The sequence below is a fragment of the Paenibacillus sp. EB106-06-01-XG199 genome, assembly GCF_058791575.1.
This window is the reverse complement of record NZ_JBYTDQ010000004.1, coordinates 375,477-490,819: the sequence shown is the minus strand read 5'-3', so window position 1 is coordinate 490,819 and position 115,343 is coordinate 375,477. Positions and strand designations below refer to the sequence as shown.

Sequence of the window (115,343 nt, the reverse complement as noted above, 5' to 3'; positions counted from 1 at the left end):
AATCCAAACAAAGCATATGTAAATATCGTGGAAGCCAAGACGGGTCAAGTGATTGCCCGGTATGGCAATAGCGCCTTCGCTGACGTTGGTTTCCCGAATCCCGCACAGGGCCTGCGGCTTGCCAATATGGAGCAATATAAGGCAGATCTTTCCGAATATCTGGGCAAGAAGCTGTACGTGGAGATCGTCGATAATGCAACGACGGACTGGGGAGTGGTATTTGCGGATGCGTTCTTCATGTACCATGAATCGGAGCCTGCGGAAGGGATTGCCGCCACGGATATCAAGCCGGATTTTAAACGCTATCAAATCCAGAATCCAAGCTTTGAAACCGGGGATATGACAGGCTGGACGGTTGTGGAAGGCGAAGCGTTTGGTCCGAACAGTGTGTCGGACGAAACAACCTATTGGGTTGAACAAATCCCGTACAATCAGGAAGGCACTTATCATTTAAACGGTTTGAAGTATAACGAGACAGCGACAGGTAAGCTTCACTCCAGCACCTTCGAGCTGGGCGGAACAGGCTGGATTACTTTCAGACTGGGCGGTGGCAAGCATACAGATCAAGTGTATGTAAGCGTCATAGATGCGGATACGGGAGACTTGATTGCCAGGTACGGCAACACCGAATTTAACGAGTCCGGATTCCCTGATCCGGCACAGGGCCTGAGACTCGCGAATATGGAGCAATATAAAGCCGATCTCTCCAAGTATATCGGCAAGAAGCTGTATGTGGAGATCGTCGATAATGGGCACGCGGATTGGGGAGTAATCTTTGCGGACGCCTTCAACACCTTCAATGAACTCGTACCGGAAGAAGGAGTTATGGCGGATAACATTATGCCGACCGAAATCCAGAATCGCAGTTTTGAAACCGGAAATTTAGAGAGCTGGACCGTTGAAGGCAATGCTTTTCAAGTGACTGATGAAGCTATGGCCGGTAAAGAAGGGAACTTCTATGCCAAGTCCTCCTTGGAAGGACAGGGTTCGATTACCTCCAATACCTTCAAGCTTCAGGGAACCGGGACTATTAACTTTACGGTAGTTGACATCGTCCATCCGGAGGACGCCTACGTTGCACTATATGATGCCAGCACTAACACGCTGCTTGAGAAGACCGGGAACGTCAGTGCGAATGAGAAGATATCCTGGAAAATGCAGAAACACTACAATAAGAGACTTTATATCAAAGTTATCGATCAATCCAATCAAGCCCGTATCTCCGTTGATGCTTTTATAGCGAATAATACGGGAACCATTTTCCATATGAGCCTTGATGAAGGCGCAGGAAAAAAGGCGCTTGAGGAAGTAAGCAATCTTGAACATGATGTAAACTACGTATTTAATAACGCCAGATATATGGACTCCAAAGATCCAAGATGGACTCCGCGCGGAGTAAAAGGCGGGGCCTTGCTATTCGATGGATACTCAAATGATATTGAGGTCAACGCAAAGGATGCTGTTCCTGTAAGTGACGCGTTAACGCTTGAAGCCTGGGTTGCCCCGCGCAGCTACGAGTGGGGAGACGGAAACAAGCTGTCTGCTATCGTGAACCAGTCCGATCAGGATAAGACGGAAGGATTCGCTTTGGGGATGTACCGGCACGGTACATGGTCGATGCAGCTCGGGATTGGCGGCCAGTGGATTCAGGTATGGGTCAAAGATCATCCGCTCGAAAAATACAAGTGGAATTACGTTGCAGCTACGTTCGACAAAAAGGACGGAATCATTAAATTATACCTAAATGGTCAGGAAGTAGCTTCTCAGGCAACTCCTGTCAACGTTCCGGTTACACCTTCTACGGAAAACCTGATTATCGGAAAAAACAATAGATCTGCAGAGTTTGCAGGATTGTTCTCCTACAATATGTTCAGCGGACTTATCGATGAAGTGAAACTGCAGAACAAAGCGCTCACGGGTCAAGAGATTCTTGCTGAGTATGAGAATGTGAAGGCGCTTCACGGCGGGATGGTTCCAGAAATTCCGAATGGTGACATTGACGAGGATCCTAGTGTGTTTGACGGTGATCAGCACCGTCCGCAGTACCATGCGATGCCTCCGCAAAACTGGATGAATGAAGCGCATGCACCAATTTATTATAACGGCCAATATCATTTATTTTATCAGCATAACCCGCAAGGTCCATTCTGGCATCAAATCCACTGGGGACATTGGGTGAGTGACGATATGGTGCATTGGGAGAATGTGAGGCCTGCACTTGCGCCGGAAGCGGGTACTCTTGACCCGGATGGTGCATGGTCTGGAAGCGCAGCTTATGACCGTGACGGCAATCCTGTGCTCTTCTATACTGCCGGCAATGACTCTTTGTCACCAAATCAAAGAACAGGCCTGGCAACTCCGGCAGATCTGTCGGACCCTAATTTGGAGCAATGGGTGAAATATCCTGAACCGGTAACGGAGCAGAACGGGGATGGCATTCATAACGAGTTTCGGGACCCATTTGTATGGTACGACGAAGAGGTAGATAAGTGGTATCAGCTAGTGACGTCCGGCCAACAGGACTTCAGCAGCGGCACAGCTTTAGTGTATGTGTCCGACGATATGTACAACTGGGAGTATAAGGGGCCGTTATACGTTAGTGACAGAAGCCAGTATCCAGAGCTCGGTACGGTATGGGAACTGCCCGTATTATTGCCGTTAGGCAAGGACAGTACGGGCAAGCAAAAGTATATTTTCATGATTAATCCCCATGAAAAGCCGGAGCAAGTTCCTCCAGCGAACGATGTGCAAAGAGATGTTGAGGTCTTTTATTGGATTGGCACCTGGGACCGGGATAACTTCAAATTTATACCTGACCAGGAGTCGCCATCCAAAATGGATGTGGGTGATGGCTATTTAACCGCAGAGAGCGGAATGGTCACACCTGACGGAAGAACGGTCGTTTACTCCATGGTGCAAAATGTAAGAACACCACAGGCTGAATATCAAGCCGGATGGGCTCATAATCTGGCACTGCCAGTTTCCCTAAGCCTGGACGACCACGATAAATTGCGCATTGAACCCATTGAGGAATTGCAGAGTCTCCGAGGTACTAAATTGGTTGATTTTGCAGACAAAAACTTGGAGGCCGCCAATCAATTGATCCAAAATGTCAAAGGTGACATGCTGGAGATTGTGATGGAAATTGATCCGGGCGAGGCTCAGAAATTTGGTCTCAAGGTGCGACGCTCCGATAACGGCCAGGAGGAAACCCTGATTTACTACGACAAGACAAACGGGACTTTCAATGTGGATCGCACTAAGAGCAGCGTTGATCCGGATGTGCGTGTGGACGGCATTCAAGGCGGATACGTGGATCTTGACGGAGAGAACTTGAAGCTCCATATTTTCCTCGACCGTTCGGTTGTTGAAGCCTTTGCCAATTACAAGAAAAAGCTGACAACCCGCGTCTACGTTGGCAGATACGACTCATTGGGCTTACAGGTCTGGGCTGACAACGATATTACTCTCAAGTCGATGGAAGTATGGAATATGAATGCCTTGACGGGTGAACCGGCTGCTCCGGTCGATGTTCCTGATAACTGGGATAACTCCGTGTACACCGATATTACAGATCTGCCTAATCATGATTTTGCCACAGGAGACTTAACAGGCTGGATTACAGAAGGGGACGCTTTCCAGGATGTCCATGTGAGCGACGAACAGTTTTTCTGGGACACGATCTACTTCAATCCGTCGCATAAAATTCCTGGCGGCTATCATTTGTGGGGCTTCAACGAGGAAGCTGGCGGTGACAGCTTAACGGGAACGCTGAAATCGCAGAATTTCGTCCTTGGCGGGAACGGTAAGATCAACTTCCTGGTCAGCGGGGGGCGTGATATCGACAAGCTGTATGTTGCGCTGGTCCGGGCATCGGATGGCAAAGAACTATTTAAAGAGACCGCCACTAATTATGAGGAGTATCAACGGAAGATTTGGGATGCATCGCAGTATATCGGCCAGGAGCTTTACATCAAGGTGGTTGACCAATCCACAGGCGGTTTCGGACATATTAATGTCGATGATTTCAATGTACCGGTTAAGGTGCAAAATCCGAATAATCCGACCGATCCAACTGAACCAAACGGTCCAAGCGATCCAACCGATACAACTGTCCCAACTAGTCCTCCGAGTAACCCTGTGATCCCTGCAAATAAACCGAACAGCCAGAACAGCTTGTCATTCGAAATGGCAAAGGGAGAGCGGCAAGTGATATTTCCGGTGTCCAACGCAGATGACGGCACTCTGGAGTATAGGAGCGGAAGGTATTCAGACGGTAAATGGACTGTAGAAGAGAACAGTGAATTGGGAGTCCTTATCTATGACAAATCATTTGAAGATGTTAATGCATCGTATTGGGCTCATGACGTGATTCAAAGCATATCTGCTCCACAAAGGACAGAACACGGCTGCTAATCGCTTGAGTAATTTTAAGGATGCTGGTACGATTAGCGGCTGGGCTGCAAATGCGGTCGCTGCCGTACAGGAGCTTGGCTTAATCAGCGGCCGTGGGAACCAAATGTTCATGCCGCATGAACATGTAAACCGTGCAGAAAGTGCACAAGTTATCTCGCTATTGCTTGACAAAGTCAATAAATAACTGCTAAAGGAAAGCCGGGGAAGCAAGGTGATGTTGCCTTCGCCATGACTCCGGCTTTCTCTGTTTTATACCGAGTAAGCAAGTGAGTAATATATATCTTGCTAAGAAAGGAGTTCCCAGCATGAATGAATCTGAGCGGGAGCAGAGGGTTTATACGTATAAAGACCTTGTGAGAAGACTATATGATCTGGAAGTTCTGGCGGTCCCACCGCAGGCCGGTGAGAAATCCGGCTGTTTCTCCAGCTTTGACCGGAGATCTGTTTATAATGCTCAGACGGGCCTATACGAGGATTGGGGGGCTAATGATGACGGAGGAGGTTTCATCCGTAAGGAAGGTGAGAGTATTGTCGCCATGGAATTGGATGGTCCTGGCGTGATCTGGAGATTCTGGTCAGCCCTTCCTGAGAAGGGGCATATCCGGATCTACATAGATCATTCCGATACCCCTGTGATCGATCAGCCCTTCCGGGATTATTTTGACAGATTTAATCAGGAGGATGCCCCAATTAACTTTCCTAATCTGGCGCCTACGCTATCACGCGGAAGAAACTGCTTTATCCCCATATCCTTTCAAGAGCACTGCAAGGTGCTTCTGGACAAAGGCTGGGGCGCTTATTATCACATTACCTATACCACGTTCCCTTCCAATGTCCATCTGCCATCTTTTGACGGCAGCATAGACAAAGTGTCGGCTATTGCACTGGCAGAAGCGGACCGGATTTTACAGCAAAGGGGAACCCATTATTTTAAGAAAGCAGAAGGAGCCTCTGACGAGAGTGCTACTGTAACGGTAAATGTACCGGCAGGCGGCAAAGCCGTGCTATTTGACAAACAAGGGGCAGGCGCTCTTTCTATGATTCGCATCAGAACAGCTATTGGACGAAAGAGTGAGGAACAGCAACGGATTTTGGCCAGACAATTGACCATCTCTATGAAATGGGATAATGAAAAAATCCCTTCTGTATGGGCTCCTTTGGGTGATTTTTTTGGTAGCGCGCCGGGGATTAAGCCCTATCGCTCTCTGCCTCTAGGAATGAATGAACATGAAATGTACAGCTATTGGTATATGCCGTTCTCAGAAGCCGCAATAATTGAAATTCAAAATGACGGAACGGAACCATGCGAGTTAACGGCTGAATTCCAATATACATCTTTAATAAAATCCTCAGCGGATAATCTCTTGCGTTTTCATGCCAAATGGCACCGGGATGAATATCTGGATTTGGATGCCGAACGCTTCATGGAAGGCGGAGACCGCTGGCCGGATTGGCCTCTCCTGCTGACAAAAGGCCGGGGAAGATTCTGCGGTGTTCATCTTCACGTATACAACACCTGGGAGAAGCCGGAGGAGGAAGCCGGGACATGGTGGTATGGGATAGGAGACCAGAAAACCATTGACTGGTGGTGGGGCGAAGGGGACGAGAAGTTTTTTGTGGATGGCGAAACCTTTCCGTCCACTTTCGGAACAGGCAGCGAGGACTATATTGGCTATGCCTGGGCGGCAGAGCCGCCCTTTCCCATGTTCGATAGCGCCTTTGCCAGTCAGCCCTTTGTTGAACTAGATGCCAATGGACACACCTCAGTTAACCGGTTTCAAATTTGCGACAATGTTCCCTTCATGAACTCCTTTCAAGGCTATATTGAGAAATATAAAGGAAATCAGTGGGGTCTTAATAACCAGTGTTTGTATGCCGCCACCGTGTATTGGTATCAGGATCGGGGCACAAGAGATCCTTATATGCCGGTTTTACTAAATGAACGTTTAGCCACTTAGAACTATGGGAGGAATAGTTAATGAAAGAATTTTTTTATCGTCCGGATAATGCTTGGGTAGGGGACGTTATTCCCTATTACGAAGATGGAGAGTTTAAGTTGTTCTATCTTCACGGGTGGAGAGACAACTACCGGGAAGGTCTTGATCATGGCTGGCATTTGCTAGGCACGAAAGATTTCGTGAATTACAGGGAAGATGGAGCTTGCAAGATCGAAGGCGGAACCGGCCATATCCTCAAGGTTGATGATATCTATCATATGTTCTACTGTATTTTTCCTGAAGGAAAACAGTTTGCCTGTCATGCCGTCAGCAAGGATCTGCAAACATGGGAGCCTATTCCTGAAGACACTTTTGGTCCGGACGGCGAAATTTATGAGCTGGCGGACTGGCGCGATCCCTTTGTATTCTGGAATGAAGAAGAGGGCCAATACTGGATGCTGATCGCAGCCCTGGCGAAAGGACCGACCAACCGGAAAGGCTGCACCGGTCTGCTGTCGTCCAAGGATCTCAAGCATTGGGAGTACCGTGAGCCGCTGTACGCACCGAACCTGCATGTAGGCGCGCATGAGTGCCCGGACTTGTTCCGGATAGGAGAATGGTGGTATCTGATCTATTCTTCTTATACGGGGCGTTTCGGCACTTTTTACCGGATGAGCCGGTCTTTAAACGGACCGTGGATTACTCCGCAGGAAGAGGCTTTTGATGGACGTGCTTATTATGCGGCCAAGTCGGTATCCGATGGGCAAAAACGTTATTTGTTTGGCTGGAATCCGACGAAAGATGACGATCTGTTCGGCTGGAATCCGCCTAAAGCTACAGGCAAAGACTATGACACCTGGGATTGGGGCGGCAACATGGTTGTGCATGAAATCCTTCAGCGTCCGGATGGGACATTAGGCGTGAAAATTCCGGAAACCATAGACTCGGCTTTTGCCCGGCAGGTGCCCGCTCATTTTCATGGAGTTGCTGGAGAGTGGTCGATTACGGACGATGCGATCTCATGCGATTCCCCTTATGCCTTTGCCGGCTGCATCACAGAGGAGGAACTGCCTGATTTGTGCAAGATTTCTGCAGCCGTTCGATTCTCCGGGTCGACCCAAGGTCTGGGAATGATGCTTCGGGCGGGCCAAGGTTTGGATTTTGCCTACTACATCACACTGGAACCCCATCGCAGCCGAATTACCTTCCGTGGGCCGATTATGCAATCTGAAGAGGGGGGTAAAACCTTCCCTTATGATGTGGAACTGGAACGTCCGCTCAAGCTGCTGCCGGAACAGGAGTATGAGCTGAAGGTATTTGTGGACGGCACGATTTGTGAAATTTATGTCGGAGGGGAAGTGGCTTTGAGTGCCAGAATATATGATATTCAGCACGGGAAGCTTGCCCTATTCGTCAGTCAAGGTACAGCGGAGTTTAAACGGGTCAAGATAGAAACTTTAGGAGATATAAGCATTCCAGAATAAGAGAGGAAAAACCATTGTATATCCTTTTTTCATTAGCATAATCAGGAATAATCAGACTAAGAGCGTCCCAAAGGGGCGCTCTTTCTTGTATATCTGGCTGTCTCGCTTGGGAACACACTTCCCCATGGACTCCCGGGTGAAAAGGCCGGATCGCTCAAGCTATATATTCGACAAAACCGGCGAAGATATGAAAGGATTTTCTCCGACCAAACAATTTCCAAGGACCTCGGCATCAGCCGCAGTTATATCCATAAGTGCCTGAATGTCCGGAAGGGTTGTAATTGTCATGGAAGGCACTCCTTTTGTTCTGGTCGCCCCTATGACCTTCTGGATGCTTGCCCAATCCCCGGAGGATTATTACGAGCGGTTTCCATTAGGGTCATTTTTTCGTTTAATTCGTTTAATAGCACTCTTCATTGTAACATTCCTGCCTTCACTGAATTTTCATGACCGCCGCAAATTATTATTTCTATCTTGTAGCCGGGATCAGCCAGATCACCAAAAAGTGGAACAAGTACATCTGTTATCTGCCGTTGTTATTCATATTTTCCGTGAGTATGTATCCACGCCCCGGATCTATTTCTGATTGGATTTCCTGTAGACTGCCGGAGTAACACCATATCTTTTTTTGAAAGCAATATAGAAGGTATTTAATGAAGAAAAGCCATATTTCAGTACGATGGGTTCAATCGGCGCTTCGCTGGATATCAGCTCCCCGCAGATGATGCTTAGACGCTTCTCGGATATCGTTTCCGTAATGGAGCGGTTCGTCTCGTTCTTGTACAAATTTCTAATATAATTTACCGACAGGCCAAGCTCATCGGAGAGCATCTTAACGGACAAATTAGCATCGGTCAGATGTGCTTCGATGAGCCGTTCAACCTGCCCGACCAGACCGGCATTTCTTGAGACACTGCGGACTGCTGCGATCTCATCCAGAAATTTGGCGGATACTGCTGCCATCCACTCCACAACGGCTTCAAGCGTTTCGAGCTTAATAATCTGATTCTCTACCGAGGTCAGACTCCAGGAGCTGGGCAACACGGGTTGGTGGGTGATCTCCTGCATCGAGCGGCGGATCTCCATGAATAAAGTGATTAATGACATTTTGCATTCGAAGTATGGCCGTTCTCTAAGCGAAGAAATAGCCATATACAGGCTATCAAGGAAGGCAGAAGCATCCGCTCTATGGATGGCCTGTACCATTTGCCGTTCCAGCTCCAGCGGCATATGATACAGCTCGGCAGGACTTGCATCTGCATACTCCTCTATAACAAATGCTCCTTGCCCTAAACGGAAACGTTCTTGGGTCAACTCATAGGTCTCCATATAACCCTCATGAAGTTCGTTCAACCCTTCCAAATACTTGCCACAGGCTACTGTGGTTCCGATGGATAGAAATTGGGCTACCAGCCGCTGCGCCTGCTGAAGCTTCCCGGCATACATAGCCGCAGATTGCCCCCTGCCAACCGGGAGAATCACTGCAACATGATCTTTGCCCATATCAACGGTAAGAATCCCTTTCATAGCATCTGTCTGCAGGGATTCCTGGATAATATTAGCCATGGCGAAGCGCAACAGCCGCTGGTCTTTCTCCGAATACCGCACTGTAAAGGAAGCAAACTGGTCTATCCGGAAGATAGCTACAGATACTCCCTCCTCAGACAGTTCAATGCCGAGCTCGCTGCAATTGTTGCGGATTTCCGCAATGGATAAGGTAAGCCCCCCCAATAATTCACGTATAAACCGCTCCCGGGCCAGAAACTTGTTCTTCCGCCCATGCTCGGTCAGCTCATGGATCCGCTCATTCTGGGAGACAAATACCTGGGATAAATACACCAGCTCATTGGCTTCGTTCTGCCCGTCCAGCTGCTCCGCATGATGCTGCTCCATAACATTGTGAACAAGCTCCTGGATTGGCGAATACACCCGTTTCGACAATAGAATGATCACCCACAGGGAAGCGGCAAACAGTCCTGCAAACAGTAGCAGTGTCAAATTCCGCAGCCATGTGATTTTGCTTAAGATTATCGATTTGGGAATCGTCTCGATAAATCTCCAGTTTTGGATGCCATTGATGGAGGTATTGGCGTAGACCAGCATTTGTTCCGGGGATTTCTGCGGCTTAACGATCTTCCAGCCGTTCGCTTCCTTTTCCACGGCCTGGCTGAACTCTTGTATCTGTTCTGCGTCCAGCTTCACGGTGCTGAAGACAAGCTCTTTTTTGTCATTGAGCACAAAGACGCTGGTCTCTAGAACATTGCTGTTATTCTGCAGCAGCGTCATGATATTGTCAGCATCGACGTTCAGTACGAAAGCGGAAATAGATTTGCCGGTCTCATAGGGGACGATAGCCGTAATCACTTTCTTCTCCTTGCCGGATTCCAGCGGCAGCATAAGGGTCCGGGGAATAAGAAAGGCTCCGTCAGTCAGTTTCCGGGTCCGCAGCCGCTGTAATACCTCCTGGTCATAGAAGCTGTCAAATTCATTCACGCCCAGCCGGGAATCGATAATTTGATGCGTATAATCATTAATCAGATAGACCGAATCGATGGATGGATTTCCCTTCTTGATGTTCATCAGCCGGCTCCACACCGCATAGGTGTCCAGGTCGCTGTGCTGCTCTGAGAGCGCATAAGACTCGATCTGGACATCGGAGCTCGAGGAATAAGCATAATTGATAGACCATTCCATGAGCTGCGCTGTATTCTTGGCTCCATTGACTAACAGAGACTCGGAGTGGTCGCCGATTTCCTTGAGCAGGGTCTTTGAGGATAGAGAATAGAGGGCAATAAATGAAACCGCCAGTACGATAATATTGGCGCTGACAAAATAAATGATGATTTTGATAAAAGTGGAGCGTTGCTTCAAAAAATTCAACCGGGATAGTTTGAATCTAGGCATGTTGTACCCCCGTCTGTATCTCTGTGGATTGATAAGGCAGGTTAATTGTATCATATCGCTGCTTCTGATAAAGACAATTGATGGTTCCTGAAACTGTGATGCTTTTGGGAAGTGCGCTGATTCATGCATACAGTAGACATCGTTAATTCCCGCAATGGTCTGGAATATCAAAGCCTGGTATGTTTTTCCCAGACAAAGCTTGTAACGAATTATTCACGAGGGGGTACACAGGATGCCAAATGTCCGGAAACGCGGGGCAGGCTACAAACTGCAGCAAATTGCACGTAATCCTTTTTTATACGGGATGGCGGTGCCGGGATTGCTCTTCTTTCTTATCTTCAGTTATTTTCCGATTTACGGAATCCTTATTGCGTTTAAGAATTATGACTTTTCCAAAGGGATTACCGGAAGTGAGTGGGTAGGCTTCCGCAACTTCAATTATTTCTTTACATCGGATGATTTCTGGATCATCCTGCGCAATACACTGCTGCTGAATGTGCTGTTCATTATTTTTACAACGCTTGCAGCGGTTCTTATCGCACTGATGTTTAATGAGATCCGCAATAAGTATTTCAAACGAATTTCGCAGTCACTGATCTTTCTTCCTTATTTCATGTCATGGATTGTGATCGGCATGCTGGTTCAATCGTTTCTGGGAGGCGAATCTCCACCTGTTAATGCATGGATTCAGAATTTGGGCTTTGAGCCGGTCAATTGGATGTTTGAATCTGCCTTATGGCCATGGATCCTTACGATTATCCGCGTATGGCAGGGAGCCGGCTACTTGTCTATTATCTTTTTGGCGGCTATTACGGGTATCTCCGAGGATTTATATGAAGCAGCGCGGATAGACGGCGCCTCCAAGCTGCAGATTATGCTGCGGATTACCTTACCTCTGCTTGTTCCGACCATTTCCATTATGACCCTTCTGTCGGTAGGCAGAATCTTCAACGGCGACTTTGCCATGATCTATGCGATTATCGGAGATAACTCTCTGCTGTATCCAACGACGGATGTGATTGATACCTTCGTATTCCGTTCCATGCGGCAGCTCCATGATTTTGGAATGTCCTCTGCGGTGGGGCTGTTCCAATCGGTTATGGGCCTCATCTTCGTGATTATCGCCAATGCGGTTACGCGCAAAATGTCCAAAGAATCTGCTTTGTTCTAGGAGGGGAAATACTTGAAACAGACGTTGTCTGACCGTTTATTTAGCGTTTTTGCCTATGCTGTCCTTATCTTGTTCACCCTATTCTGCATTCTTCCGTTTCTGCTGATGGTCATCGGCTCGTTTACAGAGGAGAGTGAGCTGATTGTGAACGGCTACACGCTCTTCCCCAAATCATTCTCGGTTGCCGCATACAGAGCGCTCCTGCATTCAGACGCCTTGTACAATGGATATGGCATAACCATAATCATTACAGTTGCGGGTACGATCACTGCACTCTGCATTTCGGCCATGCTGGCCTATTCACTGGCCAATAAGCGCAATGTGCTGCAAACTCCATTTTTACTTTTCTGCTATCTGCCCATGCTGTTCTCTGGAGGAATCATTCCCTTCTATATCGTGGTCAGCCAATGGCTGCATCTGCAAAATACAATCTGGGCGCTGATTCTTCCGCTGCTCTGCCAGCCTTTCCTTGTATTCCTTCTTGTAAGCTTCTTCAGAACGGTTCCGGAGGAGCTGGAGGAAGCGGCACGTATAGACGGCGCCAATGAAATGAGAGTATTCTTTCAGATTATACTTCCGATCTCGAAGCCGATTCTGGCCTCAGTGGGACTGTTCTACGCGCTTTATTATTGGAATGACTGGTATATGGGACTGATGTTTATCGATAACGAGAAGCTGTTCCCGCTGCAGCTGATACTGCGCCGGATGGTCTCTAATATGGAAGCGGCCAAAAATCTGATTCCGGCTTCCGCTGCAATCTCTACCGTGGCGCCGACTTACGGGGTCCGCATGGCAACGACAGTGCTGACTATCGGTCCGATTATCCTGCTCTATCCCATGCTGCAGAAATATTTTGTCAAAGGGCTGACGGTAGGGGCAGTCAAAGGGTAAGCCAGTTTCCGGCATCAACCGGATTTCCGGTTATTGCATATAAGCATTATTATGAATTGGGGAGGGTTATTAAAATGAGATCAAAGAAAATGCTCAGCATCACTATAGCTGCGGTACTGTCACTATCCATGCTTGTATCAGGCTGCGGGGGGAACGGAAACAATAATGCGGGAGCTGGCACTCCGGATAACGGAGAGGGCCAGAGTAATTCAGCGGACAGACCGAAGGAGACGGTCGAACTAAAAGCATATTTCCCGGGTGATAAGCCTTCTGGCTTCGAGGATGTGCTCAAGGCAGTCAATGAAAAGCTGAAAGCGGATAACGTAGGCGCTTCGTTAAATATCAATTTTCTCCCTTGGTCCGATTATGGTAATTCGGTCTCTGTTAAAATGTCGGCAGGCGAGGAATTTGACATGTATCTGGATGCGCCGTGGTTATCGATGTCACAGATGATTGCCAGCGGCTCGATTATTCCGCTGGATGATATGGTAGCTTCGCGCAAGGAATTGAAGGAGTCCATTCCCGATCAAATGTGGGATGCCAACAAATTTGGCGGGAAGATCATGGGTATTCCACTCGGGACTGTGCAGGGAACCTTGTACGGCTTCGTTATCCGCAAGGATCTGCGTGAGAAATACGGGATGCCCGAGCTGAAGACAGTAGCGGATGTGGAGAAATTCCTGTATACCGTCAAAGAAAAGGAAACTACAATTAAGCCGTTTGTAATCGACGGCCGCAAAGCAGATAAGCTTCCGGTATTATTTAATGATACCTTAAATACTGGAAAAGTAAGCTATATTGAGACCTTAGTGCCTATGTTCTATTATTCACTTGAAAATAAGAAGGTTGTAGGCGCGTGGGATGCCAAGACGCTGGACCAATCCTTTGAACGGGCGACAAAGTATTATGAGGACGGCATCCTGTCCAAGAATATTGCCCAGGAGCAGAATGCCCAGACTTTATTCAACCAGGGTAAATATGCGGCAACCTATTATGCGGCTGATGGCGTAGAAGGTCTGAAATACCTGGACGCGCTCAAAATTGATGGAGCCGAGCTTGAAGTGGTGGTTCCCCACGACGAGACCTCCAAGCCGTATTCCAATTATCAGCAGTGGAACTTCCTCACGATTCCCAAAGCTTCTAAGCATGCCGAGCTGGTCATGGATGTAGCCAATTGGCTGTCGGTTAAAGAAAATCACGATCTGCTGGAGTATGGTGTTGAAGGAAAAGACTGGGAAGCGGTAGGCGATTCGAGTTACAAGCAGCTTTCTGCGTATGTGTTCCCTGGGTTTGTGCTCACCTGGCGTCCAACACTGGAGCGTACTCCGGACAACATGCTGGCTGGAGACAAAGAATGGGTTGAAAAGGCCGGAGCGGCTGATTTCTTCAACATAAGCCCCATCACCGGATTCAGCTTTGACGCCGAACAGGTGAAGACCGAATATGCCAAGACCACGCCATTCTTCGATTCTGTATTCCTGCCGCTGTCCCAAGGCGTGCTGCCGGCAGATAAAGGCAAAGAAATGCTGAAGGACAAGATTCTCGGTGTCGGCGGTCAAAAGGTAATTGACGAGATTCAGAAGCAGATCGATGCGGTAGTAGCCAAATAGAGCAGAAAAGGGGAGAGATAAATGGCAGTAATACGCTCAGAACATAATCCTATTGTCAGGACGAGCGATGTGAAACCTTCACGGCCGGACTTTAAAGTGCTGGGAGCCTTCAATGCCGGAGTTGCTGTTCATGGAGAAGAAACCATTCTGCTGCTCCGTGTGGCTGAAGCGCCGGTCAGCAGCGCCGAAGGAGAGGTGCCGGTCCCGAAGCTGAATGAGGATACAGGAGAGATTACGGTAGAGCGTTTGTCCTCAGGCGATGAACGGTATAATTTCAGCGATACCCGGTTTGTAGCGGAGAAGGGCCAAATGGTGATGCTGACCTCCATGTCCCATCTTCGCGTGGCACGCAGCAAGGATGGCATCCATTTCACCGTGGAGGATCAGCCGGCAATCTTCCCGCAGACGGCGCTTGAAGCCTGGGGAGTGGAAGACCCGCGCATCACGCAGATCGGACATAAGTATTACATCACATACAGTGCGGCTTCTTCCCGCGGGGTAGGCGTAGGCTTGGCTGAGACATACGACTTTGTAACGTACAAGCGCCACGGAATAATCCTGGCTCCGGAGAACAAGGACGTGATGCTGTTCCCTGAGAAAATTGGCGGAAAATACTATGCTTTAACCCGTCCGGTGCCGCATTCCTTCGGTGCGCCGGAAATGTGGATCGCAGAATCGCCGGACCTGCTGCATTGGGGCAATCACCGTTTCCTGATGGGACTCCGCAAGGCGTCCTGGGACGGTGGCAGAATGGGCGGCGGAGCCGTACCGCTCCGGACTGAGCGGGGCTGGCTGACATTATACCATGGTGCCGATACCAAACATCGGTATTGTATGGGAGCCGTACTGCTGGATCTCGAAGATCCGGGCAAAGTCCTGGCACGTTCGACCCGGCCGTTCATGGAGCCGGAGGCAGATTATGAAGTGAACGGTTTCTTCGGCGGCGTGGTCTTCTCATGCGGTGCCCTGTTAATCGGGGATACCGTCCGCATGTATTATGGAGCTGCTGACGAAGTCATGGCAGTTGCCGATATTCAGCTGAATGATATTTTCGATACTCTGTTAAATGAAGAGAATTAATTAGAATTGCAGCTTACTTTGAGAAATCTAAAGGGATAACATCCCTTTGGATTTTTTTGTTTAGATTGCAAGCGTAGTACCGTCATTCTTTGATTCTAGTCCAGCGTAGCTTAAATAAGCATATTTACCGTATTATCAAATGATTATGAACTGGCATGATGAGCTCACAAGAAAAATTACAGGAAAGAAGGCTAATGAATATGAGAATGACAAAGACATTTAAAATGCAGATTGCTGCTAAAAATGTGAATTTGTACAAATGGGTAACTGAGATGACTCCAGCTGAATATGAATCCTTTTCAAAAGGTCACAAGGCAATGGGCAGTTATTTTGAAGATGGAAAATTCTATATGATTAATGTGGAAAATATGGGGAATAAGGAATTTTGAGTGTAACTTGAGTCCCTTCCCCGACAGTACTATGGATCGTCAGTCCATACTGCTCGCCGTACATTAGAACCGCCCGATCATTTACATTTTTAAGTCCATAACCTTTAGATTGAGATTTAAGCAAAAGAACAAGCTGCTCTTCCTCCACTCCAACCCCATTGTCAGTGATCTGTAGAACAATACTTTGCTCTTCTTTCTTGGCTGAAAGAAGTATTATTCCATCACCGTCTTCGCGGTTTTCAATTCCATGAATGATCGCATTTTCGACTAAAGGTTGGAGCATCAAATTAGGCATACGGCAAGAAAGAATGGAGTCATCAATCTGATAGTCCACTTTGAAACTGTTGCTGTGCATAATCAATTGGATATTAATATAGGACTGTACATTAAGAATTTCATCCGAAATCAATATAAGATTGTCTCCCTTATTGAGAGTAGTACGATAAAATGTGGATAAAAGCTGGGCCATTTCGCTGATATCCGTCGCATGGATTCGCAGTGCTCTCCAATTAATTATAGAGAGGGAATTGTATAGGAAATGAGGGTTGATTTGCGCCTGCAAAGCTTTCATCTCATATTCCTTGCGTGCGATTTCTGCCACATATACAGTATCAATAAGCGTCTTGGTTTTCCCCACCATATTTCCAAATCCTCTGATCAGATCACCAATTTCATCTTTAGACTCGCTAGAGACTTTAATTTCTAAATTCCCTTCTCCAACAAGCTTCATGCTTTTATGCAGCCGGTGAATAGGCAACATAATTCTACGGGAAAAGAGAGTGCCCGCCACGACAACTGCCGCGATGCAGGCGGCAATCATCAGCAGGACGATCAAGGCAATCGACCATGCGGATTTTGTAAATAGACTTGTCGGCTTACATAGGTATACCTTCCATCCCGCAAGTGGGATAACAGATGTCAAGACGGTGTAGCTCTCTCCTTGCCAAAGCAGCCTATCTGCTGCCTTAGCGGTATCCGGAATATCCGGTATTTCATAGTTGTCTCTTGAGGAATAGACAGTATTTCCGCTTGAGTCCAATATAAAAATCTCCGAACCGTGAGATTGGAGGGGCTCAAAAGTTGTGAATAGCTTATCATAGTTAACCCGTGCAAATAGAATATTATCTTTGGGGTTTCTGTGTTTCGTACTAAGGATTCTGCGGACACTGTAAATGTTTTTTTCACTGGCAGACCAAAGAACATCAACCGATTTCATTACATTCGGGTACCAGGAGGTACTCCTTATTTCATCCATAGGGATTACGGTGTTTCCGTGTTGAGGTAAATTAGTCCCGGTATAAAGCGTGATTTGTTCTACTCCAGGATTCAAGTAACGTGCAGTATAGAAGTTCTGATCAATTACGTTCGTTAACTGATTATACATTTCATATTCACTGGTATAAGTATTGTTGGAGGCATTTATAATTTCCTGATTGAAGCTCAGAAAGTTCATTAATTTATTATAAACATCCAGTTGATTGTTTACGGCTAAGACACTTTGAGTTAATGTGGCATGTAGATCGGCTTTTGCTTGCCGCACTAAGAGGGACCTGGTTTTCGAGAAGCAAAAACTTCCGAGAACAATCACAGGAATCATACTTACCAGTAAAAAGGAAAGCTTTATTTTGGTTTGAAACCGAAAATCACCAATTCTCTGTTTAAAAACCCGCCATAGCTGCATACTGTTCTCTCCCAAGCTGTTATTTCTGATGCAACTGCCGGAATTTCTCAGGAGTTTGCCCGAAAAAGTCTCTGAAATTTTGGCAAAAATAAGAAACGTTTTGGAATCCCACTTTATAGCAAATATCCGATACTTTTAGATGGGTCTGCATCAGCAAGTTTTTTGCTATTTTCATCCGAACGTTCTTAATATACTTATTTAATCCGTATCCCGTATGTTTTTTGAAAATTGAACTTAAATAATGGGGAGACAAATGTACCTTTGCAGCAAGAAGATCCAAACTCAAATCCTCGCCATAATGATCCCCGATGTACTGCTTTACAGAGGCAATATCCCGATTTAAAAATTCCGAACTGCTGTACTCTTGTTCAAGACTAGCAATTCCTTCGAATATGATTTCTTTTATTTCCTTTAATTCCTCGGATTTGTATAGTTTTTCAATACCTCGACTGAGCTCTATTTCAGTGACAGGTGCTGAATAAGTCATAATTTCCTGATACAAAGAGGAGAACATGTACTTGACATATAATTGTGAAAATTGAAGCTGCTTCGCATATTTTTGATACAATAAATCTGTATTGGCTCTAAGACTAAAAAAATCCCTATTCATCAAATCACTTCTGATTTTGTCTAATAGATCATTATCTGAGAGTTCAGGGAGCCTATCATCAGCAAAATAAAAATCTTTTTTGACATCAAATACAAAATAATCCGGCGAGAAGAACCGGTATTCCATCAGTTGATCTAATTGAATCAGAGCCGTTGAAAGATCTGGCAACATGGTGATTTCATCATGAATAGCAAGGTAGCAATTCACTTTATATTTCTTTAGTATGCTGTCTCGTATATGCATGCCTAATTCATGGGAGGAATTGAAAGACCAGGATTGAGGCTGGCAAAACAGCAGCAGACTTTGACAATCATTTAGATTTAAGTAATCCATCTGCCCCTCTAACAAAGACAAGATAAATTCCTCGAAATCCGGTTCGGCATTCTCAAAAAAATTCTTTTCAAATTCCATCAAAACTATTCCATGATATTGATTGGGCAGACCGAATGAAACATCCTTCATTAAGGACGGCATTCCCAAGCCGTTAACCAGATTAAAAAGCACATATTTCTTTACACAATTTTGTTTGATTTGCGAAGCGGCATGTTCCTGTTGTTGGTCCATTAACTGATCCATTACTTTTTTCATGGTATTTTGAAAGGCTTCAACATTGATCGGTTTGAGGAGATATTCCGAAACACCGAGGGAGATGGCGGTTTTTGCATATTCAAATTCGGCGAAGCCGCTGAACAGAATAACCTTCAAGCTGGATTGAAGGCCTAAAGCCTTTTTTGAAAGCTGCAGTCCATCCATAAATGGCATCCTAACATCAGTAAAGAGAATATCTACGGACTTTTGCTCTAAATAATCGAGAGCCTTTCGTCCGTTTTCCGCCGTCACGACATGGAGGGGAAACCCCAGTTCATGAATGAGAAATTCAATACCCTCCCGTTCTTCCCTTTGGTCATCTACTACTAATATGCTTAACATAGCGGTCGTCCTCTCCAAGCGCAGTATGCCAAACCCAGTAATTCATTTTGATTGTACCATGGTTTAAATGAATTCAATCAGCGGGCAAAACAAGTTGCTTAAAGTGAGTTATATATTTGTGTAAAACGCAATTTATTTGCGTATACGGTCAAATAGCCATAGTTCTACAATTAAGATGCAAGATAATATGGGTTCTGTTCTTATCATTAAGGGGGATTATGTAATGAAATCGAAAGTCAAAAAGTCTGCTTCTATCTTGTTGACAGCGCTTTTATCCGCTTCGCTTGCAGGCTGTCTAAATTCCAATTCCAACAATACCACCAAAGAATCTGCGGTCAATTTGAATGATCCGGCATGGAAGAAAGCCATGACGACACCCTATGAAGCCTATCCTGAAACCGTTAACTATACGGTTGGAGCGACAGCAACTAGCTATACGCCGCTTGAGGGGACAACTTACGAGGGGGATAATTCCACCAACAATGTGTGGACGAGATATTTTAAAAATAAGCTCAATGTGCAAAACGAAGTTGCATTTGAAGCGAATGACGGCACGGATTATGTTCAAAAGGTTTCGATGGCCATTGCAGGGGGCACAATCCCTGACATCATGGTAGTCTCCGACCAGACCACTCTACAACAGCTCTATGAGAACGATCTGATTGCGGATTTAACGGATGCCTATAAAAACTGTGCCAGCGACCGAATTAAAGAGATTTACGATTCCTATGATGGCCGTGTTCTGGAGACCGCCAGATTTGACGGTAAAATAATGGCGCTGCCCACTACTGAAATTTCACACGGCCCGGGTGTACTTTGGTTGCGTAAAGACTGGATGGATAAACTGGGCCTCTCTGAGCCCAAAACGATGGATGATGTAGAAAATATTATTACTCAATTTCTGGAGAAAGATCCCGGCGGCAATGGAGCCGGAAAAACGGTTGGTCTTGTGGTCGATAATGAAAATGTTGCCGGAATATCCGGGGGGCAGTACGAATTGAACAACATTTTTGCGCTGTATGGCGCTTTCCCAAAACAATGGATTAAGGATGGAAGCGGCAAGGCGGCTTATGGTTCCGTGCAGCCTGAAATGAAACCTGCCCTTGCAAAGCTGGCGGAGCTATACAACAAGGGATTGATTGACCAACAATTTGCAGTGCGGACACCGGACGACCGAAAGGCGCTGCTTACCAGCGGAAAGAGCGGTTCGTTCATGGACAACTGGTGGGGAAGCTGGACGGTGGCGGATACGCTTAAATTGAACCCGGATGCCAATTGGGTTTCCTATGTGGCTCCACAATCGGAGGATGGCTCGGTTACGATGTTCACCGGAAATCCTGCGAGTAGTTACCTTGTGGTCCGGAAGGGGTTCGAGCATCCGGAGGTTGCTGTGAAAATGGCCAGCCTTCAGTTTGATTACCAGCGTTATCTGGAAAAAGACGCAACCATTTTGAAGCAGTTTGAGGACTACAGCAGCAATAATATCGGTGGATCTCCGCTGGCCATGAATATCGATTACTATGATGCATTTTACCGTAATGTCGGGATTTATGAGGATGCGCTAAAGACTGGTGACAGCAGCAAATTGATCAGCAACATTGATAAGAACTCCTACCGCTCCTACAAAAAATATCTGGACAGCGTGAAAAACGGAGAGAAGCCGGACCCGACAGCGTGGGCTGGGTATACTTCAAGCATTACAACTGCCAACCTGGTCAAGAATTCAAAGGTTAAGGAGATTAACCCTATCTTTTTTGGAACAACGCCTTCCATGGCGCTGAAGTGGCCGACATTGACGAAAATGGAGCTTGAAATGTATTTGAAAATCATTACCGGAGAGCAAACCCCTGATGCATTTGATAGTTTTGTGAGCAGCTGGAAAAAAACCGGCGGCGATACGATTACAAAGGAAGTCAACGAAGCACTCACCTCCAAATGATGCTGAAAGAGATGATTCTTGATGAAAAATAAAAAAGACCAAACGGCGTTCCACCTTATGCTCGCACCGAGTATGGTATTCTTGATTATTTTCTCCTTCATACCGATGTTCGGCATCGTAATGGCTTTTCAAAATTACATTCCGGCCAAAGGTATCAGCGGATCAGCATGGGTGGGACTTGATAATTTCAAGTTTATGTTTCAAATTCCCGACAGCCGGCAGATTTTAATTAACACAATGGTAATCGCCATATGGAAAATTATTGTGGGAACCTTCGTTTCGATTGTATTCGCCTTATTGTTAAATGAAATCTGCGTACGTTTTGCCAAAAAGTTTATGCAGACCGTTGTGTATTTGCCCAATTTTCTTTCCTGGGCCGTATTGGCTACAGTCGTGATGAATATTTTTTCGTACGAAGGACCGGTCAACGCATTATTGGGATGGCTTGGTATTGATCCGGTTTTGTTTATGGCCAGCAATCATTGGTTTAGACCTATGCTGGTGCTGACGGATGTGTGGAAAGGGTTTGGATATGGCTCCATCATATACTTAGCCTCATTGACGGCTATTGATCCGGGACTTTATGAGGCGTCTTCCATCGACGGAGCCAATCGTTTTAAACAGCTGTGGTATGTGACTTTGCCCGGCTTGATGCCTACCATATTACTTGTTACGACTTTGAATTTGCCCAATGTACTCAATGCCGGTTTTGACCAAATTTTCAATCTTTATAATCCCTTGGTTTACGCAACCTCCGATATTATTGACACTTATGTATACCGGGTAGGCTTAGTGGAGAGACAATACAGCTTAGGTACAGCTATCGGGCTCTTACGGTCTGTTGTCGGAATCGTCCTCATTCTTTCTGCCAATAAGCTAGCTCAAAAGTTAACAGATTATCGAATTTTCTAATGAGGGAGGTATTTTCCATTTACGCGCATTCCATAAAAAGCCGAATTGCGGACATCATGATCTGGATATTGCTGATAGCTCTCACTTTGTCCTGCCTGATTCCTTTAATTAATCTGGTTGCTATTTCGTTCAGTGACAACGCGGCGGTTTCTGCCAACATGGTAAGTATTTTTCCGGTTCATCCTACGTTCAGTTCCTATGAGAAGCTATTCTCGGACAGCCAGTTTTGGCGCTCATTTATGATTTCGGTAGAGCGGGTTGTCCTTGGTTTGATTGTCAACATGAGTCTGATGATTCTGGCCGCTTATCCGTTATCCAAAAGCTCAAAACAATTCCGGGCGCAGAAGGTGTACATGAATATTGTGATTATCGCCATGCTGTTCTCCGGGGGGCTAATTCCAACCTTTATGGTAGTCAAAGGGCTTCATCTCCTCGATTCTATCTGGGCGCTGATTCTGCCGGGAGCCGTGGCGGTCGGGAATGTCATTCTATTGATGAATGCATTCCGGGCCGTGCCCAAATCCTTGGAGGAAGCTGCAACCATTGATGGGGCTTCGCAGTGGAGAATTCTCTCAACCATATACGTGCCTGTGGTTTTGCCTACAATTGCTACAGTAACGCTGTTCACGATTGTTGGGCATTGGAATGATTATTTCGGCGCTTTGGTGTATATAAATAAAACGTCAAACTATCCGCTGCAGACGTATATCCAGCAGCTCAGCGTAGACGCGCAAAATATAACCGATCCGCAAAAGCTGATCGAATACGCCAAGATTTCAAACCGGACACTAAATGCCGCCAAAATTGTTGTCTCCACATTACCGCTGCTCTTAATTTACCCTTTTATGCAAAAATATTTTGTTACAGGAATTGTAGTAGGTTCGCTTAAAGAGTGAGGTGTAGAGTTATTATTCTAGAAAATACAGCGTTCAAAAAGCGACTTGTCTGCGGATAAGTTGCTTTTTGACTTTTTTCCAGGCAATGGAATCCCTCCAAAAAGAAGCATGCTGCTGCAGAGTTGTATCCATCCGATTTTTATTTCTTTTCGTTCTATTTTTCCGTTACCTTTATCCAGCATAACATAAGAAAGGTCTCCCTCATGAATGACAGCAATGTTGGAAAGCACTGTAGTTCTTCAGTAGATATTGATATCGGAAGCGGCTGTTGGAGTTATACGGCGCTCAATGCTATTTCATACATAAGTATGATACACTGCTCGATATAGAAGATTAGTAATGCTACTTATATACAAGGAGCTGTTAACAGTGGATCAGAAAGCAGCGGATATTGCAGCCAATGAAACACCAGAAGGAACACAGATTCTATATGGGGAATTTGCGGAGGGAGGTACCTATTATTCCTGTACTTACCGCCCTGATGTAGTTTACGCAACATACGGCGATTTGGACAGAAAACTGCAAATTATTATGCCAAGCCGCAGTGAATACAAATTTCCTCTAGTCGTCTTTATCCAAGGTTCTGCATGGAGACAACAGGATGTTTATTCCGGCATTCCTAATCTCTCTCATATTGCGGCAAAGGGTTACGTGGTGGCCAGTGTGGAAATCAGAGACACCGGTATTGCACGTTTCCCGGCTGCCGTCGAGGATGTGAAGTGTGCGATCCGGTTCATGCGCAGGAATGCTGAGGAATATGGTGTTAATCCGGACCGCGTAGCGGTATGGGGTGATTCATCCGGCGGACACCTATCCTTAATGACGGGACTTACTATGGGCGACTATGATAATGGCCTTTATAGTGAACAGTCAGACGAAGTCAGTGCAGTGATTGATTATTATGGGGTCTCGGATCTGCTGACCTTAGGGAAGTACAATCATATTCTTGACCACGATGCAGCCGATTCCCCTGAAGGCTTGTTTATTGGCGGAAAGGTACAGGAACATATGGAATTGGCGAAGAAGGCGAGTCCCCTTCATCAGGATTTGAATAAACCGCTTCCGCCGTTTCTGATCGTGCATGGAGACAGTGACCAAGTTGTACATATCAATCAGAGTATAGAGATGTACAAAGCTTTGAAAGCGCATGGACAGAGCGTTTTATTTTATAAAGTAGCAGGCGCAGATCATGGACCAGGCTTCTGGAATCCTCAGGTGCTTGACATCACGGGGAAGTTTTTATCTGCTCACTTAAATCGGCCGTGATGAGGAGAGCGGTATATCCTTCAAGGAAGAGACTATAACAGGCGGCAGACTAATGTGGATATGCGAGAATGTTGAGACTTAAGAATAAAACCGTTGGCTTCTAAAATTAGCGGCCGCCGGTTTTATTTATATTCAAATTGATTATTTCCATACAAATAGGTAACATAAATATCAATGTCAAACTAGGCATGAGTACTACAAGGAAGGGGATTCTAATGAATAATGCAAAAATTCTTATCATTGAGGATGACGCACCAATTGCGGATTTGCTTTCATACGGGCTCTCCATGGAGGGTTTTAACACTCGTATTGCAGCAAGCGGCGCCTCAGGAATGAGTGAAATACAGTTATTTCAGCCGGATCTGCTGCTTCTGGACTGGATGCTTCCTGATCAAAGCGGGCTGGAGATATGTAAGAAGGTAACCTCCGAATATAACATTCCCATCCTTATGATTACCGCTAAATCAGATATTACCGATAAAGTGCTGGGTCTTGAATTTGGAGCAGACGATTACATTACCAAACCTTTCGACCTGCGCGAAGTGATCGCACGCGTGCGGACAATTCTTCGCAGAATTGAGCAAGCAAACACCGGACATAAAGGCGAGGCAAATACAGAAGGTTATAGTTTCCATGATATCGAAATTCTTGCTGAAGAACGGGTAGTAAAGAAAAACAGCCGTGATATTGAACTGACTCCGAAGGAGTATGACCTGCTGCTGATGCTGGTCAGAAATCCGGGAAGAACCTTCACCCGATCCGAATTGCTTGACAGCGTATGGGGATATCATTTTGCAGGGGATACCCGCACCGTGGATACGCATATCCAGCGGCTTCGCAAAAAACTGGATGCGCCGGAATATATTACGACGGTATTCGGAATCGGATATAAGTTTAAAAAACAGGTGCTTCAGCATGATACGTAAAATCAGCCATAAGTTCCTGCTCGGGTTATTGTTTATTTTCCTCATTTCTTTTATGGTGCTGAGCCAAACGGTACAAGCATTCATTCGGACAAGCAATCAGGACCTGATTACTTCGGAGCTGGTGGGACTCAAAACAAACAGTAATGTGTATGTCCGCCAAGCGTTTCTGATCAATCATTATTCTAGCAATGAATTGTATTTTGGGGAAATGGCCGAGGAATTGGGGAGCAGTCTGAATCATGCGACAGGGAATACCGTAGGCGTATACACGGTTAAAGGTGAACTGCTGTATGCTTCGGACAAGTCCGTCTTCCAGCAGACGGAAAGCAAAGATCTGCAGGAAGCAGTATCAGGCAAAACCGCATACAGTATCCGGGACAATGAGAATCAAACCTCTGTTATGTTTTCTTATCCCGTGGTTATTGACGGGGCTAAAGTCGGCATTTTGCGATATTATAAGGATTTCACCCAGCTTTATCAGCAGAGTAATCGAATTCTGGATATAACACTCTATATCACCTTGGCAATATTCTCAGCCGCCTTTCTATTTTCATACATTTTGTCCCGGCATATTACACTTCCGCTTGGCAAGCTTGCCCATGCCTCTTCCCAAGTGAAAAACGGAAATCTGGACGTCCGCATCCGGTTTAAACGAAAGGATGAAATCGGCCGGCTGGCGGAAAACTTTAATGATATGATCGAGCAAATCAGCCGGCAGGTCAATATTATCAGCAAAGACCGCGACCATCTCAAAGAGCTTCATCAACAGGAAAAACGTTTCTTTGATAATATTACCCATGAGCTTAAAACGCCTTTAACCTCAATACTTGGATATGCCGAGTTAATTAAGATTAACGGAGAGCGTGACCGGAGCTTTTTTGAAAAAGGCATGAATCACATCATAGAAGAAAGTAAACGGCTGCATGCGATGGTGCTGAAGCTGCTTGAAGTCTCACGTCAGGTGAAGAGCGATGGTTTAGAGGCAGTGGATGCCGGCGCTATCCTTCGGGATGTCTGTGACTCTATGGCTATGCGGGCGCAGCGATATAAAAAAAGGATCCGGGCTGACATCGAAAGTGACTTATGGATCATGGGTCAGACTAACCGGATACGCCAGCTTTTCATTAATCTGATCGATAACGCCATTAAATACAGCTGGGCATTCTCGGAAATAGAAGTGAAAGGTCTTTACGCTGACGGCAAAGTCCGGTTTGTCTTTGATAATCCAAGTGATGCAATCAGCGAGGATCAACTATCCAAACTTTTCGAACCCTTCTATTTGGCCCATTCCGAGGACTCAGAAAAGGGAAGTGTCGGGCTAGGACTAAGCATTGTTAAGTCTATTGTTGATGAACAAGAGGGAGTGATTTCCGTCATCAGCCAAAACAACCATACGGTTGTTACTGTAGAATTCGGCAGTCTGAAAGCGGCAGAGGAGGGGAACAGTCTATGACCAGGAGATATTCGGGATGGATGTTCGGAACTTTTCTTCTAATAATTTTGTTATCCGGCTGCAGGGCAGGAGTTCAAAGCGAAACCGTAATTATTCCGGATAACGAGGAAACCGATCATGCGCCTCAGAGTTCAAGCTCTTTCCAGGTTAAAGCCATTTACCGGCTGCCGGATGAATATATGAATGAGGGGTACTGGCTGGGCTGGGACTCGGCCGATTCGATTGTCGGTTTATTCAAGACTTCAGGCATACCTGAACAATTTAACTTAAAACGGTTAACCTATCCTTATGAACACAGCGGGAATATTAAAGAGATCAGAAGCAATCCTCAAATGGAGCTTTCTCCGGACGGGAAATATGCCGCTCAGACAACCGCCTCCAATACTGGCTTGAAAATGGTCTCGTTGAAGGACGAAAAAGAAACGGAGATCAAAACACTCAGCATCGGCGGTCAAGAGTATGTGCAGGATATATCCTGGTCTGGCAACAGTCAATATCTAAGTTATTTAGTACTGAATGCCTCTGAAGGTGAAAAAAGCAGCGTACACATCTATGATATGCAGACCCATGCTTCCAAAAAGTATGAATTTAAGGATTTTGAGAAAGGGGATACTCTTCTCAGCATAAATGTTTCAGATGATGGCCGCAGCGCATTGTTTACCTTGTTTGAATCCAACCGGCCGGGGAAAACCGTTATTAAGTTCGGAAGGGTGACGGGTTCTAACATTGAGATCATCTATAAACATGAAATTGGGCGGGAACAAAATACATGGATTAGCAACGATCAATTTGCATTTCTCGGACCGGATGGAACTCTGTATGAATATGATCAGAGAAACAGTGAGCTTTCCGTGATTCTGGAAAACGTATCTGCATTTAAATTTTCAGATAACAGAAAATTCATTGCTTACTCCTTGAAGGGTGAAGATGCTGTATACGTCGGCAAAATGCAAGGTAGAAATGTTTTGTACAGAGAACCTGTATACCATGGGATCGTGCCGTTGGATACGTATTGGAACATGGATAATACAAAGCTGTTGATTCAGGGGTCCAATGCTTTCGTAAATTCTCATGCCGTGCAAACCGATTTCACGAGAGGACCGTCGTTTATTATTGAACTTGAGTAATTATTGTAAAGCCATAAAAAGTTAGCAAAGCAGCGATCCTCCGGTTAGTGGAGGATCGCTGCTTTGCGTTTTTGGTCATTGGCGGCTGCATTGTACAAAGAAACCGCCCCCTTTTTTTGTTCAATAAAGCAGGCATGCTTGTGACAACTTGTTTACATCCTGATCAAACTTTGGCGACATCTCGGCTCTATAGTGAATAAAGAGGATAAAAGCCCAATAACAAACAAGGACTGAACAGAATGAATGGGAAACAGGATCATCTTACGAAGCGTTATATGCCGGGAATAGATGGCCTCAGAGCTATTTCTGTCCTGGCAGTCATTGCTTATCATTTTAATTTGAAGTGGGCACAGGGTGGTTTGTTGGGGGTTGGAGTATTTTTCGTGCTATCGGGATACCTGATTACGGATCAAATACTTCAGGAATGGAAAACGAATCATAGCCTTTCTATCTGGAATTTCTGGATGAGAAGATTTCGCAGGCTGTTGCCTGCCATGGTATTCATGCTGATTACGGTTGGGCTCTGGCTTATGTTTACGGATCCTTCAAGGCTGCTTTCACTAAAAGGGGATATGCTCTCTTCAATCTTCTACATGAATAACTGGTACCTCATATTTCATGAGGTTTCCTACTTTGAGAGTTTTGGTCCAGCTTCACCGATTGGGCATCTATGGTCGCTTTCCGTTGAGGAACAGTTTTATATTGTTTGGCCCCTTGCGTTGCGCGTTGGCTTAAGGCTTTCACCGCGCCGGGGGAAGTTAATGCTGTATATCCTGGTTTTAATCTTTTTATCTACAATAGCCATGGCTATATTGTATGTACCGGGAACCGATCCAAGCAGGGTCTATTACGGAACAGATACCCGGGCATTCGCTATCCTGATTGGAGCGGTCTTAGCAGTCGGCTGGCCAAGCTGGAAGCTGAGCGGGAGGATCTCATCTTTCGGACGGTCAATGCTTGATATTACAGGCGGATTAGGCTTGCTTATTATCCTTGTACTGATTTATCTAACCAAAAAATACGATGACTCGTTGTACCCATTCGGTTTTCTTTTCTTGTCTGTGATTTCTGCGGCTGTTATCGCAGTGCTGGTGCACCCCGCCAGCCGCCTAGGCGGAATATTGGGTTGCCGGCCGCTAGCCTGGATTGGTAAACGCTCCTATAGTCTCTACATTTGGCATTATCCGGTGATTATTTTGATGAATACGAATGCAGCTAACGAAGAGCTGGGGTTTACAAGAATTTTGCTGCAGCTCTCGGTCATCCTGATGTTGTCCGTCTTCTCCTACAAGTACATTGAAGAGCCGGTTCGGAGGGGCAGATTTCGCGCTCAACTGCAATCCGTGAAGAGCAAGTTTTCGTTCAAACCAATGGTCGGATTAGTTTTGACGATTCTAGTCTTCTTTCGGTTTGTTTCTTGGATAACGGCCTCAGCCGAGAAGCAGCCTGGAATTTCTAGTCCTGTAATTGCCGAGAAGATCACTTTGAATGAACATCAAGACTCTAGTAGCAAGGATGCAGGGGGAGAACCTCCTGAACAAGGAGAGGGAGTTACCGCTATCGGAGACTCATTAATTTTGAATGTCGCTTCATCTTTGGAAGAAATACTTCCTGGCATCGTCATCGACGGCGAGGTGGGAAGGCAGATGTCCAGTGCCCAGGATGTTGTAAATGAACTGCGGGCAAGAGGAAAACTGGGGAACCGTATCATATTGGAACTGGGGACCAACGGCTCTTTTAACAAAACTAAGCTCCGGCTGCTGCTGGAATCTTTACAAGACGCCAAACAGGTTTACCTTGTAACCACCCGGGTACCGGAGAATTGGCAGAATTCCGTAAATGAGGCTTTGAAAGAGGTTGCCGGTGAGTTTCAAAATGTGAACATCATCGATTGGTATTCTGCTAGTGATCAAAGTTAACAACACATGATGAGGCGAGAGACGCCCGAAAGGATGAAATGCAGATGAAATTTAAAAAAACAGGGATGGTATGGTGTCTTGTAATTCTGATTTTCGCTTTGGGATACCTGGGGATACATCGGGAAGCTTCCTCGGATTCAGTTGAAAAAGAAGTGGCCAATCAACCGATTGTACAAAGTCAGCAGATTTCAAAAAACACTCCGCAACAGCAGCAAACTAATGCCGGGGAAGAGGATGATATTCAAAAAGGAGAAGAGGTTACCGTCATTGGGGATTCGGTTATTGTGGGAGTCGAACCCTACCTGAAAGAACTGCTTCCTAAAATCACGGTTGACGGGAAGGTGGGCAGACAGATGTCGCAAGCGAAGAAAGTAACTGACGAATTAAAAGCAAAAGGGGCGTTGGGCGATTACGTCATTTTAGAGCTTGGAACGAATGGTCCATTCAATAAGGAACAACTCCGCAAGGTGTTAACTTCACTGTCCGACGCCAAACAGGTGCTTGTGGTAACTACCAGGGTTCCAAAAGGATGGCAGGATACCGTGAATTCAACTATTAAAGATGTGGTTCCTGAATTCGATAACGCCAAAGTTGTGGATTGGTATGCAGCAAGCGAGGGGGAAAAGAATTACTTCTATAAAGACGGAGTGCATCTTAAGCCGGATGGCAGCAGATATTACGCTTCTCTTCTCCTGCAAGCTTTGCAAGAACAGTAAGGATGATGAAGGGAGGAATACAAAGAAAAGAGGATTCGACATGAAGTTGAAAAAGAAAAGAATTGTAATAGTGGCATCCATTTTTCTCGTTGGGGTTATCGCGTTTGTGTTCTATTATGTCTCTTCTATTTATAAAGGGCTGGATGGATTAAGTAAAACTGCGGATAACTCTCCTTTTTATGAGGTGAAAGCAAACGATGAGAAGATCGTAGAACCTCCGAAATGGACTGGCAAGGAACCCGTCAATATATTATTGATGGGAGTGGATGCCCGCGGAACCTCCAAAGGGGAGATTCCCAGATCCGACAGCATGATGGTGGTAACGCTCGACCCGGTCCGTGATCGTATTCATGTGTTTTCCATTCTCCGCGACACCTATACCGAAATTCCGGAGCATGGCAAGAACCGTATCAATACGGCGATCACATATGGACCCAATACGGCGATGAGTGCAATAAGTGATCTACTGGGAATTCCGATTCAATTTTACGTATACACAGACTTTCAGGGCTTTATTAAGCTTGTGGATGCTGTAGGTGGAGTCGATTTCTATGTCGAGAAGAATATGAACTATGAGAGTAAAGCCGATAAGCATGAATATGACATTGACCTGAAAGAGGGTCAGCAGCATCTGGACGGGACAACAGCACTGCAGTATGTTCGTTTTCGTCATGATGCTATGTCCGATTACTCCCGGACGAAACGCCAGCGGGAATTCACCAATGCCATCGTCGAAAAAATGAAAAGCACTACCTCTATCATGAAGCTGCCTTCCATACTTGAGGAGGTCAGTCCTTATATTGATACCAACCTATCGGTAAACGATATGTGGAAACTGGCGTCAGTGGGATACCGAAGCAAAATGGAGGCAAGTGAGCAAATTCCTCCAATGAACCTGGTTAAAGAAACCTATGTTGGAAGAGCGGCGGTTCTGGGCGTCTCAAGCAGCAATGAATTGAAAGAATATGTCCGGAATATCATTGAAAACGATGCATCGGAACAGTCAGAAGAGGGGAAACAGAATGTTGAAGAAGCTATTAAATAAAGGCACACTGGCGATATTAATTTCACTGTCGCTGCTGACCGGCACGACGGCTCACGGTGAAAAGTTTTTGAGTGAAGTTAAACCTGTCCAAATCTTAAAAATGAATACCAATGTGGCATCCATGACGGAAAAGAAAACAATCCAAGTCCGTTTTAATCTGCCGAAAGGTGTAGATTCAAAAAGGATCAGCTGGACCTATGGAGGCAAACCGTTATCCGAATGGAAGAAATTTGCGTTTGAAAAACGTAATTACACCGGTCCGTCTTTTATCACAGTTAACAATGTAAAGACGAAAGGAGTGGTACTCACGGCCAGCATTACCTTTGACCTGCCTTACAGTACGGACAATCTGGCTGAACCCCGCCTGCAGCAGCCGTTATTCGCTTCACTGATGGGAACCTATGATCTGGCGGCAAAAGCTAACGGACATGTTATTGCCCAGGCTCCGGTGAAATTAACGCCATATGACAGCTTCCTGACTTACGAGGAGTTGAAGCCGCAGATTGATGCTGTTACAAAGCAAGCCGCAATCAAAAACAAACGGTACATTCATACCGAATCCATTGGAAAGTCGGTCGAAGGAAGGGATATTTACTTCACGATCGTCGCTAAGGACAAAGCAGCGGTCGACAAATATCAGAATGTAACTCATGCTGCCATGTTGAATAATCCCAAGCAGCTGCAAGCCGATATTAAATCAGGTGTATTCAGCGACTATGCCGTGCCCATCTGGCTGAATAATATTCATCCGAATGAATCGCCGGGTGTCGATGCCATTTTTAATTATTTTAAGTCTATGGCATTGGACGATCGGATTACGTATAACACCACGCTGTCCGATGGCAAAGCAAGCAAGGTCAACTTCAATGTAGATGATGCGTTAAAGCATGTGTTCTTCCTGCTGGTTTATACGGATAATCCGGATGGCCGCGTTCATACGGAACGGGGCAATGCCAATTATTTTGATTTGAACCGGGACAACTCTTATCAGACGCAACCGGAGACGCGCAGCGTAACAGAACAAATTGCGAAATGGTCCCCGCTTTCTTTTCTTGATTTGCATGGGTTTGATAGAGGCTTCCTGATTGAACCGGCTACGCCGCCGCATGATCCTAACATCGAATACGACCTGCTCATTGACAGTATGGTGGAGCAAGCAAAAGCCATGGGCGAAGCCGGCATCGCCAACACCAAGTATGATTATTATCATATTCCCTACGAGGAACACCGGAAATCTGTGAAAGATTCGAAGTATGTTTCAAAAGGTACGGCTTTGGGATGGGATGACGCTTCTCCGGCGTATACCGCCGTATTTGCCATGCATCATGGGGCGCTCGGACACACGCTGGAAATTCCGGAGAATAACGAAGAGTCTACGAAAGCACTATACTATAGCGTGGCAGCAGCAACATCCTATGTCATGAATAATCAGAAAAAATTGTTCCTGAATCAACTCAAAGTCTATGAACGCGGTGTGGATAATATTGATAATCGTGCAGTAGATAAGTATTTGGTCAATGCCAAAAATAAAGAAATCGGCCGCCCGCGTCAAGGGAATGCAAATTTCTTTCCGGAGTATTACGTACTGCCAGTTGATAAAAGCGTACAGAAAAATGCGCTTGAAGTTTATCGTATGGTTGAATATTTCCTGCGAAACGGGGTTCAGGTTGAGCATTCAACAGAAACAGTAACCGTTGACGGTACGACATACCCTGCAGGATCATTTGTTGTGAATATGCATCAGTCGATGCGAGGCATGGCAAATCTCGTCTTGTATGATGGAATTGATGTATCGGACTATAAATCGGTTGCCGGAGAGATTGTTCAGAATTTCCCTGATCTGCGCGGGTTCGATCGTTATGTGATCCGGGAGCCACGCGTATTTGCAAGCAAAACGATGCCGGTAACATCCGTCCCGGTACCGGGGACGACAATGCCAAACAACATTGCGTACGTCCTCATTCGCAACACGAATAATGATGCGATCAGAGCGGTCAACGATCTGCTCTCATCAGGCAAAGCAGTGACGATGCTTACAGCAAGTGAAGAGGGGCACGAAGCAGGAGATTTTGTCGTTTCCTATCAGGACCTAGAACCATTAGCTTCCAAATATGTTCTTGACGTGGATACATTTGGGGAAAGTAAGCCAGTTGGACAACACCTTAAACGCCTGACTGTAGCCGCTCTGGGTGAACCTGAGTTTGTATTGGAAGATTTGGGCTTTGATGTGACAGCAGACCAGAAGAAGGCTGACATCCTCGTAAATACGTTTGATTCTGCTGAGCTGGTAAGGAACGGAAAACCTTATATCGCATATGGAAATATGGGGATGAAGAATATCCAGGACTGGATTCCCGGGTTCGCCTTTGCCGGACCTGACTGGGAGCGTTATGAAGGGGTATTCCTGGCAGACGTTAGTCAAGACAACGTTATTACTGCACCTTACAAAGAACAGGAGGATTTTTATACTGTCAGTGGTTCATATATTACAGCTGTGCCGAAAACGGCAGAAGTACTTGCTAAAATAAGCGACAAAGAGAATTTTTACAAAGCAGGCTGGTGGCCGAAACACGCTGCCGCCAAGGGTCAGATCATGGCTTTTACGTACAAAGAAAATAATAAAAATCTGACGGTATTCGCTAACGACTTGACAAATAACGGCCATTCACAGCATCAATACCGTTTGCTGGCGAATTCAATATTCAGTGCAGAAACCGGGCAATCTGCAGCTGCTGGTTCCTAGTTCTAATGAATCGCTGGCCATATTCACCGATCGTATGCCAGAGAAGCTGTCGATAAGTTGACCGGGGCACGAACATATTTTTGAGGGGGAATTTAGTTGTCAAGCCGTATAAATTCGCAGGGTACACGGCGTCTAATTGCACTGGACGCAGCACGAGGGCTAGCGGTAATAGGAATGTTTTTGCAGCACTTTACTTCAAACGATGTTATTGCTTCTATTGTCTCAGGGAACACAATGATATTATTCATACTTTGTTCCGGCATCTCCTACTCGATCATGACACAGCGCATGATTGAAAAAGGAGTGGAGATGGCTGCATTCAGGGCACAGATGCTGGCACGGGCAATATTCATTGATCTTATTGGTTATCTTCTTATTATGTTAAATGGTCCTTTTGGGGTTATTTTACCTGCCTATGCTACATTATTCGTATTGGCTTTAGTGTTGGTTCGTTGCTCTAGGCGTACACTTTTTACAATATCATTAGTACTGCTTGTGGCTGGACCTCCACTGATGATTCTAGGTGGCAGTGTGTTGTCAGAAGCCTACTTCCTAGGAGACATAGCTGGCGGTCCATTATCTGCGCTTGGGGTCGCTCCGGTTTTCGTTGCTGGCATGGTGATCGGGCGACTTAACCTTCATAGTCTACGTAATGCAACGTGGCTTATCATCAGCGGCATAATTCTACTTGTCATCTCTAAGCTGTTTTCCAACCGGGTGCTTCCTGGGCTGGCCCATTCTTTTGAGAAATGGCTTCTAGATTATACGAATATCGCCACTACTCAGCCAGATCCATATGCAATCTGGCCACACAATGTAGCACCGCCCCTGTGGCAAATGCTTCTGACCTCAGGTCCGCAGAGCGGGTCAACATTTCAACTCCTGATTGGGCTGGGTACTTCTCTTCTAGTGCTGGGACTGACATGTCTTATAGCGAAGAAGGGGGCTGCTATACTTACACCTTTTGCCGCAGTTGGACAAGTAGCGTTAACTCTATATGCTGCTCAGTTTGTTCTTGCCTGGGTGCTCATAATTAGTGGTATGGACTATACATTTGGTGTCGTAAGTGTCGTACTGATAACACTCATTGCAGGTGGGCTGCTTGTGCGCTTCTCAATTAGTCCGCTTGAGACAATGATGCGGCGCTTCGACCGGTTATTTAGCGGATTTCAATCATCTGCTGCCCCAGCGGCAAGCCGGTCTAGCAATATTTCATAACTGAAAGGAGAGGGAAACTCTGATTCGTCTATAGTTCAGTTGTTTCCTTCTGACCGCTTCCTTCGAGAACTATTGAAATTAAAACCCCAAAGCGAGTGCCTTGCTGTCTGTATTTACAGTAGGCTACCATTCCCCGTTCACGCTCTGGTTAACGATATGTAACAGGCACTTCTCACCCTAATAATCAGTTCCCTTTAATGTGTAAGCTGCCCGGATTTTGACTAATTGATTGTCCACATGATCCTGAACATCATCTGGTATGCAGAGTGCCGGGTAAAGGAGAATTAACGCTTCGACTTCATTTGCGCGTTGCGCTACTGTGAGCGCCGAAATAAATCCGCCTTGGCTAAAGCCCATAAGCGATACTTTACTTGCATCTACATAGGATAAACTTTTGACATAATCCATGACGGCTTTAAGGTCCTCGCATTCAGTCTGCACCGTCATATCGGTTGTTTCTCCGTCACTTCTACCTTCCCCATGCGTACAGCCACCGCAGAAATCAAAACAATACGCTGCATAGTTGTTCCCCCGTCTCTTGTGCAGCAAAACTCACGTTCTATAATGTTTGTATTCATTTCTTAACCTTCCTTTCAGATAAATTAATGCGCTTTTATTAATGAGGAAAGGTACAACATCTCCAACACAGTTAGTGTTGAGAATGCATTTAAGCCTTCGTCCATCCGATAGTATCAGACGCCCCGTTCCCCGCATATTACCTTGTCCATTCTTCACATGGCCGGAATCATTTTGTGACCGAGATATGGTTGACAATAGGATATTCCTCCTCTTAGGAGCAAAGTATACTTGCCCTTTGATTGTTATTGTTTTCCACTATATCGGGCACATGTGGCTAAAGTTTGGTCAATATGTAAACAAAAGATAACAAAAGTACATTTCCCTTGTCGCGGGTGATTCCGGATCCGATCTTTCTTCTGGTGACTTTTTTTGAGGCGAAGGGTTAAAAATCGCTAACATTCGACAAACTTTTTATATTTTATGTACTACTATATTAAATGAGTATTTGTTCATCAATAGAATTTATAAGAAAAGAAGCGAGGATGCGATGGCAATTCGAAAACTAATGATCAATGTCTTGTTTATCTTTATGGCTGTTAACTCTATTTTTACCTATAGTTTGTATGCGGCGTCTCCTGCTTCCAGTTCACTGAGTTCGTCTTACGGAGGTGAATGGGTTGACAAAGCATTGGTTGAGGTCGAAGATCTCGACGGTACGATAAATCTTACATTTGATAAGAATACGGGCAAAGCATCTTTAGAGTATTCAGTCTGGGACGAAGAGAACTATACCTTTCAATCAACGGCACCTATTGCTGTTAATGAACAGAAACCCGTAAAATTCACCTACGAATACCAGGACTATACCCAGCATGAAAATCCAAGGACTGCGCAAGGAGAGGGCATCATTGATTTCAAACCTGGCACTATTGTGCTTAAAATGGGAGCACTTCCTTCGGATATAGACAAAATTTTTGCTCAGCCGCAGACCTTCATTCGTGATCCTTATGCGAACCGGGTTCCAAAGCCAGGGGATGCCTTAGCTGTTGTATCCCAATACTGCAAATGCAAAGAATCCAATCTGGTGAAATTCATTTACCCTGCTGCAGACAATGAAAGCAATAAAAATTGGATTGCTTATGTCGAAGTGTATGTAAGAGGGATTCTCTTAACCGAATATAAAGTGAATTTGCACACCTATAAGGCAACAGAAATCAAGGATTTATGGTCGCAATCCTCTCATTTTGCTAACAAAGTTAAGGTTTCCAAAATCACAGCATCATCCACATTACCTAAATCGAAGGCCGGCTCTTATAATGCAAATCAAGTAATCGATGGGGATACAGCCACATGCTGGTGCGAAGGGGTTAAAGGGAGTGGAATAGGACAAAGCTTTACGATTAGCTTCCCCCAAAAAACTGAGGTTAGCAGCTTGAAGGTTTTTCCGGGGTATGGTAAATCCGTCTCCGCTTATCTGGAGAACAACAGTGTGCGTAAAGCAAAAATAACCTTCTCCGATGGAACCTCTGTCATTGTTGATTTCACGAAGGAATCCGTATGGGATCTGCCAAAAGTTAAAGCAACAACCAGCATTACGTTCACCATATTAGAAGTCAACCTAGGCTCTAAGTATAACGACACTTGTATCTCGGAATTTACCATCTCATAAGAGTATCACTGGGCAGTGATATTTAATCAATTCTTTTATCTTTACTTTGTAACTGGACAGTGAATAGTTCTCATAGAACAACTTTTCACTGTCCAGTTACTGACCTAATGACTCTTGATCCAGCTCTCCAGATCATCAATCACATATGTTGGCACATTGCCAGGAACAAGGAATTCATACATCGGATCACCCTTGCCACTTTCGATATAGGCATGATTCAATTCAGGGTAGAGCTTATAGCTTGTATCTGAAAGACCTGACAACGTCTCCTTCCATAGTTCCAGTTCAGTTGAGGTAACCTGTGCATCTCTGCCCCCCTGCAGGATAAGAAGCGGAATAGGATGCTTGATCAGCACCTGTCCTGGCACATAGCTCTTCAAACTGTTCCACCAGTATGCATTTGGTGTCAACTGAAACGCCGCAGCATGATGCGGATCAAAGTCTGGTTGAAGCACTAGGCCTAACTGTTCTCGATAGATCGCCAGTGTATCCGCTTCTACCTGGTCTTCGGCACTCGCTTCAAAGTAAGTATCAATTTCCGTCAACTGAGGGTTCGGTGATGACAGAATGAAAGCACCGGCAATAGAGTTTGGCTCTGCCTGTGCAACAATCTGTGGTACCATCAACCCACCACGGCTGTGGCCTGCTAAATAGATTCGACTCGAATCGATACCTTCAGTTTTCTGCAAGATGTTGATCGCTGATAACGCAGGATCTACAAACTCTTCTTGCACGGTATAAGTGGAATAGGATTGTGCGTAATGCTCACGAGTAATCTTCTCAGCTCTTATTACTGCTATACCACGACTTGCAAGACCAGCAGCCATATCTTTGAAAGGTTTAACCGCCATAAATGTGTTATCCTGATCCGACTCTCCATCGCCTTGAATCAATACAACCGCCGGATAAGGTCCCTTGCCTTGCGGCATCGTCAAAGTGCCTGGTACAGTATATTTTCCTTCGTTAATAACGACTGCCTTCTCTGTGTAAGAAGAGGGATCTGCATAGTCTGGTAGCTTATAACTGTTTGGAACATGCATATTGACATAAATATCATCTATCAATCCCTGGTTATTATAGCGTATCTCCACATCAAACTTGCTGCCCTGCAGCTCTAAAATTGCTGTTACCACCTGATGCACAGCATTATTCGTCCTATTTATTTCTATGATGGATGCCCCAACAAGCTGGTTAAGCATCATGGTAACAGGAGTCGGGATGGAAGTCTGAACGAGCTTCTGATCAGCATACGCTAGGGCCTCTATCAGTTGTCCCCGTTGCATATTAGTCAGAAAAGCTGCAGTTCTCATTGTTAAATCACTTTGGCTCAAATGGAAATTTTTCATCTCTGGTACCCAATCCAGCTTCGACTTCATAATGGTATTGAAAAGCTGCTCCGACATATACGTCTTCCCCTGCTTCATTTCAATCTTGCCAGCGTTCTGAACAGGCTCACCATTCAGCTTGGCAACCAATTTGTTAGCCTGTTGTTGAATCTGCAGCCCACCAGCCCAGTTAATAACCTTGACCGTACGCGTTGCCTTATCCCACTGCATCTTCATGCCCAGCTTCTCTACTACTTGCCTGAGCGGGAGCAAGTCATCTGTCTGGCTCGATATGAAATGGGATTGGCTCGCTGCCGAGGCAGAAACCGCATTATGCATTAAGGAAATGCTAATCCCAACTACCATTAAACACTTTAACGTTCTAGCTTTCGTAATCATATGTATTCCTCCTCGAATCAATAAAATCGTCTTGTTTGTTGATCTGCTGTCAGAATACCAAGCGATTATAAGGAAACGATAAGGAATGAATGTTTCGATCAAATAATAATTTATGCTATACTGTGGTTCGTATTAAGTTTGAACATAAATTCACAATCTAAAAGATAGTGGTGATTCAATGAGCCATATTCTAATCATAGACTTCGCTTGTACGGATACCGCTTTAACGGTCATGGCTTATTTACGCAAATCTATTTATCGCATGTTTGCTTGTAACCCGCACTTATCCATAACGAAAATAATCCAAGCCAAATAAGGAAACAGTGAATTTGATGCCGGTTCGCTTGCTTCTTAAAGATTAGAACTTTTCACTTTCCAGTTTTATAAGAAGTAAAAATAAAAAATAAAAGGAGAGTTAAGATAATTAAAGAAAACCATTCTATAGATTGTTTAAATATTAAACTATAAAACACATCAATAATTTCTAAGATGATTACTATACATATAAATATTCCCCAACGATCCTTTTTCATTAATATACACCGTCCTAATTTACAATTAATCACATTATATAACTTTACAGAATAGTTTACTGGCTTCGGCATATCTATTTCTTCTATTTCTCATGGTGTGAATCCGCTATAAAAAAGATGTTCCTCTTCAATTTGCTGAATTTGCTTTGGGGAATCGTCCTGGGATAGGGCAAGAACTTCCGCCCGGTAATGTTTAGGAGAGGAGCCCTTTAGCTTTTTGAACATTTTTGAGAATAGCAAAGCATCGCTATAGCCTACGGACCGGGAAATGTCAGCGATTGAAAGTTCCGCGTTTCCCATGATCTCACATGCTCTATTGATTCTATAGCGAATCAAATAATCCTGGATGCTTATATGCATCCGCTGATTGAATAGCGAGCATAAATAGCTTCTATTGAGTCCGATAAATTGGGCAATGTCCGAAATGGTTATTTTTTCAGGATAATTCATCTCGATAAAATCCTTTACCTTTTCAACGTAAATCTCGGCACGGGTTTCTTTTAATTCAGGGGATGTAGCCGGACTGAACTCCACGAGCAGCGATAACAATAAATAAAGCAGCCCCGTCAGTCTGGTTTCCCGGGCTTTACGGAATCCCCGCGACTCGTTCATCAACTGCAAGTACTGGTAAATCATATCATCTCTGTCGTAGCGGAAGATAGGGGAATCCTTTGTCAGCCCTGCTTGCTTGAGGAGCAGTTCCGCCGATGTCCCGTTAAACCCAACCCAGCAATAGGACCAAGGATTTGCTGTATCAGCTTGATAATAAGTGAATACATCGGGAAAAATTAAAAACCCCTGTCCCTTCCGCAACCGGTATTTAATTCCACCCACTTCAAAGAATCCTTCCCCGCTCAAAACATAATGGAGTAAATAGTGACTCCTCACAGCTGGCCCAAAAAAATGACCCGGTATACAATCCTCAATGCCGAATTGGTTGAGTTGTAATTCTGTATGCTGTTTACTACGTGGCAGATACTCAATCATAATAAATCTCCTTAATATAAAATATCTAGTATCATAACATATTTAGTGAGTACCATGCCATGTACTCTATATCTGAGTTTAATATATTATTTCTATAGAACTGCCTGTTCTAATGCATGGACTTATCAAGTATTAAACCATGTAGACAGTATTTACTGGAAGGAAGGGATATTTTGTTATGGGCATAATCGTACAAGAGCAAGCAGGGCTATTTCATCTGCAGTCGTCCGGCATGAGCTACATTTTACAGATAGTAGATGGTCACCCTGTACATGTATATTGGGGGAGCAGACTGAAACACCGGGAACCCATGTCCGATCTGCTAATTGCTACCCCGAAGAAGGCTGGAATAGACCGGTTGCCGCAAGAATACCCGCAATATGGGAGCGGGGACTTCCGGAATCCGGCGTACCAGGTTGAACTTGAGGATGGAACACGCATCACTGAGCTGAAATATGAAGGTTACCGGATGACTAAGGGAAAGCCTGCCCTAGCCGGGCTACCGGCCGTTTATACCGAGGAAGAAACGGAAGCAGATACGCTGGAACTGGACTTAACTGATACTTATTCAGGGCTTAAAGTTGTGCTTAGTTATAGCATCTTCGCAGATCGTGACGTCATCATTCGCTCGGCCCGGCTGAGTAATGAGGGGGACACAAAGTTGCGGCTTCGGCGTGCCCTGAGTGCCAGTGTCGATTTTCCGGGCAAACGCGATTTTGAGATAACGTATCTTTCAGGTGCCTGGGCCCGGGAAGGTAATATTACCCGCAAAGCGCTTCATCAAGGGGAGACCCGCATCGACAGTAAAAGAGGCATGAGCGGCCATCAATTCAACCCCTTTGCCGCGTTGGTCACTCCGGAAACGACGGAGCATCACGGTGAGGCTTTCGGTTTTAGCCTTGTCTATAGCGGTGGCTTTGAAGCAGATGCGGAAGTGGACTCGTTTGGCTCTACGCGGTTTAGCATCGGGATAAATTCCTTTGATTTTGCGTGGTTGCTCAGTCCAGGGGAGTGCTTCCAGACCCCGGAAACAGTTATGGTTTACTCTGGGCAAGGACTGGGAGACATGTCCCGCACGTATCACCGTTTGTATCGGACCAGGCTTTGCCGGGGGGAATATCGCGACGAAGAACGTCCTGTTCTAGTCAACAACTGGGAAGCTACCTACTTTGACTTTAATAGCGATAAGCTGGTATCGATAGCGGAAGAGGGAGCCAAGCTGGGGATCGAGCTGTTTGTTTTGGATGACGGCTGGTTCGGGAAAAGGGATTCTGACAATTCGTCGCTTGGTGATTGGTACGAGGATCGCCGGAAGCTCCCAGGTGGTCTTCAGGAGGTTGCGGAACGCATCAATAAGCTTGGCCTAAAATTCGGGCTCTGGGTTGAGCCTGAGATGATCTCGCCGGACAGTGTGCTGTACCGGGAGCATCCAGACTGGTGCCTTCATGTTCCGGGGCGGAGACGCAGTGAAGCAAGATGGCAGCTAGTGCTGGATTATACCCGCAAAGAAGTGCGCGATTATATCTATGACTCGCTGTCCGCTATTTTTTCCAGTGTGCCGGTCTCTTATGTGAAGTGGGATATGAACCGCTGCTTAACAGAAATAGGTTCGGCTGATCTGCCGCCGGAACGTCAATCCGAGACTGCCCATCGTTATGTTCTGGGATTGTACGAGCTGTTAGAGCGCATTACTACCGCATTCCCGCATATTCTTTTCGAGAGTTGCTCCAGCGGAGGCGGCCGGTTTGATCCAGGCATGCTTTATTACATGCCGCAAACCTGGACCAGTGATAATACTGACGCCGTGGAACGGCTGAAGATTCAATACGGCACCAGCCTGGTTTACCCCGTAAGCGCAATCGGAGCACATGTGTCGGCCGTGCCGAACCATCAAGTTGGCAGGGTGACACCCCTTGATTTCCGGGGCGATGTCGCGATGTCTGGAAACTTTGGTTATGAGCTTGATCTTACGAAATTCTCTGAAGAGGACAAAGAGACGGTCAAACGCCAAATCGTAACCTACAAGGAGATTCGCGGATTAGTACAGAGGGGTGATTTGTACCGTTTGAAGAGCCCTTTCGAAGGAAATGAGTCTGCTTGGATGTTTGTTTCCGAGAATAAAGAGGAGGCGCTGGTCTACTATTTTCAAGTGATGGCCGTGCCAAACGCGCCCCAGAGATTTTTGCGTCTAGCCGGACTTCATCCTGAACTTGCATACGAGATTCAGCCGGGATACAGCGGAGAACAGTCTATCCTTGGGGGAGATAGGTTAATGCAGTTGGGACTGTCCCTTCCCTATGAACAAAAGGATCATGAAAGCGGATGGTTCCGTGTCCGAGCTGTAAGTCCTGACAAAGCTTGATGTAAAGGCGCTTTCACTATCCGAAAGAGTAACAATACATCAAATAAATCTCTGCCCCTTTTTGTGTGAAAAGGGGCATTTTGCGTGCAGTGGCCGTATTGGCCCGGGAGGATGATTCTATGAATTTTATCCGAATGATGAATGACATGAAAATGAAGAAGAAACTGGCGCTTACATTCATTTCAGCAGCTGTTCTTCCGTTAGTGTTATCCAGCTTGTTTTTGACCGGGAAGCTTCGGGAGATTGTCATTAATGACGCCTCTTCGCAGGTATCTGACAATGTGGAGCGCGTCAGAAAACGTACGGAAGAGCTGATTAAGGTACCGCTGGACATTTCCTACCGGTTAACCATTGATAACCGGATGAAGAGGGTGGCCGCCAAAAAATATGAAAGTTACACAGAGGTTATTCAGGCATACCGGGAATATACGGATATTCGCGACTACATCCAATTGTACAAGGAGATATCGGGCATTCGCGTATATGTCGTTAATCCGGAAGCACTCAACAACTGGGAATTTATCCAGCCGGACACTACCATTACAGCTGAAGCTTGGTACAAGGAGGCCATAGACCAGAAAGGACTTGCCGGTTGGAACCTAATCAAGGATGAACGTAACGATACCGAGCAGCTTAGTCTCATACGTTCATTCCCTGTGGATTCAATAGAGCAAAAAGGTGTTCTGGTCATTAATGTAGATAAACAGCAATTAAGTTCGATTCTGGACCAGGAGTCGTTCACTACGCTTATCGTGGATAACCGGAATCGGGTCGTCGGATCCAACGAAGCGGAGTTTTTCGGGAAGAACCTGTCAGAAATTGATGGGGAAGAAAAGATTCTTTCGCGTCAGGAAGGAAGTTATAACACGGTTGTGGGCGGCAAAGCTTCCAAAGTGGTTATCGCAAATCTCAATCCGGAGAATAGCTGGAATGGACTTCGGATCATTTCTGTTTTTTCCGTTTCCGAGATTACCCGTGATGCCAATCAAGTGATCCGGCTCGGCGTAGTTGTGATAACGGTCAGCCTGGTGTTTGCAGTATTACTAATCTATGCTTCGGCTTCGCTATTATCCGGAAGGCTGCTTCGCCTAAGCAAACATATGTCCAAAGTGGGACTGGGATCTTGGGAAACGTATCTCCATATTGACGGTAAAGATGAAGTTGGCTTGTTGTCCAAGCAATTTAATGCGCTCGTTAGAAGCGTGCATGATCTGGTCCAAGAAGTCCAAGAAACGAATCATCAGAAAAATCTTGTAGAGCAAAGACAAAACGAAATTAAGTTCAAAATGCTGGCAAGCCAGATTAATCCGCATTTTCTCTTCAACTCTTTAGAATCCATACGAATGGAGGCTCACATTCGCAAGCAGGATGATATTGCAGAGGCCGTGTGGCTTCTGAGCACGCTATTGCGCAGCAGTCTGGAGGCTGGTAACGGCAACATTCCGCTTCGGGAAGAACTTGAGCGTGTGCGCTGTTATCTGGGTATGCAAAAGTTCCGCTATGAAGACCGGTTGAAATATAACTTGACGGTTGATCCTGATTTGGAGGAGATGCCCATCCCTCCGTTGATTATTCAGCCTTTAGTGGAAAATTCCATCGTTCATGGTCTTGATAACCGCGAAGAAGGAGCTGTCATTAAAGTTGAAGTGAAGAGAATCCCGAAGGGAGTTCGAGTTAAGGTATGGGACAACGGCGCAGGCTTCCCGGCAGAACGTCTCGCTAGTATTCGGGCGGAACTTGCCGTATCCGTACATGAACAGGAGAGCAAGCGGATCGGTATTAGAAATGTAAACGATCGGCTCGTCATGCTGTACGGGGCATCCAGTGCCTTGTGTATCGAAAGCGAGCCCGGGAAAGGTACTTACATCACGTTTTTCATTCCTGGAGGTGCATCCAATGATTAAGGTAGTGATCGTGGACGATGAACCGAAGCTTCGGCAAGGACTTCGAACGCTAATTCCGTGGGAGAGTCTCGGTTTTACAGTTATAGCTACAGCAGGCAATGGTAAAGAAGCATTGAAAATCATCGAGGAAGAAAGCCCTGAGGTCGTACTTGCAGATATCCGTATGCCCGTTATGGACGGCTTACAATTGATTCAGCACTTGAGAACGGCCGGTAAACATTTGCATGTTATTATTCTCAGCGGATATGCCGATTTCGAGTACGCCAAACAAGCGATCAAGTATGGGGTCGCTGGTTATCTCCTTAAACCAGTAAACATCAGCGAAATGTCGGCTAGCTTGAAACTGGTTCGCGAGCAGATCGAAAAGGAATCCCTTTCGAACGAAGGGCGTCAGACAGAGGTTGTGAACCGGGATTTGTATCTGCAGAGTCTACTCGTTCCTCAGGAGAAGACGGGAGATCCGGCAAAGCTGAGAAGTAAGACAAAACAAGCGGATTTGTTGTGGGGCAGTTACGAAGTAGCGGTCATCTATCCGCGGGTTTCCGATGCGGAGCGTTCTGAAGAATTAAACCGGCTTTCGGTTGGACTGAAACAAGGGATAGAGGGACGGAGTAGGGGGATTGTGACCGTTATCTCCCCCTATGTCATTCTACTGCTCAACGTGCCGCTGCACGGAAGACAACGGCGCGATAATCTGTACGGTGAGATTCGGAGCATCGCAGGCGATACCCGATTCGCTGCTGCAACCGGGGGGGCTGTTACCGAACCGGAACATATTAGCAGCTCTTATTTAAAAGCCCAGGAAGCGGTAAAACAAGCTTTTTTCAGCACTAAGGATAGTCTTCTGGAGCCGGATATTTCTTATTTGTCTTCGCCGGTATTGTCTCGGCTGCCCGATGACAACTATGAAGAGAGGATAGAGGATTTAATATTCCGCTTGTATTATTGCCTGGATGCAGGAAACAAGACAATGGTACTGCAGCTGTTAAACGAGGCTGCAGCATTTTTTCTCAAGCAGGGACAAGATGAGAAGTCTGTTAAACAATCCTTCTTTTTTCTTTCCAACGCGATCATTCATAAACTGGCCGCTGCCTCCCGGATCGAACTAAAGGAAACAGAGACAGTCTCACGATTTTTAAACGGGATATACCAGCATGATCATCTGCAGGATCTCTTGGAAGAGATCCACTGTTTCTTGTCAGAGTTTGCAGAGGACTTCGAGCCTAAAGGCAAGGATCAGGAAATTAAGAAAATGCTCGACTTCATTCAGAGACATTATGGAGAAGACATAAGGCTGTCATCGCTTGCCGGACTGCTAAACTATAGCACCCCTTATTTAGGACAGCTGTTCAGGAACGTAACCGGGGAGTACTTTAACACTTATCTGGACAAGGTCCGCATCCAAAAAGCAAAAGAGCTGCTGGGCCAAGGAATGAAGGTATACGAAGTGGCCGAACATGTCGGTTACACGAATGTTAATTACTTTCACAGCAAATTCAAAAAATACGAGGGCCGTTCTCCGTCGGATTATAAAAATCCATAATTAGTGGATGATTTTCCCCGAAATTCTTAGTATGGGCCATGCCTCCCTTCTGATTTATTATGGATTCAAGAGAGGGGAGGAACTATGAAAACGATAACAGTAAATGCGGAAAACGCATACAAAAAGAGAAAAAAGAGTGCCTGGAAGGAGTTTAAAAATCAGAAGTATCTGTACTACATGTCTATACCCTTCGTTCTTTGGGTCTTTGTGTTCCAGTATTTACCCTTATGGGGCTGGACCATGGCCTTCCAGAAATATAAACCTGGATTAAGTTTTTTTGAACAGAAATGGGTGGGCTTGGAGCATTTCCGCACCTTGTTCAGGGATGACCACTTCTACCAAGTGCTGCGTAACACGCTGGCTATGAGTTTTATGGGATTGATCGCCGGTTTCATCGTACCGGTCGTCTTTGCTCTGCTCCTAAATGAGGTCCGTGTTCAGGCTTTGAAACGGTTTGTCCAGACCGTATCTTATCTTCCACACTTTGTTTCCTGGGTGGTTGCTGCAGGGATCGTCGCAAAAATGCTCTCGACGGACGGCGGAGTAGTGAATGATATCCTCCTTGGCCTGAACCTCATTGACCAGCCGATTCAGTTTATGGCAAAAGGTCACTTATTTTGGGGGATTGTAACCGGTGCGGATATTTGGAAGGAAACAGGCTGGAACGCCATTATTTACTTGGCTGCTATATCCGGTATTGGGCCTGAATTGTATGAAGCTGCACGGGTGGACGGCGCGAGCCGATTGAGACAAATATGGCATATTACGTTGCCGGGTATCCGGCCGACAATGATCGTCCTTTTGATTATGTCCATTGGTCATCTGCTAGGCACAGGCTTTGAGAAACAATTTCTGCTAGGGAATCACCTGGTCATTGATTACTCTGAAGTGCTTGATTTGTATGCGCTTAATTATGGTCTGGCTATGGGACGATACTCCTTCGGAACGGCTATCAATATCTTCAATTCGTTGATAAGCCTAATCCTATTGTTTGCGGCTAACGGAATTTTTAAGCGCTTTACAAATGAAAGTATTATGTAAGGAGGAAGGGTGACATGGGGGTTGTTAATAGCAATGCGCCGGTCGGCCGGGTAAAACAGAGCCTTCAGGCGAAAGCGCCACAAGATCGGATTCTTGAAGTAATCGTTTATCTTTCAATGATTGTCGTAACCATTCTGACGATCTATCCATTCTTAAACGTACTGGCCATATCCTTTAACGATTCAGTAGATACCGTTAGAGGAGGAATCACCATCTGGCCAAGGCAATTCACGTTGGATAACTATAGCCTGATTTTCACTTATGGAAGCCTGATTACCGGGTTCAAAATTTCCTTACTGCGGACCGTCATTGGTACCATAGCAGGCTTGATCAGCGGTTCTATGCTGGCTTACACGCTTGCGAGGAGTGATTTTCAGGCGAGAAGATTTATTTCGATTTTTCTTGCTGTCACTATGTATGTCACCGGGGGCTTGATTCCGGGTTTTATCCTGATGAGGGATCTGCACTTGATTGATACGTTTGCTGTCTACATTCTGCCAGGTCTTGTAAGTGCATTTAATGTCTTCGTTATCCGTTCCTTTATAGACGGTCTGCCTTATGCGCTGCAAGAATCAGCTAAGCTGGACGGCGCCAATGATTTCACTATATACTGGCGCGTTATTCTTCCTCTTTGCAAACCCGCATTAGCTACTGTGGCTCTGTTCTTGGCGGTGGGGCAATGGAATTCGTGGTTCGATACTTATCTTTTTAACGGGTCTAACGAAGCTTTGACAACTCTGCAATATGAGTTAATGAAAATTTTGCAAAGTACTACAACAAGTGCAAACAATTCTCAAGATGCCGCTAATATGGCTGAGCGCATGTCACAAATTTCGCCGGAATCCGTTAAAATGGCAATCACTATTATTGTTACGGTGCCGATTCTTATCGTTTATCCTTTTTTGCAAAAATACTTTGTCAAAGGGATGACGCTCGGCGCAGTAAAGAGTTAAAACGATCCAAATTATTAACTAATTCATTATTTTGGGGGGAGCTTCATGAAGATGGGAAAAAAACGGATGGTCATGTCTTCCATACTGGCGCTGACTTTAGCGTCGACACTTGGAGGTTGTAGTGGAAATAACAATTCGGCTGCCGGAGAGGGAAACAATGCAGAAGGAGGGTCTACGTCCGGGACAAATTCGAAGCCGATTACGCTCACTTATTTTTCGGAGGACTCCAGCACGAACTGGAATAACATGAAGGATGAAGTCGGTAAGATTATTACTGAAAAAACCGGTGTAACCCTGGATGCCGAGTTTGCCGTCGGTGACCCGGTACAAAAGATTTCACTGATTGCCGCGACAGGCAACTATCCTGATTTGATAGCGGCAAAGGCGGATGTCGGCAAACTTGTCGACGCTGGTGCTATTCTCGATCTTACAGATTTGATTGAGGAGCATGCTCCTAACATCAAAAAAATGCTGGGAGACAAGATTGTCCGCACAAAGTACAATTTGGACGATCAAGCGATTTATGCTATTCCAACCTGGTCCTCCGTTGATGAGAAGAAAATTAAAGCCGACGGGGGCTTTGAACTCCAACACCGTGTCGTCAAGGAGGCTGGATATCCTGAAATACGTACGGTAAAGGATTTCGAAAAAGTTATCCAGGATTATATCACCAAGCATCCGAAGGACGAAAACGGCAACAAAAATATCGGGCTTTCGCTGAATGGGGACGACTGGCATATGTACCAGGTCACCAACTCGGGATTCCAGACAACCGGAGGACCGGATGACGGCGAATATTACATTGATCAAGAAACGCATCAGGCAACTTATCATTTCCGCCGTCCGGAAGAGAAAGAATATTTTCGCTGGTTGAACCACATGAACGACATCGGGCTGCTTGATCCGGAAAGCTTCGTGCAAAAGACCGACCAGTTTAAGGCTAAAGTGGCTTCGGGCCGTGTTCTCGGCTTGGCTGATCCGGAATGGGATTATGGTGACGCACAGAATGCGCTAAAGTCTGCAGGGAAATTCGATCAGACTTACGGTCATTATCCGGTTACGATGAGTAATGAGTACAAGGATACCAGTTTCTGGTCTGCCGGTTTTGACGGAGGTTACGGAATCTCGATTTCCAGCAAGTGTAAGGACCCGGTACGTGCGATTCAGTTCCTAGACTTTCTGGCATCAGAAGAGGGACAAATCCTGAATAACTGGGGTATTGAAGGAAAGCATTACACGGTTGAAGCTGGCAAACGGGTGGTTATTCCGGCTGTACAGAAACGGATGGACACAGACAATGCGAGTTTCCAAAAAGAATCCGGTGTTGGACTTTACTGGAACATGATGGTTCATTACGGGGATGGAGTTAAGGATTCAACCGGTAACTATTTCACACGTAATTATCCGGAAATGTTGACCACAACTTATAGCGAACCTGAAAAGGAAACTCTAAAGGCTTACAAGGCGGAGCATTGGAAAGATCTTTTCCCAAAGGAAGAGGAATTCCAGCCAAGAGCTTACGGTGCAGCTTACACCATGCCGCTGGCTAACGATGATCCTGCTGTTATACTAGGAGCTAAAATGAAGGATATTACTTGGAAACGCATTCCGGAAGCGGTTATGTCCAAGCCGGGGGAATTCGATAAGATTTGGGACGCCTATATGGCAGACCTGGATAAGGCTGGAGTTAAAGAAATGGAAGAAGCCTATACCAAGCATATCCAAGACCGGATTAAGCTGTGGTCCACTAACTAATTCATTTTAATAAATCGGGACGTTTTCACAGATAGGAGTATCAATCAATGAACAAACGTATTAATCCGGCACCCTGCAATGATAAAGCGAGTAATGAGGTAAAGGCCGTTCTTCGTTATTTAAGCGAACTGTCCGGCAAGGGGATGATTACCGGGCAGCATACACAAACCACCGTACAGAAGGAACTGCGATATATCGAAGAGGTGACCGGCAAACTCCCTGCCTTATGCGGCTTCGAGCTTCTCGCGTATTCCCCTAACATCAACTACGGCGATGCCAGTGAAGCTTGTTTAATAGAGGTAGAGGAAAATAAAAATACGTTAGACAATGCATGGGACTGGGCGCTATACATGCGGGGGCTAATTACATTTACCTGGCACTGGTTCTCACCGTTCGGCAGCCGGGACAAAGGATTCTATAGTGAGCACACCACTTTTGATGCCTCCCGGGCAATTATAGGAGGAACGGAAGAGCACAAGAGGCTAATTGCCGACATGGATCATATGGCAGAATTGCTTAAACCTTTTTGCGAGAAATCTATCCCGATTTTGTGGCGTCCATTCCACGAATCTGAAGGTGACTGGTTCTGGTGGGGAGCCAAAGGGCCGGAAGTTGCCAAACAGCTGTATCGTATGATGTATGAGCGGTATACGGTTTATCATGGCTTGAACAACTTAATATGGGTCTGGAATTCCCCTAATCCGGAAGGCTATGTCGGCGACGACGTCTGCGATGTGATCTCACTGGATGTGTATCCTCCAAAGCATACCCATACTGACTTAGATAAAGAATACATGGAGCTGACGGCAATTACACCGGCCAATAAGCTCACAGCACTGGGGGAGATCGGTGTGGTCCCGAGCCTCCCTATGCTGTCTGAGACACGTATTCCGTGGGTTTGGTATATGACATGGTCCAATGATTTCGGCGCTTCCGAGGAATGGACAACGAAAGAGGAGCTTCGGCGTGCTTATGACCATCCCTATGCAGTTACTTTAGACAAGCTGCCCCGACTTTATTAAGGGAAATGAAAAATTGTCCAACCCATTCTACTAGGGACAAGCTTGCGATAGAGGAATCTGTGAAGTACACTTTCTGTATCCAGTAAAAAAGGAAGTGTTAAACAATGAATGCAGAGATGGTCATGCAGGAGCTTGAGGCGCTCGGCAAGGAACGAACCAAGAAAATATACAGCTCGAATGGCGCGCAGGAACCGCTTTTTGGCGTGGCCACCGGAGCTATGAAGCCTATCTTTAAGAAAACCAAAATAAATCAGCCGCTGGCTGAGCAGCTATACGCGACAGGGAATTACGACGCCATGTATTTTGCCGGCATTATTGCCGACCCCAATGCAATGACAGAAGCCGATTATGACCGGTGGATGGATGCGGCTTATTTTTATATGTTGTCTGATTTTGTAGTTGCAGTAACTTTGGCAGAAGCGGATATTGCGCAAGAGGTTGCCGATAAATGGATCGCGAGCGGTGAGGAGCTGAGAATGTCAGGGGGCTGGAACTGTTACTGCTGGCTGCTCGGCAACCGGCCGGACGATGAATTTTCCGAAAGCAAAATTGCCGGTATGCTTGAGCTTGTGAAAAAAACGATTCATGAATCGCCGGAACGCACCAAATACGCGATGAACAACTTTTTATACACCGTGGCGGTATCCTATCTGCCGCTTCATGATCAGGTGTGTGAGACCGCAAGGGCCGTAGGCCCGGTAGAAGTCAATAAGGATAAGGCCAAAAGCAAATTTATTTACGCTTATGAAAATATTCAACAGGCAGTCGGCAAAGGCCGGGTTGGATTTAAACGTAAGCATGTAAGATGCTGACCGTTGACAAAACTTAAACCGTTCCGGGACAAAGCAGTATCCTTAAAACAATAGAACGTTAAAAAGCGACTTGTCTGCGGATGAGTTGCTTTTTTTGTTCAGCATTGTTCACAAAAAAGCGGCCAAAGCGGCCGCCTCAATATGCTCACGATATTATTGTTTAGGAATGGCCGTTCAATCGACGTGTCCGCGGCACATGCTGCCTGAACCATCTTGTTCTCCGGCTATTTCAGTGAGACGGGTAGCTTAATCCCATGCAGTTTACCGCCGGATTGAATAAGCAGCATGCCGCCGGTCTTCAGCAGGGAGCCGAATTCACGTGATCCGGTATGGACGGTGAATACGGGTTTTGAGCTTATATGGTCATAGGCATGCAGAAGTCCGTGGACTGTCCGACATAAACCCCCTTGCTTGAAAAAAAGCTTATTTTTCAAATATTAAAATATTCATATATATGTACAGAAACTTTAAATACATATATACTTGAGTCAGCTAAAATGAAGCTCTTGAGATCATTTTTGAAAAAAGAAATATAATCTTGTCTTCATATTAATTATTAAGATAGGAGGCAAGTTTGTTTGAGCACTGTGAGCATCCTTGTACAGACATATTTGGGGATTGAAAAACGTTATGCAGAACTTATTAACAAATATTCGGGATTAACTTTTCTTGAAGGTTCAACTGCAGTTGTTGAAGGAGGAGCTTATTCTTGGAGTCCCTTAAGTGCAGATGCAGTATCCATCCGAGAGCGCCTATATGCTGATTACATAGACTTAATTGAAATGGCACGAGAGACCCTGCAAAGTAAGGATAGTCCTTATTTTATAACGTATGAAGAGAGTATAGCAGTAACACTAGCTTATTTCGCTCAAGAAGATTTAGTGTTTGCCTCATCGCTGGAAGAAGTTTATAAGATTGTAAAAAGAGAATTAGATCTTCAACGTTCTATCATCTGCTCCATGATGTATGATAGCTGATTTTATTTTATCGGATACAAAAAATGAACCAGCGCGCACGGGTTGCATCCGTGCGCGCTGGTTATTTATATTCTACCCTACACAAATACCTCAGTCCACTCTGCTGCCTGTTCTCTAGCCAGAATGGTAAATTGCTTGGTCAGAAGATTCGCTGCAAGCTTTGCCTCACTAGCTTGATGTTTCCACGTGATTTCCAGCTCATGACTGCTTTTCTCTTGAATGGCAATATCGCCACTGAAGGCAGGGCAGCTGTTTCTGAATTTCAGCAACTGGAACAACTTTTGAACAACGGGGCGTTTGGTCTCAACTTCAATTTCCTCTTTGGTATAATAGTGCCGGTTAATATTGCGTCCTTCCTTCGTGCTCTCCAGCAGTTCAATATCATTCTCTCCGGCCAGCAAGCCTACATAATAGATTTGCGGGATACCCGGTGCAAAACACTGAAGAGCCCTCGCCAGCAGATAGGCCTGATCGTCGTTTCTGAGTGCAGAATAATAAGTGCAATTAATCTGATAAATATCGAGATTGTTGTATGCTTCCGTACTGTAAATTTTCTTAACATTGGCGCCTTGGCTGTAGAGATGTTCACGGGTCATTTCCGCTTCCTCATCCGATAATAAGTCCTTCACATCAACGACTCCGATACCGTCATGAGTATCCAGGGTGGTGAATTGTTTGCGCGGACAAATCTGCAGCCAGTGGGCCAGACGATGGACATTCCCGCTGAACAGCGCATGCAGCACAAGCATCGGGAGCGCAAAATCGTAGACATAATAACCCTGCTCGGCAATCTTCAGCTGAATGCTGTAATGCTCGTGAATTTCCGGCAGCACGGTGATACCGGTTGGATTTACAATATCTTCGGAATACTTGAGCATTTCCCAGATCTCCGGCTCTACAAAAAAGCAGTTCGTTCCAATCTTTTTGTTAGCATAAGCAAAAGCATCTAAGCGGATAATTGAGGCTCCCTTTCCGGCGAGAAAAGTCAGATTGTCCCGGACAAACTTCTTCGTGGTTTCTGTTGTCACATCCAGATCAATTTGCTGCTCATCAAAGGTACACCAGACTTTCTCCGTAGTGCCGTCTTTAAATGTGACTTCAACGTACGGAGCACGGGGCTTGCGTTTATAGATCAGATCGACATCCGCATCTGTGGGTTCGCCGCCGGGCCAGAAGTCCTTATAGCGGATGAACAGATCAGCATATTCCGAATCCTCCTTTTTATCCAGAAAATCCCGGAAATAAGGCGACTGTCTGGAAATGTGATTGATCATAAAGTCGTACATCATATAGAATTTCCCGCTCATCTCTTCAACCTCAGACCATGATCCAAAGGCTTCATCCACTTGGGTATAATCCATGGGTGCAAATCCGCGGTCGCCGGACGAAGGATAGAAGGGCAGTAAATGGACCCCGCCGACCACTCCTTTCAAATGCTCGTCTAATATTTCATTCAATTCTTGTAAATTGCGTCCCAAGCTATCGGCATAGGTGATCAGCATAGCTTCATTTTTGATTTGCATAATAAAATGTTCCTCTCTGCCCTGTAAGTTTTGTTAGCGGGTGATGTTCGTTTCTCGTGTTAATTTCCACATGATGCTTTCATAATCGTCATTCCATAATGCGGGAATAGCAAGCCCGCTGTTCATCAGTTCATCCGCGCCATAGACGCCGCCTTTGTTGCAGGAGTAATCGCTGCTCTCATCCAGACCTTGCAATCGAACCGAGCTCACCCGGCTGTTTGCCTCCGCTCCGGTTCTGAAATAAAAGACTAGCGCTTCGCTTTGGTCGGCGGAAACAAACATCCATGACGTTTCATTCCCTTCAAACGGGCTGAGCAGCCGGTAAAAACCGCCAAATTGGATTAACATCCGGTTTGTTTTATACAGCTCAATTTGCCTCCGAATCTCAGCTTTTTCTTCTTCGCTTAACACGGTTACGTCAAGCTCGTATCCGAAGTTCCCGCTCATGGCGACATGCCCGCGGATGTCCAGTGAAGTGCTGCGGTGGACTTGATGATTCGGAACCGCGGAGACATGGGCACCCATGGAGATGATGGGATAGACAAGGCTTGTTCCATATTGAATCTTCAAGCGGGACACGGCATCTGTGTTATCGCTTGTCCAGGTCTGAGGCATATAATACAGCATGCCTGGATCAAAACGCCCGCCTCCGCCTGAACAGCTTTCGAATAGGACATGCGGGAATGTTGCCGTCAGTTCCTCCATTACTCTATACAAGCCAAGGATATAGCGGTGAGCGGTTTCGCGTTGTCTTACCGGCGGAAGGGTCGCCGAGCCGATCTCTGTCATATGTCTATTCATGTCCCATTTGACATAGGTAATTGGGGCGGACGACAGGATGCCCGAAACCATGGAGATGATTTCGTCGCATACTTCCGTCCGCGAGAAGTCAAGAACCAGCTGGTTGCGTCCCTCTGAACGGTTGCGGCCGGGAACATGCAGACACCAATCAGGATGCATGCGGTACAGCTCACTTTCCTGTGAGACCATTTCCGGCTCGAACCATAAGCCGAATTGCATATCCTTGTCCACGATTCGCCCGGCCAGCCTGTTCAATCCGCCCTCCAGCTTGTTCTCATTGACAAACCAGTCTCCGAGGGAAGACTTATCATCATCGCGTTTGCCAAACCAGCCGTCATCCAAGACAAACAGCTCCATGCCAAGTGAGCTGCCGGCTTCTGCGATCCGTTCAATACTGTCTGCAGTAAAGTCAAAGTAGGTTCCTTCCCAGTTGTTAATCAGAATGGGGCGGACCTGGTCGCGGTATTCCCCGCGGCATAAACGTTCTCTGAACAAACCATGAAACGTCCGGGACATTTCTCCCAACCCATTCGCCGAGTAGACAAGGATCGCTTCAGGACATTGAAATGTCCCGCCAGGCTCAAGTCTCCAGCTGAAGTCAAAATCATTGATCCCCATAGAGACCCTCGTGGTCGAGAACTGATCCACTTCCGCTGAGGCTGTAAAGCTTCCGCTGTACACCAGACTGAATGCAAAGATCTCACCGCATGCTTCTGTAGCTCCTTTTCGTGCCAAGGCAAGAAAGGGATTATGCTGGTGGCTGCTGGCGCCCCGGCGGCTCTCAATAGACTGGATTCCCTTATGCAGCGGTTGTCGTTCAATATGCCGTTCTCTGGCCCAGGCGCCGGGAAGATGTACCATGTCAAAATGGTCATCGCGGAAATCGACATTGGCGCTGAAAGCCCGCAGGACCTGCAAGGGTTCTGCTCCTTTATTCAGCAGCCGGACGGAGCGGGCAATTACATTTCGTCTTTCGTAAACGGTATAAGACAACGTAACGGAGAGATCAAGGATAGGATCCAGCAGATGGATTTGCAGGGTCTGCGCTTCATCTTCGTCTTCCACATAAGTAGCGGGAAGACCGTCTAAGGACGGTTTTCCCTGTATAATCTGATAGGAGATCACCCGCAGATCGGAGACGGTTGTACCATCCATGCCCTGAATTTGATAGGCCGGATTGCGGAAATCAGTGCCTCCGTAAGCCGGATATTCCTGCGGAAGTGTGTCAAGGGAGAACGTGCGGTCATCCGGGTTGGGGTTAGGGGAGAATCCCCGGTCCAAATATTGCAGCGCATTGCTGCCATCATATCGGCGCAGACGTTTGCCCCAATAGAGATGGGCCAGATAGCCCCCATCAATAATTCGCAGTATATAGCTGGTCTCAGCCGCTGTTAAATGGAACGTACGGGATTCGGCATCGAATTGTATACTCATCTGGGCTCACTCCTTTAACGGTTAATTAACGAGGTTCAGCTTTTTACAGCCCCGGCGGATAAGCCGGCAATGAAAAAACGCTGGAGGAAAAGATACAACAGCGTAAGCGGCAGCATGGACATCAGAGATCCGGCGGCTACCCAGCTCAGATTGCTGGTAAACTGGGAGAAAAATGCGGATAAGGCCACTGTCAGTGTATGCATGCTGGACGATTGCAGGAAGAAAAGAGAGAATTGATAGTCATTCCAGATCGAAACCCCTGATAAAATAATCGCCGTCACCGTTACGGGCTGCAGCAGCGGCAAAATGATTTTGAAAAATAGTCCTACTCTGGAGGTTCCGTCAATCATCCCGGCTTCATCCAATTCTTTGGGGATGGTGCTGATAAAACCGGTGTACAAGAAAATGGTCATCGGAAGATTGAAGGTTACATTGAGCAGGATCACACCCCAATACGTATTTAGACCATTCAAGTCCACGATGAACTGGTATAGCGGCACTAACACGGTCAAGGGGGGGACGATCAGCGCGGAAATGAACAGAATATAAACGAATTTATTCAAGCGTGTCTGAAAACGGGACAACGGGTAGGAGGCAAGCGAACCGACAACCAGAATAATGAGAACTGCAAAAAACGTGATGATTATATTATTAATAAAGGCACGGTCCAGATTGGCATATTGCCAAGCATTCTTGAAATTGTCCAGATTGAAATAACCCGGAAGAACCCACTTCGAACTTAAATCACTTTCCTTTTTGAATGCGGTGCTGACTAATAGGTACAGCGGAACAATATGAACTACGCCAATCAGCGCCATCAACGCGATTTGCCACTTATTTATTTTGGGGGTTGCCATTATTATGCATTCTCCTTTCTCCGCAGCAGAATCAATGCAGCTATGCCGATAATGCTAGTAATAAAGAACATTAAGTTACCCATAGATGCCGCGTATCCAGCGTCCTGTCTGGCAAAATACATTTGGTACATCATCGTCGACAGAGACTGTGAGGCGTAGCCGGGACCTCCGTTGGTTAGAGCGATGATTACGTCAAACAGCTTCAGTCCGCCAATGATATTAATGACCACATTTATAGTAATTGACGGGGCTAGCAGGGGGAAGGTGACATTCTTGAAACGCTGCCAAGCGGATGCGCCGTCCAATGAAGCTGCTTCATAATAATCGGGAGAAATGGACTGCAGGCCTGCCAAATAAATAATCATGGCCGTACCGACAAATTGAAAAGTGTTGACCAGTGTAATCAGCCAGACATTCAGCTGCGGATTGGCCAGGAAATTAACCGGATCTCCGCCAAACAGCTTAACCAGATCGTTCAAGGCGCCGCCGTTCATCTGGAAGATAAAATACCAAATGTAACCCATGATCAAAGGGCTGATAATGACCGGCAAATAGATGATTGTTCTAACGATCCCTCTGCCTTTAATGCTCTGGTTCAGCAAAAGCGCGTACAGCAAGCCAAACAAGTTTTGCAGAATTGTGCTGCCCAAACCGTAGGTTAATGTATTTTTGACAACCGTTCCTATATTCGGATCTGTAAATAAGCGTTTATAGTTGGCTAAGCCAACCCAGGCGGAATTTTGCGAATAGCCGTCCCAGTTTGTAAAAGAGATCCGTATGCCGTTCATAAACGGGTAAAAAATAAATGCAGCAAACAAAATCAATGCCGGCACGTACATCATATTGATTCCGAGTAATGATTTCTTCACACAATTCCCTCCTCTATGAGGAATAGAGAGCCCTCTCTTCAGTGAGGACTCTCTGTTCCTGCTCTATATCTATTTCTGCTGAGCTTTTAGCCGTTCTACTTCTGACTTCATATTCTCGCTGTATTTCTTAGCGGTGATATTTCCGGCCAACAATTCCTGGGCGTTCGTAATCATTACATCCCACATGCCGTTAGGAAGGTAGATCCGGTCAAAATAAGGCAGTACTTTAGTGTCTTTATATTGATCATAGTAATCACTGAAAGCGCCACCGCCGGATACATCCTTGAGGGCGGCTGGAGAAAGGGTGGCATCAGATACTTTCTTGACATTGTCCGGCTGTGCCATATAATTCAGGAAATCTTTCGTTTGCTCTGGATAATTGGTGTCCTTCCATGCCCCCAGTGCAAGGCGCTCGCCTCCGGCAAAGGTAGGCTCGTCGCCTGCAGCAATAGCCGGCAGCGGAGCGATTCCCATTTTCACATCAGGATTGATCTTTTGGATATCTGCATAGGACGAAGGAGTGTGGAACGCAAATGCCAGCTTGTCTTCAGCGAAAAGGCGGGCTTCATCCGCATATTTTGCCGTCAGCAAGTCGTTGTTCGTATAGCCCTTGTCATATATTTCCTTGAATTTCTCAGGCAGATAGGTCCATTTATTCCAGTCGAAGGTGCCGTCAAGAAGTGCCTGGGCTTCATTCTGCGGCGGAGTAATCAGAAGCGGATTTGCCATCATATCAAAGAACTGGCCGATGGTCCAAGGATCAAGCCCGGAGAAGAACATCGGAATGACTTCGCCTTTGCTTTCTGTTTTGATTTTTTCAGCGGAAGCCAGCAGCTCATCCAGGGTAGCCGGCGGCGTCACACCGTATTTCTCAAGTACATTAACATTATAGAAAAGGCCGTCTTTCGCTTCGTTGAGCGGCAGCGCGTAGACTTTACCGCTTTCATCCGTAAGCGTGGGTTTGATCGTATCTGTCATTTTTGCTGCCCAAGGTTCGTTTTTAAGATCCATGGTGTAATCCCCGTAACGGAGCTTGGCCCAGCCATGGGTATCGAAAATATCCGGCAATTCGTTGGAGGCCATTTTCATTTTCATAATACTTTCATAGTTGGAGCCTGGAAATTGAACCTCAATTTGTGTCTCCGGATGTTCCGTTTGATAGTTCGCTACAATTTCCTGGATGACATCCCGCACACCCTGTTCACCTACGGTCAGCATCATGGTCAGCTTGACGTTTTCTGCTGCACCTTCCACATTCTTGTTTTCGTTATTGCTGCAGGCAGCTAGTCCGAGACAGAGACCGGCGGCCAGTACAGAACTTAGATATTTCTTCTTCATTTTTTTCATCCCCCAATTATTAATTAACGCGCTTACATACAAAAGAATAGCATTTATAAAAGCGCTAACAAATGACACCATTCTACGATTTATGCGCTCATTTCTCGAATTGACTTCTTGTTGTACTTTCCTTATTCTTGTTGTAGTAAAGGAGGGGCTTTCCATGAAACTGCATACGCTGCGATCCAAATTAACCCTTTCTTACGCGTTGATCATTGCCATCCCCGTGGCGATTATCATGGTTTGCATGCCGGCTTATTATCAGTACCTATTGGAACGGGAGACCGAAGCGCTGACGCGGAACACGCTTACCTCCATGACTGAACATATTGTGACCTATCTGGAACAGTTAGAGCAAATCACTTATCTTCCCTATTTTAGCCCGGAATTAATGCAAGCATTGATTACTAAGAATACTTCTGATTATTCTTCCAATACCGATTCCGTCAAATACCCGGTGGAGCTATCCTTAAATACCTTCCTGCCGGCATTTCTGCTGACCTACGGCAACAATTTATCAGCCGCCTTGCTGCTGACTCAGAATGGTGACGTCTACAGCCAGACCAACGGTCTGTCGGATGTTGTTGAAGATTATCCGTTTTTTGATCAGCCGTGGTATCTTCAAACGGTACAGGCGGATGGCAAAGCAACCTTTATTAGCACCCACCATCAGGATTATTTTACAGCCCCGCTGACCAAACGTGTATTTTCCGTAGCCCGCGTTATTAAAGATCCTGAATCCCTTCGTCCGCTGGCTGTCATTATGGCTGATGCGGAGACAAGCTTGCTGGACGAGATTGTGATCAAGGATTTTGGCGTGCGGTCCATTAGTGCCATTCTTAATGAAAAGGGAGAGGTCTTTTATTCCACGGCCCCTTTGTCAGAGCACATTCTCCAGGAGATCTCCAGTGCAGGGGTATCTCAGGTTAAAGATTCCGGAGAATCTTATGTCGTCATCTCCAAACCGATTCGCCAGGCCAATTGGAAAATGGTTGCCCTGCTTTCGAAATCAGAGCTGAGGGAAAAGGTGGAATGGATGTATATTGTAGGGCTGCTATTCGCCTTTATCGGCCTGCTGCTCACATTGCTGCTGCTTCGTTATGTTTCGCGCTGGATTGTGGGTCCCTTTCTTCAAATGAAACAGGCGATGAAGCAGGTGGAAAGAGGGGATTTCCAGGTCCGGCTGGAGCCCGTCGGCAAAGACGAAATCGCCAGTCTGGGATACTCCTTTAACCATATGATTGACACCATTAACGAGCTGATCCAAAAAGAATACGTCGCCGTCTTGAATGAAAAGGAGATGAGATTCCGGGCGTTGCAAGCCCAGATTGAGCCGCATTTTCTGTTCAATACGTTAAATGGATTTTTCGCGCTGAACAGGATCGGCGAGAAGAAAAAACTGGAGGAGGCCATCCTTTCTCTCAGCTCGCTGCTGCGATATACGCTTGTTCAGGAAAATTGGACTACCATAGGGGAAACCTTTACTTTTCTGCACAAATATTGCGGCTTGCAGAAATTGCGCTTTGATGAACGTCTGGAGTTCAGCCTGCAGTTCGATCCGCGGATTTCAGAATTCAAGATTCCGAAACTGCTGCTTCAGCCACTGGTCGAGAATGCGATTATTCACGGGATTGAACCTTCAGCCATGCCCTGCCGCCTTGTTGTCAATGCGGGTCTGGAGCAGGAGGGCGAAGATTGCCTAATCATAAAAATAGAAGATAGCGGAGTGGGGTTCCTGGAACCAGCCGCTGAATTAGAGGATAGCATTGGACTGCGTAATGTGCAGGAGCGTTTGAAATTTGCTTATCCGTCCGCTGCCTTTGATATTCACAGCTCGCCCGGAATGGGGACCACCGTGACCATTCGAATACCGCTTAAGGATGTGGAGAAATGAGAGTGCTTGTTGCAGATGATGAGAAGCTATCCAGAGTCTCATTGATCAGCATGCTGGAGGAATCGGAGCGCGACATTTCAATTGCCGGTGAGGCAACCAACGGGGAGGACCTGCTGAATGCTTTGTCAAAAATGCAGCCCGATGTAGCTTTTGTCGATATCCGAATGCCCAAAATGAACGGACTGGAAGCGATTGAACACGGCCGCAAGCTTTCACCCCATACCCAATGGGTCATTTTGTCGGGTTTCTCCGAGTTTGATTATGCCCGCAAGGCGCTTAGCCTGGGAGCCTTTATGTATTTATTAAAGCCTCTGGGGATGGAGGAGCTGGGATCGGTCCTGGATTCACTTTTTACTAAGCTTGATCAGACCTACCAAAGGCTTGACGACGAATTTGAGCATTACCTGCTGGCAGCTTTGACTAACGGGCAGTCCCCCGGCTTGGCAGAATTCATCTCCGAAGCCCGTTATACGAAATATAAAGTGTTACTGATTGCGACAGATACCCATGCGTTCCCGGGACAAATGGAACAAGCCAAGCGCCGTTTATACAGTGCAATTCAGGAGACAGTCAGTGGATGGTCCACTTTAACTTGCCGTGTGGCAATATTTACGCTGACTAGCGGGGAAACGGCGGTGGCGATGTGTTGGCAGGAGGGGAATCCTAAAGACGGCGTGAAGATGGAAGCGATTACTGACAGCATATATCACCGAATAAACCGTCTGACAGACCAAAGAATTGCCTATACTCAGGTTGATAGCAGCATATATGCAAATATTGGCGGCATGCTGGCAGGTCTGCAGGACATTCGCCGGCTGCTGCCGCTGCGTGCCGTCATAGGAATTAACCACAGATTTTCGCTTGAAGAACTTCAGAAGCAGCCTCCTGCAGCAGCTCATATGGGACTTGTATTAACCAAGCTGGTCGATGATTATCATCACCATCTCTATATGGATTACTGTTGGGAGCTGGAAGAAATTACGACCCTGTTAAGGACGGAACAACACTCCAAGCAACAAATAAAGCATATGCGGAGTTTTATTCAATATGGAATGAATGATAGTGCTGAGCTTGAAACTGTTGAGCTGACGGCCCTGCTTACCCGCCATGCGGATAAGCTGTTAACGGACAAGAAAAAACTGGAGGGCGAGCCTCCGGATATGATCTCAGAAGTGATCTATTCTATTGAACAACATTATGCCAGCGATATCTCCATTGCCCAGTTGGCGGAGAGGCTAAGAATCACACCTAATTATCTGAGCTCTACCTTCCACAAGAAGACAGGGACCACATTTACGAAATATTTGACTCGTCTGCGGATTCACCGGGCCAAGGAGCTTTTAAGTACGACCAACCTTCCGGTAAAAGATATCGCCCTGCAAGTGGGATATTACAGCACCAGGCATTTCGTCAAATTATTTATAGAATCCGAAGGCTGCTACCCGACAGAATACAAGAAGCAGGCTCGGTTATAGGTTAGCATGTACACACCCATCACGCCGCAGAGCTGAAATGAACAGGTAATGTTTTGCGCTTTCTGGGTAATAATTGATATGCATTTGGATAACCTATCCATAACCCGGAAGAAATGAGGCGATAAGCATGTCTAATTTGAACAACAGTCATCAGGAAGCTGTCGAGACGGTTAGAGATTTGATCAAAGGCATTGATACGGCCATGTTAACAACGATATCGGCCGAAGGACTGGTATCCCGTCCCATGAAGACACAGGAAGTCGAGTTCGATGGAGATTTATGGTTTCTTACCAAGAAGGATACCAGCAAATTCGAGGAAATTCTTCATGACCCGAGGGTTAATGTCATATACGCTGATAAATCCTATGTCTCCATCCGTGGAACAGCCAAGCTCGTTCAGGATGTGGAGAAGAAAAAAGAATTTTGGAATCCAGGCTACGATGCTTTTCTCCAAACCAGCTATGATGACCCCGACGTGATTCTGATCCGGGTCCAAGCTGAAGCGGCTGAATATTGGAAGAGCGGCAACCTGGCTGAGAAAGTGACTTACCTGTTTAAACGGCTAACGAAGCAGGATACGGAGCAATCGAATCTCAATGAGACGATTGATTTGAAGTAGGAGTCCGTGGCGATAATCACACAATGCATAAATAGCCTGATCCGCAAATAAAGCCGCCGGGAATTTTCCCGGCGGCTTTTTGCCGGATTATTCCGCCTTTTCCTTCCCTTGAGCGAGAAGCTTGTCGGCCGCCTGCTGCTGCCGGTATTGTCCGGGAGTCAGCCCCGTCCGGCTCTTAAACATCTTATTGAAATAGCTTACGTTCGCATATCCGATTTCCCGGCAGATCTCCTCAATGGAAAGGTCGAGCTGCTTCAATAGCTCCATAGCCCGCTTCATGCGAAGCTGGATCAAATAATCGTTGACGGTCATCCCTGTGGACTCCTTGAAGATACGGCTTAAGTAGGATGAGCTGCGCTGAACATATTCGGCTACCGTGTCCACAGAAATATTATTATTAAAGTTCGCATCCATATAGTCTGTTGCCAGCTGCAGGGTCACATCCGTCATCTTGGAACGTTTCTCCTTGTGGTAGGTGATGATCCTGCCGCACATGTCCAGCAGGCACTCTTCCATATCGGACAGGGTCTCGGCACGCGCCAGTACATCTGCGTAAGCCGGTCTGTCCCCGAACACTGCGGACATATCGCCCCGGGTCTGGACAAGTGTCTTCATAATTTCCCCGCTCAGCTGGAAGAACAGCTGCTGGATATTGGCCTTCCCCAGCTTCTTGTCAATCACGGTCCGGGTGATCTGCCGAACGGCATTGAAGCATTCCTCTTTATCCGTCTGCAGCAGCGCCTGCAGCAGTTTTGTTTCCAGCTCGTAGGGATAATAATAAGCCTCTTCTTCTGATTTCCAGTCGGCGAGAATGTCATAGGACAGTATTTCGCCTTTGCCGATGTACATTTTCAGATTCAGAGCTTCCAAAGTATTCTCGTATGCCAAACGGACCTTTTCTTCTCCCTTGTAAATTGGACTGACGGCGAAGGTCGCGTTCATGCTGTACCGGCTCAGCAGAAGCTGCTTCAGCTTCTTGGCTTGCTCCAGCGGGAATTCGTCGTCGCCCGGAGGAACAGTCAGGAGAATCACCGTCCGCTTCTCATCCTTGGCGAAGATTTCACCATTGATATCGCCTCCCAGCTCTTCCATCAGCCCGTAGCGGAACAGGTGGAATTGGAGGTTACCATCCGGTCCGTTCAACGGATAAGGCTCCTCCAGCTCAAGGGTCAGCACGGCAAACCGGGTGAAGTCCAGCCGGAGCCCCAGCAGCTCTGCCGCCTGATCTGTACTGCCGCCCTGGATGAGGTCGTTCAAATACTTCTCCTTGATCGCTGTCCGGTTATCGGTAAGAAGGGAATCGACCTTCCCCTTCTCCGTCATCAGCGTCTCCCAGTTGCGGGCCAGCTGATCAAAGATATGACGGATGAAGCCGGCTTCGTCACCGGCAGGCAGTTGGGGGGATTCTCCGTCCTTCTGACTGGCTTGGGAGCCGCCGATATAGGAAATTACACTTTGGAGCGGCCGATACAATCTTCTGGACAGGAAAAAGGATAAGGTGAACGCGGCTATCAGGTATGCCGCTGCAACCGTGATGACAATGACCTTGATCCGGTCCATCCCCTGCAGAAGAGCGGAACGTTTGGTAATGTCCACGAATCTCCAGCCGGTCAGCTCCGAGGTTGTGTAGGAGACGATCCGGTCGGAATCATCAATGTAGAAGCCGCTTGCCCCGGTCAGCCTGTCGGGGTCCAGCTGTTGAAGCAGGGATTCCCCGGCAGCAGCATCGGAATAGAGCAGCTCGGAGTCCGGCCCTAAGACAAGGGTGTTGCCTTTTTTATTATGATAATGGCTTAAATAATCGTCGAATAGCAGTTGAAGCTTCAAATTCATGACGATGGCACCGTTCACTTGACCGATTAAAGGCATTTTTTGAAGCAGGCTGGCGGCAGGGTGATCCGGGGAGAAGCCGTCTTGCCGGCCGGTAACCCAGATTGTGCGGCTGTCAGAAGGCTTATTCCAGACCTCAATCCAAGAGGTGTCCACGAAGGTGGAGATGGGTGATGCCTTGATCTCGGGACGCGAGGTCAGGATAAGCTCCAAGGGGGCGTAATATAAATAGATGGAATCGATGTAGGGGCTGACCTTCTTCTGTTCTTCCACGAAGCCGGTGAGATCAATGAGGGAGCTGACGCTTAACTTGCTGCCGTTCGTATGATACAGATAGGATTGGGTCGTAATCATGCCGGTGGCGGCATATTTGATGGCGGTCAGTTCCTTGTGGATGAGCTCCTGCTGCTGTGTCAATATGGATTCGTTGTACGCAATGGCGTTCTGAATGTTATTGTCCGCTGAAATGGAGTAAGTAATGGTGGAAATGAGAATGACGGTGATCACGGCAATAGCAGTGAAGGATAGAAGCAGCTTGACGAACATCGTATTATGTTTGATCGAGCGGTTTCTCAGCAAGGCACTCACTCCACTTCTCTAAGATGATTACGCTTACATATTTAACCAGCAACTCAGCGAGGTACAGGGGGATTATATCACAGATGGGTTTTCCGGCAAGGGGAAGACCGAAAAACATATAAAAAAAAGAAAAACATAATCCGCTTTCTGGGACAGAAATGGCCAAAAACATAAAAAGAAGCGAAAGAGAGGATTGTGTACTTGGTCAGAGCAGGCTATCGTAAATGTTGTAACCGCTACCATAACCCCGGCCGGGAGCTATCGTCAGGATGCGGTCCAATACAGTTTCGATTAGGGGGACATTCATGTGCAGACAAAACTTAAGAAACTAGGCAATGTCATGATGCCGGTGATCGTTGTGGCAGGCTTGCTTGCCGGGTGCGGCAATGGCGGAGATAACGGGAACAGCGCAAACAACGGAAAGAACGCGGCTTCGCCAGAAGCAAGCAAGAGCGCAAACACCGCAAATACCGAAAAAGCGGCGGCAAAGCCGGTGGAGATTACATGGGGTATCCACTTCCAGGCTCAGGGAGTTGTAGAGGACTCCGCTGTTCAGAAGTGGCTTGAAGAGAAATTTAATGTAAAGATCAAACCGGTGAAAGTGACCGATGCCAGCATCGCATCCGGAGAGATTCCTGACATCTTCATGCTTGGCGATCCCTCCAACGTGACGGCGTATATGAATCAGGGTGTTCTAATGGACATTGATCCGAACATGCTGAAGGAAAAAATGCCGGAGTATTCCAAAGATATTGAAAAAAATAACGCGCTGTTTCAAACCGTTACTGTAGACGACAAGTTATGGGCCATCCCAATGTTTATTGATCTGAAGCCATATGATCTGGCGATGCTCTGGCGCAAGGATTGGCTGGATAAGGTAGGCATCACAAAGGCTCCGGAGACACTGGAGGAGTTCGAGAAGGCAGTCTATGCATTTGCTGAGAAGGATCCGGACGGAAATGGCAAAAAAGATACCTACGGCTTGACGGGTACGGCGACTTCCACCTGGTCATCCGGCTTCTATTCTATCTTCGGTGCGTTCGGCGTGGAACCGACCATGTGGCACGAGAAGAACGGAGAACTGATGAACGGCTCCGTGATGCCGGAAACGAAGGAAGCGCTGGCCAAACTTCGGCAGTGGTATGCCGACGGGGTCATTGACCCTGAGTTTATCACGGATACACAGGATTCCTACCGCAAGAAGCTTTACAATAACCGGATTGGTGTCATTGAGGAGCAGATTGCCAAAGGTGCGCTCCCGACTTCGGGAACCGTGACGGAAATGAAGTCTTTGAATCCTAATTCGGAGCTGGTCTTCGCTAAGAATCCTAAGGGACCCGGCGGTGACGGTTCTTGGGACTGGGGAGTGAAGAGCAACTTTGTCGTCATCAGCAACAAAGTGAAGGATCAACCGGAAAAGCTTGAGAAGCTGTTCGAAATACTGAGAGCAGAAAGCAGTGACGAAGAAACCATCAACATGACCAGCCTCGGGGTGAAGGGTACTCATTGGGACTTCGTTGAGAGCGGAGCCACCTCTGGAGCCACTACGTTCCTGACTGGCTTCGAGAAGCAGGAAGCACGCGATCAGATCGGCGTTAGGCTCTTCTCTTTCGGTAACATCACGACGCAGGCTTACCGTGAGAAATACTCTAATCCGGATTTGAATGAAGCTATCAAAACCTACTCCTCCGCTCCAAATATGACGGATGCGCTGCTCTTCTCGGCGCTGCCTTCCGATGGCAAATACAAGAACGACCTGACTTCGCTGATGCAAAAATATTTCGCCCAAATCATCAGCGGTGAAATTCCACTCGATGACTTCGATAAGTTCGTTACAGAGTGGAAATCCAGAGGCGGCGATGAGTTGACTAAAGAAGCTAATGCGATGTACCAGGCTCAATTTAAAAAATAAATAAATCCGGTTACGGTGATTCCGCAAGTGCAAAAAAAGGTTCTTGCGGAATGGCCGGTCGGGGTTTCAGGGGAGTGCAGTATGAAAACCATAAGAAAGCATGGAGAACTAATGGCTTTGTTTCTGTTTGCCTTTATCTTCTTCGTCATCTTTAAATATGGTCCGCTCTACGGCGTGATCATTGCCTTCAAGGATTTCCGGGTTGTGGATGGAATATGGGGAAGTCCCTGGGTGGGCTTCCAACACTTTCAGGAATTGTTTCATAGCAGCGACTTTTACCGTCTCCTTAAAAATACGCTCCTTCTGAACATGTACCAGCTGATCTTTGCTTTTCCTGCACCGATCATTCTGGCAATACTCCTGAACGAAGTCCGCTCCCGCGGCTTCCAGAGATTTATTCAGACAACTATGTATTTGCCCCATTTCGTATCTTGGGTAATCATGTCTGGGCTTCTTATCTATTTTCTATCGCCAACTACCGGAGTTGTAGCTCAAATCGTAGGCTGGTTCGGAATGGAACCCGTTTTCTTCATGGGCAAGAAAGAATATTTCCGGAGCATCATCGTAGGTTCCTCCATCCTGAAGGATCTGGGCTGGGGTTCAATCATTTATTTTGCAGCTTTGTCGGGAATCAACCCCGAAATTCAGGAATCAGCCATTATTGACGGAGCGAACCGCTGGCAGCGGATCATCCGGATCAATATTCCTTCGATCATGCCTACCATTTCGATCATGTTCATCTTGAGTCTCGGCGGGTTCTTAAGTGCAAATTTCGAACAAATCATTAACCTGCTGAATCCGGTCACTTTCGAAACCGGCGATGTCATTGACACTTATGTCTATCGGGTGGGGCTGCAGCAGTTCCAATACAGCTACACGGCGGCTATCGGTCTGTTCAAATCATTTGTGGGGCTGCTGCTCATTCTGGGCGCCAATCTGACCGTGAGGAAAATGAGCCAAGGGGAGAACGGATTATGGTAGAAGCAGGAGGAAGTCAGTCATGAAGGTGAAAAAATGGCAGGATCTTATTGCCCCGGCAATTATCTATTTTGTATTATCACTACTTGCGCTTATCGTCGTTTACCCGTTCATCCATGTTATCGCAGTATCCTTCAGCGGCCGCGGTGAGGCACTCCGCAGCGGTTTCCATTTCATCCCAAGGGACTTCGAATGGAGAGCTTACAAGGAATTGCTGGAGTATCCATTCATCTGGTCGGGCTATGCGAATACTATATTCCGCATGATCGTAGGCACCCTCTTGACGCTGCTCGTCACCGTCTGCGCTGCTTATCCGCTGTCGCGACCGGATTTTCCGATGAAGCGTGTTCTGGTCATGCTCCTGCTGTTCACCATGATCTTCGACGGGGGCATTGTGCCGAATTATCTGCTCATTAAAGAGCTGCATCTGCTGAACTCACGCTGGGTGTATGTGCTGCCTTCGGCAGCTAATGCCTTCCAGGTTCTGGTCATGCTCTCATTCTTCCGCTCCATTCCGGATGCGCTGATTGAAGCAGCCCGTATCGACGGAGCCAGAGACATTAGGATCTTGTTCCGTATTGTGCTGCCACTCTCCATTCCGTCCCTCGTGACGATCGGGCTGTGGTCGCTAGTTCATCATATCAACGCATTCATGGACAATCTGCTGTATGTTACCGACCAATCGAAATTTGTCCTGCAGCAAGTCATAAGGCAAATTCTCATTGAGAACAAGCTCGATCCGTTCACTACAGCAACCAATCTGATGCCTCCTGCGCCAGAGAGCCTGAAGATGGCGTCAGTAATCGTATGTTCTTTGCCTGTGCTCATCATTTATCCTTTCTTGCTTAAGTACTTTGAGAAAGGAACAATGATCGGGTCGGTGAAAGGGTAAGCTCCGGGGAACCTCACGGTTCCCTTTCGAATTAAAACCGATAACAAGGAGGCCTGTATTGACATGAAGAGAAAAGCGGTCATTGTCTTCTGGATTATTGCCTTGATAGTAGGTTTAACCCCGGGGGTTGTCCCGGGTACGGAGATTCAAGCGGAGGAAGCCCCAAGTCCCGGAGCAGTCTATTTCGTAGCGGGAAATGGAAGCGATTCCAACTCTGGCGTGGAGGCGGCCCCATTCCGTACCCTGGAGAAGGCCAGGGATACCATCCGCCAGCTGAAGCAGGGCACGGGTCTGCCTGACGGCGGCGTTACGGTTTATTTGAGAGGCGGCACATACAGCCGTACCGCAAGCTTCCTGCTGGAGGAGCAGGATTCGGGGACGGCAGACAAACCGGTCACCTACAAGGCATATCCGGGTGAATCCGTGCGGCTGAGCGGCGGCCGGCAATTGGAGAAGTCATGGTTCACCCCGGTAACAGATCCGGCGGTTCTGAACCGGATCATCAGTCCCGATGCAAGATCCAAGGTTCTGCAGGTCGAGCTGCCGGGGCATGGCATTACCGATTACGGAGTCATGAGCCGTCATGGCTACTACAAAGCCAATGACGTAAGCCAGACTCCCCCCATGGAGCTGTACATTGAAGGCGAAGGGATGACTCTGGCGAGATGGCCCAATAAGAGCACGGTCCAAATGGGCAATATTCTTGATCCGGGACCCACCCGCAAGGATGCCGATCTGCAGACCCGGGGAGGCACTTTCACCTATACTTATGATCGGCCTGAGCTCTGGACTCAGGCGGACGATATATGGCTTGACGGGATTTTTGGCTACAGCTGGGAATGGTCGTACAATAAAATTGCTTCTATTGATACCGGGAACAAGTCGATCACATTAGCTTACGGGGAAATGAGCGGTCTCTTCAAAAACTGGTATCCGGACTTCCATTTCGCCCAGAACCTGCTGGAGGAAATCGACATGCCAGGGGAGTACTACATTGACCGGAGCCAAGGCATCCTGTATTTCATGCCGACAGCCGCCTTCCAGGCGGACAATCCGGAGATCACTGTATCCATGCTGAAGACACCCATGATCAATACGGCCAATACGTCGTATGTGACCTTCGAGGACCTGATTCTGGAGAACGGCAGGGATTCCGGGGCGGTCATCATGGGCGGCAGTCATGTCCGGCTGGTGCACTGTGAGATCCGCAATTTCACTGAAGGGGGCGTACGGGTCAATACCCAGAGCCGCTGGTTGTACAATGACTTCGTCAAGGGCACAGGGGTAAACCATGCCATCGTGAATACGCATATCCATCATGTGGGGGGGACGGGAGTCATACTGAACGGCGGCGACAGGCTGACGCTTGAGCCGGGCAACAATGTGGTGGAGAACAGCCACATCCATGACTTTGCTTATTATCATAAAGCGTATAACCCTGCCGTAATTCTGACAGGAGCAGGGAACCGCATATCACACAGTGAAATTCATGATGCCCCGCATCCGGGGATTCTGATCTTTGGCAACGACCATGCCGTGGAATACAACAACATCTATGATGTGTGCAAGACGTTCTCCGATCTCGGAGCTATCTACATGAACCTGGGGGCTGCACCGCAGGAGCGGGGCACGGTCATCCGGAGGAATTACTTCCATAACATTGGAGAAGGCAAAGCCGGGGTTCAGGGGATCTATCCGGATAACTTCACCATGGGAATCACAATTGAAGAAAATCTCTTCTACAAGATGGGCAATTCAGCCATTCTGAACAACGGGGGCGCTCATGTCCGCACCAAGAACAACATCTTTGTCGACGCCAAGGTTCCGTATGATTATGCGGATCTGTACCTGGGCGATGGACCGGAGCAGCAAATCTCCAAAAACTATATGCAGCCATGGCATGCTTTGTTCGAGAAATACAATAACTTCGCCGGTATGCCGCATCTGGTCAAATACCCGGAGCTGGCGGACTTCTTCACAGAGAACCGGTATTATCCGGACACGAACACGTTCCAGAACAATGTGATCTACAATCCGACTAGAACGATAAGCAGCACGACGAATGCAAATGGTGCTTATGATAAGTTCAATCTGGTCCAATACGCCAACAACTGGGTAACGAAACAGGATCCCGGCTTCGTGAATCTGGCGGGCGGCGATCTGAATCTGAAGGCGGATGCAGCGGTGTTTGAGCAGATACCGGGCTTCCAGGCGATCCCCTTCAGCGAGATGGGAATCTCAGGTAAGGCAGGCCCTTATCTCGCACCGGATAATATTCCCGTCCAAGGTGTCGTGCTGTATGACGATAGCCTTACCCTCGGCATCGGGAAAACATCTACCCTGTACTCGGCGGTTCTTCCCTGGAACGCCACCAACAATAAACTGCAGTATACCTCCAGTGATCCTTCCGTGGTGACCGTAGATGCAACCGGCAAGCTGAGAGGGGTTAACCTGGGGACCGCAGTAGTTACAGCAGTATCCGCCGACAACCCGCTCTTAAAGGATGAGGTTCAGGTGACGGTCGAAGTCGGTGACGGGATTATAGATGAAACGAATTTCGAGAACGGCCGGAATGGCTGGCCGGCCGATGCCAACCGGAGTATCGTGGAGGCCGACGGCGGCAATCACATGTATAAGCTGCTCAAAGGCGCTACGACGCTGAATGAGAACGACTTCAATAATTACGAGCTGAGCTTCAAGCTGAAGACACCTCCAGTGATCCCGGAATCGGCCACATTCTATATATTCGACCGGCTGAATCCGGGCGGCAACGGAGGAAGAATCGGATACCGGAAATATGCTGACGGAACTTCTACCTGGATTCTCTACAATGCAGCCTGGGGAACCGTTAAGCAGAACGCACTGTCTGCCCCGGACCTGCTGCCCGATACCGTCTACAACATGAAGATCATCGTCAAGGGTTCAGAAATTAGCGTCTATGCTGACGGCAAGCTTAAGCTGAAGGCCACTGATCCGACCTTTAATCCTTCCGGAAAAGTCGGGTTCTACGCCGGCGGCTTTGACTATCTCTTGTTCGATGACATCAAATTTATGGTCCCTACAAAAAATGTAGCCGGGCTTATGCTCGACAAGAGCAGCGTCAATATGGTAATGGATGAACAGACGCTACTACAGGTCCGGTTCGATCCGTCGGATGCCGAGAATCGTTCCGTCGTCTGGCAGTCTCTTAACCCGGAAATTGCCTCTGTCGATGAGAACGGAACAGTCACCACACACGCCAAAGGGGAGACTGTTGTCAAGGTAGCCTCCGTTGCCAACCCGGAGGCCACCGCTTCTGCCCGGATCATCGTGTCGGATATTCTTCATTACACAGATTACGATTCGGGAGCCAACGGGTGGCCGGTGGATCCGAACCGCAGCCTTGTGACGGTGAACGGAAACAAGATGTACAAAATTCTGAAGGGCGCCTCTGCGCTTCATCCGAAGCTGTTCACCGACTATGATCTGACCTTCAAGCTGAGAACGCCTGCTGTGATGCCGGATCTTGGGACCCTCTATGTGTACGACCGTTCTGTCGCCAGCAATTCAGGCAAGATCGCATACAAGAAATTGGCAGACGGCACTTCACAGTGGATTCTCTACGGTCCAACCTGGACGGTGCTTCAGACGAAGAATCTTCCAACCCAAGACTTGCAGCCGGATACCGACTATACTCTTCGTATTCTGGTGGATGGCGCCAGCATCCGCGTCTATGTGAATGGAGAGCTGAGACTGGATGGTTCCGATCCCAAACATAATGCTTCGGGAACGGTAGGTTTCTATGTGGGCGGTTTCAGTGAAATGTGGTTCGACGACGTGAAATTTATGAGGATTGACAAGACCGCACCTGTTAGCACAGCTGTCTTGACTCCGGCGCTGCCTGATGGTGCGGACGGCTGGTATACTCAGCCCGTTACGGTCCAATTGAATACTGCAGATACGGGTACTAGTGTAACGGACACCGTATACAGCATAAATGGCGGAGACACATGGCTGCCTTACCAGGGACCGCTGACCTTTAGCCAAGACGGCCAGTATTCGCTGCTTTACCGCTCGGTTGACTACGCCGGAAACAGCGGGGAATCGAAAACCTTGAGCTTTAAGCTGGATAGTAGTGCCCCTGAGTTAACTGTGGCAGAGCCGGCCCCGAAAGCCTATGCGGGGACAGAATCGCTGACCTTGTCTTGGGCGGCCACCGATGGGATGTCCGGGGTGGATTCCGCCAAGACCGTTGCACGGCTGGATGAGCAAGCCGTAGAGCCGGGAACGCAGGTTCCACTGTACACGCTGGATATCGGCTCTCATACGTTCGCGGTATCCGTCAGCGACAGCGCGGGGAACAGGCAGGAAAGCACAGTGACTTTCTCAACGTATGCCGACGTAAGCTCGCTGAAAGCACTCGTTGGCCTGTTCAAAGAGAAGTCTTGGATAGACAATCACGGGATTGCTAACAGTCTGCTGGTGAAGCTGGAGCATGGTAAAGTGGAAGCCTTCGTTCATCAGGTTCAAGCCCAAAGCGGCAAGCATATCGGGGCTGAAGCGGCTTCCTATCTGCTGCGGGATGCCAACCATATCCTGCAAGGGATGGGAGAGCAAGATAAACTACAGGATGGGATCCCCGGGTAAAAAGAATTAAACAAAACAAAGCCTTGGACGAAGTTGTCCAAGGCTTTTGTTCGAATATAGAGTTTATATGCTTCACGCTATAAATTATCCTTTTATTTCTCGCTATCTATTTCCCGGGAGCCGAGCGCTTGTACGGGGCGATTATCATGCGGGAAAATGCCTTCGAATTTGCCGATTTGCTCATCAGACCATTGAACCGGATTTTCCAGGACGATCCACTGCACCCCTTCGGTACATGGAGGTGTGGTGAGTGATCCTTGGTAGCGGAACGAGTGAAGGTCTTTTGGAAGCAGCTGGTTCATATCGAAGACACCCTCAACTTGGACTTCCTGTTCGCTCTCCTCGGAGGGGAGCACGGACCAAAGCTTTTTCAGCTCAACATTTTCGGAGCCTTTAGTGATTAGGACACTCAGCACAGCAAGCGTCTCGTCTTCACTTTTATGGACAAAATGAAGCTCCATATCGGCATGTTTGCCATCTACCTCATGCTCGCTGGGCAGGTGGAAATGAAACTGCTGCAAGATATAAGTCTTTCCTTCAAGGGTGATACGGTTGTCCTGGTTCTTAAGGTTAACCTGGATCGTATGGCCGTTATTAATGATAGACACCGGGGATGGCGCATACTCAACCTTGATCGGGGACAGGCTCTCATCATCCTGCACTTTCTCAGGAAGAATGTTAATCGGTGACTGTGCCTTCCCTGTACTGCAGGTTGTGAACAGTTTATCCAGTTCAGCCCAGTGTTCCGGGGACGTTTCACCTTCATAGGACCAATGCGCAGGGTGGGCGCTTACTGTGGTAGCAGGTTCCTTATTCGCTTCTGCCTCGTCTTTCTGATCGTTGCTCCCGCATCCCGCCATCACAGACATGACCATGATGGGAAGCAGCATTCGGGACATCTTTTTGTTGATACGCATACGTCATCCTTCTTCCTTTTGAGTAGTGGTACATTTTAATTTATATTGTAAATATTGGCATGCTCAGCATCAAGTGAAAAAAGGCTCAAAGTTCTCAAAATGGTTCTAACTATCCAGGCCGCCAGCGAATCCAAGAACTTGCTATCCGAATCGAATATACATATAACCAGAAATTCTAATCCAGTTCGAAGAGGTGGTTTCCAAATGAAAAGGCAGGCAGGGCCAGTTAAGAAACGGAAGCTTTCACCCAGACCCCGGCCCCAAAACAGCTTGAAGCTTAAGGTGAAGCCGCAGATTATTAACTTTGCCGTGATCGGCGATAGTCATGTGGGCTATGGGAACAGCTCGGCTATTTTTAGAAAGCTTTTACCAAAAGCTGTGGGCAGCGGGAACAAGAAGTTTGTGATTTTTGGCGGGGATAATGCCCAGGCCGGAGCCAATCATGGAAATAATGCCGATGCCTTCTACAAGGACTTCAAGGATGCGGTTACCAGCACGCTCGGGAGCATTCCTTATAAAGCATCAATAGGAAATTGGGAGGCAAGCACTCAGTCCTTGTTCAAACAATATTTAGGTGCGGTTGCCGGGCAAATGAATTTCCCCGGGACGCAGGCAAAGGTGAAGTATGTATGGCTGGATTGTGCGCTAGGGGCATTCACACCGGAAAGCCTAAATATTCTTAAAAATCTAGACGACCGCCATTATTATATTATTGATTTTCATTGGCCATTGAAAGTGAGCGGGATTACGGTTGCTCCCAGTCATGTGTTAAGCGGGGCGGAGACGAACAAGTTTTTTACGGCGATTCCAGCAAAAGTGAGAGATAAAGTGCTGGCCATATTTACACACCACGGGCATTTGTTTTATCGGAAGCTGGCCAATATTTATCCGGGGTTCCCTACAACTAAATTCTTCGTGTGCGGATGTTCAGGGGATTATAAATGCAAGCCAAACGGTGATCGGGGGTATTACAACGCCACATTGACCATTAATGGGTCTGCTGTTTCTGTGAATGCTTATAAGGTGCCGGTTATGTAGCTCGAGACTAAAAACCAATAAATCTATTGCACGAAATACAGCAGAATGCGATTTACCGGAGAATAATGAGCATTCTACTGTATCGAGTGCAATTATATGAATAAAAGTCCTCATGCAATTACTGCACACTCAGATTATCCCAATTGATCTGGAACTCCTTCAGCATGCCTTCTTTAGTCAGCTTGCCGCCGAGATAACCTTGAATGCTGCTGGATAACTCCTGCGGCATTCCGTTCGGCAGACGCGACCAGTTCCAAGTCAGCGCCTGATCCTTGTCTGTATAGTCCAGCACCTCAGCGCCAAGTGCACCGAGTTCCTCTTCGGTTCCCTTAATGCTGTCGAGCGCAGGGATGAACTGGAATTCCTTGGTGATATATTGCTTGCCGGTCTCCGAGGTAACGAGCCAATCCAGGAAGATTTTAGCTTCCTCTTTAACCGGGGAGAACTTGTTGACTACCCAGTTGCTTGGCACCCCTACATAGAGCTTATCGTTATCTTCCGGGGTATCGTCAATCGGCATCGGCAGGATGCCCAGGTTCAGATCCGGGTCAATCCCGTCAATCTGGCCTTGGGTCCAGTTGCCCTGCTGCATCATCGCGGCTTCCCCGCTGGCCACCATGGTGACCTGGGTATTATAGTCGGTCGAGAGTGGATTCTTGTTCCCGTATTCCACCGTCAGGTCAAGCAGGTCGATCCACTTGGAGAAAACCGGGTCTCCGGCGAAGGACTTGGAGCCGTCCGTCAGACCGGTGATGAATGCTTCGGGATCGGGCTGCTGGGCGAAGGCTACGTTCACATTGTGGTTACCGAGCACGAACCATTCCTGATAGCCGTTGGCAAAAGGTGTGATCCCTGCAGCCTTCAGCTTTTCGGCAGCCTCGCGCAGAGCGGCCAGAGTCAGCGGCTTCCCGGTAATTCCGGCTTGCTTGAACAAATCCTTATTATAAATGAAGCCGTATCCTTCCAGATTCATGGGCATGCCGTAGAGCTTGCCATCTACAGTCATTTGTTGGGCAGCCAGCGGCTTCACATCCTTAGCCCAGGCTTCTCCGCTCAGATCCTCCAGATATTCCAGCCACATGTTGCGCTCATTGTTGCCGCCGATAGTGAAGATGTCCGGCTCATCCCCGGACGAGAACTTCGCCCTTAGGGAAGCGCCATAGTCGCTGCCGCCGCCGACGCTCTGAATCTCCAGCCGGATGTCCGGGTGTTCCTTCTCGAATTCAGTCTTGAGCGAAGCCAGTGCTTCGGAGATCTCGACCTTGAACTGGTAGATATGCACCGTTTTGATTCCACCCGCATTGTCGCTGCCGCGTCCACAACCGGCCGTTAGCAGGGCCAGCAGCAGGGAGCCTGCGAGGAGAATTCCACGTTTTTTATTCATATTGATTCATCCTCTCTGCCTGAAAAGTCACATGTATCGTCAGCCCTTGACGGAGCCTTGGGCGATCCCTTCAATAATATACTTCTGCATCAGCAGGAAAAAGATGACTACAGGTGTAATCCCGAGCACGAGACCCGGAAGCGCCAAATCCCACTGCTTCGTATATTGCCCGAAAAAGCTGTAAGTGGCGATGGGAATGGTGCGGAGGGATGGGGCCTGCAGAATGAGAGAAGGCATCAGGTAATCGTTCCAGATCCACAGGGTGTTCAGAATAATGACGGTGACGATGATCGGCTGCATCAGCGGCAATACGATCCGGAAAAAAGTACCGTAGGGGCTGCTGCCATCCACCCGCGAAGCCTCTTCAATGTCGATGGGTACCGATTTGACGAAGCCGTGGAAAAGAAAAACGGTCATTGGCGCACCAAACCCCAAATACGCCAAAATCAGACCGGCCGTCGAATCCATTACGCCCAGGCTGCTGACGATCTGCACCAGCGGAATCATGATCGCCTGGAAAGGAATAACCATGGCCGCTACGAGCGCGATATAGAGGAAGCGGTTGTATCTGCTGTTGTTGCGGACCATTTTATAGGCACACATGGAGCAGAGGAAAGCCAGCAGGATATTGCTGATTACCGTGACGACAAAAGAGTTCAGGAAAGCACGCGGGAAATTGGTAGCTTTCCACGCTTCGGCATAGTTGCTCCACTGGAACACGGAGGGCAGCGCAGCGGAATCCGAAAGAATCTCGCTGTAGCTTTTGACCGAATTGGCTAGCAGGAAGTAAAACGGAACCAGAAAAACAAGCGCCAGCACAATCATCAGTAACTCGGCAAACAGCAGGGGGACACTGGATTTTTTGGCGGTAGTCTCCATTACAGCTCCACCTCTCTTTTCTTGGTTGCACTAACCTGCAGCAGGGAGATGACGGCCACAATGACGAAGAAGACCATTGCTTTGGCCGACCCCATGCCGAACCGGCTGATCGTGTAGGCCTCATTGTAAATATTAAGCGCGACCGATTCGGTAGCCTTGAAAGGGCCGCCTTTGGTCAGCGACAGGTTCAGGTCGAATAGCTTGAAGGACCAGGAGATGGACAAGAATAAGCAAACGGTTACAGCCGGCATCACCAGCGGAATGGTGACATGGCGCAAGGCTTGCATACGTCCGGCCCCGTCCACTTTGGACGCTTCGATCAGGCTCTGCGGCACGTTGTTGATGGCCGAGATGTAGATCACCATCAGATAACCTGCATTTTGCCACACGAAGACGATTACAATAGCCCAGAATGCAGTGGCTTCCGTGCCGAGCCAAGGCAGATTAAAGAAGGACCAGCCGGTGGCCTGTCCCATGGAGGCAAACCCTCTAACAAAAATAAACTGCCAGATGAATCCGAGCAGCAAACCGCCAATGACATGGGGGACAAAAAACACCGTTCTCAGCACATTGCGCGTAAATAGCTTGCGGGTCAGCACATAAGCGAGTGTGAATCCGAGCAGATTCGTCAGCACCAGTCCAAACAAAGTAAACTTCGCGGTGAACCAGAACGAATTCAGAAATGAAGGGTCTTTGGTGAAAATATGTAAATAGTTCCGCAGCCCGGTCCACTCGACATGCCGTGAGATTCCGTTCCAACTGGTAAACGAATAATAAAGGCCCAAAAAGAATGGAATCAGCACAATAACAAGGAAAAACAGGGAAGTTGGCCCGACAAAAATAAACTGCTGCATCAGGCGTGATCTTTTTTTATGGTCCATCGTTCCTCACCCCTCTGTATAAAGTAAATATTTCATTAAATAACCGGATCACCGATTAACCAAACAAGGAAAGCTATAATTTACCAGATTTTACTCGCTGGAGTGTCTGACAATGGCATTCATTATGGTCGGGCTCAAGTAGATGAACAGGGGGAAGACCCGGTGTTTGGCGGGGCGAATTATACTCACAATATCACCGTGCGGTGATGTCATTGACGCGAGAAAACTATAAGCTCTATAATCTAAAAAAACGGACGAAGAACGTCCCGTACTCCATGGCAAATTGGGGTGCGGGATTTTTTTGTGCAGAGGAGGAAGCTGGGAATGGGTTTTGCTGAAGAACACCAAAAGTGGCTGGATTCTCATAAGAACCGTAGAACAGGAGAACGACTTGACCGGTTGGTGCGAGGGCATGGGCATGGTGAAAAAATGTTTGTGGAGCGGGTCTGGTGGCCGATTTTTGGACATATGGATGATCTTCATCCGGAGTACGAGGTCTCGGATTGGCGGGGACGGCCTTATTTTGTTGATCTGGTCTGGAAACCGGGACAGGTTAAGTTTGCCATTGAGATCAAAGGGTACGGGCCACATGTGCAGCAGGCCGATCGGACCAGGTACCGGCAGGAATTAAACAGAGAAACTTATCTGCAAATTGCAGGGTATCGTGTAGTCGCGGTTCCCTATGATGATTTGGAATCTGTACCGGAGCTGACAATTCCTCTATTTAAAACTTTATTGGCTCCAAGCTTGTTGAAGATTGCGGATGGGGAGAGTCGTCCGTACAGCAGGCTGGAGAGGGACATTCTACGGATGGCGACACGTTGGAATGGGTTCATCCGGCCTGTTGATCTAGTGAACAAGCTTGGAGTGAATCCACGTACAGTCAAGAAATCTATGAACTCTTTGTGTGAAAAAGGGAAGTTTAGACCTGTGCTGGCCCAGGGTAGCAATCGAATTTGCCGATATGAATTTATACACTCGTTCATGGATAACGAGCTATGGTAATCCTCTAATATCTCCGGAATTGGGCAAAGTGGCGGAATGAGATGTAAAAATGCTTCTCATATCGCCGAAAGTAGGCAAAGTGGTGGGATGAGAGGTAAAAATGCTTCTCATATCGCCGAAAGTAGGCAAAGTGGTGGGATGAGAGGTAAAGATGCCTCTCATTTCACTCCTCTCGTGAGCTGGTACGGTATTTTGTTCGCCGATTCCTCACTAGGAACGGTTTCAGCACAGGCTTGATAGCCCTTTCATAGTGTGGGTATGGTGGATTGGTCACACTAGAAGGAGGTTGAGGCACATGTCAGGAGTTCTTGGCAATCATTTCGTTACGCAGATTGGGATTTTGGTGAATGATATTGAGAAGGTAAGCCGGGAGTATGCGGACTTTTTTGGACTGGCGGTTCCGGAAATTATCATTACCGACACGGCAGATATTGCCCAGACCCGGTATAACGGCGGGGCGACGGAGGCGCGGGCCGAGCTCGCTTCCTTGCAGCTGGAACTGATTGAGCCGGATCATCAGCCGAGCACTTGGCGCGATTACTTGAATGAGCATGGGGAAGGGCTTCATCATATCGCTTTTGTAATCGAAGGAATAAACAGCACTCAATATGTTCTCACAGCAGCTGCATGTGTATTTGCAAGAACGCGGCGTACAGGTGCTGAGCGTACACCCCGGCTGGATGCATACGGATATGGGCGGGAAAGAGGCGCCGACGAACCCGCGCAGCAGTGCCGAGGGCATTATCAGCCTGATCGAGCAACGCCGCGCTCCGGAAGGGCATTTCATGTTCGTAGATTATACAGGCAAAGATATGAAGATATAATCAGCCGCAGCCAGGTGCTGCGGTCCCAGAAACGTGTGCGGATGAGGCTGTATTTGTGAGTTTTATAAGGCGGGAATACAATCGGGGAAGGTAAAGCAGATTTTCCGGAAAATCCGGGATGTACTCCAGAAAACAGAGATGTTAATATATTCACATAGTGCTTAACACATCTATTAACGAGTGCTTAATGGAGGAATATCTATGAAAAAACTATCGTTGAGTTCATTAGAACAGGCGGGTGTTTCAGCTTGCGGTGTTCAGCGCATTCAGACAGCTGCAGCGCAAATGGTTGAGGACAACATTACGCCCGCACAAGTGATTGTGGCCGCGAGAAGGGGAATTGTAATCGTCCATCAAGCGAATGGAACCCTCGGACCTGAGCCAGACGCAGCCGAATTAGCTGTTGACACGTTATTTCCACTCTGCTCCATAACGAAGCTGTTTACCGCAACAGCCGTTATGATCTTGGTTGAACAAGGGAAGATAGGACTGAATAGACCTGTTTCGGATTATATCCCCGAGTTTACAGGAGAAGGGAAATCAAAGGTTTGCGTGCATCATTTGTTGACACACACCTCTGGTCTGGATGTTGGGGTCATCCGGTTGAATGGAACTGAGAAACTGGCAAAGGGAGAGTTCCCTGCAAGCGAACCCAATCAGGATCCGGAAATTCATCAATACTTGTACGGCGGATATGATGCACCGCTTAGCTTCGAGCCAGGGACTGTCATGTCTTATTGCGGGTATGGTTATGAGCTGTTGGGTGAAATTATCCGGCGCACCAGCGGTCAAGCTTATGATGAGTTCGTAAAGGAAAGCATTTTTAAACCGCTTGGAATGGAAAATACATATTATCGGGTTCCGCAGGAAGCACGCAGCAGAGTCGTCAGACGCATACCGGAGGCAGCTTGTGCAGAGTGGATAGAAACCGAAGAGCAATTAAATTCTGTATCGGCCGGGGGCGGTGCTTACTCTACTGCCCTGGATCTGGCTGTATTTGGGCAAATGTTTCTGAACGGCGGAAGTTATAACGGGACACGGCTGCTCAGTCCGGTAACTGTAAAAGAAATGACACGCAATCAAATTCCCGGTGTATCCTCGCAATATCGGGATGAGGTATTTCCTGAAGCGTATTGGGGATACGGCTGGGCGGTTAACGGGACAAAACGTGATGGCGGAGACCTATTCTCACCGCAAGCCTATTCGCATTGGGGTGCAGCCGGGCCTTTTCTCTGCGTCGATCCGGTCTATCAGACAGTAACCGTTCATTTTTCTGTGGAGCTTGACCACCGGAAGCCATTTAAAAATATGTACGTTGATTACTTCAACAATACCGTTCTTGCGGCAATAACAGACCTATAAGGGTAGTCGTTTCGGCAACTCGTCAAATTGAAGCTTGTATGCAGCTTGTCTAAGGACAGGCTGCTTTTTTTGCGTGAACGGTAAAAACTTCAATTTCAAAATATTGACAATGATCCTGATGCTGCGTAAGATGAGAATAACAAAAACGACAATGTGTCGTTATTTTGAGTGAGGGGGAACAATGTATTCCAAAGGTTAGTGAGGCATATACAGAGAATAGAATCAATGAAATTTTGGATGCAGCGCTGGAGGTTAGTGCGCGTAAACCGCTGCATAAAGTAACAATGAAGGATATCGTGAGACAGACCGGACTGAGCCAAGGGGGCGTCTATAAGTATTTTGCCAATATTGAAGAGGTGTGGTTTGCGTTGTCCAACCGTTTTGATCTGGAGATAGATTTCAAAGGTTTTTTAACGCAGCTTTTTGCGGCCAGCCGTTCGCCTGAGCAGACCCTTCGCGCAATCTTTACCTTCATCGGGCAAGAGATTACGGCCTCTATGGAGAGTGGCTACAGCAAATTGGCTTTTGAGCTAAATGCAATCTATGCCAGTCAGCCGGAGCTGGTTAAGAAGCAGCTTGCTGAGCAGGCTGCGGAAGCAGAAGCCGAGTCCGGGCACGGCTACAATTATTTCTTTCAGCAATTGATGAATTATTGTGCAGAAGGTGAAGCTAAAGGCCAGTTCCGGCCCCTTGTTCCCTTAACCGACATCCTGATGCTCATTCAGGTAACCGTGGATGGAATCATCCGCGATGCCACGCTGGAGCTGTGTTTTGCCGGTGATGAGCTCCCTGCTGAATTAAGTGTGCGGCAGAGTGTGGAGCGGCTGATGGACAGCTTGTACATTTCTACAATGACCTTATTAGGAGGCTTTTAATTATGCGTAAACCAAGCGCACTAAAGTCCTGGCTCCTGCTCATCCTGTCCCTTCCAAAGGGGATCGCGGCGTTTGTAATTGCCGTTACAGGCATATGTGCCGGCTTGCCGCTGCTTATTCTAGGGATTGGACTGCCTTTACTGGCTGCAACATTTACCCTATGCCGCTGGATGATGGCCAAGGAGGTGCAGGCGGTAACAGGGTGGATGCAGGGAGAAGAGCAACCGCTCCAAGCTGAGGACTCCCGATCCATTGTGGATTGGAAGGATTGGCGTTCCATGCTGTCTATTCTTTTAAATAGTAAGAGCTACCGGGGGATCCTCTATAGTATAGCCCGGCTTCCCGTAGGCATTGCCGGGTTTACCCTTGCTGTCACGCTTCCCGCCGTTGTTATTGCGATTATATTGTCACCGGCAGCTTACAAGTTAAGCAAGGTCTTATCCCTTTCTTTTGATCTGTATTCCTTTGACGGGACGATGAATCTTTTCTTGCCGTGGCTCAATGTATATCAGCGTTCCTGGGTAGCGGCTGCAATCGGCATAGTGCTGGTCCTGTTGCTGCCTATGACTATAAGGGGGTTGGGGAGATTATATTCCGCCTGGATTGGGGGGATAGCCGGTGACCTCACCTATGGAATGAAACCTGTGTCTATTAACAAGGGTGCAGGGTCGAGAGTATAGCAGGGCAGGTTTAACTTTTATAAAAAGAGACACGATACCCTAGGGATATCGTGTCTCTTTAAAATGCAACGGCTCCCCTCAAAGGGGAGCAGCCATTTCTTTTTGCACTCTCTGCTATTAGCGGCGTGACTTGGTAATCAGGAACGGAATGACGCTTCTTGCAACGCCTGTCGGGTTTTCAAGGATGATAACCCACTCCGAGTCGCTGTTCGGGAAGCTGTCTGTCGGCCAGGCGGAAGTCAAATCGGAAATGGTCCATCCCGCACTAACGACAGCTCTGCCTGTTCCAGCAGATAAAAAGAGGAAAAGAAAGTCGTTGGCTTCGATGGTTACAGCGGGAAACTGAATACGGCGGAAACCATTTCCAAGGTTTTGCGTGGAGCGTGCTCTGTTTGGCCGCAGGGTGACTCTTTTACCTTTACCTTTGGCTTTTTTTCTAAGTGCTAGTTTTTTTACTGCCATTTTCTGCTCGCCTCTTTCTTCGTAGGATAGATTATCTTACGAAGAAAGAGGGTTGTGAGCTTGTATGAATGTACATGGAGATTAATCCAAATTATTCTAGAGTTGCTTATTTAGATTTTGGCCGGATTACCTTAAGCATGGAAAGCTCTTTCGGAGTGAGCCGGGGGGTATAAGCAGCATTGCCGTTATGGGTATCTACAACCTTTACCCGGCCTGCTCCCTGTCCCCCAGGACGTGCTACACGCACCCGGAGTGCCCGGAGTGCCCAATCGACGGGAAAGGCAACCGAAGTCTTTCCGTCCTCTGTACCGGCGTAATTCACAGCCGCCGCGAAATTATCCGCGCTTCTTAGCCAGACAGAACCGGAGTCTCCAGGAAGCGATACCGGTGTATCACTCAGAATGATCGATTGATTGCGGAAGGTTAGCACGCCTACATCCCTACCATAATCTACCTGTACATCCGTATTCACCGAATCGACTCTTCCCCTAGTCAGACCTGTTGTCCGCCCTACTTTTTTGAAACGCTCCCCTACACGGTAGGAAGTGACATGACCCGGAATGGTGCCTACCGTTGCATATTTCGGACTGAGAATGCTGTTTCTTACAGGGCGGGACAAGGCCGCATCTATGCGGTTAGTTCCATTTGTCTTCAAAGTTACAAAACGCGATAAATACCCGACCCGATCCCGTACGGTCCGCCCTTCATCCGCGCCGCCCGGCTGCAGCGTTTCCGCCCGGTTGTTGGAGTTGGTCGGATTGGTAAGCACGTGGTTATTGCTGAGCACATACAGCTGATTGCCGCTGCTGACAATTAAGCCTGCGGTTCCTGAACCGCCGGTCGTACCAATACTGTAGCCTGCTACGACTGGACGAATCCGGTCCTGGTAACTTGCATTGCTGCGTATTTTTTTGGTCTTTACTACCCGGATGGGGACATTTATAGGTTTGCCTTTGAGCAGCGAGGAGAATTTTGAGCCCCAACCCAGGGCGGTACTGCTCACGGCGTTAGCGTAGAGGATCACGGCTGCGCCTTTTTTGGGATGTTTGGGGTCGTAATACCCTATCCCGACTCCATGAATTTTCCGGTTCTTGAGCACGGTACTTGCTATGTTTTTCTTTATCACAAGAGCTTCAGCAAATGTTGCCACTGTTTCATCACCTAACCTCATTAGAATAAGATAGTATATTATCCTGAGGTGTAAAAGGCATGGGCGATTATCCGCTCTTTTATGAAGTCCAGAGGCGATTTATTTATTTTGTCTTACATGCCGCACAATGACTGGAATGTCAATATGCCCTATTTGTCTAACAATAAACTATTGTCCAGCCCCTTTATTCACTATTTTCATATGATGCAGGGTAAGGAAAAAAGTGATGAAGGGAATGAAGACAATGGGGCTTAATTTTCGCAACAGTACAAGTGAGACGATATTTGTTGCCTATGCTTACCCGGATTTCAGCTGTTCTCCTGTCAACTACGCCACAATCGGCTGGTACCGGATCGAACCGGGCCAGTCGAGACAAGTGTGGAGCGGGTATGCCGGGGGCAACACATTCTTTTACTATGCAGAGAGTGACAGCTATACCTGGTCAGGGGGATACTATACAGAGATCCCTAATGACGCCTTCAATCAGTGCTGGGACAGCGACTGCAACGACTGCAGAGAACTTGGCTTTCGTAGAATTCCTGTCAGATCCAGCGTCCGCAACTACACAGTTGTGTTAATCTCCAGCAGCAGCCGAAGCAAAAAAGGGTTAATCCATCTTCGGACAGCATTGCCTACAAAGCCTGGAAAACGGCTAACGCGCAGAGTTCCGCTGAAGGCCAGAAAGCTAGCCCCGGGAAGACCTGTTTTGGCCAAACGCAGAGCCGTGCCTAAAAGACGGAGAAGATAGTGAACGCAAAAAACTTCCTTTTTATCTTTGAATAGACTGGATGAATGCAAAAAGAGTGCACCTATCATGGATAGGGCACTTTTTTTTTCTAAATCAAAGGATGTATTATCCCGGATTATCCGGTGACGGCAAAGGCTCTCATTAACGCGCCTTCCAGCTCACAAGTATCAATAGGTTTCAGCAGGGAAACAATGCCCCCTTTGCTGAAAGCTTCGAGGACAAACGGATGGCTGCTGGTGACAATAATTGTACTCTGCGGATATTGGGTATTGGCAAGGCGTTCAGATAAAGGCGCTTCTCCGAGCAGCAGCAGCTTGGCATCGGTCACAATAATATCCGGTTCATGTTCGGTAATCAGCCGAAGGGCTTCCTGATCGCAATTGGCTTCAAGAATAACCTCCTCTTTAAAATGAAGCTGTTTCAGCATCAGCTTCAGGTGATTGCGTACATGAGGTTTGTCGTCAACAAGCATGATTTTCATAATATTTCCTCCTGTCTGGTTGCATTTAGGATTCATACACCTTTTGTGCGGAGTAGCGCTGGGGGAGCAACATAAGTGCAAGGGAGAATACAACAAGCAGCAGGCAGCCCCAGTAAGCATTGCGGTATCCGACCCACTCGGCAGCGGCCCCTCCGGCCAGACTTCCGGCCAGCCGTCCGATGGTAGTGGCATTGGTATATAACGTTGAAGCATATCCGGGCAGATCAGGGAGCAAATCCTGAATGTAGCTGATTCCGATGGCCGAAATCACGGCAACAAAGAAAGCCAGCAGCACCTGTCCGGCCAAGAGATGCCATAATTGTGTCGAGGCAAGCACCAAAATATAATAAGCCGCCCCCAGTAGTATCCCCCAGAACATCAGCACACGATTGGAGGTTTTGGCAGACAATACCCCTAATACGAGCATGAATGGAATCTCCAGCAGCGCACAAATACTCGAGACCGTAGCTACATTCTGCGTACTGCCGCCCAAGGTGTTAATGATGAACAATGAGATATTCAGATTGTTAAGCCAGTGCCCGGCATATAACAGGGTCAGCACCAGAAACGGGATAAGCACTCTGGCGTTCTGATGCAGCTTCAGCTGCGTTGCGGTTTGAATACCAGCTGGCTTCTTTGATACGGGACGTTTCACGAAAAAGCAGACCAGCAAGGCATTAAGCAAGAAGATCAATGAGGTGCTCATAAAAATACCCTGGAACCCCAAGTGATTAAGGATAATAGAGCCGATCAGCGGGCCGGTGATAAACCCCAGGGAGAACATCGAGCGCAGACTGGAATTGGCAAAGGCATGGTCGGCGGACGGGCTGGTGTTTACCGCTTCCCGCGCACTGGCGAATAACTGCGGCATGGCCGGAGCACCAAATGCAGTGAAGACCGTCATGTACAGCAGCAACGCATAAAATTCGTGGATGAATAAATAACCGGCAAAAGCCAGTGCGTTGAACAGCATGGCTGTGAACATGAGTGTTTTACGGTTCAGTCCGGAATCGGAGCGTTTGGCAATGATCGAGCTGAGCCAGACCCCGCTGATTAAGGTCACTGCGGTAAAGATTCCGAAGGTTCCTGCGGAAACTCCCAGCTTTGTTGTGAAATAAACGGCCAAAAAGGGAGAGCTGATGGAAATGGCCATCCCCTGCAGCATCATGCAGATCATAAACAGGGAGTAGCTTGGAATCAGGAAAAGCTGGCGGGTTCGCGTCAACATGTACGTAAAGTTTCTCCTTCACTTTCTAGCCTTGCGGTTATCTCTTTGATTTGGTTATAGTATAGATAATGGCTTGCGATTATTAAATGTTTTATCTGATTGAAAAGCTCTACTATTTGGCTGAGGCGGTGAACGATATGGACCTGAGGCTGCATGCCTGCGCCTATTCTTTTCATACACTTCCGTTTAAATCTTCCTTTACGCCGCCACCGTTTTTCCTGTTCCGGCTGCAGGTGGTGGGCAGCTGCAGGGCGCTTGTAGACGGCAAAATGAGTCTTGTCCAGCCAGGCGACTTATTAATCTATCGTCCTGGAGAGCCATATCATTTAGAGGTAGATGCAATTAACGGAAAAATCGAAAGCGGCGACTATTATTTACTGTGTGAAGGTTCTTGGATCGAAGAATGGTGGGAATCCCAGCTCCGGCTGACTCAGCAGAGAGTTCATCTGGATGAAGGTATGCTCTCGTTATGGCAGCAGCTCAGCATCGAGCAGCACCGTATCGCACAAGGTAACCCTGAGCTGATCCGGCATTTATTGTGTGCGCTATGCCTATCTTTTGACCGTTTGTCGGGTGAAGCTGTCTCAGGGCCTAACCCGCAGGGACGCTCGAATGAACTGGTCTTGCGGATGAGACGTTATATTAACAAAAATGCGCTGAATCCGCTAAGAGTGGAGGAAGTTGCCAGATTTGCCGGACTCAGTGTATCCAGAGCCGTACATCTTTTTAAAGAGCTGACGGGTTATACCATTATCCAGTATACACAGGAGATTCGCCTGTCCAACGCCCTGGAGCGTATCCGGTTTACCGACTTAAGCCTGGAGAATATTGCCGGGAGCTGCGGCTTCGGGACGTATTCCTATTTTCACAAGGTATTCAAAGCCAGGTACGGCCTTTCTCCCAAGGAAATCCGCAGCCGGCCGGCTTCGGCAGAGCTGAACTACCAGGACAGCAGATTTGTTATCCATCACGCGGACGGTAATCTGTCAGGCATCTCCCCGGATGCCCGGCGTTTTCTCAGTTCATGATTAGAATCTCTAATTATGAACTGATTTTTATTACAATTGTTAAGGTGTTGCTGCTTACGGTAATCTTTTATGATGGGGAAGGAGAGTCCTGTGGAAGCGCCTTAATCGGCTATCCATGCGCTATGATGAAACCGTTATCACAAAGATTGAAGGAGTGAACCACGAATGGAAACAGCTACATACCCATATCAGCAGACGGATTTACCTGTAAATGAACGCGTGCTAGATCTGATCTCCAGATTGACTTTGGATGAAAAGGTAACCCTGATGCCGCAATATCAAGCCGCTGTAGAGCGCTTGGGCGTGGGAGCCTATAAACATGGTACGGAAGGGGCTCACGGAATTTCGTGGCTGGGCAAGGCAACTGCTTTTCCTCAGGTCAGCGGATTGGCCTGCACCTGGAATCTGGAACTCTTGAAAAAGATCGGCTCAGCCATCGGCGACGAGGCCAGAGCGTTCTACAAGAAGAATCCGGCTGTTAACGGCTTGACGTTATGGGCACCTACGGTAGATATGGAACGTGATCCGCGCTGGGGCCGTACGGAAGAGGCATATGGCGAAGACCCGGAATTAACCGGACGCCTCAGCACCTCACTGGTGCAGGGAATCCAAGGTGATCATCCCAAGTATTTGAAAGCGGTAGCAACACTGAAGCATTTCCTCGGCAACAATAATGAGATCAACCGCGGCGTGGATTCGTCCAGCATTGATCCGAGAAATATGCGTGAATATTATCTGGAGGCCTTTAAGCCTGCCTTCAAGGAAGGCGGCGCCAAGTCCATGATGACCGCCTACAACTCGCTTAATGGGGTACCGGTCATCCTGCATCCTGCGGTGATGGATATTGTCAAAGGTGAATGGGAAATGGACGGCTTTATTGTAAGCGATGCCGGGGATTTGTTCGGTATTGTGAAGGATCATAAATATTATGAGTCATTCGCCCAGTCGATGGCTGAATCGATCAAAAACGGGATCGACAGCGTGACAGAAGAAACGGCAGAGACGATCAAGGTTATTCATGAAGCACTGGCTGAAGGGCTGCTTGCCGAGGAAGATCTGGACCGTGCGCTGTTCAACACATTCCGTGTCCGTTTCCTTCTGGGTGAGTTCGATCCTGAAGAAGGCAATCCGTATACGGCAATCGACGATTCCGTCATCCTCAGCAAAGAGCATGGCGAGTTGTCGCTGGAAGCTGCGAAGCAGTCTATTGTACTCCTGAAGAATGAGAACAGCACGCTTCCGCTGAACCCGAAAGAGTTGTCCAAAGTTGCGGTCATTGGTCCGCTCGGCGACGAAGCTTTCAGAGACTGGTATTCCGGCACCCTGCCTTATGCTGTCACACCTCTGCAGGGAGTGATCAAGAAGCTTGCAGGCAAACAGGTATCCTTCGAAAGCGGCGATGACCGGATCATCCTAACTTCGGCCGCAACAGGCCAAGCCGTAGGAATCACCGGCGAGGACGGCAGACTGGCAGTGCTACATGAGACTAAGGAGCGCGGAGAATTGTTCCGTCATACGGCCTGGGGCTGGACGAGCAACACTCTTGAAGCTACAAGCCGGGGACAATATGTTACCCTTAGCGACGCCGATACACTGACGGCTTCCGCTGATGAAATCTATGGCTGGTATGTGAAGGAAGCACTGAATATTGTACCGGAAGCCGAAGGTACAGTCAGCCTGCGGACCTGGAATGACAAGCCGATCTCAATCCATGCCGAAGACGGCACACTGCTGGCGAAGGAGCAGGAGACTGATGCCAAGGCGCACACATTCCGCAAGAACATTGTCGTGAACGGTGTAGAAGCTGCGGTCGAAGCCGCGAAAGCCGCAGAAGTTGCCGTTGTATTCGTCGGCAACCATCCGCTCCTGAACGGCAAAGAAGAGATTGACAGACCGGATATTGTCCTGCCGGAAGAGCAGGAGAATCTGGTTAAGGCTGTGTATGAAGCCAACCCTAATACAGTGGTGGTTATTGTCGGAAGTTACCCGATCACTTCTACATGGATTGATGAGCATATCCCTGCGGTCCTCTATACTTCCCACAGCGGGCAAGAGCTGGGCAACGCGATAGCCGACGTTCTGTTCGGCGACTACAGCCCGTCGGGCAAGCTGAATATGACTTGGTACCGGTCGGTGGATCAGCTTCCTCCGCTGATGGATTACGACATTATTAAAGGTAAAAGAACGTACATGTACTTTGACGGTGAGCCGCTGTATCCGTTCGGCCACGGCCTGAGCTACGCGCAGGTATCTTATAACAGCCTGTCGCTGGCCGCCGGGGAACTGGAGCAGGACGGAACGATTAACCTGTCCGTTCAGCTTGAGAATACCGGTAACGTGGATGGCGACGAAGTCGTTCAATTATACGTGCAGTCCTTGTCTTCCCGAGTCACACGTCCACTGAAGCAGCTGAAGGGGTTCCAAAAGATCCGGCTTGCCGCAGGACAATCGCAAACGGTGGAATTCACGTTGCCGGTTGCCGAGCTGGCTTTCTGGGATGTAACGCGTGAACAATATTGTGTTGAAAACGGCGATTATACTGTGATGATCGGCCGCTCTTCAAGTGATATTCAATTGACCGCCCAGATCAAAGTGCATGGCGAAACGATTCCGGCCCGCAATCTCTATTCGACGGTCAAAGCCGAGAACTATGACGACTATGAAGAAGTATATCTGGATGAATGCAAGGCGGGCGGCGCTTCTGTCCATCCGGCAGGTGAAGGAGCATGGATCGCCTTCAAAGATGTGGAGTTCGGTCAAGGCACCGCAACGTTCCACGCGCTCGTATCCTCCGTGACCGGCGGCAGCATCGAGGTCAGAACAGAAGGCCCGGCAGGACAATTGGCGGCGACCCTTGAGGTTCCTCCGGGCGAAGGCCTGCAACAGTGGAAAACATTGTCTGTTCAAGCTGAAATTGAAGCTGGCGGAAACGATGTGTATCTGGTCTTTAAAGGCGAGGCGCTGCTCAGCCGCTTCCATTTTTCCGTGTAGCTCCAGCTAACTAAACGTAATAGGGTATAATCCTATTGAAAGTCGCATATTATGCGGCTTTTTTTTTATGGGATTAAAGTGTCGACAAAGAAATTATAAAAATTTTTTGCTACTCAAGACTCAAGACCTATTCAACAAATAATTCTAAAATTGAATAGGTTTGTTTCACAATCAACATTGATATGCGACGAAGAGGCAATTTAATTGACCAGAAGAGATCACTTGCTCTCTTTCCTATGCAGATATCTTACAAAAGAAAGCGTTAAATTACTCAGTCGGAGGAATCACTATTTTGAGAAAGCTATCATTCGTTATTGCCATTATTATGTTAGGTGCAATGTTGTCCGCTTGTTCTGCCATTACATCCACCGTGGAGCAAGCGCCTGCAGGCGTTACTTCCGGCGAGAGCAAAGAAATCGATAAATACAATGCGTATGTGAGGCTGAATAACTTGATGACTGGCAGAATCAACGAGGTTCTGGTTCATTATTTCGAGAAGTTCGGAGTTGATGCGCAGCCTGTAATCGAGAAAAACTTTAGCTTCATCATGCTCGGCGTTGCTGAAACTGAGCGGGAAGTTGTTGATAAAGCGAACAGCTATACCGCAAGCAAACCTGTTTTTGCGAATGCAGACCCCTTAGTGGTCAAACTGACCCCAGTCATCAATGATCTGTTGTCCGTCCAGGACGATTTGAAAGCCTACTATGATACAAGAGGCTACGTGGATGATGATTTCGCAAAAGGAAAACTGCTGCATACCAAGCTGGTAAGTGCAAATCTCGCTTACGAGACTGTCGCCAAACAATACTTCACGGCTTTGCAAAAATTGGGTAACGAGCAGCGTCTGGCTGAACTGCAAAAACTCAAGGATTCAGACCAGCAGATCAGATATAATGCCTTGAAGTTCATGATAGATGCAGAGGCTACGGCCATTGAAATGGATGAGCAGGGAATCACCGCCGACAATGTGCTGCAGCTTGATATGACGAAGTTTAAAGCTAAATACGACATCATGACCGCAGATCTGAGTGCGCTCATGACAATCTCAAAAGACAAGAAACGAATTCAAAAAGAAGGGATTAACAGCTTCAGTATCGAGAACTATGTTGATTCAGCCACTGAGGCAAAAGCGGCCGCTTCGAAAATCATTGAACGCATCAATAAGAAGGAACCTGTATCTGATTCTGATCTGAACGGCCAGTTCCTGAACACTACGGATGGTACACCTGAGAATTTCAATTATAAGCTAAGCAAGGCAGTCGAAAGATATAATGAAATGAATTAAGCGTGTCTAGCGGTTGGGCTGCGAAATCAAATACAGAGTTCCGGTAACGAATAAGCCTTATCCGCGAATGGAACGCGGATAAGGCTGTAGCACGGGGATACGTTAGTTAAATAAAACAGCGACAGTAAAGGACTTTATTTCTCGTCCTTTTACTGTCGCTGTTTCGATTTCTGGAGTCACTCTAATACTAATTTCTAGCCAGTTAACGGGTTCCCGTTTCTCAAAGCCCGTAATATCAAGTATTCCAGTCCGCAGAAATCCGGAGGATACCGTTAGAAGCATTCCCGCGATAACCAGTACCCCAATTTTGTACTTCGGAACAAACGCTGCAGCATAGTATCCTCTCCTTTTGCAAGTGTTAGCTTCGATCTGCTGATCCACCGGCCTGTGCTCCACGACTCGCATTGCTTTAGAATCCATTTCCTCTCTTGACCTTAGGTCTGACCTAAGGTGTATCTTTAGGGTAATCCGGTTGCAGTGAGGGAGTGGTGGTAATGAACAGTGAGCTCACAATTAGTAAATTAGCCAAGCTTACTAATGTGGCTGTGCACACTCAAGTAACAAAGTCTGCTAAGCCTTTCTCTTTTTAGCAAGCATTATATTATGGGGGAAACAAGATGAGAAAGAAAATTGGCATGATTATAATTGGTGTTTTTTTGATAACTATGGGTGCAGTGCTCTATGTATTTCGGCAAAACAGCTTTGACATGGTGGAGCAATCCATTGAGATTTCCTCCCCTCAGGGCAAACTGACAGGTACACTTGTCCTGCCCAAGAAAGAGTACGGAAAGCTGGGACTAGTGTTGTTCGTTCATGGTGACGGACCCATCAATGCTTCTCATGATGATGGATATAAGCCGCTATGGGAGCGCCTTGCTTCGCAAGGCTACGCTTCATTGTCCCTTAATAAGAGAGGAATCAACGGTTCTGAAGGGGACTGGCTGGAGCAGAGCATTGATGACCGTGCAGAAGAAGCGCGCCAGGCGCTGGCCTGGGCCAGAACGCAGCCGATGATTGACGATAAGCGGATCGGCGTGTGGGGAGCTAGTCAGGCGGGATGGGTTATTCCGAAGCTTGCAGGAAAGGAGCCGCTCGCGTTCAGTATTCTGGTGTCCCCGGCCATCAACTGGTTAACCCAGGGAGAATATAATACGCGCGAGCAAATGGCAAAAGCCGGATCCACTGAGGTGGAAATTTCTGAACAGGTAGCGTATGAACAGGAATTGAAGGAGCTTTTGAAAGAGAACGGATCGTATGATGAATATGTAAACAAAGCTCATACAAATGAGATTATGTCAAAAGAACGGTGGACATTTGTCAGCAAGAACTTCAGATCCGATGCAACCGCCGATCTGCATAACTTCAAATCTCCTGTGCTCCTGCTACTGGGGGAAGAGGATATTAACGTGGATGCGACGGAGACGGAGCAAGTATATCGTAAAAAGGTCAGCCCTCCATCATTGCTTACAGTCAAGGTCTTTGCGGATACAGAGCATTCCATGCTGGCGACGAAAACCGCTGATTCGAAATTGCGGGCATTGCTCATCAGTCTGTTCGCGCCAAGAAAAATCACGGTCAACGGTTATATGGAGCAAATTGAACAATTCTTGAAGAGGCTTCCCTGATTTGGAGCCTGTTATCATTGAAACCCTTTCTACCAGTTAGGAAATATTCTTGTTACCTATTTTGAGGAGTGGAAAGAAACATGCCAAGACGAAGCTTAATAATGATATTAGCCATTATGCTCGGTGTTGCAACCGCCGCTTGCTCCAATACAAAAACAGAGGAGAGCGCAGGTGCAGAGGTCAAGCAGGATAGAATGGTCGAGGTGGCCACTGTAAGCAAGGAACTGCTGGAAACAGATTATACTCTGTCCGGCACCTTGCAGCCTGTGAAAGAGGCAGCGGTGACTTTTGAACTGGGGGGGCGGGTGATCCGTACAAATGCAGAGATCGGAGATTCGGTCAAGAAGGGAGGTCCGCTGGCCAATCTCGCTATGTCCGAATTTCAGCTTAAGGTTGAGCAGGCCGAGCAAGGCATTTTTCAGGCCAAGGCAGGATTGAATCAGGCCGAGCAGAACGCTTTGCAAGCCAAAGCGGCGCTGAGGAGCGCCGATGCGTCAATTAAAGCATCTGAAGCGCGGGTTGCAAATGCAACAGCAAATCAGGTGCAGGTGAAGAAAGGAGCACGCAAACAGGATAAGCTGCTGGCCGAGAACGGGCTGGCCTTAAGCCAAGCTGCTTACGAGAAAGCCAAGATAGATACTGAGCGCTCGCAGAAGCTGTACGAGCAGGGACTTGTATCTCAAACCGATAACGAAAACGCACAGTTGAATTTGAAAAATGCCGAGAAAATGGTAAAGGATGCCGAAGCCTCCATATCCCGGGTTCAGGAAGGGGCCACGCAGGAGGAGAGACAAGCGGCAGCGGCGTTGCTGGAGGAAGCGATATCAGGAATTATGGCAAGTAAGGCCGGCAAGGAGCAGGCTGCGGCCGCTCATAACGGAGCGTTGGCCGCCAAGGAACAGGCACTTGCTGTATATAACAACGCAATTACTATAAAAAAAGAAGCGAACTTGGCCCTTTCCAAAACCTCTCTTGCCGCATCCTTCACTGGAGTGGTGCTGACTAAAGAAGCCAGTTCGGGTGATGTCGTTAATCCTGGACAGACCATTTATAAGCTGGGAGATGTCCGCCGGCTGAAGGTACTTCTGCCTTTGCCCGACAGTGAAGTGGGGCGATGGAAGAAAGGGGTGAAGGTGGATGTCGGTCTGTACGGCGAAGTACGCAAGGGGACGGTGAGCAAAATTTACCCGCAGACCAATGCCGGTACCGGGACGATTAGCGTGGAAGTGATTATCCCGAATGAAAAGCAGGACTGGATAGCGGGCCAGGTTGTCAAAGCAGGACTGAAGCAATCTGGAAGCAAGGTGATTCTGGTTCCCGTGATGGCAGTCATCAGCAACGGCGGCAAGCCTCATGCATTCAGAGCCGTGAATGGAAAAGCTGTGAAAACGGCTGTCGAAGTGGGGAGCCGGCTGGTGGATAACAAGCTCGAAATTGTCAGTGGACTGAAAGAAGGAGAGCAAATCATCGTCAAGGGGGCGGAGACTCTGTTTGATGGCGATCAGATTGAAGCGGCCGACGGTGCTGTCAAATGATCGAATATTTCGTTAAGAAGAAAAAAATTACCCTGCTGTTTTTCATCATGCTCATTGGTGCCGGAGTGTTCAGCTTCACCGGATTGCCGAAGCAGGAGTACCCTGACATCGTTATAAAATATGCTTTGATTACTACGATTTATCCCGGAGCCTCCCCGGAGAAGGTGGAGCAGAGCGTAACCAGGGTGATTGAGCAGAAAATCAAGCAGGTTAAGGGTATCAAACGGATTTTGTCCACCTCGGCCAGCGGTTATTCGAGCATTACCGTAGAGGGTGAGGACGGTGCCGATGCCAAGACACTGTTCGACGGGGTGCGCAAAAATGTGCAGGATGCACAGGCCGACCTGCCTTCCGGCGTCCAGACTCCGGTTGTTGATGACGATCTGGCCAGCTCCTATATCGGATCGTATGCGATCTCGGCTGCTTCCCGGGAAGAGCTGGATGCGCTCAGTGAGCTGATGAAAACCTGGAAAGACCAGCTCAGGTCGGTTTCGGGTGTGGCCAATGTGACTATCCAAGGGGTTCCTGATCAGCAGATTCATATCAGTATCAATAGCAGCAAGCTGCAGGAATACAACCTGGGCTGGGAACAGGTACAAGTGGCTATTCAAGGCGAAAAAACGCGGGTTCCCACCGGTGAAATCACCCTCAATGACCGAAGCTACCAGATTATGGTCCATGAAGATGAGAGCCTGGATAATTTGAGGAAGGTGTTGATCACCCGAACACAAACCGGTTCGCCTGTTTATCTGAAGGATATCAGCACGGTCAAGCTTGGCCATGCCGATCCGAAGTCTTTTGCCTACTACGGGGATAAGCCGGTTATCACGATCAATGTTGGCGCGAAAACGGGCAGTGATGTGCCGGCCATGCACAAGCTCGTGAGCGAAAAGCTGAAGGAACTGAAGGCAACTCTCCCTGCAGGCACTCAGTTGGAAAACTTGTTTGCACAACAGGATAGGGTTCATGAAATCTTTAATGATCTGACACGGGAAATGATCATTGCGGTAATTGCCGTAATCATCGTTTGTATGCTCGGACTGAATCTGCTTACCTCGGCTTTTGTTGCCCTGGCGATTCCGGTCTCACTGGCGGTTGGCTTGATCCTGCTGCCGTTTCTGGGGATCAGCATGAACGAGATCTCCGTTATTGGCCTGATCATTGTCCTGGGAATCCTGGTGGATGATGCCGTCGTGGTCAACGATAATATCGAGAGGCGGCTCAGCGAACTAGGGGAAAATCCGCAGGTTTCGGCAATAAAGGGCACCAAAGAGGTAGCTGTTTCCATCCTTACGGCGACACTGGCTACGATTTCCGCCTTTGCTCCATTGCTATTCCTGCCGGGACCTTTGGGCGCATTTATCAAGCCGATTCCGGTGGTCATTTCATTGACCATGCTGGCTTCCATGATGATGTCTCTGACGATCATTCCAATCTTTCGCGAGTGGTACGAGAAGAAGAGAGAACGCAGAGCGAAGGCTGCCGCAGCAAAATCGGGTTTTCTCGGCAACCAGATTGCCGCCATGAACCGGTTTTATTCCGGTAAAGTCATGAAAGGAGTGCTGAAGCGGCCGCTGGCAGTAGCCCTCACCGGCTTGCTTCTCGGAACGGCTGCCTATCTGCTGGCACTCTTTGTGCCTGTTGAGCTGTTTCCGGCCTCCGAGCGTCCGGAGGTGGTTGTGACCATGACAATGCCGCCCGGAACTTCCCTGCAGGAGACGGACCGCGTAACCAAGGATATTGCCCGCTGGATGAAACAGCAGCCGGAGTTAAAAACGCTTTCCTACAGCGCCGGCAGCAGCGCCCCCCAATTGCACAGCGATCAACCCGGCATTTCATCGCCAACCAAAGGCCAACTGGCTGTAGTTGGGGAAAAGGGAGTGTTCAACCTAGACAAAACGGTGAAGGCATGGAACAAACATTTGGAGACTAAATATCCCGAAGCCTCTTTTCAGTTCTATACGAGTAAGGTGGGCGTCGATGTAGGTAAGGCAGTATCGATCAGCGTTGCCGGAGAAGAGCTTGGTCAACTGCAGACAGTGAGCCAGCGGGTGAAGGAGACCATTGCATCCATTGGCGGGGTTTCAAATGTGACGGATAATTTGGGCATAGACCAATATACGCTGGAATTTGAGGTTAACAAGCAAGCTATGGATCAGTACATGGTGTCATATACCGATCTGACCCGTGCCATCCTGCTGTCAAGCAATGGTATTACCTCCAGCCAGTTCGATACCGGTAAAAATATGATTGACGTTAAGCTATATTTGCAAAAGGATAACAACGACCCGAATGTAATGTTCCAAAGATTAAATGTCACCAATACGACGGGCCGGCAAATTCCGTTGTCCCAGCTTGCCTCTATTAAGCCTTCATTTGCCATTCAGCAAATCCAGCATGTGAATCTGAAGCGCACGATTACGATTGAGGCGGATGTGAAGGGGCGAACGGCGACAGAGGTCGGTGCGGAAATTAGCGGGAAGCTGAAAGGTATCATCTTCCCGGCGGGCTACAGCTGGAGTGCCGGAGGAGAAACGTCGGAGCAAAACAAGGTGTTCAAAAATCTGACCACGCTGTTTGTTATCGTTATATTCCTGATTCTGCTGCTGATGACTCTTCAATTTTATTCCATTTCCATTCCACTGATTATAATGACTACTGTCTATCTGGCTGCGGCAGGAGGAATTATCGGAATATACCTCTCCGGAATGCCGATCGGATTTATGAGCCTAATGGGTATCATCTCCCTTGCCGGGATCGTTGTGCGTAACGGCATCGTGCTGATCGAGTTCATCGAAGATGCCCGGCACGAGGGTACGGAATTGAAAGAGGCCGTTATACAAGCTGCTTCGGCGCGGTTCCGTGCCATCCTGCTGACCTCATTAACGGCCATTATGGGGATGATCCCGATCGCGTTGAGCGGCAACATTTTGTTCCGCCCCATGGCGTACACCATTATTTTCGGACTCATGTTCTCGACACTGCTGACTCTGCTTGTAGTTCCTTCATTGTATATGGTCGTGGCTCAGTTCAAAATGAGACGACAGGAACGGAAAATCAACCGGAATGCTGAGAGGGAGCAGACGCTTTCTGTATAAACCGGTCACTAAGTCTTTCCGCCAAAATACTGAAAGGAGTTAAGGATATGAACAAAGTGTTTCTTTCAGCATTATTTGCTTTATTGTTGTTCACCTCTGTGCTGCCGTCGGCACTGGCCGCTGACAATGAGGCGCAGGCTGTCACGGAGGACGGGAAAGAAGCGACTACCGATAAGCGGCTTCCGTCCACTTTTGTCAATCCGCGGGCATTGGCCGAGCTTGACCGCCTCAATTTGCAGACAGCGTTGTCACAGGCAATCGACAGTTCATTTAATCTGTCACTTTTGCAATTGAAGAATACGGCTCTGATTACTCAACAGAAAGATTACAAGGCACAAATTCAAGGTCTCGAATATGCCAAAAAGGATGCCTATACCCTTCCGGTCACTCCCGAGGGCATACTTGAGAATAAAAAATACCTGATCCCTGCGGATGCTGAACCCCAGCTGCTATTCTGGATGGGGCCGGTTATGGAGATAAACACTGTTTTTAACGGCCTGATGTCTGCACAAGTGGAAAGCATGAATGAGATGGTGATTTCCCAGCGGGTTCAGTTGGAGAGCGCAGTGAAAAAGCTAGTGCAGGAGAAGCTGCAATCAGCACTTGACCTGGAAGAGGCTGTACAGGGAACCAAACTACAGGTCACCGGCCAATATATTCAGTTGCTGTCGCTCAAACAGCAAGCAGCGTTACTGAAAGAGGGACTTCAGGTTCTGGATTTAGAGCTGAATCGGCAGGAAATACTGGTCGGGCAGGGCATGATGACGGCGGAGAATTACCGCAATCTGGAGGCGGAGCGCAATAATCAGGGTGTCGAACTGGATAAAATGCTGGCAAATTACAGGTTGGGGTTGCTCCAGTTGTCGTTCGATCTCGGTATTCGCTATAACCCGAGTATGATGATGGAGGAAATTCCACTACCCGAAGTCAAGCCGGTGATCCGCAAAAGCAGCGAGGACATTCTGGTTCATTCCTTTGAGTTGAAACGTCTCTGGAATACGCTTAATCAAGCCAGACGGGATCAAAAGTTCACTCCTACACCGAACGCATACGCCAGGGAAAGCCTGGGCCAGATCGTGCAAATGACCGAGGAAGAGATCAAGCAAACCAAAATACAACTGAACCAAAATATCAACGCCGTCTACGCCGGGGCGGACGATGTTTACCGGCAGTCTCTCTCCGCGCAGAGGGAAGTGGATAAAGCGGCTTTCGATTTCGCCAATGTCAACAGGAGGTTTGAAGCAGGGAGTGTACCGCAGCGCGATTTGAACAACGCCCGGTTCATGGTCCAACAGGCGGAAACGAAAGCGGGGTTGCTGGAGCTGCAATATTTTGGCATACTGGGCAAGATTGAAGCGATGGAGAAAGGACTTATTCTGCCTGCTGCACAATAGAGATCGGGAAACACTTCGGATTTATGCCAGAGCATAAGGTTGTGGCCGGGCGGTTCAGGCTGGGCACGGCGAAAGTACCAATTGTGAAGGGGGAACACTGGACGTGAATCCATCGACACAGCGAATTACTGCACTGGATTATGCAAGAGCCTGGGCGATCTTTGGGATGATCATCGTTAACTATAAGCTTGCAATGCAGGCAGAAAATGACGGCCCGTCGTGGTTAAGGGAGCTGGCGGGTCTTTTTGAAGGCAGAGCCTCCTCATTGTTTATTATACTGGCAGGTATTGGAGTGTCTTTGATGACCGCGAAAGCAAGAAGATCGATGGATAAGGAGATTATTCGTCAAAATCGCCTCAGCTTGTACAAACGTTCCGGATTTCTGCTTGGTTGCGGCTTGCTATTGCTGCTGATAGGCTGGAGCGCCGACATCTTACATTATTATGCGGTATTCATGCTTGTGGGCGCAGCTATGATTACTGTATCTGATAATAAAATACTCGGTTTGTTCTCAGTGATTCTGCTGGTATCCGAGCTGTCATTGATTCTGTTTGATTACAGTAAAGGCTGGGACACCGGCTTTCACCAATATACGGATTTTTGGACGCTGAACGGATTTCTCCGGAATTTAATTTATAATGGCTTCCATCCGTTTTTTCCTTGGAGTTGTTTTTTTCTGATTGGCCTGTGGATCGGCAGAAAGCATTGGCTGGCCGAGGAGAACCGACGGAAGCTGCTGCTCTATTCAGTGTCGGGAACCATAGTTATTGAAGCTATTTCTTATTCTTTGATTCAAGGGACATCGTCTGTATTAGACTATGACTCCGCAGCTTATCTTTTTGGGACCAAACCCATGCCTCCAACATTGCTGTATGTTCTCTCTGGAACATGTTCTGCTCTGGCTATCATTGCGATTAGCCTGTATATCGTGCATGCATTCAGAAATTCCTTGTTCACCCAAGCAATTATCCATACCGGGCAGCTATCGTTGTCCCATTATATAGGGCACGTGGTTATCGGGTTGGGTTTTCTTGAAGTGGCAGGGTACTTGGAGAACGGAACACTTCCATTTGCAGTCGCTTATGGCTGTGCTTACTTCGTGCTGGCGATACTCTTTTCATCTACCTGGAGGAAATGGAAGGAACGGGGGCCCATTGAATTAATTATGAGGAAGTTTTTCTAAAATTTTATACCTGGTATCTAAAAAAGCGAATTTGAAGAATTTGAAGATCGACTCCTACTCTAGTGACATTATTGCAGTTTCAGGAACGTATGATGTAATACTTCATGATGGAACCAGCAAATCATTTGATGTGACGTTAAAAGCTAAGAAGGAGTCCCTCAGTTATTTCTCACCAATGTTTAACATTGAAGAGGGAAGGGGAATCTCAACGGATTCAAAGGAAGAGGAACTGGATCTGCAATATAAATTTCAGCTTCTCAATAGCATAGACACTATTCGAAAGTTATCCAAAGAGCAGCTTTACTTCCTTTTTGGGTTGAAGAAGGCTCAATAGGAGCGGAATGAAGAAGTCACATTCTATCGTAGAGTGACAGAGTATGAAAGTAAGTTGTTTTAATATAATAGGAACCAAGACTGTATTTAAAAAGAACCCACAGGGCTAAGCCTGTGAGTTCTTTTTGCACACTATATAAGTTGGAGGCAAGCTTAATCGCCACCACCACCACCACCGCCCCCGGAATCTCCGCCCCCCCCGCCGGAATCCCCGCCGCCGCTATGTCCGCCGCCATCCCAGCCGCCATGCCCGCCATGATGACTGTCCCAGCTGCTCCCGCCATGACTGTGACCGTGATGACCGCCATTCCCGCTGTTTCCGTCATGGTGATTGCGGGTGTGATTGTTGTTGTCGTTGTCGCCCGTAAAGAGATTTGGATCCGCGCCGGGGAAGAAATAATTGTCAGACGTGTTGTTTCGGTTCCGCAGCCGGTTGCCGCCGCCATGTTTCCTGCCGTTATCACGGATAACCGCCTGAACGACGGCATACACTAACACCCCAATAAAAACAATACCGATGCCCAAAGTAATCGCTCCTTCAAGGTTTCTTACCAAGATTGTACCATATTATTGCAGCTCTGCACCTTAATTGCACAGGAGAATGACGCATCTAGTAGATAATTCAGCGGTCATGCCGGAACTGCCTGGGTGTTACTCCGGTATATTTCTTAAAGACTTTCGTGAAATAGCTCTGGTCGTTGAAATGAAGCCGGGTGGCGATATCCGACAACGTGACCCCGGGCAGCTCGATCAGCCGCTTGGCCTCCTCAATCCGCTCCCGCTGGATATAATCGCTGACAGAAATTCCATTCTCCTTCTTGAACAGCTGAGAGAGATAGCTGGCATTCAGACCGGCCACCTCAGCCAATTTGTTCAGAGTAAGCTCCTCGTACATGTGGTTGAAAATATAGTTCTGGCATAGTGCAGAAGTGCGGGACAACTTGGATCGGCGGTTGTCGCGTACATGATCGGCGAAATCGCACAGAGCCGCGAGCTGGGCTTTGTCAACGGCGGGAATATCCTTCAGTTCTTCGATATGCTGAATGTGGAAGTCGCTCAGTGTATAGGCGATTTCCCAGAACAGGCCCCCGTCGATCGCGGCCCGGGTTGCCAGTGTGATGGAGGAGATGGCCAGATTTTTTTTGCTGCGCAGCTGGCTTTTCTTGGAGAGCCGCCCGAAGCTTTCCTCAGAGAAGGAGGCTTGGGACCGCAGGAGTCCTGCTTTGTCTCCGATTACGATATGGCGGAACATCTCCCGTTCGAGCATCGGCTCATGATGCAGCCAGGTGTTCTCACGCCGGTAGGAGTGATCGAGATCCGAACGGCTTTCCGTATGCTGCACAGGCTCATGATGGGTTGAGGCAAGCAGCAGCTCTGTGACCGAAAGGGCTTGTCCGTTGACCAGTGAGTACAGTAGCAGGGCGGCATGGTACCATCTCGTCCGGCTCAGCACCGGCAGGCCGCGGTAATACTGAAGCCACTCTTCCACATGGCCAAGCGGGAGGTTGTGGTCATTCATCAGGCTGGCTACAGTAGTCTCGGTCATTGAAGCAGCCAGTGAAGGGCCGAGTATTATCGTTCCGCCAGTCCCAAGCTCTGCAGGCAGCTTAAGCATAATAAAATTTTCCAGAAAACCGGTAGTGTGCAGATACGGCAAAAAGGAAGTCCCCCCGGTGTTTCGGGGATGGTTGTGCTCAATTCCAGAGACGAACTCCGTAAGTTCAGCCAGCATCCCGGAGTGGGTAGGCGCAGCCGGCCGTTCTTCCATAGAAGGAGGGAGCGCCAGTTGAAGGTTGCCTGCAGTGTCCAGCCAGCAGACCGGAATCCGGTAAGCTTCGTAGATTAATTTGCAGATGTATTGCAATCCCTCTGTTTCCTCCAGGTAGTCTAACATCTTCATCCATCCACCTCCTGATCCAATGAAAATACCAATAATACAATAGTAATACCATAAATGCAGGTTGAAGTATATTAGAATGGGAGTAGAAAAACCTATTTCGAGGAGGCATATGATGACAACTCACATTTCAAACCTCATTTCGCAAATGACACTGGAAGAAAAGGCCGGACTTTGCTCCGGGCTGGATTTTTGGCACACGAAAGGCATCGGGCGGCTGGGCATTCCCTCTTTGATGCTAACCGACGGTCCCCATGGACTGCGGAAGCAACAAGGGAGCGCCGACCATCTCGGACTTCACAATAGTGTACCGGCAACCTGCTTTCCATCCGCAGCCGGGCTTGCATCTTCCTGGGACCGTGAGCTGATTCATGAGGTCGGCAAGGCGCTCGGGGAGGAATGCCAGGCGGAGGATGTAGCGGTCCTGCTTGGACCGGGAACCAATATTAAACGTTCCCCGCTGAACGGGCGGAACTTCGAATACTTCTCGGAAGACCCTTATCTATCATCGGAAATGGGCGCCAGCCACATCCAGGGAGTGCAAAGCCAGGGCGTGGGCACCTCGCTGAAGCATTTTGCCGCCAACAACCAGGAGCACCGCAGAATGTCTACGAATGCAATCATTGATGAGCGGACGCTGCGGGAAATTTACCTGGCCAGCTTCGAAGGCGCAGTGACACAAAGCCAGCCCTGGAGTGTAATGTGCTCTTATAATCAGCTAAATGGTGAATACGCTTCCGAAAGTGAAACACTGCTGACGAAGGTGCTTAGAGAGGAATGGGGTTTTGAGGGCTTCGTCGTGTCCGACTGGGGAGCGGTCAATGAACGGGTGAAGGCGCTGCAGGCCGGGCTTGAGCTGGAGATGCCGTCAAGCGGAGGCATTGGTGATGCCAAAATCGTGGCTGCAGTGAACAGCGGGGGGCTGTCCATGGAGACGCTGGATAAAGCTGTGGAGCGGCTGCTGTCCTTTATTTTCAAAAGAGTGGAGAACCGCAAGGAGAATGCAGCGTTCGATCTGGAGCAGCATCATGCGCTGGCGCGAAAGGTGGCCCGGGAAAGTATGGTGCTGCTGAGAAACGAAGATAATATTCTGCCGCTTGCCAAGAGCGGAACGCTTGCCATTATCGGCGAATTCGCCAAAAAGCCGCGTTACCAGGGCGGAGGCAGCTCGCATGTCAATCCGACGAAGCTGGATGATGCTTTTGCCGAAATGCAGGCGGTGGCCGGCGGTTCCGCAAGCTTCCTGTATGCACAGGGCTATGACTTGAACAGCGATGAAATCAACAGTGCGCTGCTCAAGGAAGCACAGGAAACAGCACAAGGCGCAGATGCTGCGGTGTTGTTCCTTGGACTGCCTGACAGCTATGAATCGGAGGGGTATGACCGCAGCCATCTGTCGCTGCCTGAGAGCCATAAGGCGCTGATCAAGGCGGTGGCTGAAGTTCAAGACCAAATGATCGTGGTGCTGAGTAACGGCTCCCCGGTTGAGATGCCTTGGCTGAATCATACGAAGGCCGTTCTGGAAGGTTATCTGGGCGGGCAGGCTTTTGGCGGCGCGATTGCCGATCTGCTCTTCGGTGAAGTAAGCCCTAGTGGCAAACTGGCCGAGACCTTCCCGCAGAAGCTGAGCGACAATCCCTCCTTTCTCAATTTTCCCGGTGAAGGCGATACGGTGGAATATAAGGAAGGTCTGTTCGTCGGCTACCGCTATTATGATAAAAAAGAAATCGAGCCGCTGTTCCCGTTCGGCTTTGGACTCAGCTATACGCAATTCGAGTACAGCGGTCTGAAACTGGACAAGAGTAGCATCAGGGATACAGATGTTGTCCAGGTGACGTTGAATGTCAAAAATACCGGCAGCCGGACAGGCAAAGAGGTGGTCCAGCTCTATGTCAGTGACGAGGAGAGCAGTGTTATCCGCCCGCTGCAGGAGCTTAAAGGCTTCCAGAAGCTGGAGCTGCAGCCGGGGGAGCAGCGAGAAGTCTCCTTTACCCTGAATAAGCGTGCTTTTGCCTATTACAACGTGAAGCTGGCGGACTGGCATGTGGAAAGCGGAACGTTCAACATTGCCGTAGGCTCTTCATCGCGGGATATCCGGCTCTCCGCTCCACTTACGGTAACTTCGACAACGAAGATTGCGGTAAGTTTCCACCGCAACACCACGGTAGGCGATTTGCTGGCAAATCCGTTGACTGCGGAAAAAGCAAAGAATTACAGCAGTATCTTTGGCCTGGAAGATGCAATGGATGATAATCCGGAAATGTTCCTTGCCATGATGAAATATATGCCGCTGCGTGCGATGATCGGCTTTGGCCAAGGGAAATATACCGAGGCCAACTTGGCCGAAGATTTACGGGAATTGAACGCGCTGGTTGCAGAGCAATAATCGCCGTCTGCTGAATCACTGGCAGGAAGGATTAACCTGTTGGCAATAGTAAAGGCAGCGCCCCGCTATAGGGAAGCTGCCTTTTAGCAGGTTAAAATAATCCAATCCGTGATTGCCGGATTATCCAATTCCATTATGAATGACCCGGGATATAATGAAAGCGTAATCATACAAATCAAAAACAGCTCCAAACTACACCTATGGAGGAACCTATAATATGGCTGATACAATTCAGAAATGGTTTGCCAGCACGGAAAAAGCACCTTGGATAGCCCAAAACATCCCTGGTCCAGAACAAGCCGGGACAGCCGCTAATCTGACCGTTACCGCAGAGACGTTCCAGACGCTGGAAGGCTTCGGCGGCTGCTTTAACGAATTGGGCTTTGTGGCGCTGGGCCATCTGCCGGAGGAAGAACGGGCGGGGCTGATGCATGAGCTGTTCCATCCCGAAGGGGAGCAGCGGTTCAGCATCTGCCGCCTGCCGATTGGAGCCAGCGACTATGCGCTGGAATGGTACAGCCTGAACGAGACTGACGGGGATTACGCCATGGAGCATTTCTCCATTGAGCGTGACCGGCAGATGCTGATTCCCTACATCAAGGAAGCCCTGCAGCTGAACCCGGACCTCAAGCTGTTCGCGTCCCCCTGGAGCCCGCCGACATGGATGAAGTTCCCCAAAGCGTATAACTATGGAACACTACGCTGGGAGCCGCAAGTGCTTGAGGCATACGCCCTTTACTTCGTGAAGTTCGTGGAAGCCTACCGTGCAGAAGGAATAACGATTCATCAGGTGCATGTGCAGAATGAGGTGGTTGCCGACCAGAAGTTTCCTTCCTGCGTCTGGACCGGGGAGCAGCTGAGGATCTTCATCCGCGACTACCTTGGCCCGGCATTCGAGAAGCATGGGCTGGAGACGGAAATTTGGCTGGGGACGATCAATGCCCCGGAGCCATGGGATGAATGGCTTAAAGCTAAATCAAGCGATCATGATGCCTTCGCCGGGGTGGTGCTCGGCGATCCCGAAGCCTATAAATATATCAAAGGCGTAGGTTATCAATGGGCCGGCAAACATGCCATCCAACGTACCGTGCAGAGCTACCCGGAGCTGCGGTATATGCAGACCGAAAATGAATGCGGCGATGGCAAAAATACGTGGTTTTATGCGAGATACGTATTTAACCTGTATCAGCATTATTTCATGAACGGTGTGAACGCTTATATCTATTGGAACATGGTGCTTGAACCCAAGGGCAGGAGCACTTGGGGCTGGGAACAGAATTCCCTGCTGACCATTGATCCCGGCCAAAGACAAGCGACCGTGAATCCGGAGTATTACGTGATGAAGCATTTCTCACGTTTTACCGTCCCTGGTTCCGTAAGAGTAGGGCTTAAAGGTCCGTGGAGCGGCCATGCCGTTGCTTTCCGGACACCGCTGGGCGGGATCACGCTCGTCCTGGCCAATCCATTCAAGGAACGGCGGATGCTGCACTTGCATAGTGGTTCCTCCTCGTACTCCCTGGAGCTTGAACCGGAATCCTTCCATACGTTTGTCCTTAGTTAACAAGGCATTCTCCTTAAACTAACGTCCATTCTTCGCGGGGCGTTAGTTTTTTGTTAAGATAAAATAATTTAGAGCATTCAACACTTAACATGAATTGTTGAACCCAAGAAAATTCCATTCTGACTTGGGCAAACTATGGCAAGTGAAACTTGGAGGTTGGTGCAGCAATGAGGGTTGCCGGTTGGATCATGAAACTTACTGAGCCTTTCCGCCGCAGTATCCGCAATAAGCTTATTCTGACTATGATTATCCTCGCTGTTGTGCCAATTGTGACAATTACAGCACTGGCAGCCGAGAACAGCCGCCGGTCAATGGAGGCCGAGGTCATCAGCACGAATCTTTCCAATATGAAATGGACCGGTGTCTATCTGGGGGACCAGTTCGCCCAGCTTAATAATCTGATCTATACCGTGCTGATCAGCCCCCACCTGAGCGAATACCTCGCGAATGTAGAGGAGTCCAGCCTGTCCAGCCAATTTGCCGCACAGCGGAACATTATTGATACGCTGACGAATCTGTTCTACTCTGCGGGCAATCATGTGGTGGGGGTGGAGCTGTATCTGAAAGAATATAACAAGCTGTTTACTATCAACGCCTCGCAGAGTGACATTGCCTCAACAGCCGGAATTCCTGCTCCGTATAAGCTGCTTTTTGAGCAAAATAAGGATTTCACAATAGCCGTTGGCGGCAACGATAACGGGAAATTCCAGCTGGTCCGCAGCATTAACCGGTTTGAGAACCAGGAGAAGCTTGGAGGCATCTTCCTGGAAATCCGCTGGGGTGTACTGGATCAGACGCTGAATCTATTAGGCCGGGGCAACGATCATACGGTATTTATCGCTAGTAGCGACGGCAAGGTGCTGTACCAGCCCTGGGGAGTGACTCCTTCGAAAGCCATTCTGGACCGGGTTGCCGGCACCGGTGAGCCGCAGGGCTATTTCCGCGGTGACCAGGCCTATGTGTTCTACAATACGATTGATCCAGTGGGTCTCAAGCTGGTCACCGTTATTCCTAACAGCTTCATTAACCAGAGCGCGCTGGCGACCATGAACTTTGGATTGATAGTAGGCGCCATTACCGTGGTCGTGGCGATATTGCTCGCCGTAACTCTGGCCTGGAGGCTGGCGACGCCAATCGTTAGCCTGGCCCGGTCCATCCAGGGCTTCGGCTTAATGAAGGAGCGTGAAGTGCGGCTCAGCAACCGGGTTGATGAAATTGGCCTTCTGGAGACGAAGCTGTATCAGATGTCGTACCGCATCCGCGAGCATATCCGGACGGAATATGTTATCGGCCTGGAGAAAAAGAGTGCCGAGCTTAAAGCACTGCAGGCGCAGATTAATCCGCATTTCCTGCAGAACACCTTGCAGATGATCGGCAGCATGCTGTTCAAGAACAGCCCGGCCGAAAGCTACGGGGTACTGAGATCGCTTAGCGACATGTTCCGCTACATCATCCGCGAGCCGGAGGACTTGGCCCCGTTGCGGGCGGAGCTGAACCATCTGAACAATTATATGCAGATCCAGCAGCAGCGTTTCGCGGCCCGGCTCAGCTATGCGATTGAAGTGGATGAGCAGGCGACGGACAGTCTGATTCCGAAGCTGAGCCTGCAGCCGATTGTCGAGAATGCCTTTTTTCATGGGCTGGAACAGCAGTCGGGCCCCTGGGTGCTGGAGGTCAAGGTAACTTGTGAAGGGGAGGACACGGTCATTACCATCTGCGACAACGGGATCGGGCTGCAGCCGGATAAGCTGGCGGAGCTGCGGGGAAGACTGGAGCGGCGCAACGGTGATTTATGGACGCATGGGGAGCGGATTGGCTTAAGCAATGTTGCTTCACGGATTCAGATGCATTTTGGCGGGAAATACGGGATTGGTCTAGATAGCATTCAGGGGCAAGGCACAAAGGTGACTGTAACAATACCACTGGAAAGGGACGGTGCGAACCATGCTTAAAGTACTGCTGGTGGATGATGAGAGCTGGAACCGTGACATTGTGCGGACGTTTGGCTTATGGGATGAACTGGGCATGGAGATTGCCGGAGAAGCAGAGGACGGGAGCGAGGCGCTGCGCCTGGCCGGGGAGTTGTCCCCGCAGATTGTCATCACCGATATGCGGATGCCTGGCGCGGACGGTGTCAAGCTGATGAATAAGCTTCATGAGTGTTATCCAGAGATTAAAGTGATTGTTGTGAGCGGCTACGACGATTTCAAATATGCCCAGAATGCCATCCGCTACGGTGCGGTGGATTATTTGCTGAAGCCGATTGATCCGGGGGAACTGAATGCTGTGCTGCGCAAATGCCGGAAGGAGCTGGAGGAGAGCTCCCGTGCCCGGGAGCCGTATGCCCTCGATATTGAGGTATCCTTCTCGCTGTCCTCCTACAAGCAGCTGATGAGGGTGCATTTCAATGAGCTGAATCCCGTAGGGGTCAATGCTGTTCTTGAAGGCATAGAGAAGGAACTGGTGCAGGGAGGCTCTGGCAGACCGGGAATGCTGCGGCAGGCGGCAAGTGAAATGCTGCTGCTGTTGAAGGAGCTCATGCGGAGCAACGCACTGGAGGAGGATGTCCTGAAGGCGGAGATCCCCCGTGAGGTATTGTTGTCCGGGAGCAGCACCGCCGCGTATCTGAAACAGCTCTACGGGACAAGTCTGGAACAGCTGATCGGACAGCGCAAGTTCAAGAATAAGCTGAACTTGGATGAGGTCCGGCAGTATATTAATACCCACTTTGCCGAAGCGGTAACGCTGGAAGCGCTGGCCAGAGCTTTTTTCGTCAGCAAGGAATATCTAAGCAAGGTGTTCAAGCTGGAGTATGGCTGCAATGTTACGGATTATATCCTGCAGCTGCGGATGGAGAAGGCGAAGGAATGGCTGGCTGAGGAGAGCATTCCGATCAAGACGGTGGCAGAGCTGGCCGGATATGAGGATGTCGGCTATTTCTACAGAGTATTCAAGAAGCATTACGGCGTTGCCCCCGGTGAGATGCGCAAGCAAGCAGCCGGTTTAAAAATGTCCAATCCGAAAGGGTAATTCCGTCCAATTAACCGCTTTCATAATAAAGATACAATGAAAGCGTAAACAAAACATAGACATTGGGAGGTCTTACAACATGAACAAGATGACCAAAGGTGTACTCTGTACATTCCTCACCGCGACGCTGCTGGCCGGCTGCGGCAGCAATAACGGTACAAACAACAGCAATGCTGCAGAAGAAGGAAATACAGGCAGCGGTACAGCCAAAAGCGTTACCCTGAAGATGTTCATCGCGCAGCCGCGCTTTAAGGAACAATATGATAATTATATTGCTGAGTTCGTGAAGAAAGAGAAAGCGGACAAAAATATTGATGTTTCCGTACAGCTCGAAATGCCGACGGCGGACAATGCCTCGCAAATTCTGAAGACGCGCCTGGCCTCCAATGATGCACCTGATATATTCGCTATCCATGCTGTGAACGAAATTCCATCCTATTACAAGGCCGGATACCTTGAAGACCTGACAGATCAGCCCTTCGTCGGCAAGCTGCTGGACAGCGTGAAGCCCTCTGTAACCACTACGGACGGCAAGGTTGTGGCGCTGCCGCTGGAAACCCTGTCCTGGGGCTACCTCTATAACAAGACCATATTTGCCGAGAATGGCCTGACCCCGCCGACAACGCTGACAGAGATGAAGGCTGTAACTGAGAAGCTGAAGGCGAAGAACGTGACGCCGTTCGTGCTCTCTTATAAGGAATCATGGATTCCGCAGCTGGTGCTTCCGCTGGCTGTAGGGGGGATGATGAAAACTGCGGACCCTGAATTCGTGAACAAGATGAACAAAGATGAGGGCTCCTTTACCGAGATGAAATCCGCGATCTTTGATGTGTTCGATCTCATCAACGACAACGGCACGGCGAAGGCCACTGAAGTCGGCGGCGATGACGGTGCGGCGGCATTTGCCGCTGGCAAAGGAGCCATGTGGCTGATGGGACCGTGGTATGCAGAAACCATTCTGAAGTCGAACCCGGATCTGGATTTCGGTGTTGCTCCGCTGCCGATCAGCGACAATGCGGATGCGACCCTGATCAATCTCAGCGCCTCGACTTCACTCGCGGTATCCCCGACCAGCAAAAACAAGGAGGTTGCGCTTGATTTCCTGAATTATGTGCTGGATGATCAAGCCTCCAACGGCTTATTCCAGGCAATGAAATTCAATCCGGTGTCCACGGTGCACACCTATGAGAGTTATCCTTGGATCGCCGAAGCGACTACCTATGTCAAAGCTGGCAAGTCGGTGCAGGACCCGGCGATTCCGCAATCCGTCAAGGATGAGGTGGGCAAAGGACTGCAGGCATATTATGCCGGACAAATGAGTCAGGATGATGTGCTCAAGGCGCTCGACAAAGCCTGGAAATCCTACAACAAGGTAAACAAATAAGCTACAGCTTTACAGTCCGGGATGGAAGAAACGGGGGCGCTGGCCCTCCTTCCTCCATCCCGTTTGCTTTGCACACCACAGAGGGAGAGGGGCGGATACTATGCCGGTCAAGCGCTATAAAAGTGTTGTTTCGCTGCTTGCTTTCGTTGCACCCGCATTTATCATTTATTCATTGTTTCTGCTGATTCCGACCATCGGCGGCATGTACTACAGCTTCACGGACTGGAACGGGCTGAACCGCAATTATTCTTTTATCGGCCTTGGCAATTTCATTGAAGCGCTGCGCGAGGACCCGGATTTCGTGCACGCCTTGCTCTTTACACTGAAATACGTGCTGTTCATGATCGTATTGCAAAATGTATTCGCACTTGTGCTTGCCGTGTTCATTGAGACAAAAACAAGAACCAAAGGTTTTTTCCGGACGATCTTCTTCATGCCGAATATGATCAGCACCATCATCAGCGCTTTTATGTGGACCTTCGTGTTCTCCCAAGTGCTGCCGCAGCTTGCCGAGAAGACGGCAGCCTCGTTCCTGGACCAGCTGTGGATCGGAGATCCCAGTGTTTCTTTCTATTCGATCATTATCGTATCGCTGTGGAATGGCGTCGGCTATATGATGATTATATATTTGGCCGCCCTGCAGGGGGTGCCGCAAAGCCTGAAGGAGGCTGCCGTCATTGACGGGGCCAGCCCGTTCCAGACGTTCCGCAAGGTGACGATGCCGATGATTACGCATGCGGTTACGATCTGTTTTTTCCTTACTCTGAACGGGGCGTTCAAGGTATTTGAGGTGGTATACGGGCTTACCGGCGGCGGTCCGGGACGCAGTACACAGGTCATTACGATGAATATCTACGAAGAGGCGTTCTCCAATAACTTCCGCTACGGGTATGCCAGCGCCAAATCGGTGATCCTGTTCGTGATTATCCTGCTCTTCACTTTTATCCAGATCGGTGTCATGAAGAGAAAAGAGGTGGAAGCATGAGACTGAGAAAGGGAGCCAACCTATTTATCACACTGTTTCTCTGTATCGGCGCTGTCATGTCCTTTTTCCCGATTTATCTGGCAATTATCAATTCCGTGAAAACCCAAGGCGAGATGTTCGCTTCCTTCACGGCGCTGCCGACCAAGCTGCACTTTGAGAACTACAGCCAGGCTTTTAGCAAAATCAACCTGCTAAGCAGCACCCTGAACTCGGTTGTTGTCTCAGTCATTGGTATTGGAGGCATCATTTTCTGCGCTGCCCTGGCCGGCTACAAGCTATCCCGGACCTCCGGCAGACTTAGCGCGGCGCTCTTCTCGCTATTCATTGCTTCCATGCTGGTACCGTTTCATTCGATTATGATTCCGCTTACACGGATGGCCAAAGCACTGCATGTCAGCGGCAGCACCTACGGCCTTGCTGTGATCTACATTGGTCTTGGAGTGAACATGGCGATCTTCCTGTACCACGGCTTTGTGAAGTCGATCCCCCGCGAGCTGGAGGAAGCGGCACGGATTGATGGCTGCGGCGAGTTCCAGACCTTCTTCCGTATCATCTTTCCGCTCTTGCTGCCGATTACGGTAACCATTGCGATTCTGGACTTCCTGTGGATCTGGAATGACTTCCTGCTGCCGCTGCTGATGCTCACCGACTCTACCAAATATACGCTGATTCTATCGACCAACACGCTGTTCGGAGAGTACAATAAGGAGTGGTCGCTGATTCTGGCGGCGCTGGTGCTGACTGCGCTTCCTGTGATCGTTATCTATGGATTCTTCCAAAAGTTTATTATGCAGGGCATTGCCGAAGGGGCAATAAAAGGCTAAAGCGAGAGGAGCATCAGAGTAATGAGTCAACTACGTTACGGCGTCGCCTACTACGATGAATATATGCCTTATGAGAGGCTGAATGAGGATATTGCCATGATGCTGGAGGCCGGGATCAATACCGTCCGCATCGCCGAATCGACCTGGAGCACGCATGAGCCGCAGAACGGGATATTCGACTTCTCTTCCGTCGACCGGG

General features: G+C 48.0%; 85 protein-coding genes (2 of these 85 cut by a window edge). 62 read left to right on the top strand and 23 right to left on the bottom strand.

From position 1 onward, the window contains the following. The 5 genes from AC3WT9_RS17220 to AC3WT9_RS17200 all read left to right on the top strand — a co-directional run. Nucleotides 1-4,416: the 3' portion of a GH32 C-terminal domain-containing protein gene (locus AC3WT9_RS17220; RefSeq protein ID WP_341377680.1), read on the top strand. Its footprint begins 471 nt before the window's first position; only the last 4,416 of its 4,887 coding nucleotides appear in the window; the start codon falls outside the window, past its left edge; its stop codon occupies nucleotides 4,414-4,416. A gap of 4 nt (nucleotides 4,417-4,420) precedes the next feature. Continuing rightward, complete coding sequence (locus AC3WT9_RS17215; protein WP_341377681.1) at nucleotides 4,421-4,600, top strand: S-layer homology domain-containing protein; 180 nt, start codon at nucleotides 4,421-4,423, stop codon at nucleotides 4,598-4,600. A gap of 121 nt (nucleotides 4,601-4,721) precedes the next feature. Continuing rightward, nucleotides 4,722-6,374: a glycoside hydrolase family 172 protein gene (locus AC3WT9_RS17210; protein ID WP_341377682.1), complete on the top strand. Its 1,653-nt coding sequence runs from the start codon at nucleotides 4,722-4,724 to the stop codon at nucleotides 6,372-6,374. Between the two features lie 20 nt (nucleotides 6,375-6,394). After that, nucleotides 6,395-7,837, top strand: a complete 1,443-nt coding sequence (locus AC3WT9_RS17205; RefSeq protein ID WP_341377683.1) for a GH32 C-terminal domain-containing protein — start codon at nucleotides 6,395-6,397, stop codon at nucleotides 7,835-7,837. Between the two features lie 262 nt (nucleotides 7,838-8,099). Next, nucleotides 8,100-8,423: a spore germination protein gene (locus tag AC3WT9_RS17200; RefSeq protein WP_445935298.1), complete on the top strand. Its 324-nt coding sequence runs from the start codon at nucleotides 8,100-8,102 to the stop codon at nucleotides 8,421-8,423. Here AC3WT9_RS17200 and AC3WT9_RS17195 read toward each other — a convergent pair. Beyond that, nucleotides 8,414-10,741 carry an AraC family transcriptional regulator gene (locus tag AC3WT9_RS17195; RefSeq protein WP_341377684.1) on the bottom strand — a complete coding sequence of 776 codons (2,328 nt, stop codon included), beginning with the start codon at nucleotides 10,739-10,741 and terminating at the stop codon, nucleotides 8,414-8,416. The genes AC3WT9_RS17200 and AC3WT9_RS17195 overlap by 10 nt on opposite strands. Nucleotides 10,742-10,973: 232 nt before the next feature. Here AC3WT9_RS17195 and AC3WT9_RS17190 point away from each other — a divergent pair, with 232 nt between their 5' ends. From AC3WT9_RS17190 to AC3WT9_RS17170, 5 genes are all read left to right on the top strand, one after another. Further along, the gene (locus tag AC3WT9_RS17190; RefSeq protein WP_341090858.1) at nucleotides 10,974-11,912 is read left to right on the top strand and encodes an ABC transporter permease; all 939 of its coding nucleotides are present in this window, start codon (nucleotides 10,974-10,976) and stop codon (nucleotides 11,910-11,912) included. Between the two features lie 12 nt (nucleotides 11,913-11,924). Continuing rightward, on the top strand, nucleotides 11,925-12,803 hold the full coding sequence (locus AC3WT9_RS17185; RefSeq protein WP_341377685.1) for a carbohydrate ABC transporter permease: 879 nt from the start codon (nucleotides 11,925-11,927) through the stop codon (nucleotides 12,801-12,803). 74 nt (nucleotides 12,804-12,877) lie between these two features. Beyond that, complete coding sequence (locus AC3WT9_RS17180; protein ID WP_341377686.1) at nucleotides 12,878-14,413, top strand: extracellular solute-binding protein; 1,536 nt, start codon at nucleotides 12,878-12,880, stop codon at nucleotides 14,411-14,413. Nucleotides 14,414-14,434: 21 nt separating this feature from the next. After that, entirely contained in the window at nucleotides 14,435-15,493 is a 1,059-nt protein-coding gene (locus tag AC3WT9_RS17175; protein WP_341090863.1) for a glycoside hydrolase family 130 protein, read from the top strand. 194 nt (nucleotides 15,494-15,687) lie between these two features. Next, entirely contained in the window at nucleotides 15,688-15,882 is a 195-nt protein-coding gene (locus AC3WT9_RS17170; RefSeq protein ID WP_492407771.1) for a hypothetical protein, read from the top strand. Here the strand turns inward: AC3WT9_RS17170 and AC3WT9_RS17165 are convergent. Both AC3WT9_RS17165 and AC3WT9_RS17160 read right to left on the bottom strand, forming a co-directional pair. Then, a complete protein-coding gene (locus AC3WT9_RS17165) occupies nucleotides 15,848-17,563 on the bottom strand; it encodes a cache domain-containing sensor histidine kinase (protein ID WP_341090866.1) in 1,716 nt (571 codons plus the stop codon). The two genes, AC3WT9_RS17170 and AC3WT9_RS17165, sit on opposite strands and share 35 nt — an antisense overlap. Nucleotides 17,564-17,582: 19 nt before the next feature. Continuing rightward, the gene (locus AC3WT9_RS17160; protein WP_341377689.1) at nucleotides 17,583-19,103 is read right to left on the bottom strand and encodes a response regulator transcription factor; all 1,521 of its coding nucleotides are present in this window, start codon (nucleotides 19,101-19,103) and stop codon (nucleotides 17,583-17,585) included. A 223-nt stretch (nucleotides 19,104-19,326) separates the two neighbouring features. Between AC3WT9_RS17160 and AC3WT9_RS17155 the strand changes: the two genes are divergently transcribed. The 12 genes from AC3WT9_RS17155 (at nucleotide 19,327) to AC3WT9_RS17100 (ending at nucleotide 35,263) form a co-directional block, all read left to right on the top strand. Further along, nucleotides 19,327-21,042, top strand: a complete 1,716-nt coding sequence (locus tag AC3WT9_RS17155; RefSeq protein WP_341377691.1) for an extracellular solute-binding protein — start codon at nucleotides 19,327-19,329, stop codon at nucleotides 21,040-21,042. Nucleotides 21,043-21,063: 21 nt separating this feature from the next. Next, the gene (locus AC3WT9_RS17150) at nucleotides 21,064-21,954 is read left to right on the top strand and encodes an ABC transporter permease (protein WP_341377692.1); all 891 of its coding nucleotides are present in this window, start codon (nucleotides 21,064-21,066) and stop codon (nucleotides 21,952-21,954) included. Between the two features lie 56 nt (nucleotides 21,955-22,010). Continuing rightward, a complete protein-coding gene (locus AC3WT9_RS17145) occupies nucleotides 22,011-22,850 on the top strand; it encodes a carbohydrate ABC transporter permease (RefSeq protein ID WP_341377693.1) in 840 nt (279 codons plus the stop codon). A gap of 369 nt (nucleotides 22,851-23,219) precedes the next feature. Continuing rightward, a complete protein-coding gene (locus AC3WT9_RS17140; RefSeq protein WP_341090873.1) occupies nucleotides 23,220-24,116 on the top strand; it encodes an alpha/beta hydrolase fold domain-containing protein in 897 nt (298 codons plus the stop codon). A gap of 215 nt (nucleotides 24,117-24,331) precedes the next feature. Next, nucleotides 24,332-25,042: a winged helix-turn-helix domain-containing protein gene (locus tag AC3WT9_RS17135; protein ID WP_341090874.1), complete on the top strand. Its 711-nt coding sequence runs from the start codon at nucleotides 24,332-24,334 to the stop codon at nucleotides 25,040-25,042. Further along, nucleotides 25,032-26,495, top strand: coding sequence for a sensor histidine kinase (locus tag AC3WT9_RS17130; protein WP_341090875.1), 1,464 nt, complete (start codon nucleotides 25,032-25,034; stop codon nucleotides 26,493-26,495). The genes AC3WT9_RS17135 and AC3WT9_RS17130 overlap by 11 nt, the downstream gene beginning before the upstream one ends. After that, nucleotides 26,492-27,622, top strand: a complete 1,131-nt coding sequence (locus AC3WT9_RS17125; protein WP_341377694.1) for a WD40 repeat domain-containing protein — start codon at nucleotides 26,492-26,494, stop codon at nucleotides 27,620-27,622. Before AC3WT9_RS17130 ends, AC3WT9_RS17125 begins: the two co-directional genes overlap by 4 nt. 239 nt (nucleotides 27,623-27,861) lie before the next feature. Next, complete coding sequence (locus AC3WT9_RS17120) at nucleotides 27,862-29,541, top strand: acyltransferase family protein (protein ID WP_341377696.1); 1,680 nt, start codon at nucleotides 27,862-27,864, stop codon at nucleotides 29,539-29,541. A 44-nt stretch (nucleotides 29,542-29,585) separates the two neighbouring features. Then, entirely contained in the window at nucleotides 29,586-30,257 is a 672-nt protein-coding gene (locus AC3WT9_RS17115) for an SGNH/GDSL hydrolase family protein (RefSeq protein ID WP_341377697.1), read from the top strand. Between the two features lie 40 nt (nucleotides 30,258-30,297). Further along, nucleotides 30,298-31,302, top strand: a complete 1,005-nt coding sequence (locus AC3WT9_RS17110; RefSeq protein ID WP_341377698.1) for an LCP family protein — start codon at nucleotides 30,298-30,300, stop codon at nucleotides 31,300-31,302. Beyond that, nucleotides 31,280-34,045 carry a M14 family metallopeptidase gene (locus tag AC3WT9_RS17105; protein WP_341377699.1) on the top strand — a complete coding sequence of 922 codons (2,766 nt, stop codon included), beginning with the start codon at nucleotides 31,280-31,282 and terminating at the stop codon, nucleotides 34,043-34,045. Before AC3WT9_RS17110 ends, AC3WT9_RS17105 begins: the two co-directional genes overlap by 23 nt. A 96-nt stretch (nucleotides 34,046-34,141) precedes the next feature. Further along, entirely contained in the window at nucleotides 34,142-35,263 is a 1,122-nt protein-coding gene (locus AC3WT9_RS17100) for a DUF418 domain-containing protein (protein ID WP_341090883.1), read from the top strand. 177 nt (nucleotides 35,264-35,440) lie between these two features. Here AC3WT9_RS17100 and AC3WT9_RS17095 read toward each other — a convergent pair whose 3' ends face one another. Next, nucleotides 35,441-35,812, bottom strand: a complete 372-nt coding sequence (locus AC3WT9_RS17095) for an alpha/beta hydrolase family protein (RefSeq protein WP_341090884.1) — start codon at nucleotides 35,810-35,812, stop codon at nucleotides 35,441-35,443. A 517-nt stretch (nucleotides 35,813-36,329) separates the two neighbouring features. Between AC3WT9_RS17095 and AC3WT9_RS17090 the strand changes: the two genes are divergently transcribed. Then, nucleotides 36,330-37,451 (top strand): discoidin domain-containing protein, encoded by a 1,122-nt coding sequence (locus tag AC3WT9_RS17090; protein WP_492407768.1) that lies wholly within the window; start codon nucleotides 36,330-36,332, stop codon nucleotides 37,449-37,451. Nucleotides 37,452-37,555: 104 nt separating this feature from the next. On the opposite strand, the gene AC3WT9_RS17085 is transcribed toward AC3WT9_RS17090, so the two are convergent. Both AC3WT9_RS17085 and AC3WT9_RS17080 read right to left on the bottom strand, forming a co-directional pair. Beyond that, nucleotides 37,556-39,175: an alpha/beta hydrolase family protein gene (locus AC3WT9_RS17085; protein ID WP_341377702.1), complete on the bottom strand. Its 1,620-nt coding sequence runs from the start codon at nucleotides 39,173-39,175 to the stop codon at nucleotides 37,556-37,558. Nucleotides 39,176-39,798: 623 nt separating this feature from the next. After that, nucleotides 39,799-40,695 carry an AraC family transcriptional regulator gene (locus tag AC3WT9_RS17080; RefSeq protein WP_341377703.1) on the bottom strand — a complete coding sequence of 299 codons (897 nt, stop codon included), beginning with the start codon at nucleotides 40,693-40,695 and terminating at the stop codon, nucleotides 39,799-39,801. Nucleotides 40,696-40,873: 178 nt separating this feature from the next. On the opposite strand from AC3WT9_RS17080, the gene AC3WT9_RS17075 reads away from it, so the two are divergent. From AC3WT9_RS17075 to AC3WT9_RS17035, 9 genes are all read left to right on the top strand, one after another. Continuing rightward, on the top strand, nucleotides 40,874-43,057 hold the full coding sequence (locus tag AC3WT9_RS17075) for an alpha-galactosidase (protein ID WP_341377704.1): 2,184 nt from the start codon (nucleotides 40,874-40,876) through the stop codon (nucleotides 43,055-43,057). 119 nt (nucleotides 43,058-43,176) lie between these two features. Continuing rightward, nucleotides 43,177-44,961 (top strand): cache domain-containing sensor histidine kinase, encoded by a 1,785-nt coding sequence (locus AC3WT9_RS17070; RefSeq protein WP_341377705.1) that lies wholly within the window; start codon nucleotides 43,177-43,179, stop codon nucleotides 44,959-44,961. Then, on the top strand, nucleotides 44,954-46,504 hold the full coding sequence (locus AC3WT9_RS17065; RefSeq protein WP_341377706.1) for a response regulator transcription factor: 1,551 nt from the start codon (nucleotides 44,954-44,956) through the stop codon (nucleotides 46,502-46,504). The genes AC3WT9_RS17070 and AC3WT9_RS17065 overlap by 8 nt, the downstream gene beginning before the upstream one ends. A gap of 84 nt (nucleotides 46,505-46,588) precedes the next feature. After that, nucleotides 46,589-47,545, top strand: a complete 957-nt coding sequence (locus tag AC3WT9_RS17060) for an ABC transporter permease (protein WP_341090896.1) — start codon at nucleotides 46,589-46,591, stop codon at nucleotides 47,543-47,545. A gap of 14 nt (nucleotides 47,546-47,559) precedes the next feature. Next, complete coding sequence (locus AC3WT9_RS17055) at nucleotides 47,560-48,498, top strand: carbohydrate ABC transporter permease (protein WP_341090897.1); 939 nt, start codon at nucleotides 47,560-47,562, stop codon at nucleotides 48,496-48,498. Between the two features lie 45 nt (nucleotides 48,499-48,543). Next, nucleotides 48,544-50,253 (top strand): ABC transporter substrate-binding protein, encoded by a 1,710-nt coding sequence (locus AC3WT9_RS17050; RefSeq protein WP_341377707.1) that lies wholly within the window; start codon nucleotides 48,544-48,546, stop codon nucleotides 50,251-50,253. Nucleotides 50,254-50,300: 47 nt separating this feature from the next. Further along, nucleotides 50,301-51,275 (top strand): glycosyl hydrolase, encoded by a 975-nt coding sequence (locus AC3WT9_RS17045; protein ID WP_341377708.1) that lies wholly within the window; start codon nucleotides 50,301-50,303, stop codon nucleotides 51,273-51,275. 104 nt (nucleotides 51,276-51,379) lie between these two features. Continuing rightward, on the top strand, nucleotides 51,380-52,087 hold the full coding sequence (locus tag AC3WT9_RS17040; RefSeq protein WP_341090900.1) for a DNA alkylation repair protein: 708 nt from the start codon (nucleotides 51,380-51,382) through the stop codon (nucleotides 52,085-52,087). Nucleotides 52,088-52,665: 578 nt separating this feature from the next. Further along, nucleotides 52,666-53,064, top strand: coding sequence for a hypothetical protein (locus AC3WT9_RS17035; RefSeq protein WP_341090906.1), 399 nt, complete (start codon nucleotides 52,666-52,668; stop codon nucleotides 53,062-53,064). A gap of 77 nt (nucleotides 53,065-53,141) precedes the next feature. Here the strand turns inward: AC3WT9_RS17035 and gtfA are convergent, their stop codons facing one another. From gtfA to AC3WT9_RS17010, 5 genes are all read right to left on the bottom strand, one after another. Then, a complete protein-coding gene (gene gtfA, locus AC3WT9_RS17030) occupies nucleotides 53,142-54,587 on the bottom strand; it encodes a sucrose phosphorylase (RefSeq protein WP_492407767.1) in 1,446 nt (481 codons plus the stop codon). Nucleotides 54,588-54,620: 33 nt separating this feature from the next. Next, on the bottom strand, nucleotides 54,621-56,822 hold the full coding sequence (locus AC3WT9_RS17025; RefSeq protein ID WP_341090909.1) for an alpha-galactosidase: 2,202 nt from the start codon (nucleotides 56,820-56,822) through the stop codon (nucleotides 54,621-54,623). A gap of 35 nt (nucleotides 56,823-56,857) precedes the next feature. Then, on the bottom strand, nucleotides 56,858-57,679 hold the full coding sequence (locus AC3WT9_RS17020) for a carbohydrate ABC transporter permease (RefSeq protein WP_341090910.1): 822 nt from the start codon (nucleotides 57,677-57,679) through the stop codon (nucleotides 56,858-56,860). 2 nt (nucleotides 57,680-57,681) lie between these two features. Further along, nucleotides 57,682-58,521, bottom strand: coding sequence for a carbohydrate ABC transporter permease (locus AC3WT9_RS17015; protein ID WP_342440318.1), 840 nt, complete (start codon nucleotides 58,519-58,521; stop codon nucleotides 57,682-57,684). Between the two features lie 96 nt (nucleotides 58,522-58,617). Beyond that, on the bottom strand, nucleotides 58,618-59,886 hold the full coding sequence (locus AC3WT9_RS17010; protein ID WP_341090912.1) for an ABC transporter substrate-binding protein: 1,269 nt from the start codon (nucleotides 59,884-59,886) through the stop codon (nucleotides 58,618-58,620). A gap of 163 nt (nucleotides 59,887-60,049) precedes the next feature. Here AC3WT9_RS17010 and AC3WT9_RS17005 point away from each other — a divergent pair, with 163 nt between their 5' ends. The 3 genes from AC3WT9_RS17005 to AC3WT9_RS16995 all read left to right on the top strand — a co-directional run bounded on the left by AC3WT9_RS17005 (nucleotide 60,050) and on the right by AC3WT9_RS16995 (nucleotide 63,874). Beyond that, complete coding sequence (locus tag AC3WT9_RS17005) at nucleotides 60,050-61,780, top strand: cache domain-containing sensor histidine kinase (protein ID WP_341090913.1); 1,731 nt, start codon at nucleotides 60,050-60,052, stop codon at nucleotides 61,778-61,780. Then, nucleotides 61,777-63,255, top strand: coding sequence for a response regulator (locus AC3WT9_RS17000; protein WP_341090915.1), 1,479 nt, complete (start codon nucleotides 61,777-61,779; stop codon nucleotides 63,253-63,255). Before AC3WT9_RS17005 ends, AC3WT9_RS17000 begins: the two co-directional genes overlap by 4 nt. 127 nt (nucleotides 63,256-63,382) lie before the next feature. Continuing rightward, the gene (locus tag AC3WT9_RS16995) at nucleotides 63,383-63,874 is read left to right on the top strand and encodes a pyridoxamine 5'-phosphate oxidase family protein (RefSeq protein WP_076110475.1); all 492 of its coding nucleotides are present in this window, start codon (nucleotides 63,383-63,385) and stop codon (nucleotides 63,872-63,874) included. Nucleotides 63,875-63,961: 87 nt separating this feature from the next. Here the strand turns inward: AC3WT9_RS16995 and AC3WT9_RS16990 are convergent, their stop codons facing one another. Next, on the bottom strand, nucleotides 63,962-66,283 hold the full coding sequence (locus tag AC3WT9_RS16990; protein WP_341090917.1) for a helix-turn-helix domain-containing protein: 2,322 nt from the start codon (nucleotides 66,281-66,283) through the stop codon (nucleotides 63,962-63,964). A gap of 307 nt (nucleotides 66,284-66,590) precedes the next feature. Between AC3WT9_RS16990 and AC3WT9_RS16985 the strand changes: the two genes are divergently transcribed. The 4 genes from AC3WT9_RS16985 to AC3WT9_RS16970 all read left to right on the top strand — a co-directional run bounded on the left by AC3WT9_RS16985 (nucleotide 66,591) and on the right by AC3WT9_RS16970 (nucleotide 74,691). Continuing rightward, nucleotides 66,591-68,195, top strand: a complete 1,605-nt coding sequence (locus tag AC3WT9_RS16985; protein WP_341377709.1) for an extracellular solute-binding protein — start codon at nucleotides 66,591-66,593, stop codon at nucleotides 68,193-68,195. An 81-nt stretch (nucleotides 68,196-68,276) separates the two neighbouring features. Then, nucleotides 68,277-69,176: an ABC transporter permease gene (locus tag AC3WT9_RS16980; protein ID WP_341090920.1), complete on the top strand. Its 900-nt coding sequence runs from the start codon at nucleotides 68,277-68,279 to the stop codon at nucleotides 69,174-69,176. Nucleotides 69,177-69,195: 19 nt separating this feature from the next. Further along, entirely contained in the window at nucleotides 69,196-70,065 is an 870-nt protein-coding gene (locus AC3WT9_RS16975; protein WP_341090921.1) for a carbohydrate ABC transporter permease, read from the top strand. Between the two features lie 63 nt (nucleotides 70,066-70,128). Continuing rightward, on the top strand, nucleotides 70,129-74,691 hold the full coding sequence (locus AC3WT9_RS16970) for an OmpL47-type beta-barrel domain-containing protein (RefSeq protein ID WP_341090922.1): 4,563 nt from the start codon (nucleotides 70,129-70,131) through the stop codon (nucleotides 74,689-74,691). Nucleotides 74,692-74,783: 92 nt separating this feature from the next. On the opposite strand, the gene AC3WT9_RS16965 is transcribed toward AC3WT9_RS16970, so the two are convergent. Next, a complete protein-coding gene (locus tag AC3WT9_RS16965; RefSeq protein WP_341090924.1) occupies nucleotides 74,784-75,608 on the bottom strand; it encodes a carbonic anhydrase in 825 nt (274 codons plus the stop codon). Between the two features lie 204 nt (nucleotides 75,609-75,812). Here AC3WT9_RS16965 and AC3WT9_RS16960 point away from each other — a divergent pair, with 204 nt between their 5' ends. Then, nucleotides 75,813-76,646, top strand: coding sequence for a metallophosphoesterase (locus AC3WT9_RS16960; RefSeq protein WP_341090926.1), 834 nt, complete (start codon nucleotides 75,813-75,815; stop codon nucleotides 76,644-76,646). Nucleotides 76,647-76,764: 118 nt separating this feature from the next. Here the strand turns inward: AC3WT9_RS16960 and AC3WT9_RS16955 are convergent, their stop codons facing one another. Genes AC3WT9_RS16955 through AC3WT9_RS16945 form a run of 3 tightly spaced genes read right to left on the bottom strand, consistent with a single transcriptional unit; the run spans nucleotide 76,765 to nucleotide 79,790 of the window. After that, complete coding sequence (locus AC3WT9_RS16955) at nucleotides 76,765-78,030, bottom strand: ABC transporter substrate-binding protein (protein WP_492407766.1); 1,266 nt, start codon at nucleotides 78,028-78,030, stop codon at nucleotides 76,765-76,767. A gap of 39 nt (nucleotides 78,031-78,069) precedes the next feature. Then, nucleotides 78,070-78,909: a carbohydrate ABC transporter permease gene (locus AC3WT9_RS16950; RefSeq protein ID WP_342481331.1), complete on the bottom strand. Its 840-nt coding sequence runs from the start codon at nucleotides 78,907-78,909 to the stop codon at nucleotides 78,070-78,072. Beyond that, nucleotides 78,909-79,790 (bottom strand): carbohydrate ABC transporter permease, encoded by an 882-nt coding sequence (locus AC3WT9_RS16945; RefSeq protein ID WP_341377714.1) that lies wholly within the window; start codon nucleotides 79,788-79,790, stop codon nucleotides 78,909-78,911. Before AC3WT9_RS16945 ends, AC3WT9_RS16950 begins: the two co-directional genes overlap by 1 nt. Before the next feature lie 324 nt (nucleotides 79,791-80,114). On the opposite strand from AC3WT9_RS16945, the gene AC3WT9_RS16940 reads away from it, so the two are divergent. The 5 genes from AC3WT9_RS16940 (at nucleotide 80,115) to AC3WT9_RS16920 (ending at nucleotide 84,536) form a co-directional block, all read left to right on the top strand. Continuing rightward, nucleotides 80,115-80,795 carry a hypothetical protein gene (locus tag AC3WT9_RS16940; protein ID WP_341090930.1) on the top strand — a complete coding sequence of 227 codons (681 nt, stop codon included), beginning with the start codon at nucleotides 80,115-80,117 and terminating at the stop codon, nucleotides 80,793-80,795. 295 nt (nucleotides 80,796-81,090) lie between these two features. Further along, entirely contained in the window at nucleotides 81,091-81,678 is a 588-nt protein-coding gene (locus AC3WT9_RS16935) for a VOC family protein (RefSeq protein ID WP_492407765.1), read from the top strand. A gap of 142 nt (nucleotides 81,679-81,820) precedes the next feature. Then, nucleotides 81,821-82,981 (top strand): serine hydrolase domain-containing protein, encoded by a 1,161-nt coding sequence (locus AC3WT9_RS16930; RefSeq protein WP_492407764.1) that lies wholly within the window; start codon nucleotides 81,821-81,823, stop codon nucleotides 82,979-82,981. Nucleotides 82,982-83,145: 164 nt separating this feature from the next. After that, entirely contained in the window at nucleotides 83,146-83,856 is a 711-nt protein-coding gene (locus AC3WT9_RS16925; RefSeq protein ID WP_341090933.1) for a TetR/AcrR family transcriptional regulator, read from the top strand. Nucleotides 83,857-83,858: 2 nt separating this feature from the next. Continuing rightward, the gene (locus AC3WT9_RS16920) at nucleotides 83,859-84,536 is read left to right on the top strand and encodes a sensor domain-containing protein (RefSeq protein ID WP_492407763.1); all 678 of its coding nucleotides are present in this window, start codon (nucleotides 83,859-83,861) and stop codon (nucleotides 84,534-84,536) included. A gap of 117 nt (nucleotides 84,537-84,653) precedes the next feature. Here AC3WT9_RS16920 and AC3WT9_RS16915 read toward each other — a convergent pair whose 3' ends face one another. Next, entirely contained in the window at nucleotides 84,654-84,998 is a 345-nt protein-coding gene (locus AC3WT9_RS16915) for a hypothetical protein (protein WP_341090935.1), read from the bottom strand. Nucleotides 84,999-85,104: 106 nt separating this feature from the next. Further along, complete coding sequence (locus AC3WT9_RS16910) at nucleotides 85,105-86,148, bottom strand: chymotrypsin family serine protease (protein ID WP_341090937.1); 1,044 nt, start codon at nucleotides 86,146-86,148, stop codon at nucleotides 85,105-85,107. Nucleotides 86,149-86,374: 226 nt separating this feature from the next. Here AC3WT9_RS16910 and AC3WT9_RS16905 point away from each other — a divergent pair, with 226 nt between their 5' ends. Then, complete coding sequence (locus AC3WT9_RS16905; protein WP_341090938.1) at nucleotides 86,375-86,896, top strand: DUF1036 domain-containing protein; 522 nt, start codon at nucleotides 86,375-86,377, stop codon at nucleotides 86,894-86,896. 115 nt (nucleotides 86,897-87,011) lie between these two features. Here AC3WT9_RS16905 and AC3WT9_RS16900 read toward each other — a convergent pair whose 3' ends face one another. Both AC3WT9_RS16900 and AC3WT9_RS16895 read right to left on the bottom strand, forming a co-directional pair. Then, nucleotides 87,012-87,377, bottom strand: a complete 366-nt coding sequence (locus AC3WT9_RS16900) for a response regulator (RefSeq protein ID WP_341090939.1) — start codon at nucleotides 87,375-87,377, stop codon at nucleotides 87,012-87,014. 25 nt (nucleotides 87,378-87,402) lie between these two features. Beyond that, on the bottom strand, nucleotides 87,403-88,605 hold the full coding sequence (locus AC3WT9_RS16895; protein WP_341090941.1) for a sugar efflux transporter: 1,203 nt from the start codon (nucleotides 88,603-88,605) through the stop codon (nucleotides 87,403-87,405). 137 nt (nucleotides 88,606-88,742) lie between these two features. On the opposite strand from AC3WT9_RS16895, the gene AC3WT9_RS16890 reads away from it, so the two are divergent. The 3 genes from AC3WT9_RS16890 (at nucleotide 88,743) to AC3WT9_RS16880 (ending at nucleotide 93,909) form a co-directional block, all read left to right on the top strand. Continuing rightward, nucleotides 88,743-89,633: a helix-turn-helix transcriptional regulator gene (locus AC3WT9_RS16890; protein WP_492407762.1), complete on the top strand. Its 891-nt coding sequence runs from the start codon at nucleotides 88,743-88,745 to the stop codon at nucleotides 89,631-89,633. A 165-nt stretch (nucleotides 89,634-89,798) separates the two neighbouring features. Further along, entirely contained in the window at nucleotides 89,799-92,624 is a 2,826-nt protein-coding gene (locus AC3WT9_RS16885; protein WP_341090944.1) for a glycoside hydrolase family 3 protein, read from the top strand. 292 nt (nucleotides 92,625-92,916) lie between these two features. After that, a complete protein-coding gene (locus tag AC3WT9_RS16880; protein ID WP_341090945.1) occupies nucleotides 92,917-93,909 on the top strand; it encodes a YiiG family protein in 993 nt (330 codons plus the stop codon). Nucleotides 93,910-94,011: 102 nt separating this feature from the next. On the opposite strand, the gene AC3WT9_RS16875 is transcribed toward AC3WT9_RS16880, so the two are convergent. Further along, a complete protein-coding gene (locus AC3WT9_RS16875) occupies nucleotides 94,012-94,290 on the bottom strand; it encodes a hypothetical protein (protein ID WP_341090946.1) in 279 nt (92 codons plus the stop codon). A gap of 236 nt (nucleotides 94,291-94,526) precedes the next feature. Here AC3WT9_RS16875 and AC3WT9_RS16870 point away from each other — a divergent pair, with 236 nt between their 5' ends. From AC3WT9_RS16870 to AC3WT9_RS16850, 5 genes are all read left to right on the top strand, one after another. Next, nucleotides 94,527-95,534 (top strand): alpha/beta hydrolase family protein, encoded by a 1,008-nt coding sequence (locus AC3WT9_RS16870; RefSeq protein WP_341090947.1) that lies wholly within the window; start codon nucleotides 94,527-94,529, stop codon nucleotides 95,532-95,534. An 80-nt stretch (nucleotides 95,535-95,614) separates the two neighbouring features. After that, on the top strand, nucleotides 95,615-97,069 hold the full coding sequence (locus AC3WT9_RS16865; protein WP_492407761.1) for an efflux RND transporter periplasmic adaptor subunit: 1,455 nt from the start codon (nucleotides 95,615-95,617) through the stop codon (nucleotides 97,067-97,069). Then, nucleotides 97,066-100,167: an efflux RND transporter permease subunit gene (locus AC3WT9_RS16860; protein ID WP_492407759.1), complete on the top strand. Its 3,102-nt coding sequence runs from the start codon at nucleotides 97,066-97,068 to the stop codon at nucleotides 100,165-100,167. The genes AC3WT9_RS16865 and AC3WT9_RS16860 overlap by 4 nt, the downstream gene beginning before the upstream one ends. A 47-nt stretch (nucleotides 100,168-100,214) precedes the next feature. Further along, nucleotides 100,215-101,561, top strand: a complete 1,347-nt coding sequence (locus AC3WT9_RS16855) for a TolC family protein (protein WP_492407758.1) — start codon at nucleotides 100,215-100,217, stop codon at nucleotides 101,559-101,561. A gap of 103 nt (nucleotides 101,562-101,664) precedes the next feature. After that, nucleotides 101,665-102,744, top strand: a complete 1,080-nt coding sequence (locus tag AC3WT9_RS16850; RefSeq protein ID WP_341090953.1) for a DUF418 domain-containing protein — start codon at nucleotides 101,665-101,667, stop codon at nucleotides 102,742-102,744. A 486-nt stretch (nucleotides 102,745-103,230) separates the two neighbouring features. Here the strand turns inward: AC3WT9_RS16850 and AC3WT9_RS16845 are convergent, their stop codons facing one another. Further along, a complete protein-coding gene (locus AC3WT9_RS16845; RefSeq protein WP_341377724.1) occupies nucleotides 103,231-103,602 on the bottom strand; it encodes a hypothetical protein in 372 nt (123 codons plus the stop codon). 97 nt (nucleotides 103,603-103,699) lie between these two features. Further along, on the bottom strand, nucleotides 103,700-104,977 hold the full coding sequence (locus AC3WT9_RS16840; RefSeq protein ID WP_341090958.1) for a helix-turn-helix domain-containing protein: 1,278 nt from the start codon (nucleotides 104,975-104,977) through the stop codon (nucleotides 103,700-103,702). A gap of 112 nt (nucleotides 104,978-105,089) precedes the next feature. Between AC3WT9_RS16840 and AC3WT9_RS16835 the strand changes: the two genes are divergently transcribed. From AC3WT9_RS16835 to AC3WT9_RS16800, 8 genes are all read left to right on the top strand, one after another. Continuing rightward, nucleotides 105,090-107,360 (top strand): glycoside hydrolase family 3 C-terminal domain-containing protein, encoded by a 2,271-nt coding sequence (locus AC3WT9_RS16835; protein WP_492407757.1) that lies wholly within the window; start codon nucleotides 105,090-105,092, stop codon nucleotides 107,358-107,360. A 217-nt stretch (nucleotides 107,361-107,577) separates the two neighbouring features. Next, nucleotides 107,578-108,921 carry a glycoside hydrolase family 30 protein gene (locus tag AC3WT9_RS16830; RefSeq protein ID WP_492407756.1) on the top strand — a complete coding sequence of 448 codons (1,344 nt, stop codon included), beginning with the start codon at nucleotides 107,578-107,580 and terminating at the stop codon, nucleotides 108,919-108,921. Nucleotides 108,922-109,088: 167 nt separating this feature from the next. Continuing rightward, nucleotides 109,089-110,873, top strand: a complete 1,785-nt coding sequence (locus tag AC3WT9_RS16825; RefSeq protein ID WP_492407755.1) for a sensor histidine kinase — start codon at nucleotides 109,089-109,091, stop codon at nucleotides 110,871-110,873. Then, nucleotides 110,866-111,951: a response regulator transcription factor gene (locus AC3WT9_RS16820; protein WP_341090964.1), complete on the top strand. Its 1,086-nt coding sequence runs from the start codon at nucleotides 110,866-110,868 to the stop codon at nucleotides 111,949-111,951. Before AC3WT9_RS16825 ends, AC3WT9_RS16820 begins: the two co-directional genes overlap by 8 nt. A 79-nt stretch (nucleotides 111,952-112,030) precedes the next feature. Continuing rightward, complete coding sequence (locus tag AC3WT9_RS16815; protein ID WP_341090966.1) at nucleotides 112,031-113,335, top strand: ABC transporter substrate-binding protein; 1,305 nt, start codon at nucleotides 112,031-112,033, stop codon at nucleotides 113,333-113,335. A 100-nt stretch (nucleotides 113,336-113,435) separates the two neighbouring features. Next, entirely contained in the window at nucleotides 113,436-114,320 is an 885-nt protein-coding gene (locus tag AC3WT9_RS16810; RefSeq protein ID WP_038587842.1) for a carbohydrate ABC transporter permease, read from the top strand. Next, a complete protein-coding gene (locus AC3WT9_RS16805; protein WP_341090967.1) occupies nucleotides 114,317-115,144 on the top strand; it encodes a carbohydrate ABC transporter permease in 828 nt (275 codons plus the stop codon). Before AC3WT9_RS16810 ends, AC3WT9_RS16805 begins: the two co-directional genes overlap by 4 nt. Before the next feature lie 21 nt (nucleotides 115,145-115,165). After that, on the top strand, nucleotides 115,166-115,343 hold the beginning of the coding sequence (locus AC3WT9_RS16800) for a beta-galactosidase (RefSeq protein ID WP_341090969.1). 1,835 nt of this gene lie beyond the right edge of the window; the window shows 178 of its 2,013 coding nt (coding positions 1-178); the start codon lies at nucleotides 115,166-115,168; its stop codon lies beyond the right edge, outside the window.

What these genes read in the sequence shown, in the direction of transcription:
- AC3WT9_RS16915 (WP_341090935.1), bottom strand. Translation starts at nt 84,998, where the DNA reads ATGGCAGTAAAAAAACTAGCACTTAGAAAAAAAGCCAAAGGTAAAGGT.
- AC3WT9_RS16900 (WP_341090939.1), bottom strand. Translation starts at nt 87,377, where the DNA reads ATGAAAATCATGCTTGTTGACGACAAACCTCATGTACGCAATCACCTG.
- AC3WT9_RS17020 (WP_341090910.1), bottom strand. Translation starts at nt 57,679, where the DNA reads ATGGCAACCCCCAAAATAAATAAGTGGCAAATCGCGTTGATGGCGCTG.
- AC3WT9_RS16945 (WP_341377714.1), bottom strand. Translation starts at nt 79,790, where the DNA reads ATGGACCATAAAAAAAGATCACGCCTGATGCAGCAGTTTATTTTTGTC.
- AC3WT9_RS16975 (WP_341090921.1), top strand. Translation starts at nt 69,196, where the DNA reads ATGAAGGTGAAAAAATGGCAGGATCTTATTGCCCCGGCAATTATCTAT.
- AC3WT9_RS16955 (WP_492407766.1), bottom strand. Translation starts at nt 78,030, where the DNA reads ATGAATAAAAAACGTGGAATTCTCCTCGCAGGCTCCCTGCTGCTGGCC.
- AC3WT9_RS17050 (WP_341377707.1), top strand. Translation starts at nt 48,544, where the DNA reads ATGAAGATGGGAAAAAAACGGATGGTCATGTCTTCCATACTGGCGCTG.
- AC3WT9_RS17025 (WP_341090909.1), bottom strand. Translation starts at nt 56,822, where the DNA reads ATGAGTATACAATTCGATGCCGAATCCCGTACGTTCCATTTAACAGCG.
- AC3WT9_RS16950 (WP_342481331.1), bottom strand. Translation starts at nt 78,909, where the DNA reads ATGGAGACTACCGCCAAAAAATCCAGTGTCCCCCTGCTGTTTGCCGAG.
- AC3WT9_RS17200 (WP_445935298.1), top strand. Translation starts at nt 8,100, where the DNA reads ATGTCCGGAAGGGTTGTAATTGTCATGGAAGGCACTCCTTTTGTTCTG.
- AC3WT9_RS16810 (WP_038587842.1), top strand. Translation starts at nt 113,436, where the DNA reads ATGCCGGTCAAGCGCTATAAAAGTGTTGTTTCGCTGCTTGCTTTCGTT.
- AC3WT9_RS17070 (WP_341377705.1), top strand. Translation starts at nt 43,177, where the DNA reads ATGAATTTTATCCGAATGATGAATGACATGAAAATGAAGAAGAAACTG.
- AC3WT9_RS16855 (WP_492407758.1), top strand. Translation starts at nt 100,215, where the DNA reads ATGAACAAAGTGTTTCTTTCAGCATTATTTGCTTTATTGTTGTTCACC.
- AC3WT9_RS16805 (WP_341090967.1), top strand. Translation starts at nt 114,317, where the DNA reads ATGAGACTGAGAAAGGGAGCCAACCTATTTATCACACTGTTTCTCTGT.
- AC3WT9_RS17180 (WP_341377686.1), top strand. Translation starts at nt 12,878, where the DNA reads ATGAGATCAAAGAAAATGCTCAGCATCACTATAGCTGCGGTACTGTCA.
- AC3WT9_RS17135 (WP_341090874.1), top strand. Translation starts at nt 24,332, where the DNA reads ATGAATAATGCAAAAATTCTTATCATTGAGGATGACGCACCAATTGCG.
- AC3WT9_RS17005 (WP_341090913.1), top strand. Translation starts at nt 60,050, where the DNA reads ATGAAACTGCATACGCTGCGATCCAAATTAACCCTTTCTTACGCGTTG.
- AC3WT9_RS16835 (WP_492407757.1), top strand. Translation starts at nt 105,090, where the DNA reads ATGACAACTCACATTTCAAACCTCATTTCGCAAATGACACTGGAAGAA.
- AC3WT9_RS17075 (WP_341377704.1), top strand. Translation starts at nt 40,874, where the DNA reads ATGGGCATAATCGTACAAGAGCAAGCAGGGCTATTTCATCTGCAGTCG.
- AC3WT9_RS17175 (WP_341090863.1), top strand. Translation starts at nt 14,435, where the DNA reads ATGGCAGTAATACGCTCAGAACATAATCCTATTGTCAGGACGAGCGAT.
- AC3WT9_RS16965 (WP_341090924.1), bottom strand. Translation starts at nt 75,608, where the DNA reads ATGCGTATCAACAAAAAGATGTCCCGAATGCTGCTTCCCATCATGGTC.
- AC3WT9_RS17190 (WP_341090858.1), top strand. Translation starts at nt 10,974, where the DNA reads ATGCCAAATGTCCGGAAACGCGGGGCAGGCTACAAACTGCAGCAAATT.
- AC3WT9_RS17010 (WP_341090912.1), bottom strand. Translation starts at nt 59,886, where the DNA reads ATGAAGAAGAAATATCTAAGTTCTGTACTGGCCGCCGGTCTCTGTCTC.
- AC3WT9_RS16960 (WP_341090926.1), top strand. Translation starts at nt 75,813, where the DNA reads ATGAAAAGGCAGGCAGGGCCAGTTAAGAAACGGAAGCTTTCACCCAGA.
- AC3WT9_RS17150 (WP_341377692.1), top strand. Translation starts at nt 21,064, where the DNA reads ATGAAAAATAAAAAAGACCAAACGGCGTTCCACCTTATGCTCGCACCG.
- AC3WT9_RS16995 (WP_076110475.1), top strand. Translation starts at nt 63,383, where the DNA reads ATGTCTAATTTGAACAACAGTCATCAGGAAGCTGTCGAGACGGTTAGA.
- AC3WT9_RS16870 (WP_341090947.1), top strand. Translation starts at nt 94,527, where the DNA reads ATGAGAAAGAAAATTGGCATGATTATAATTGGTGTTTTTTTGATAACT.
- AC3WT9_RS16935 (WP_492407765.1), top strand. Translation starts at nt 81,091, where the DNA reads ATGTCAGGAGTTCTTGGCAATCATTTCGTTACGCAGATTGGGATTTTG.
- AC3WT9_RS17000 (WP_341090915.1), top strand. Translation starts at nt 61,777, where the DNA reads ATGAGAGTGCTTGTTGCAGATGATGAGAAGCTATCCAGAGTCTCATTG.
- AC3WT9_RS16815 (WP_341090966.1), top strand. Translation starts at nt 112,031, where the DNA reads ATGAACAAGATGACCAAAGGTGTACTCTGTACATTCCTCACCGCGACG.
- AC3WT9_RS17060 (WP_341090896.1), top strand. Translation starts at nt 46,589, where the DNA reads ATGAAAACGATAACAGTAAATGCGGAAAACGCATACAAAAAGAGAAAA.
- AC3WT9_RS17065 (WP_341377706.1), top strand. Translation starts at nt 44,954, where the DNA reads ATGATTAAGGTAGTGATCGTGGACGATGAACCGAAGCTTCGGCAAGGA.
- AC3WT9_RS17195 (WP_341377684.1), bottom strand. Translation starts at nt 10,741, where the DNA reads ATGCCTAGATTCAAACTATCCCGGTTGAATTTTTTGAAGCAACGCTCC.
- AC3WT9_RS17085 (WP_341377702.1), bottom strand. Translation starts at nt 39,175, where the DNA reads ATGATTACGAAAGCTAGAACGTTAAAGTGTTTAATGGTAGTTGGGATT.
- AC3WT9_RS16830 (WP_492407756.1), top strand. Translation starts at nt 107,578, where the DNA reads ATGGCTGATACAATTCAGAAATGGTTTGCCAGCACGGAAAAAGCACCT.
- AC3WT9_RS17120 (WP_341377696.1), top strand. Translation starts at nt 27,862, where the DNA reads ATGAATGGGAAACAGGATCATCTTACGAAGCGTTATATGCCGGGAATA.
- AC3WT9_RS16940 (WP_341090930.1), top strand. Translation starts at nt 80,115, where the DNA reads ATGGGTTTTGCTGAAGAACACCAAAAGTGGCTGGATTCTCATAAGAAC.
- AC3WT9_RS17040 (WP_341090900.1), top strand. Translation starts at nt 51,380, where the DNA reads ATGAATGCAGAGATGGTCATGCAGGAGCTTGAGGCGCTCGGCAAGGAA.
- AC3WT9_RS16905 (WP_341090938.1), top strand. Translation starts at nt 86,375, where the DNA reads ATGAAGGGAATGAAGACAATGGGGCTTAATTTTCGCAACAGTACAAGT.
- AC3WT9_RS16820 (WP_341090964.1), top strand. Translation starts at nt 110,866, where the DNA reads ATGCTTAAAGTACTGCTGGTGGATGATGAGAGCTGGAACCGTGACATT.
- AC3WT9_RS17055 (WP_341090897.1), top strand. Translation starts at nt 47,560, where the DNA reads ATGGGGGTTGTTAATAGCAATGCGCCGGTCGGCCGGGTAAAACAGAGC.
- AC3WT9_RS17170 (WP_492407771.1), top strand. Translation starts at nt 15,688, where the DNA reads ATGAATATGAGAATGACAAAGACATTTAAAATGCAGATTGCTGCTAAA.
- AC3WT9_RS16970 (WP_341090922.1), top strand. Translation starts at nt 70,129, where the DNA reads ATGAAGAGAAAAGCGGTCATTGTCTTCTGGATTATTGCCTTGATAGTA.
- AC3WT9_RS17130 (WP_341090875.1), top strand. Translation starts at nt 25,032, where the DNA reads ATGATACGTAAAATCAGCCATAAGTTCCTGCTCGGGTTATTGTTTATT.
- AC3WT9_RS16825 (WP_492407755.1), top strand. Translation starts at nt 109,089, where the DNA reads ATGAGGGTTGCCGGTTGGATCATGAAACTTACTGAGCCTTTCCGCCGC.
- AC3WT9_RS16890 (WP_492407762.1), top strand. Translation starts at nt 88,743, where the DNA reads ATGGACCTGAGGCTGCATGCCTGCGCCTATTCTTTTCATACACTTCCG.
- AC3WT9_RS17115 (WP_341377697.1), top strand. Translation starts at nt 29,586, where the DNA reads ATGAAATTTAAAAAAACAGGGATGGTATGGTGTCTTGTAATTCTGATT.
- AC3WT9_RS16885 (WP_341090944.1), top strand. Translation starts at nt 89,799, where the DNA reads ATGGAAACAGCTACATACCCATATCAGCAGACGGATTTACCTGTAAAT.
- AC3WT9_RS17045 (WP_341377708.1), top strand. Translation starts at nt 50,301, where the DNA reads ATGAACAAACGTATTAATCCGGCACCCTGCAATGATAAAGCGAGTAAT.
- AC3WT9_RS17090 (WP_492407768.1), top strand. Translation starts at nt 36,330, where the DNA reads ATGGCAATTCGAAAACTAATGATCAATGTCTTGTTTATCTTTATGGCT.
- AC3WT9_RS17145 (WP_341377693.1), top strand. Translation starts at nt 22,011, where the DNA reads ATGATCTGGATATTGCTGATAGCTCTCACTTTGTCCTGCCTGATTCCT.
- AC3WT9_RS16930 (WP_492407764.1), top strand. Translation starts at nt 81,821, where the DNA reads ATGAAAAAACTATCGTTGAGTTCATTAGAACAGGCGGGTGTTTCAGCT.
- AC3WT9_RS16920 (WP_492407763.1), top strand. Translation starts at nt 83,859, where the DNA reads ATGCGTAAACCAAGCGCACTAAAGTCCTGGCTCCTGCTCATCCTGTCC.
- AC3WT9_RS17160 (WP_341377689.1), bottom strand. Translation starts at nt 19,103, where the DNA reads ATGTTAAGCATATTAGTAGTAGATGACCAAAGGGAAGAACGGGAGGGT.
- AC3WT9_RS17080 (WP_341377703.1), bottom strand. Translation starts at nt 40,695, where the DNA reads ATGATTGAGTATCTGCCACGTAGTAAACAGCATACAGAATTACAACTC.
- AC3WT9_RS16860 (WP_492407759.1), top strand. Translation starts at nt 97,066, where the DNA reads ATGATCGAATATTTCGTTAAGAAGAAAAAAATTACCCTGCTGTTTTTC.
- AC3WT9_RS17105 (WP_341377699.1), top strand. Translation starts at nt 31,280, where the DNA reads ATGTTGAAGAAGCTATTAAATAAAGGCACACTGGCGATATTAATTTCA.
- AC3WT9_RS17125 (WP_341377694.1), top strand. Translation starts at nt 26,492, where the DNA reads ATGACCAGGAGATATTCGGGATGGATGTTCGGAACTTTTCTTCTAATA.
- AC3WT9_RS16895 (WP_341090941.1), bottom strand. Translation starts at nt 88,605, where the DNA reads ATGTTGACGCGAACCCGCCAGCTTTTCCTGATTCCAAGCTACTCCCTG.
- AC3WT9_RS17210 (WP_341377682.1), top strand. Translation starts at nt 4,722, where the DNA reads ATGAATGAATCTGAGCGGGAGCAGAGGGTTTATACGTATAAAGACCTT.
- AC3WT9_RS16865 (WP_492407761.1), top strand. Translation starts at nt 95,615, where the DNA reads ATGCCAAGACGAAGCTTAATAATGATATTAGCCATTATGCTCGGTGTT.
- AC3WT9_RS16980 (WP_341090920.1), top strand. Translation starts at nt 68,277, where the DNA reads ATGAAAACCATAAGAAAGCATGGAGAACTAATGGCTTTGTTTCTGTTT.
- AC3WT9_RS17155 (WP_341377691.1), top strand. Translation starts at nt 19,327, where the DNA reads ATGAAATCGAAAGTCAAAAAGTCTGCTTCTATCTTGTTGACAGCGCTT.
- AC3WT9_RS17165 (WP_341090866.1), bottom strand. Translation starts at nt 17,563, where the DNA reads ATGCAGCTATGGCGGGTTTTTAAACAGAGAATTGGTGATTTTCGGTTT.
- AC3WT9_RS16840 (WP_341090958.1), bottom strand. Translation starts at nt 104,977, where the DNA reads ATGAAGATGTTAGACTACCTGGAGGAAACAGAGGGATTGCAATACATC.
- AC3WT9_RS17205 (WP_341377683.1), top strand. Translation starts at nt 6,395, where the DNA reads ATGAAAGAATTTTTTTATCGTCCGGATAATGCTTGGGTAGGGGACGTT.
- AC3WT9_RS17015 (WP_342440318.1), bottom strand. Translation starts at nt 58,521, where the DNA reads ATGATGTACGTGCCGGCATTGATTTTGTTTGCTGCATTTATTTTTTAC.
- AC3WT9_RS17110 (WP_341377698.1), top strand. Translation starts at nt 30,298, where the DNA reads ATGAAGTTGAAAAAGAAAAGAATTGTAATAGTGGCATCCATTTTTCTC.
- gtfA (WP_492407767.1), bottom strand. Translation starts at nt 54,587, where the DNA reads ATGCAAATCAAAAATGAAGCTATGCTGATCACCTATGCCGATAGCTTG.